108 protein-coding genes, 3 tRNA genes and 1 other RNA gene (2 of these 112 running past the window's edge) are annotated in these 113017 nt (G+C 69.1%); 69 read left to right on the top strand and 43 right to left on the bottom strand.

Going from position 1 to position 113017, the window contains the following annotated elements:
- Positions 1-202, top strand: partial view of a threonine synthase gene (locus DDQ50_RS10335; RefSeq protein WP_205663621.1) — the end only. Its footprint begins 1037 nt before the window's first position; the window shows 202 of its 1239 coding nt (coding positions 1038-1239); its start codon lies beyond the left edge, outside the window; its stop codon occupies positions 200-202.
- Positions 199-1158, top strand: a complete 960-nt coding sequence (locus DDQ50_RS10340; protein WP_116756654.1) for an LLM class flavin-dependent oxidoreductase — start codon at positions 199-201, stop codon at positions 1156-1158. Before DDQ50_RS10335 ends, DDQ50_RS10340 begins: the two co-directional genes overlap by 4 nt.
- Here DDQ50_RS10340 and DDQ50_RS10345 read toward each other — a convergent pair.
- Entirely contained in the window at positions 1155-2393 is a 1239-nt protein-coding gene (locus tag DDQ50_RS10345; RefSeq protein WP_116756655.1) for a PucR family transcriptional regulator, read from the bottom strand. The two genes, DDQ50_RS10340 and DDQ50_RS10345, sit on opposite strands and share 4 nt — an antisense overlap.
- A 126-nt stretch (positions 2394-2519) precedes the next feature.
- Here DDQ50_RS10345 and DDQ50_RS10350 point away from each other — a divergent pair, with 126 nt between their 5' ends.
- Entirely contained in the window at positions 2520-3629 is a 1110-nt protein-coding gene (locus DDQ50_RS10350; protein WP_116756656.1) for an aminotransferase class V-fold PLP-dependent enzyme, read from the top strand.
- 90 nt (positions 3630-3719) lie between these two features.
- Entirely contained in the window at positions 3720-5102 is a 1383-nt protein-coding gene (locus DDQ50_RS10355; protein ID WP_116756657.1) for a glycine--tRNA ligase, read from the top strand.
- Between the two features lie 535 nt (positions 5103-5637).
- Here the strand turns inward: DDQ50_RS10355 and DDQ50_RS10360 are convergent.
- Positions 5638-5877, bottom strand: a complete 240-nt coding sequence (locus DDQ50_RS10360) for a hypothetical protein (protein ID WP_133245956.1) — start codon at positions 5875-5877, stop codon at positions 5638-5640.
- 121 nt (positions 5878-5998) lie between these two features.
- On the opposite strand from DDQ50_RS10360, the gene DDQ50_RS10365 reads away from it, so the two are divergent.
- Entirely contained in the window at positions 5999-6652 is a 654-nt protein-coding gene (locus DDQ50_RS10365; RefSeq protein WP_116757395.1) for a DsbA family oxidoreductase, read from the top strand.
- Between the two features lie 393 nt (positions 6653-7045).
- Here the strand turns inward: DDQ50_RS10365 and DDQ50_RS10370 are convergent, their stop codons facing one another.
- Positions 7046-7504, bottom strand: coding sequence for an aminoacyl-tRNA deacylase (locus tag DDQ50_RS10370; RefSeq protein ID WP_116756659.1), 459 nt, complete (start codon positions 7502-7504; stop codon positions 7046-7048).
- 105 nt (positions 7505-7609) lie between these two features.
- Here DDQ50_RS10370 and dusB point away from each other — a divergent pair, with 105 nt between their 5' ends.
- The 12 genes from dusB to DDQ50_RS10425 all read left to right on the top strand — a co-directional run bounded on the left by dusB (position 7610) and on the right by DDQ50_RS10425 (position 21528).
- Positions 7610-8776, top strand: coding sequence for a tRNA dihydrouridine synthase DusB (gene dusB / locus DDQ50_RS17505; RefSeq protein WP_240614338.1), 1167 nt, complete (start codon positions 7610-7612; stop codon positions 8774-8776).
- Positions 8769-10025 (top strand): deoxyguanosinetriphosphate triphosphohydrolase, encoded by a 1257-nt coding sequence (locus DDQ50_RS10375; RefSeq protein WP_240614339.1) that lies wholly within the window; start codon positions 8769-8771, stop codon positions 10023-10025. Before dusB ends, DDQ50_RS10375 begins: the two co-directional genes overlap by 8 nt.
- Positions 10026-10042: 17 nt before the next feature.
- Positions 10043-10849, top strand: a complete 807-nt coding sequence (locus DDQ50_RS10380; protein WP_116756661.1) for an oxygenase MpaB family protein — start codon at positions 10043-10045, stop codon at positions 10847-10849.
- A 250-nt stretch (positions 10850-11099) separates the two neighbouring features.
- Complete coding sequence (locus DDQ50_RS10385; RefSeq protein WP_116756662.1) at positions 11100-11606, top strand: hypothetical protein; 507 nt, start codon at positions 11100-11102, stop codon at positions 11604-11606.
- 9 nt (positions 11607-11615) lie between these two features.
- Entirely contained in the window at positions 11616-13502 is a 1887-nt protein-coding gene (gene dnaG / locus DDQ50_RS10390) for a DNA primase (RefSeq protein WP_116756663.1), read from the top strand.
- Positions 13503-13689: 187 nt separating this feature from the next.
- Complete coding sequence (locus DDQ50_RS10395) at positions 13690-15348, top strand: ABC transporter substrate-binding protein (RefSeq protein WP_116756664.1); 1659 nt, start codon at positions 13690-13692, stop codon at positions 15346-15348.
- A gap of 85 nt (positions 15349-15433) precedes the next feature.
- Complete coding sequence (locus DDQ50_RS10400; RefSeq protein WP_116756665.1) at positions 15434-16528, top strand: ABC transporter permease; 1095 nt, start codon at positions 15434-15436, stop codon at positions 16526-16528.
- A 1-nt stretch (position 16529) separates the two neighbouring features.
- Positions 16530-17579, top strand: a complete 1050-nt coding sequence (locus tag DDQ50_RS10405) for an ABC transporter permease (protein ID WP_116756666.1) — start codon at positions 16530-16532, stop codon at positions 17577-17579.
- Positions 17576-19276: an ABC transporter ATP-binding protein gene (locus DDQ50_RS10410; RefSeq protein WP_116756667.1), complete on the top strand. Its 1701-nt coding sequence runs from the start codon at positions 17576-17578 to the stop codon at positions 19274-19276. Before DDQ50_RS10405 ends, DDQ50_RS10410 begins: the two co-directional genes overlap by 4 nt.
- Positions 19277-19305: 29 nt before the next feature.
- Complete coding sequence (locus DDQ50_RS10415) at positions 19306-20181, top strand: ATP-binding cassette domain-containing protein (protein WP_240614341.1); 876 nt, start codon at positions 19306-19308, stop codon at positions 20179-20181.
- 92 nt (positions 20182-20273) lie between these two features.
- Positions 20274-21275: a D-isomer specific 2-hydroxyacid dehydrogenase family protein gene (locus tag DDQ50_RS10420; protein WP_116756668.1), complete on the top strand. Its 1002-nt coding sequence runs from the start codon at positions 20274-20276 to the stop codon at positions 21273-21275.
- Positions 21276-21455: 180 nt separating this feature from the next.
- Positions 21456-21528 (top strand) — tRNA-Asn (locus DDQ50_RS10425).
- A gap of 52 nt (positions 21529-21580) precedes the next feature.
- Here DDQ50_RS10425 and DDQ50_RS10430 read toward each other — a convergent pair.
- Together DDQ50_RS10430 and DDQ50_RS10435 are read right to left on the bottom strand one after the other, a co-directional pair.
- Positions 21581-22957, bottom strand: a complete 1377-nt coding sequence (locus tag DDQ50_RS10430; protein WP_116756669.1) for an LssY C-terminal domain-containing protein — start codon at positions 22955-22957, stop codon at positions 21581-21583.
- 26 nt (positions 22958-22983) lie between these two features.
- Positions 22984-23322: a TraR/DksA family transcriptional regulator gene (locus DDQ50_RS10435; protein WP_116756670.1), complete on the bottom strand. Its 339-nt coding sequence runs from the start codon at positions 23320-23322 to the stop codon at positions 22984-22986.
- Between the two features lie 150 nt (positions 23323-23472).
- On the opposite strand from DDQ50_RS10435, the gene DDQ50_RS10440 reads away from it, so the two are divergent.
- Genes DDQ50_RS10440 through DDQ50_RS10450 form a run of 3 tightly spaced genes read left to right on the top strand, consistent with a single transcriptional unit; the run spans position 23473 to position 25401 of the window.
- Positions 23473-24363, top strand: a complete 891-nt coding sequence (locus DDQ50_RS10440) for a sensor histidine kinase (RefSeq protein WP_116756671.1) — start codon at positions 23473-23475, stop codon at positions 24361-24363.
- Entirely contained in the window at positions 24347-25099 is a 753-nt protein-coding gene (locus DDQ50_RS10445; protein WP_116756672.1) for an AzlC family ABC transporter permease, read from the top strand. The genes DDQ50_RS10440 and DDQ50_RS10445 overlap by 17 nt, the downstream gene beginning before the upstream one ends.
- The gene (locus DDQ50_RS10450) at positions 25096-25401 is read left to right on the top strand and encodes an AzlD domain-containing protein (RefSeq protein WP_116756673.1); all 306 of its coding nucleotides are present in this window, start codon (positions 25096-25098) and stop codon (positions 25399-25401) included. Before DDQ50_RS10445 ends, DDQ50_RS10450 begins: the two co-directional genes overlap by 4 nt.
- Positions 25402-25552: 151 nt before the next feature.
- On the opposite strand, the gene def is transcribed toward DDQ50_RS10450, so the two are convergent.
- Complete coding sequence (def, locus tag DDQ50_RS10455; RefSeq protein ID WP_116756674.1) at positions 25553-26119, bottom strand: peptide deformylase; 567 nt, start codon at positions 26117-26119, stop codon at positions 25553-25555.
- Positions 26120-26165: 46 nt separating this feature from the next.
- On the opposite strand from def, the gene DDQ50_RS10460 reads away from it, so the two are divergent.
- The 5 genes from DDQ50_RS10460 to DDQ50_RS10480 all read left to right on the top strand — a co-directional run bounded on the left by DDQ50_RS10460 (position 26166) and on the right by DDQ50_RS10480 (position 29293).
- Positions 26166-27080 (top strand): DMT family transporter, encoded by a 915-nt coding sequence (locus DDQ50_RS10460; RefSeq protein WP_116756675.1) that lies wholly within the window; start codon positions 26166-26168, stop codon positions 27078-27080.
- Between the two features lie 154 nt (positions 27081-27234).
- Positions 27235-28479: a glycosyltransferase gene (locus DDQ50_RS10465; protein WP_377940301.1), complete on the top strand. Its 1245-nt coding sequence runs from the start codon at positions 27235-27237 to the stop codon at positions 28477-28479.
- A gap of 34 nt (positions 28480-28513) precedes the next feature.
- Positions 28514-28726: a hypothetical protein gene (locus tag DDQ50_RS10470; RefSeq protein WP_116756676.1), complete on the top strand. Its 213-nt coding sequence runs from the start codon at positions 28514-28516 to the stop codon at positions 28724-28726.
- A gap of 85 nt (positions 28727-28811) precedes the next feature.
- Positions 28812-28885: transfer RNA gene (locus tag DDQ50_RS10475), tRNA-Ile, on the top strand.
- A 120-nt stretch (positions 28886-29005) separates the two neighbouring features.
- Complete coding sequence (locus tag DDQ50_RS10480) at positions 29006-29293, top strand: DUF3892 domain-containing protein (RefSeq protein ID WP_116756677.1); 288 nt, start codon at positions 29006-29008, stop codon at positions 29291-29293.
- An 81-nt stretch (positions 29294-29374) separates the two neighbouring features.
- On the opposite strand, the gene DDQ50_RS10485 is transcribed toward DDQ50_RS10480, so the two are convergent.
- Positions 29375-30496 carry a LacI family DNA-binding transcriptional regulator gene (locus DDQ50_RS10485; protein ID WP_116756678.1) on the bottom strand — a complete coding sequence of 374 codons (1122 nt, stop codon included), beginning with the start codon at positions 30494-30496 and terminating at the stop codon, positions 29375-29377.
- Between the two features lie 168 nt (positions 30497-30664).
- On the opposite strand from DDQ50_RS10485, the gene DDQ50_RS10490 reads away from it, so the two are divergent.
- From DDQ50_RS10490 to DDQ50_RS10510, 5 genes are read left to right on the top strand one after another with little or no spacing between them, the layout of a single operon-like run.
- Entirely contained in the window at positions 30665-32014 is a 1350-nt protein-coding gene (locus tag DDQ50_RS10490) for an ABC transporter substrate-binding protein (RefSeq protein WP_116756679.1), read from the top strand.
- On the top strand, positions 32011-32982 hold the full coding sequence (locus DDQ50_RS10495) for a carbohydrate ABC transporter permease (protein WP_116756680.1): 972 nt from the start codon (positions 32011-32013) through the stop codon (positions 32980-32982). Before DDQ50_RS10490 ends, DDQ50_RS10495 begins: the two co-directional genes overlap by 4 nt.
- Positions 32982-33806: a carbohydrate ABC transporter permease gene (locus DDQ50_RS10500; protein WP_116756681.1), complete on the top strand. Its 825-nt coding sequence runs from the start codon at positions 32982-32984 to the stop codon at positions 33804-33806. Before DDQ50_RS10495 ends, DDQ50_RS10500 begins: the two co-directional genes overlap by 1 nt.
- Positions 33807-33809: 3 nt before the next feature.
- Positions 33810-34799, top strand: a complete 990-nt coding sequence (locus DDQ50_RS10505; RefSeq protein ID WP_116756682.1) for a glycoside hydrolase family protein — start codon at positions 33810-33812, stop codon at positions 34797-34799.
- Positions 34796-35971: a serine hydrolase domain-containing protein gene (locus DDQ50_RS10510; protein WP_116756683.1), complete on the top strand. Its 1176-nt coding sequence runs from the start codon at positions 34796-34798 to the stop codon at positions 35969-35971. Before DDQ50_RS10505 ends, DDQ50_RS10510 begins: the two co-directional genes overlap by 4 nt.
- Positions 35972-36050: 79 nt before the next feature.
- Here DDQ50_RS10510 and DDQ50_RS10515 read toward each other — a convergent pair whose 3' ends face one another.
- Positions 36051-36755, bottom strand: a complete 705-nt coding sequence (locus DDQ50_RS10515; RefSeq protein ID WP_116756684.1) for an RraA family protein — start codon at positions 36753-36755, stop codon at positions 36051-36053.
- 528 nt (positions 36756-37283) lie between these two features.
- Here DDQ50_RS10515 and DDQ50_RS10525 point away from each other — a divergent pair.
- The 4 genes from DDQ50_RS10525 (at position 37284) to DDQ50_RS10540 (ending at position 42873) form a co-directional block, all read left to right on the top strand.
- Positions 37284-37892 (top strand): flavin reductase family protein, encoded by a 609-nt coding sequence (locus DDQ50_RS10525; protein ID WP_240614342.1) that lies wholly within the window; start codon positions 37284-37286, stop codon positions 37890-37892.
- Positions 37893-37908: 16 nt separating this feature from the next.
- Positions 37909-38742, top strand: a complete 834-nt coding sequence (locus tag DDQ50_RS10530; protein WP_116756687.1) for an alpha/beta fold hydrolase — start codon at positions 37909-37911, stop codon at positions 38740-38742.
- Positions 38743-38827: 85 nt separating this feature from the next.
- Positions 38828-40207, top strand: a complete 1380-nt coding sequence (locus DDQ50_RS10535; protein ID WP_116756688.1) for an NAD-dependent succinate-semialdehyde dehydrogenase — start codon at positions 38828-38830, stop codon at positions 40205-40207.
- Positions 40208-40407: 200 nt separating this feature from the next.
- Entirely contained in the window at positions 40408-42873 is a 2466-nt protein-coding gene (locus DDQ50_RS10540) for a transglycosylase domain-containing protein (protein ID WP_165829781.1), read from the top strand.
- Between the two features lie 125 nt (positions 42874-42998).
- Here DDQ50_RS10540 and DDQ50_RS10545 read toward each other — a convergent pair whose 3' ends face one another.
- Entirely contained in the window at positions 42999-44516 is a 1518-nt protein-coding gene (locus DDQ50_RS10545; protein WP_116756690.1) for a sensor histidine kinase, read from the bottom strand.
- On the bottom strand, positions 44513-45256 hold the full coding sequence (locus DDQ50_RS10550; protein WP_276308412.1) for a response regulator transcription factor: 744 nt from the start codon (positions 45254-45256) through the stop codon (positions 44513-44515). The genes DDQ50_RS10545 and DDQ50_RS10550 overlap by 4 nt, the downstream gene beginning before the upstream one ends.
- 145 nt (positions 45257-45401) lie before the next feature.
- Here DDQ50_RS10550 and DDQ50_RS10555 point away from each other — a divergent pair, with 145 nt between their 5' ends.
- Positions 45402-46076 (top strand): GNAT family N-acetyltransferase, encoded by a 675-nt coding sequence (locus DDQ50_RS10555; RefSeq protein ID WP_116756692.1) that lies wholly within the window; start codon positions 45402-45404, stop codon positions 46074-46076.
- 99 nt (positions 46077-46175) lie between these two features.
- Here the strand turns inward: DDQ50_RS10555 and DDQ50_RS10560 are convergent, their stop codons facing one another.
- From DDQ50_RS10560 to DDQ50_RS10605, 10 genes are all read right to left on the bottom strand, one after another.
- Complete coding sequence (locus DDQ50_RS10560; protein WP_116756693.1) at positions 46176-46952, bottom strand: hypothetical protein; 777 nt, start codon at positions 46950-46952, stop codon at positions 46176-46178.
- 190 nt (positions 46953-47142) lie between these two features.
- A complete protein-coding gene (locus tag DDQ50_RS10565) occupies positions 47143-47913 on the bottom strand; it encodes an SDR family NAD(P)-dependent oxidoreductase (protein WP_116756694.1) in 771 nt (256 codons plus the stop codon).
- 5 nt (positions 47914-47918) lie between these two features.
- Positions 47919-48392 carry an S-ribosylhomocysteine lyase gene (locus DDQ50_RS10570; protein ID WP_116756695.1) on the bottom strand — a complete coding sequence of 158 codons (474 nt, stop codon included), beginning with the start codon at positions 48390-48392 and terminating at the stop codon, positions 47919-47921.
- Positions 48393-48405: 13 nt separating this feature from the next.
- A complete protein-coding gene (locus DDQ50_RS10575) occupies positions 48406-49566 on the bottom strand; it encodes an iron-containing alcohol dehydrogenase family protein (RefSeq protein WP_116756696.1) in 1161 nt (386 codons plus the stop codon).
- Positions 49563-50747: an aminotransferase class I/II-fold pyridoxal phosphate-dependent enzyme gene (locus DDQ50_RS10580; protein ID WP_116756697.1), complete on the bottom strand. Its 1185-nt coding sequence runs from the start codon at positions 50745-50747 to the stop codon at positions 49563-49565. The genes DDQ50_RS10575 and DDQ50_RS10580 overlap by 4 nt, the downstream gene beginning before the upstream one ends.
- Positions 50747-51415, bottom strand: coding sequence for a methionine ABC transporter permease (locus tag DDQ50_RS10585; protein WP_116756698.1), 669 nt, complete (start codon positions 51413-51415; stop codon positions 50747-50749). Before DDQ50_RS10585 ends, DDQ50_RS10580 begins: the two co-directional genes overlap by 1 nt.
- Positions 51412-52500 carry a methionine ABC transporter ATP-binding protein gene (locus tag DDQ50_RS10590; RefSeq protein WP_116756699.1) on the bottom strand — a complete coding sequence of 363 codons (1089 nt, stop codon included), beginning with the start codon at positions 52498-52500 and terminating at the stop codon, positions 51412-51414. Before DDQ50_RS10590 ends, DDQ50_RS10585 begins: the two co-directional genes overlap by 4 nt.
- The gene (locus DDQ50_RS10595) at positions 52500-53351 is read right to left on the bottom strand and encodes a MetQ/NlpA family ABC transporter substrate-binding protein (RefSeq protein ID WP_116756700.1); all 852 of its coding nucleotides are present in this window, start codon (positions 53349-53351) and stop codon (positions 52500-52502) included. Before DDQ50_RS10595 ends, DDQ50_RS10590 begins: the two co-directional genes overlap by 1 nt.
- Before the next feature lie 193 nt (positions 53352-53544).
- Positions 53545-53829 (bottom strand): hypothetical protein, encoded by a 285-nt coding sequence (locus DDQ50_RS10600; RefSeq protein WP_116756701.1) that lies wholly within the window; start codon positions 53827-53829, stop codon positions 53545-53547.
- Positions 53830-54005: 176 nt separating this feature from the next.
- Complete coding sequence (locus tag DDQ50_RS10605) at positions 54006-54923, bottom strand: hypothetical protein (RefSeq protein ID WP_116756702.1); 918 nt, start codon at positions 54921-54923, stop codon at positions 54006-54008.
- Positions 54924-55121: 198 nt separating this feature from the next.
- Here DDQ50_RS10605 and DDQ50_RS10610 point away from each other — a divergent pair, with 198 nt between their 5' ends.
- The 3 genes from DDQ50_RS10610 to DDQ50_RS10620 all read left to right on the top strand — a co-directional run bounded on the left by DDQ50_RS10610 (position 55122) and on the right by DDQ50_RS10620 (position 57850).
- Entirely contained in the window at positions 55122-55502 is a 381-nt protein-coding gene (locus tag DDQ50_RS10610; protein WP_133245957.1) for a hypothetical protein, read from the top strand.
- A gap of 63 nt (positions 55503-55565) precedes the next feature.
- Positions 55566-56966, top strand: a complete 1401-nt coding sequence (locus tag DDQ50_RS10615; protein ID WP_116756704.1) for an HNH endonuclease signature motif containing protein — start codon at positions 55566-55568, stop codon at positions 56964-56966.
- Positions 56967-57055: 89 nt separating this feature from the next.
- Positions 57056-57850 carry an SDR family NAD(P)-dependent oxidoreductase gene (locus tag DDQ50_RS10620; RefSeq protein ID WP_116756705.1) on the top strand — a complete coding sequence of 265 codons (795 nt, stop codon included), beginning with the start codon at positions 57056-57058 and terminating at the stop codon, positions 57848-57850.
- 37 nt (positions 57851-57887) lie between these two features.
- On the opposite strand, the gene DDQ50_RS10625 is transcribed toward DDQ50_RS10620, so the two are convergent.
- Complete coding sequence (locus tag DDQ50_RS10625; protein WP_116756706.1) at positions 57888-58823, bottom strand: aldo/keto reductase; 936 nt, start codon at positions 58821-58823, stop codon at positions 57888-57890.
- A 73-nt stretch (positions 58824-58896) separates the two neighbouring features.
- Here DDQ50_RS10625 and DDQ50_RS10630 point away from each other — a divergent pair, with 73 nt between their 5' ends.
- From DDQ50_RS10630 to DDQ50_RS10665, 8 genes are all read left to right on the top strand, one after another.
- Complete coding sequence (locus tag DDQ50_RS10630) at positions 58897-59703, top strand: DUF1206 domain-containing protein (protein ID WP_116756707.1); 807 nt, start codon at positions 58897-58899, stop codon at positions 59701-59703.
- A gap of 201 nt (positions 59704-59904) precedes the next feature.
- Positions 59905-61104 carry a fumarylacetoacetate hydrolase family protein gene (locus DDQ50_RS10635; RefSeq protein WP_165829783.1) on the top strand — a complete coding sequence of 400 codons (1200 nt, stop codon included), beginning with the start codon at positions 59905-59907 and terminating at the stop codon, positions 61102-61104.
- Between the two features lie 66 nt (positions 61105-61170).
- Entirely contained in the window at positions 61171-62676 is a 1506-nt protein-coding gene (locus tag DDQ50_RS10640; protein ID WP_116756708.1) for an aldehyde dehydrogenase (NADP(+)), read from the top strand.
- 118 nt (positions 62677-62794) lie between these two features.
- The gene (locus DDQ50_RS10645; protein WP_116756709.1) at positions 62795-63853 is read left to right on the top strand and encodes a Gfo/Idh/MocA family protein; all 1059 of its coding nucleotides are present in this window, start codon (positions 62795-62797) and stop codon (positions 63851-63853) included.
- Complete coding sequence (locus DDQ50_RS10650) at positions 63850-64698, top strand: hypothetical protein (RefSeq protein ID WP_116756710.1); 849 nt, start codon at positions 63850-63852, stop codon at positions 64696-64698. Before DDQ50_RS10645 ends, DDQ50_RS10650 begins: the two co-directional genes overlap by 4 nt.
- 34 nt (positions 64699-64732) lie before the next feature.
- Complete coding sequence (locus DDQ50_RS10655) at positions 64733-65359, top strand: TetR/AcrR family transcriptional regulator (RefSeq protein WP_116756711.1); 627 nt, start codon at positions 64733-64735, stop codon at positions 65357-65359.
- Positions 65360-65424: 65 nt separating this feature from the next.
- Positions 65425-66132, top strand: coding sequence for a ThuA domain-containing protein (locus tag DDQ50_RS10660; protein WP_116756712.1), 708 nt, complete (start codon positions 65425-65427; stop codon positions 66130-66132).
- Between the two features lie 149 nt (positions 66133-66281).
- Positions 66282-67424: a Gfo/Idh/MocA family protein gene (locus DDQ50_RS10665; RefSeq protein WP_116757399.1), complete on the top strand. Its 1143-nt coding sequence runs from the start codon at positions 66282-66284 to the stop codon at positions 67422-67424.
- A 100-nt stretch (positions 67425-67524) separates the two neighbouring features.
- On the opposite strand, the gene DDQ50_RS10670 is transcribed toward DDQ50_RS10665, so the two are convergent.
- A complete protein-coding gene (locus tag DDQ50_RS10670; protein ID WP_116756713.1) occupies positions 67525-68661 on the bottom strand; it encodes an aggregation-promoting factor C-terminal-like domain-containing protein in 1137 nt (378 codons plus the stop codon).
- 185 nt (positions 68662-68846) lie between these two features.
- On the opposite strand from DDQ50_RS10670, the gene DDQ50_RS10675 reads away from it, so the two are divergent.
- The 3 genes from DDQ50_RS10675 (at position 68847) to DDQ50_RS10685 (ending at position 72705) form a co-directional block, all read left to right on the top strand.
- Positions 68847-69779 carry a quinone oxidoreductase family protein gene (locus tag DDQ50_RS10675; RefSeq protein WP_116756714.1) on the top strand — a complete coding sequence of 311 codons (933 nt, stop codon included), beginning with the start codon at positions 68847-68849 and terminating at the stop codon, positions 69777-69779.
- Positions 69780-69815: 36 nt separating this feature from the next.
- Complete coding sequence (locus DDQ50_RS10680; protein WP_116756715.1) at positions 69816-71837, top strand: S9 family peptidase; 2022 nt, start codon at positions 69816-69818, stop codon at positions 71835-71837.
- Between the two features lie 88 nt (positions 71838-71925).
- Complete coding sequence (locus tag DDQ50_RS10685; RefSeq protein ID WP_116756716.1) at positions 71926-72705, top strand: DUF1684 domain-containing protein; 780 nt, start codon at positions 71926-71928, stop codon at positions 72703-72705.
- A 54-nt stretch (positions 72706-72759) separates the two neighbouring features.
- Here the strand turns inward: DDQ50_RS10685 and DDQ50_RS10690 are convergent, their stop codons facing one another.
- On the bottom strand, positions 72760-73314 hold the full coding sequence (locus DDQ50_RS10690; RefSeq protein WP_116756717.1) for a PadR family transcriptional regulator: 555 nt from the start codon (positions 73312-73314) through the stop codon (positions 72760-72762).
- A gap of 203 nt (positions 73315-73517) precedes the next feature.
- On the opposite strand from DDQ50_RS10690, the gene DDQ50_RS10695 reads away from it, so the two are divergent.
- A complete protein-coding gene (locus DDQ50_RS10695; protein WP_116756718.1) occupies positions 73518-74021 on the top strand; it encodes a DUF3145 domain-containing protein in 504 nt (167 codons plus the stop codon).
- A 664-nt stretch (positions 74022-74685) separates the two neighbouring features.
- On the opposite strand, the gene DDQ50_RS10700 is transcribed toward DDQ50_RS10695, so the two are convergent.
- The 4 genes from DDQ50_RS10700 to DDQ50_RS10715 form a co-directional block, all read right to left on the bottom strand.
- Complete coding sequence (locus tag DDQ50_RS10700) at positions 74686-75921, bottom strand: beta-ketoacyl-[acyl-carrier-protein] synthase family protein (RefSeq protein ID WP_116756719.1); 1236 nt, start codon at positions 75919-75921, stop codon at positions 74686-74688.
- 27 nt (positions 75922-75948) lie between these two features.
- The gene (locus DDQ50_RS10705; RefSeq protein ID WP_116756720.1) at positions 75949-76197 is read right to left on the bottom strand and encodes an acyl carrier protein; all 249 of its coding nucleotides are present in this window, start codon (positions 76195-76197) and stop codon (positions 75949-75951) included.
- A gap of 101 nt (positions 76198-76298) precedes the next feature.
- Entirely contained in the window at positions 76299-77297 is a 999-nt protein-coding gene (locus DDQ50_RS10710; RefSeq protein ID WP_116756721.1) for a beta-ketoacyl-ACP synthase III, read from the bottom strand.
- Positions 77294-78235 carry an ACP S-malonyltransferase gene (locus tag DDQ50_RS10715; RefSeq protein WP_116756722.1) on the bottom strand — a complete coding sequence of 314 codons (942 nt, stop codon included), beginning with the start codon at positions 78233-78235 and terminating at the stop codon, positions 77294-77296. The genes DDQ50_RS10710 and DDQ50_RS10715 overlap by 4 nt, the downstream gene beginning before the upstream one ends.
- Positions 78236-78425: 190 nt before the next feature.
- Between DDQ50_RS10715 and DDQ50_RS10720 the strand changes: the two genes are divergently transcribed.
- The 3 genes from DDQ50_RS10720 (at position 78426) to DDQ50_RS10730 (ending at position 80476) form a co-directional block, all read left to right on the top strand.
- Positions 78426-79052, top strand: a complete 627-nt coding sequence (locus DDQ50_RS10720) for a SatD family protein (RefSeq protein ID WP_240614343.1) — start codon at positions 78426-78428, stop codon at positions 79050-79052.
- A complete protein-coding gene (locus tag DDQ50_RS10725) occupies positions 79049-79906 on the top strand; it encodes a hypothetical protein (protein WP_116756724.1) in 858 nt (285 codons plus the stop codon). Before DDQ50_RS10720 ends, DDQ50_RS10725 begins: the two co-directional genes overlap by 4 nt.
- 66 nt (positions 79907-79972) lie before the next feature.
- Positions 79973-80476 carry a magnetosome magnetite crystal formation protein family gene (locus tag DDQ50_RS10730; RefSeq protein WP_116756725.1) on the top strand — a complete coding sequence of 168 codons (504 nt, stop codon included), beginning with the start codon at positions 79973-79975 and terminating at the stop codon, positions 80474-80476.
- A gap of 39 nt (positions 80477-80515) precedes the next feature.
- On the opposite strand, the gene DDQ50_RS10735 is transcribed toward DDQ50_RS10730, so the two are convergent.
- Both DDQ50_RS10735 and aceE read right to left on the bottom strand, forming a co-directional pair.
- Positions 80516-81712 carry a PucR family transcriptional regulator gene (locus DDQ50_RS10735; protein ID WP_116756726.1) on the bottom strand — a complete coding sequence of 399 codons (1197 nt, stop codon included), beginning with the start codon at positions 81710-81712 and terminating at the stop codon, positions 80516-80518.
- Positions 81713-81752: 40 nt separating this feature from the next.
- Positions 81753-84494 (bottom strand): pyruvate dehydrogenase (acetyl-transferring), homodimeric type, encoded by a 2742-nt coding sequence (gene aceE / locus DDQ50_RS10740; RefSeq protein ID WP_116756727.1) that lies wholly within the window; start codon positions 84492-84494, stop codon positions 81753-81755.
- Between the two features lie 437 nt (positions 84495-84931).
- On the opposite strand from aceE, the gene DDQ50_RS10745 reads away from it, so the two are divergent.
- On the top strand, positions 84932-86098 hold the full coding sequence (locus DDQ50_RS10745; protein ID WP_116756728.1) for an LPXTG cell wall anchor domain-containing protein: 1167 nt from the start codon (positions 84932-84934) through the stop codon (positions 86096-86098).
- 68 nt (positions 86099-86166) lie between these two features.
- On the opposite strand, the gene DDQ50_RS10750 is transcribed toward DDQ50_RS10745, so the two are convergent.
- Together DDQ50_RS10750 and DDQ50_RS10755 are read right to left on the bottom strand one after the other, a co-directional pair.
- Positions 86167-87126: an SDR family NAD(P)-dependent oxidoreductase gene (locus DDQ50_RS10750; RefSeq protein ID WP_116756729.1), complete on the bottom strand. Its 960-nt coding sequence runs from the start codon at positions 87124-87126 to the stop codon at positions 86167-86169.
- A gap of 136 nt (positions 87127-87262) precedes the next feature.
- Complete coding sequence (locus tag DDQ50_RS10755; RefSeq protein ID WP_116756730.1) at positions 87263-87955, bottom strand: hypothetical protein; 693 nt, start codon at positions 87953-87955, stop codon at positions 87263-87265.
- Positions 87956-88024: 69 nt separating this feature from the next.
- Between DDQ50_RS10755 and DDQ50_RS10760 the strand changes: the two genes are divergently transcribed.
- From DDQ50_RS10760 to DDQ50_RS10770, 3 genes are all read left to right on the top strand, one after another.
- Positions 88025-88098: transfer RNA gene (locus DDQ50_RS10760), tRNA-Val, on the top strand.
- A gap of 381 nt (positions 88099-88479) precedes the next feature.
- Entirely contained in the window at positions 88480-89241 is a 762-nt protein-coding gene (locus DDQ50_RS10765; RefSeq protein WP_116756731.1) for an SDR family oxidoreductase, read from the top strand.
- Between the two features lie 9 nt (positions 89242-89250).
- Positions 89251-90081: a helix-turn-helix transcriptional regulator gene (locus DDQ50_RS10770; RefSeq protein ID WP_116756732.1), complete on the top strand. Its 831-nt coding sequence runs from the start codon at positions 89251-89253 to the stop codon at positions 90079-90081.
- Between the two features lie 18 nt (positions 90082-90099).
- Here DDQ50_RS10770 and DDQ50_RS10775 read toward each other — a convergent pair whose 3' ends face one another.
- Positions 90100-90369, bottom strand: a complete 270-nt coding sequence (locus DDQ50_RS10775) for a hypothetical protein (protein WP_116756733.1) — start codon at positions 90367-90369, stop codon at positions 90100-90102.
- 170 nt (positions 90370-90539) lie between these two features.
- Between DDQ50_RS10775 and DDQ50_RS17280 the strand changes: the two genes are divergently transcribed.
- From DDQ50_RS17280 to DDQ50_RS10785, 3 genes are all read left to right on the top strand, one after another.
- Complete coding sequence (locus DDQ50_RS17280; RefSeq protein ID WP_165829741.1) at positions 90540-90704, top strand: hypothetical protein; 165 nt, start codon at positions 90540-90542, stop codon at positions 90702-90704.
- A gap of 193 nt (positions 90705-90897) precedes the next feature.
- On the top strand, positions 90898-91749 hold the full coding sequence (locus DDQ50_RS10780; RefSeq protein WP_116756734.1) for a sugar phosphate isomerase/epimerase family protein: 852 nt from the start codon (positions 90898-90900) through the stop codon (positions 91747-91749).
- Between the two features lie 116 nt (positions 91750-91865).
- A complete protein-coding gene (locus tag DDQ50_RS10785; protein WP_116756735.1) occupies positions 91866-93299 on the top strand; it encodes an MFS transporter in 1434 nt (477 codons plus the stop codon).
- An 85-nt stretch (positions 93300-93384) separates the two neighbouring features.
- Here DDQ50_RS10785 and DDQ50_RS10790 read toward each other — a convergent pair whose 3' ends face one another.
- Positions 93385-93741 carry a VOC family protein gene (locus DDQ50_RS10790; protein WP_116756736.1) on the bottom strand — a complete coding sequence of 119 codons (357 nt, stop codon included), beginning with the start codon at positions 93739-93741 and terminating at the stop codon, positions 93385-93387.
- Between the two features lie 83 nt (positions 93742-93824).
- On the opposite strand from DDQ50_RS10790, the gene DDQ50_RS10795 reads away from it, so the two are divergent.
- Positions 93825-94664: a hypothetical protein gene (locus DDQ50_RS10795; RefSeq protein ID WP_116756737.1), complete on the top strand. Its 840-nt coding sequence runs from the start codon at positions 93825-93827 to the stop codon at positions 94662-94664.
- A gap of 26 nt (positions 94665-94690) precedes the next feature.
- Here the strand turns inward: DDQ50_RS10795 and DDQ50_RS10800 are convergent, their stop codons facing one another.
- The 4 genes from DDQ50_RS10800 to DDQ50_RS10815 all read right to left on the bottom strand — a co-directional run bounded on the left by DDQ50_RS10800 (position 94691) and on the right by DDQ50_RS10815 (position 96993).
- Positions 94691-95260: a GIY-YIG nuclease family protein gene (locus tag DDQ50_RS10800; protein WP_116756738.1), complete on the bottom strand. Its 570-nt coding sequence runs from the start codon at positions 95258-95260 to the stop codon at positions 94691-94693.
- Positions 95261-95315: 55 nt separating this feature from the next.
- Complete coding sequence (locus DDQ50_RS10805; RefSeq protein ID WP_116756739.1) at positions 95316-95582, bottom strand: hypothetical protein; 267 nt, start codon at positions 95580-95582, stop codon at positions 95316-95318.
- A 72-nt stretch (positions 95583-95654) separates the two neighbouring features.
- Positions 95655-96476 carry an aldo/keto reductase gene (locus DDQ50_RS10810; RefSeq protein ID WP_116756740.1) on the bottom strand — a complete coding sequence of 274 codons (822 nt, stop codon included), beginning with the start codon at positions 96474-96476 and terminating at the stop codon, positions 95655-95657.
- A 37-nt stretch (positions 96477-96513) separates the two neighbouring features.
- A complete protein-coding gene (locus DDQ50_RS10815) occupies positions 96514-96993 on the bottom strand; it encodes a hypothetical protein (protein ID WP_116756741.1) in 480 nt (159 codons plus the stop codon).
- Positions 96994-97100: 107 nt separating this feature from the next.
- Here DDQ50_RS10815 and DDQ50_RS10820 point away from each other — a divergent pair, with 107 nt between their 5' ends.
- The 3 genes from DDQ50_RS10820 to DDQ50_RS10830 all read left to right on the top strand — a co-directional run bounded on the left by DDQ50_RS10820 (position 97101) and on the right by DDQ50_RS10830 (position 100148).
- Positions 97101-98015 (top strand): hypothetical protein, encoded by a 915-nt coding sequence (locus DDQ50_RS10820; RefSeq protein ID WP_116756742.1) that lies wholly within the window; start codon positions 97101-97103, stop codon positions 98013-98015.
- 74 nt (positions 98016-98089) lie between these two features.
- Positions 98090-99073, top strand: a complete 984-nt coding sequence (locus tag DDQ50_RS10825; protein ID WP_116756743.1) for a hypothetical protein — start codon at positions 98090-98092, stop codon at positions 99071-99073.
- 52 nt (positions 99074-99125) lie between these two features.
- A complete protein-coding gene (locus DDQ50_RS10830) occupies positions 99126-100148 on the top strand; it encodes a PHP domain-containing protein (RefSeq protein ID WP_116756744.1) in 1023 nt (340 codons plus the stop codon).
- Here DDQ50_RS10830 and DDQ50_RS10835 read toward each other — a convergent pair.
- Positions 100096-100368, bottom strand: coding sequence for a hypothetical protein (locus tag DDQ50_RS10835; RefSeq protein ID WP_116756745.1), 273 nt, complete (start codon positions 100366-100368; stop codon positions 100096-100098). The two genes, DDQ50_RS10830 and DDQ50_RS10835, sit on opposite strands and share 53 nt — an antisense overlap.
- A gap of 125 nt (positions 100369-100493) precedes the next feature.
- Here DDQ50_RS10835 and DDQ50_RS10840 point away from each other — a divergent pair, with 125 nt between their 5' ends.
- The 5 genes from DDQ50_RS10840 to DDQ50_RS10860 all read left to right on the top strand — a co-directional run bounded on the left by DDQ50_RS10840 (position 100494) and on the right by DDQ50_RS10860 (position 106783).
- A complete protein-coding gene (locus DDQ50_RS10840; RefSeq protein WP_116756746.1) occupies positions 100494-101345 on the top strand; it encodes a DUF72 domain-containing protein in 852 nt (283 codons plus the stop codon).
- Positions 101346-101421: 76 nt separating this feature from the next.
- Positions 101422-105087 (top strand): cytosine permease, encoded by a 3666-nt coding sequence (locus DDQ50_RS10845; RefSeq protein ID WP_116756747.1) that lies wholly within the window; start codon positions 101422-101424, stop codon positions 105085-105087.
- Positions 105088-105096: 9 nt separating this feature from the next.
- Positions 105097-105837 (top strand): zinc ribbon domain-containing protein, encoded by a 741-nt coding sequence (locus DDQ50_RS10850; protein ID WP_240614344.1) that lies wholly within the window; start codon positions 105097-105099, stop codon positions 105835-105837.
- 97 nt (positions 105838-105934) lie between these two features.
- Positions 105935-106315, top strand: an RNA gene (gene rnpB / locus DDQ50_RS10855) — RNase P RNA component class A.
- Between the two features lie 18 nt (positions 106316-106333).
- Positions 106334-106783 (top strand): pyridoxamine 5'-phosphate oxidase family protein, encoded by a 450-nt coding sequence (locus DDQ50_RS10860; RefSeq protein ID WP_116756749.1) that lies wholly within the window; start codon positions 106334-106336, stop codon positions 106781-106783.
- 16 nt (positions 106784-106799) lie between these two features.
- On the opposite strand, the gene DDQ50_RS10865 is transcribed toward DDQ50_RS10860, so the two are convergent.
- From DDQ50_RS10865 to kdpB, 5 genes are all read right to left on the bottom strand, one after another.
- The gene (locus DDQ50_RS10865) at positions 106800-107948 is read right to left on the bottom strand and encodes an SLC13 family permease (protein WP_116756750.1); all 1149 of its coding nucleotides are present in this window, start codon (positions 107946-107948) and stop codon (positions 106800-106802) included.
- An 84-nt stretch (positions 107949-108032) separates the two neighbouring features.
- On the bottom strand, positions 108033-108743 hold the full coding sequence (locus DDQ50_RS10870) for a response regulator (protein ID WP_116756751.1): 711 nt from the start codon (positions 108741-108743) through the stop codon (positions 108033-108035).
- On the bottom strand, positions 108740-111238 hold the full coding sequence (locus DDQ50_RS10875; protein ID WP_116756752.1) for an ATP-binding protein: 2499 nt from the start codon (positions 111236-111238) through the stop codon (positions 108740-108742). Before DDQ50_RS10875 ends, DDQ50_RS10870 begins: the two co-directional genes overlap by 4 nt.
- A gap of 3 nt (positions 111239-111241) precedes the next feature.
- Positions 111242-111853, bottom strand: a complete 612-nt coding sequence (gene kdpC / locus DDQ50_RS10880) for a potassium-transporting ATPase subunit KdpC (RefSeq protein ID WP_116756753.1) — start codon at positions 111851-111853, stop codon at positions 111242-111244.
- Positions 111854-111917: 64 nt separating this feature from the next.
- On the bottom strand, positions 111918-113017 hold the 3' portion of the coding sequence (kdpB, locus tag DDQ50_RS10885) for a potassium-transporting ATPase subunit KdpB (RefSeq protein ID WP_116756754.1). The gene runs 1075 nt beyond the window's last position; the window shows 1100 of its 2175 coding nt (coding positions 1076-2175); its start codon lies beyond the right edge, outside the window; its stop codon occupies positions 111918-111920.

Consider the following 113017-nt stretch of genomic DNA (forward strand, 5'->3'; position numbering starts at 1 on the left):
GGCGACGACGGTTGCGGTTCTTCCGAAACTGATCCAGCGAGGGGTCGTGTCCGCGTCCGACGCCGTCGTGCTGCTCGGCACCTCTACCGGGCTCAAGGACGTGCCGACCACCGCGGCGACGCTGCCGCCGGTTCCGGTGATCGAGCCGACGATCGCAGCTCTCGACCGTGTGCTCGCCGGCGCCGCTGCGGCACGGGCATGAGACTCGGCATCGCCCCGTCGGGTCGACGATCGGCCGCCGACGCGGTTGCACTCGCGCGGCTCGCCGAGGACGCCGGCTTGGCCGAGGTCTGGGTGAGCGAGGACTATCTGGAGCGCGGAGCGTTCGCCGTCGCGGGCGCGATGGCGGCCGTCACCAGTGAGATGGCGGTGGGTATCGGCGTCATCAATCCGTGGACCCGGCATGTGGCCCTGACGGCGATGGAGGCTCACGCACTCGACGAGGTCGCGGGCGGGCGCAGCATCCTCGGTCTCGGAGCGAGCAACGAGCGCTGGATGCAGGGCAAGCTGGGCATCCCGTTCGAGCGACCGATCGGTGTGCTCACCGAGTACACGAACGCCCTGCGGGCTCTGCTCGCGGGGAAGCACGTGCGGACGCGTCTGCTCGGCAGCGAGATCGACGCCGAGCTCGATGCGGCGCCCCCGCGCGACGTACCGATCGTCTGGGGAGTCAAAGGTCCGAAGGCGCTGGCGCTGGCGGGTGAGCACGCCGACGGGGTCATGCTCTCGGTTCTCTCGTCACCGGCGTACGTCGAATGGGTTCGCGCGACCTACGCGCCTCGTTCCGTCACGGCATACGCGTCGTTCGCTGTCGCCCCGCGGCGCGGCGACGCGCGAGAGCGGCTGCGGGCGCACACCGCCCGCTTCCTCGGGATGCACGGGGCGTCCCCGATCACCGCGCGCGCCGCGATCGATCAGGATCTGGCTTCCGCGCTGAGGAGCCGCTTACTCGCGGGGACAAGCGGAGCAGACCTCGTGGACGACGACACCGTCGGGGCCGTCACTGTCTCGGGGACGCCCGACGACGCGGCGCAGGCGCTGATCGCGCACGCCGAAGCGGGAGTCGACTCCCTGGTCGTCATCGATGACGGGTCGGCGGATCCCGCCGAACTGCTGAGCGGGTACGTCGACGCGGCGAAGCGGGCAGGCCTGCTTTAGCCCGCAGCGTCGTTCCCGCTGTTCGGGGTGGCGGCGAGGGCGAGCACCACCCGGCTCAGATCGCCGACGTCGTGCAGGTCCAGGCCGGTGAGCTCCTCGATCCGCCGAAGTCGGTAGACGATCGTGTTCCTGTGCACATGCAGCAGTGTCGCCGTCTTCGACAACGACAGGTTCGTCGCGACGTGACAGCGCAGGGTCTCCTCGAGCTCGGTGCCGGCGAGCGGGCCGAGGTAGCGATCACTCAACTGACGCACCAGGGGCGGATCCCGCCGGACGAGCACCTCGAGGAGGGAGTCGGCGTAACGGATGGCCTTCCGCGACTCGGCTGTCGCCTCGGTGGCTTCGAGCGCCGACAGGGCCTGCCTGCATGACAGGCTCAGCTGGCCGAGCCCGACCCGCGGCTCGCCGACGGCGGCCCGTGACGCTATCTCGACCATCGTGTCCGAGATCGCGGCGTCGATGTGCGGAAGGAGGGCGTCGGAGCCCTGGCTCCAGGGGAGAGCGATCAGGGCGACAGGCGAACTCGATCCGCCGACGGTTCCCGACAGCACCGGGGTGCGCAGCGCTGCGGTGAGTTGGAAGACGACATGGTGACGCAGACGCTCGAGGACCGTCGCGTCAGCACCACCCGTGGTCAGGGCGATCGCGATGAACCGGGTCTGCTCGGTGTCGTCGATGCCGAGCAGGCGTCCGAGCTGCTCGACCTCTCCCGGCGCGATGGTCGCGCCGACGGCCAGTCGATTGAACAGGGTCGGCTCGGTGAGCTGATTGCTCGCGTCGATCTGCTGCTGCATGGCCTCGTAGGCGTCGAGCATCGCCCGCTCGATGCGGTCGAGGTTGTCGATCAGGAGATTGCGGCCGAGTCGTGCCCGCGCGGGTTTCAGCTGCATGCGAGCGCACCACAGCTGGAACTCATCGGTGAGCGTGCGCTCGGCTGTGCGGAACGACTGGATGAGCGACGCGTGCGACACCCCCTGCAGTGCTCGGCGCTCCCCGTTCTTCGCGGAGCGCGTCAGCTCCGCCGTCGATGGCTCACGACCCTCCAGCATGCAGAGGATGACGTTCTGAACGTTCTCACGGATCCGGTCTCGAAGATCGCTCTGCTCCAGAATCAGAGACGAGTAGGCCGGAATCGTCTGCCACACGCGGTCGGTGATCGAGGTCATCAGCGATTCGAAGTCCTTGAGCATGGCGCGCGCGACACGCTTCAGATCGTCGTTCGGATCAGAGCTCATCGCACCGCACGCCAGCAATCGTCATACAACGAGCGTATTGGGGTCGAGGCACTCCCCGTGATCTCCGGTGGCCCCAGGGGCGGAAAGCGCGTGACACCGACCCCCGCGCGGGCCCAGGATGGCGACATGACCTCGGAAGCACTGACCGCGGCGATCGCCCAGTTCGCGAACGCGCGCGGCTATCTGGCCGCGGCGTCGATCGGGCTCCCCACGAAGGACACCGTCGACGCGCTCACCGCCGACCTCGCCTCCTGGCGGGCCGCGGACCGGGATCCGCAGGGGTACGACGAGGTGATCGAGCGGACGCGCGCCTCCTACGCCCGCCTCGTCGCCGTCGACCCCTCGGTCGTCGCGATCGGATCCCAGACCTCGGTCATGACGAGTCTCATCGCCGAGTCGGCACCCGAGGGCGCCGAAGTGGTCGTCGCCGACGGGGACTTCTCCTCGATCATCTTCCCCTTCCAGTCGCGCCCGGGGATCACGGTGCGCGCGGTCCCGCTCGCGGCGCTCGCCGACGGGACGTGGCTCGTCGTGTTCTCCCTCGTGCAGTCCTCGACCGGGGCGATCGCCGACGTCGCGTCCGTCCTGGAGGCGGCCGCGGCGCACGATGTGCTCACCTTCTGCGACACCACGCAGGCGGCGGGTGTGCTGCCCGTGCCCGCTTCGCTCTTCGACATCACGGTGTGCCACAGCTACAAATGGCTGTGCGCCCCGCGCGGGGTCGCCTTCCTGACGCTGAGCGCACGCGTGCGCCCTCTGCTCCGCGCGGGTCAGGCCGGGTGGTACGCCGGAGACGACGTGTGGGCGAGCTGCTACGGACCCGACATGCGTCTGGCGGGCGACGCGCGTCGATTCGACGTGTCGCCCGCGTGGCAGGCCTGGATCGGCGCGGAGCCCGCGATCGCCCTGTTCGCCGGCCTCGACATCGCGGAGGTGTGGGAGTTCACCTCCGGTCTCGGTGACGCGCTGTGCGAGGCGCTCGGGATCCCGCAGCAGCACCAGGCGATCGTGACCTGGCCCGACCCGGAGGGGGAGCACCTGCGCACCCTCATCGCGGCGGGCATCAGGGTGTCGGGTCGGGCGGGCAGGCTGCGGGCCGCGTTCCACCTGTGGAACGACCTGTCCGACGTGGAGGCGGTCGTCGAGGCACTCGGTCGGTCGCGCGTCGTGGAACCGGTGTCGACGGGCGGGCGTCACCGCGCCGCCCGTTCGAACGGAGCCCGTCCCCGGGGTTGATTCGGCGGCCGGAGAGGCACCCGTAGACTGGGTGGGCACTTTTCGCCGCCGACGGCCGGGGCAGCCAGCCCGGCCAGACCAGGAGATCCTGTGGCCGCCTCGCGCCTCGACAACGTCATCGCCCTCGCCAAGCGCCGGGGATTCGTCTTCCAGGCCGGTGAGATCTACGGCGGTTCCCGCTCCGCATGGGATTACGGGCCTCTCGGGACCGAGCTCAAGGAGAACATCAAGCGCCAGTGGTGGCGCACGATGGTCCGCGGGCGCGACGACGTGGTCGGACTCGACTCGTCGGTCATCCTGCCCCGCCAGGTGTGGGAGGCGTCCGGTCATGTCGAGGTCTTCAGCGACCCGCTCGTCGAGTGCCTGGTCTGCCACAAGCGCTACCGTGCGGACCACCTCGAGGAGGAGTACGAGGAGAAGAAGGGCCGCGCTCCGGAGAACGGCCTGAAGGACATCGTCTGCGCCAACTGCGGCACCCGCGGTCAGTGGACGGAGCCCCGGGGCTTCTCCGGCCTGCTCAAGACCTACCTCGGTCCCGTCGACGACGAGACCGGCCTGCAGTACCTGCGCCCCGAGACGGCTCAGGGCATCTTCGTGAACTTCAACAACGTGCTGAACGCGGCGCGTATGAAGCCTCCGTTCGGCATCGGCCAGATCGGCAAGAGCTTCCGCAACGAGATCACGCCCGGAAACTTCATCTTCCGCACCCGCGAGTTCGAGCAGATGGAGATGGAGTTCTTCGTCGAGGCCGGAACCGACGAGGAATGGCACCAGTACTGGATCGACCAGCGCTTCCAGTGGTACGTCGACCTCGGCATCGACCCCGAGAACCTGCGCCTGTACGAGCACGCGAAGGAGAAGCTGTCGCACTACTCGAAGCGCACCGTCGACATCGAGTACCGCTTCGGGTTCCAGGGCAGCGAGTTCGGCGAGCTCGAGGGAATCGCGAACCGCACCGACTTCGACCTGTCGACGCATTCGAAGGCGTCGGGCACGGATCTCAGCTACTTCGATCAGACGAAGAACGAGCGGTGGACTCCGTACGTGATCGAGCCGGCGGCGGGTCTGACCCGGTCGCTGATGGCGTTCCTCGTCGACGCGTACTCCGAGGACACCGCGCCCAATACGAAGGGCGGCGTCGACACCCGCACGGTGCTGCGCCTCGACCGCCGGCTCGCCCCGGTGAAGGCGGCGGTGCTTCCGCTGTCGCGCAACGAGCAGCTCTCGCCGGTGGCGAAGAAGCTGGCGGCCGACCTGCGTCAGGACTGGAACGTCGACTTCGACGACGCGGGCGCCATCGGACGCCGTTACCGCCGTCAGGACGAGATCGGCACCCCGTTCTGCATCACCGTCGACTTCGACTCGCTCGAGGACAGCGCGGCGACCGTGCGCGAGCGCGACTCGATGCAGCAGGACCGCGTCTCCTTGGACCGCATGCACGCCTACCTCGCGGAACGCCTCATCGGCTCCTGACCCTGACTCTCGCTCAGCAGGCCGAATCCGCGGTTTCCTGTCGCTCAGCAGGCGAAAGTTCGCTGAGCAGGCGGGATCGGCCGGACTCGACCTGCTGGCCGCATTTCCACCTGCTGAGGGAGAGTGCGAGCAGGCGTCCTGTGCTCAGCAGGAGGCTCTGGTCGGTTCGGGCTGCGGATGCGCGGTGTGTCGTCCTGCTGGGCGGGCATCTTCTGCTGGGCGAGGGTGATCTGTCGGTCGGCCCGCGGAACTCGCCTTTCCGCCCGCGTCCGGCAGGGTTCGCGACGCGGGGTCGGCGCGGCGGGTGATGCCGAGCGGGGGAGCGACGCTAGGTTTTCTCCAACTCAAGGATGGGGTGCCTCATGGACGAGCCCGTAGTCGACATCGACCGCCCGATAGTGGCGGCATCCCTGATCGCCCGAGCCCTCGACGAGGGCTCCCTCGACTACTGACGGTTCCGGTCCAGGTCGCAGGCTCAAAGGGATCGCATCGCTCCGCTCAGTGCGTGGCGCGCGGTCCGGTCGCGGTGACCTACTTAGGCGTCGCCGAGATCGGCGAGCAGCTCGTCCTCGGAGAGGCGTTCGCCGGCTTCGGGGGTGCGGAACGCCGGCGCGTGCGGTTCGTTCGCGATCTCCTCGTCGAGCGTGGGCGCGTCGGGTCCGTCGTATTCGGGGCCGCCGGGCAGCACGTCGGGGAGTTCCGGGTTCTCGACATCTCCCTCGGTCTCGACGGGACGCTGGCGGTCGACGGGAAGGAACGGTTCAGACATGGACATGCTCCAACTCTGCCGCTTCCCACCGCGTTCGTGGTGGCCCTGAGTTGAACAGGAAGTGGCACAGGATGCCGGTCTCGTTCCCGGCGGGAATGACACGCGCCGGACCGCGGTTGCCTATCCCATGGCTGATCCCGTCAAGGTTGATATCTGGTCCGACGTCGCGTGCCCCTGGTGCTACATCGGCAAGCGCAAGTTCGAAGAGGGAGCCCGGCGCTTCGGGGGAGACGTCGAGGTGGAGTACCACTCCTTCGAGCTCTCGCCCGACACTCCCGTCGACTTCGACGGCAGCGCCGCCGACTTCCTCGCCGGCCACAAGCGCATCCCGCGCGATCAGGTCGACCAGATGCTCGACCGCGTGATCGGCATCGCCTCCGAGGTCGGGCTGGAGTACGACTACGAGTCGCTTCAGCACACCAACACCATCAAGGCTCACCAGCTGCTGCACTACGCGAAGTCCAAGGGGCGTCAGCTCGACATGAAGGAACGCCTGCTCAAGGCTTACTTCGTCGACGGTCGTCACGTCGGGCGCATCGAGGATCTCGCCGACCTCGCCGCGGAGATCGGGTTCGACCGCGCCGACGTCGTCCGGTCGCTCGAGAGCGACGAGTTCCTCAGTGCCGTCAAGGCCGACCAGGCTCAGGCCATCGCGTACGGCATCCAGGGCGTGCCGTTCTTCGTCATCGACGGCAAGTACGGGGTATCCGGCGCGCAGGACGCGCAGGTGTTCGCCGAGGCGCTCACCCAGGTCGCCGCCGAGAACGCGACCGTCGCGTGACCGCCGAGGGCAAGCTCACCGACGCTCCCGCTACCGAGCCGACGCCGCGCGTACTGCCGCTCGGCCTCACGCTCATCGTCCCGGAGGGCGAAGTCTGCACCGACGGCAGCTGCTGAGGCAGGTCCTTCACTTCGCTGCGCTCAGTGGGCGGGCAACCGGCGGGCCATCAACAGCCCCCCCCCCGCCCGCTGAGCTCGTCGAAGCGCAGGGGGGGGTAACCCTGCTCGGCCGCTGAGCGCAGCGAACCCGCGTTCTCGTCCCGCTCATTTCGACGGGCTCAATGGGCGGGTCGGGAACGGGGCATCCTCGTTTCGCTCATTCGGCGGGCTCGATGGGCGGGCCGGGAACGGGGCATCCTCGCCCTGCTGGTTCGGCGGCCTCGAAGGACGCCGCTCAGTCGCTGATGTCGGCCACGGTCGCGTCGAACGACGCGATGAGGTCGTCGGCATCGACGAACAGGCTGTACCCGTGGGCGCCGGCGCCCATCGCGACCCGGCGGCCGACGATCCGCTCGTCCGCGTACACCGGCCAGGCGGTGGTGCTGCCGAACGGGGTGATGGTGCCCCGCTCGTACCCGGTGGCGTCGAAGGCCTGACCGGCGTCGGGCAGTTGCAGCTTGTTCACCCCGACGACGGAGCGCAGCTTCGCCCAGGCGATCTGCCGGTCCCCGGGAACCAGCGCGAACAGGAACGTGCCGTCCTTCTTCTTCACCACCAGCGACTTCACGATGTCGGCGGGCTGCAGCCCCAGCAGGGCGGCGGCCGCTTCGAGGGAATCGGCGGCGGGGCGCTCGACGATCTCGACAGCGAGTCCGCGTGCTTCGGCGTCGGAGGCGACCCTCTCAGTGCTCATCCTCCGATCCTTCCACGCCGATGCGGTCGCCCGCCGGTCCAGCGCGCAGCTGACCTCCGAGTGCGGGGAAGCCGGATGTCGCAGGAACCTGGGAGAATCGACGGCATGTCCGCCTCCACCACAACACTGGCCGCGCCTGCGCCGGCACTCGAGATCGGTCCCCTCCGGCTCGAGACGCCCGTCGTGCTCGCCCCCATGGCGGGCATCACGAACACCGCGTTCCGTCGGCTCTGCCGCGAGTACGGCGCCGGCCTCTACGTCAGCGAGATGATCACGAGCCGCGCCCTCGTCGAGCGCACGCCCGAGACCATGCGACTCATCCAGCACCACGAGTCCGAGACGCCGCGCAGCATCCAGCTCTACGGTGTCGACCCGGCGACCGTCGCCGAGGCGGTCCGGATCCTCGTCGACGAAGACCGTGCCGACCACATCGACCTCAACTTCGGCTGCCCGGTGCCCAAGGTCACGCGCAAGGGCGGGGGAGCGGCGCTGCCGTGGAAGCTCGACCTGTTCCGCGACATCGTCGAGGGCGCGGTTCGCTCGGCCCGGCACGTTCCCCTCACCATCAAGATGCGCAAGGGCATCGACTCCGACCACCTGACCTACCTCGAGGCCGGCCGCATCGCTCAGGGGGCCGGCGTCTCGAGCATCGCGCTGCATGCGCGCACCGCGTCCGAGTTCTACTCCGGCCATGCCGACTGGTCGGCCATCGCGAAGCTCAAGCAGACCATCACCGACGTGCCGGTCCTCGGCAACGGCGACATCTGGTCGGGTGCCGACGCGCTCCGCATGGTCGACGAGACCGGGTGCGACGGTGTCGTCGTCGGCCGCGGCTGCCTCGGCCGGCCCTGGCTGTTCGCCGACCTCGCAGCGGCCTTCGCCGGCGATGACACCCTCGTCACGCCGACTCTCGGCGAGGTCGCGGTCGCGTTCCGTCGGCACGCCGAGCTGCTCGTCGAGTTCTTCGGCAGTGAGGACCGCGGCACGCGCGACATCCGCAAGCACGTCGCCTGGTACTTCAAGGGGTACCCCGTCGGTGGAGAGATCCGTGCGGCCCTCGCGACCTCCGACAGTCTCCAGCGCATCGACGACCTGCTCGCCGAACTCGACCCCGACGAGCCGTACCCCGGCGAGGCGGCCGAGGGTCAGCGCGGTCGCGCCGGCACCCCCAAGCGTCCCGTCCTGCCCGAGAACTGGCTCGACAGCCGTGAGCTCGCCGCCGCAGCCCGACAGGAGGTGGCGGGTGCCGAACTCGAGAACAGCGGTGGCTGAGAGCAGCGATCTCGGAAACGGGTACACGGCTTTCGACGCGGAGAGGTGGCTTCCCGAGGAGCACTCCAGTCGTCGCAGCGACTTCGCCCGCGATCGCGCCCGTCTGCTCCACTCGAGCGCGCTCCGTCGTCTCGCCGCCAAGACGCAGGTCCTCAGCCCCACCGCCGGTCTCGATTTCGCCCGCAACCGGCTGACCCACTCGCTCGAGGTCGCGCAGGTCGGTCGCGAGATCGGTGCGAGCCTCGGGCTCAACCCCGACGTGGTCGACACCGCGTGCCTCGCCCACGACCTCGGCCATCCGCCGTTCGGTCACAACGGTGAGAAGGCGCTCTCCGACTGGGCCGTCGACATCGGTGGCTTTGAGGGCAACGCTCAGTCGCTGCGCCTGCTCACGCGGCTCGAGCCGAAGGCCTTCGGGGCCGACGGTCGTCCGTACGGTCTCAACCTGACCCGCGCCAGCCTCGACGCGAGCTGCAAGTACCCGTGGCCCGCCAGTCGTTCGGTCGCCGATCCCAGCGGTCGTGCCAAGTTCGGCTTCTACACCGACGACACCGGTGCCTTCGAATGGCTCCGCCGCGATGCCCCGGTGGGTGTCCGCTGCATCGAGGCGCAGGTCATGGATCTCTCCGACGACATCGCCTACTCCGTGCACGACTTCGAGGACGCCGTCACCGGCGGGTACATCGATGTCGCCGCGCTCGGCGATCCGGTCGGACACGACGAGCTGGTCAGGGCCATGCACGCGTGGATCGGCGGCGAGTACGACCATTCCCAACTGATGGCCGCGTTCGAGCGACTGGGCGAGCTGCCGTTCTGGCTCTCCACCTGGGACGGTTCGCGTCGCGACCAGGGGCGGCTGAAGAACCTCACCAGTCAGCTGATCGGTCGCTTCGCCGGATCGGCGACACGTGCCACCCGTGAGGCCTATCCGAGCGAGAACCTCGCCCGCTTCGGAGCGAATGTCGTCGTCCCCTCGTCGATCGGTGCCGAGATCGCGGTGATGAAGGGCATCGTCGCCGCGTTCGTCATGACGAGCACTTCGCGGGAGCCCGTCTACCTCCAGCAGCGCGAGATCCTCCGCGAGCTGGCCGACGTCCTGGTGGAGCGGCCAGCAGCCCTCGACCCGGCCTTCCGCGCCGACTACGCCGAGGCCGACAGTGAAGAGGGGCGCCGCCGTGCCGTCGTGGACCAGGTCGCCAGCCTGACCGACCAGTCCGCGCTCGCCTGGCACGAACGCCTCATCGGCTGATCGTCATCCCCGCTTCCCTGCGCCCTCCGCCCGCCCCGTCCCGGGGCGGCGACTTCGAGCGGGTCGCCGCCGAGTTCATCCTCATCGCCGGGGGTGGGCGGGCGTTGCTGCTCCAGCTCGCCGACCCGGGTGTCGCGCGCGGGGTGGCGGAGCACAGTGGATTCGCGGCGGACCCGACCAAGCGTCTCGTCGGCACGGTCGACTACCTCTACACGCTCGCGTTCGGCACCGAGGAGCAGATTTCCGCGGTCGCGCGTCGTGTCGGGGCAGCGCATCGCGGGGTCAGGTCCGAGACCGGTCCGCATGCCTACGACGCGCGCGACACCGATCTCCAGCTCTGGGTGGCGGCAACGCTCTACGACACGACGATCATGATGTACGAGCTCGCGTGGGGGTCGCTCTCGGACTCGGCCGCGGAGGACGTCTACCGTCGCAGTGCCCGGATCGGCACCGCTCTCGGCATGCCGCTCAGCCTGTGGCCGGAGGATCGCGCCGCGTTCGCCGAGTACTGGGATCGCAAGATCGCAACCCTCGAGGTGACGCCCATCGCCCGTCGGCTGGCCCGGCAGCTGCTGCGTCCCGAGCGTCCGCAGGCATGGATGCGACCCGTGCTTCCGCTGGCGCGCATCGTGACGGCCGGCCTGCTGCCCGCCCGCATCCGCGAGGGGTACGGGGTGGAGTGGACGCCGACGCGGCAACGCCACTACGACCGCAGCCTCCGCCGCATGCTCGCGGTCTACCGTCTGCTTCCGCGCGCGATCCGCACGGCCCCGAGCGCGACGTCGCGCAGAGGTCGCGCGACCCTCGACCCACCCGCCCGCTGAGCTCGTCGAAGCGAGGCCCCGCCCGCTGAGCTCGTCGAAGCGAGGCCCCGCCCGCTGAGCTCGTCGAAGCGAAGGCCCCGCCCGCTGAGCTCGTCGAAGCGAAGGCCCCGCCCGCTGAGCTCGTCGAAGCGAAGGGCGCAGCCGATACCGAGGCCGCCCGGGTCGAGTAGCGCCCCTCTGCGCCTAGCGAGACCGATCCAGCCCGCAGTGAGAATCCCTGGTTGACTACCACTCTCGGAGAGGAGAGCGGATGTCGCCCAAGGTTGCCGGCATACTCGTCGCCCTCGCCGCCGTGCTCGCTGCCATCGCGTCTGGCTGGCTCATCGCGACACCGCCGTTCTCCGTCCCCGGCGCGATCCTCCTGACCGTCGCGACGATCGCCTTCGCCTACGGCGTCTTCCTCAGTCTGCGGCGCAGCTGGCAGGACCCGCCGTGGCCGACACCGCGAGCCCCCAACCTGCGCCGCACGATGATCTTCCAGCTCGTGATGGCGATCCCGCTGCTCGTACTCGGACCGATATCGATCGGTCTGACCGTGAGCACCGCGCTCGAATCCGGCTGGACCGGGGGTCTCGCCGTCCGCGTCGCCGGCACCGTGCTCTTCACCCTCTCCGGTGTCTCGTCCGCCTTCCGTGTTCGCAGGCTGATCCGGCTCGCCGACGAGGCGAACACGCGGCGAGAGACCACCGCGGACGAGTGTGCCCCCACGTCCACAGATGCCGGGCCCGGCGGCCGGGGCGGTGCCGGGGCAACTTAGAATCGGTTCGTGGCGGGGCTTATTCGCAAGAGCGATATCGACGAGGTGAGGGCCCGCACCAACATCGTCGACATCGTCGGCGATCATGTCGCGTTGAAGCCGGCCGGCGTCGGCTCGCTGAAGGGGCTCTGCCCGTTCCACGACGAGCGCAGCCCCAGCTTCCACGTGCGCCCCGCGGTCGGCCGTTACCACTGCTTCGGCTGCGGTGAGGACGGCGACGCCTACACGTTCCTCCAGAAGCTCGACCACGCCACCTTCGCCGAGGCCGTCGAGCGTCTCGCCCAGCGCATCGGCTACCAGCTGCACTACGAGGACGGCGGCCCGGCGTCCGAGAGCAGCAACCGCGCCCGCCTGCTGGCCGCGAACCGGGCGGCGGGGGAGTTCTTCGTCGAACGCCTCGCCACCCCCGACGCCGACCCGGGGCGCCGCTTCCTCGGCGAGCGCGGATTCGATCGAGCGGCCGCCGCCCACTTCGGTGTCGGCTACGCGCCCAAGAGCTGGGACGAGCTCACCAAGCACCTTCGCGGTCGGGGCTTCACGAACGAGGAGATGGCGGCGGCCGGACTGGTCTCGACGGGTGACCGCGGCAACTACGACAGGTTCCGGGGCCGCGTCGTCTGGCCGATCCGCGACCTGACCGGCGAGACCGTCGGATTCGGTGCCCGGCGTCTCTTTGACGACGACAAGGGCCCCAAGTACCTGAACACCCCCGAGACCCCGATCTACCACAAGTCGCAGGTGCTCTACGGGCTCGATCTCGCGAAGCGGGACATGTCGAAGGCGCGCCAGGTCGTCGTCGTCGAGGGCTACACCGACGTGATGGCCTGCCACCTCGCGGGCATCACGACCGCGGTCGCGACCTGCGGCACCTCGTTCGGTGTCGACCACATCAAGATCCTCCGGCGGGTGCTCGGCGACGACACCGGGCTCGGCGAGGTCATCTTCACCTTCGACCCCGATGCGGCGGGCCAGAAGGCCGCTGTTCGGGCATTCGCCGAGGAGCAGCGTTTCGCCGCTCAGACCTACGTGGCGACCGGTCCCGAGGGACTCGACCCCTGCGACCTGCGACTCGCCCGCGGTGACGAAGCCGTGCGGGGGATGATCGAGTCGAAGAAGCCGATGTTCGAGTTCATCATCAAGCAGCAGCTCGCGGCGCACGATCTGGACACCGTCGAAGGCCGTGTCTCGGCCCTCCGCGCGGCCGCTCCCGTGGTGGCCGGGATCCGCGACCCGTCGCTTCGTCCGGGGTACGCCCGCGAGCTCGCCCGCTGGCTCGGCATCGACCTCGACGAGGTCTCGCGCGCCGTCCAGTCGGCGGGCAACCAGCAGGCCGCGGCCGATCGCGCGGCACGGCAGGCGCCCGTCGTCCCGTCCGACGAGCCCGAGCGCGACGACCTCCCACCGAAGCCTCCCCAGGGGCCGACGCTCGTGAGTCTGCCCTCCGATGCGAGCACCCGGCTCGAGCGCGACGCCCTGATGGCGCTGCTCCAGCATCCGACGCTCGCGGGGGAGTCGCTGCTCGACCAGGCCGTGCACAGCGGCTTCGGCAACCGGGCGCTGGCCGCTGTGCGCGACGCGATCGCCGCCAGCGCGGGGTCCGCTGCAGCGCCCGATTGGCTCGACATCGTCGCGGCAGCGGTGCCGCCGCCCCTGATCGGCCTCGTCCGCGAACTGGGCATCGCGCCCCTCCCGCAGCATCGCGGAGAGGATGCGCTGCGCATCTACGTGCGCGATCTGGCGGCACGGCTCGTCGAACGCGACCTGCAGCGACGCAAGCGCGAGCTCGTCGCCCAGCTCCAGAGGACGACGCCCTCCGACGATCCCGAACGCTACCGATCCCTCCAGCAGGGACTGGTCGTGCTCGAGGCCGACCGCCGGGCCCTCCGCGACGCGTGACCGCCCGAGCCGGGAAAGCCGGGAGCGCTCTCGCGGAAGATGTTTCACCCCCGTAACGAAACTGGCCCGGAAGCGTCCCGGCCGTAGACCGTGTGTTAGACCTGGGGTACACAGAGCGCGCACGATCCTCCGCGATCGGGCGCGTTCCTTCTGCACAGAAGAACTCCGACGAAAGAGGTATTCGGATATGGCATCCGCATTCACCACTGGGCCCGCCGCGCGGCGAACCCTCCTCGCCGTGGCCGGTATCGCCATCGGCTCGCTGACCCTCGCGGCATGCGCGTCGGGCGGCGGCGACAACTCGAGCAGCGGCGGGGCGGGCGGCACGATCACGATCGGCACCACCGACAAGGTCACCGTCCTCGACCCCGCAGGCAGCTACGACAACGGCTCGTTCGCGGTCATGAACCAGGTGTTCCCGTTCCTCATGAACACCCCTTACGGCAGCCCCGACGTCGAGCCCGACATCGCGGAGTCGGCCGAGTTCACCTCGCCCACCGAGTACACGGTCACCCTCAAGCCCGACCTGACCTTCGTCAACGGTCACGACCTCACCTCCTCGGACGTCAAGTTCACCTTCGACCGCCAGCTGACGATCCTCGAGAACGGCGCGGACCAGGGCAACGGACCGGCCTCGCTCCTCGCCAACCTCGACAGCGTCGCGGCTCCCGACGACCTGACCGTCGTGTTCACCCTGAAGAGCGAGAACGACCAGACCTTCCCGCAGATCCTGTCGAGCCCCGCGGGCCCGATCGTCGACGAAGAGGTCTTCTCGCCCGACTCGCTGACCTCCGACCAGGACATCGTCGACGCCCACGCGTTCGCCGGTCAGTACGACATCGCGAGCTACGACTTCAACAACCTGATCTCGTACAAGCGCTTCGACGGCTACAAGGGCGTCCTCGGCGCCGCGGAGAACGAGACGGTCAACGTCAAGTACTACGCCGAGTCGTCGAACCTCAAGCTGGACGTGCAGGAGGGGAACATCGACGTGGCGTTCCGCAGCCTGTCCGCCACCGACGTCGAGGACCTCTCGAGCAACGACGCGGTCAAGGTCTGGGACGGCCCGGGTGGAGAGATCCGCTACATCGTCTTCAACTTCGACACGCAGCCCTACGGCAACACGACCTCCGAGGCAGACCCCACCAAGGCGCTCGCCGTCCGTCAGGCCGTCGCCGATCTGATCGACCGCGACGCCATCGCCGACCAGATCTACAAGGGCACCTACGCGCCCCTGTACTCCTACGTCCCCGCCGGTCTGACCGGAGCGATCGAGCCCCTCAAGGAGCTCTACGGAGACGGTGCGGGTGCGCCCGACGCCGACAAGGCCGCAGCGACCCTGTCGGACGCCGGAGTCACCACGCCGGTCACGCTGAACCTCCAGTACAGCAACGACCACTACGGCCCCTCGTCGGCTGACGAGTACGCACTCATCAAGGACCAGCTCGAGTCGACGGGGCTGTTCACCGTCAACCTGCAGACCACCGAGTGGGTCCAGTACTCGAAGGACCGCACGAGCGACGTCTACCCGGAGTACCAGCTCGGCTGGTTCCCCGACTACTCGGACGCCGACAACTACCTGTCCCCGTTCTTCATCAAGGACAACTTCCTCGGCAACCACTTCGACGACGCCGAGGTGCAGGACCTGATCGCTCAGCAGGTCAGCACGACCGACCCGGCCGCGCGCCAGGCGATCATCGAGGACATCCAGCGATCAGTCGCCGAGCAGCTCTCGACGGTGCCCTACCTGCAGGGCTCGCAGGTCGCGGTTTCCGGAACCGACATCGAGGGACTTACGCTCGACGCGTCGTTCAAGTTCCGTTACGCCCCCATCACCAAGGGCTGATCCGCAGCATCGAATGAGGCCTGGGCGGTCCACCTCCGGGTGGGCCGCCCATCGCCTGTCCCGCATCCCGCCCCCGAAGGATCCGATGACCATCACCGCCTCACCGACCGATGCCGGCACCGGTGTTCCCGCACCAGCGGCGAAACGCCGCTCGGGCGGCGGAGGTCTCGGACGTTACCTCTTCGTCCGCTTCCTTCTGATCTTCCCGACCATCTTCATCCTGGTCACGATGGTGTTCCTGCTCATGCGGACGACGGGTGACCCCATCACGGCGGCACTCGGCGGCCGTCTGCCGGCCGACCAGCTCGCGGAGCGCATCCACGCCGCGGGCTACGACCGGCCCCTCGTCGTCCAGTACTTCGAATACCTCGGCAACATCCTCACCGGCAACTTCGGCACGACCCTGAGCGATAACCGCCCGGTCACCGAAGTGCTGATCACCTACGGCGGCGCCACTCTCGAGCTCGCGTTCTACGCGCTCATCGTCGCCTTCGCCGTCGGCATCCCGCTCGGCATGCTCGCCGCCTACCTGCGCGACAAGTGGGGCGACGCGGTGCTCCGCATCTTCGCGATCCTCTGCTACGCGACACCGGTCTTCTTCGCCGGCCTCCTGCTCAAACTCGTCTTCTCCGTGCAACTGGGCTGGCTGCCCGTCGCCGGGCGCGCCTCGACCGGATCCGAACTGCAGATGCAGCTCCTTCCGGGCAAGACGGGCATCTACCTGATCGACGCGTTCCAGACCGGCGACCCCGAGGTCATCAGCGACGTGCTGCTCCACGCGGTCCTGCCCGGCATCGCGCTCGGACTGCTGACCGCCGGGATCTTCCTCCGCCTCGTGCGCACCAACGTCATCGGCACCTTCGGCACCGACTACGTGGACGCCGCCCGGTCGCGAGGGGTCCGCGAGTCCCGGCTCGTGCGCAAGCACGCCTACAAGCCCGCCCTCATTCCGATCATCACCGTCATCGGTCTGCAGATCGCTCTGCTGCTGGGCGGAGCGGTGCTGACCGAGACGACCTTCGAATGGAAGGGCCTCGGCTTCCAGCTGGCCTCGTACCTGGCCTCGCGCGACTTCGTCGCCGTCCAGGGCATCGTCGCTCTGCTGGCCGTCATCGTCGCCCTGACCAACTTCATCGTCGACGTCATAGCCGCGCTGATCGACCCGAGGGTGAGGTACTGACATGGCGATCACCGCCTCGGCCCCGAAGCGCAGACTCGTCGACCGTCTTCCGGTCGTCCACCAGCTCCGCCAGAGCGTCGGCCTCCAGCGCGGCATGCTCGTCGCCGGCCTGATCATCACGACGATCTTCGTCATCCTCGCCATCTTCGCCCCGCTAATCGCCCCCTACGGGTTCGCGCAGCTCCGCGACGCGTCAGGTGCCTTCGGGGCGCAGCAGCCGCCCTCGGCCGCGCACTGGTTCGGCACGACCGTCGGTGGCTACGACGTGCTCTCCCGCGTGATCTGGGGAACGCAGACCGCTCTGCTCGTGATCATCATCGCCGTGGTGCTGTCGATCTTCGCGGGCGTCCTGCTCGGCCTGGTCTCGGGCTACATCGGCGGCTGGCTCGACCGGGTCCTCGTCGTCGTCGCCGACGCGGTCTACGCATTCCCCTCCCTGCTGCTCGCGATCGTGGCGGCCATCGTCATCTCCGGCGGGCAGTCGAACCAGATCGCGGGCGTCTTCGCGGCGGCGATCTCGATCACCGTCGTCTTCATCCCGCAGTACTTCCGGGTGATCCGCGCCGAGACGGTCCGGATCAAGGCGGAGGCGTTCGTCGAGTCGGCCCGCGTCATCGGTGCGAGCAACTCGCGCATCATGTTCGTGCACGTCTTCCGCAACGCGACCCGCACGCTGCCGCTCATCTTCACCCTCAATGCGTCCGAGGCGATCCTGACGCTCGCGGGCCTCGGCTTCCTCGGCTTCGGCATCGAGCCCAGCTCGGCAGCCGAATGGGGTTACGACCTCAACAAGGCGCTGTCGGACGTGACGAGCGGGATCTGGTGGACGGCCCTCTACCCGGGTCTCGCGATCGTCTTCGTCGTGCTGGGAATCACGCTCGTCGGCGAGAGCCTCAACGACCTCGCCGACCCGAGACTGCGTGGTCGTCGCTCGGTCGGAGCCGCTTCCGGCGAGGTCGCGCAGACCTCGGTCGTCCCCGGAGGCGTCATCGACGTGCCGGGCGGCATGGGAACACTCGAAGAACCGGGCGACGGGGGGAGCGACCGATGAGCGTCGTCGACATCAAGGATCTGTCCGTCTCGTTCTCCACCGATGCGGGGGCCGTGCGCGCCGTCGACGGCGTCAGCCTGACCGTCGAGCGCGGCGAGGTCCTCGCGATCGTGGGCGAGAGCGGCAGCGGCAAGACCGTCACCGCCAAGACGATCCTTGGCCTCCTGCCCGAGACCGCGACCTCGTCCGGTGCCGTGCTCCTGTCGCACGCCGGTGGGGAAGGGTCCACGGACATCGTGGCCGTGGGTCGCAAGGGTCTCCGCGAGGTGCGCGGCACCGACGTCGCCATGGTCTTCCAGGAGCCCTCGACCGCTCTCAACCCCGTGTACACCGTCGGCTGGCAGATCGCGGAGGGCCTGCGCGCCCACGGCAAGGTCTCCCGCCGTCAGGGCCGGGCGCTGGCCATCGAGATCCTGCGCAAGGTCGGGATCCCCGACCCCGAGAAGCGGGTCGACTACTACCCCCACCAGTTCTCGGGCGGTCAGAAGCAGCGAGTCGTGATCGCGATGGCGCTCGTGCTCAACCCCGGCCTCATCGTGGCCGATGAGCCGACGACGGCCCTGGACGTCACCGTCCAGGCCGAGATCCTCGATCTGCTGCGTCAGGTGCGCGACGAGTTCGGCACGGCCATCGTGCTGATCACCCACAACATGGGGGTCGTCGCCGACCTCGCCGACCGGGTCGCCGTCATGTACCAGGGCAAGGTCGTCGAGCAGGCCGACACCCGCACGCTCTTCACCTCCCCGCAGGCGGAGTACACGAAGAAGCTCCTCGCCGCGGTGCCCTACGTCGGGCAGGGCGTCGCCGGTGCCGCCGTCCGAGCCGCCGAACGCGCCGGAACCGCCTCCGAGGCGCTGGTCACCGCCGACGGACTCATGATCGAGTACCCGGGTCGCCTCGGTCGTGCGGGCTTCCGCGCGGTGAACGGCGTCAGCTTCGAGATCCGCGCGGGCGAGGTGCTCGGTCTCGTCGGCGAGAGCGGATCGGGCAAGACCACCATCGGTCGGGCCATCGCGGGACTCACCCAGGCCACCGGCGGCTCGCTCAAGGTCCTCGGCACCGAGATGGTCGGAGTACGGGAGCGCGACTTCAAACCGCACCGCGTCGACATCGGATTCGTCTTCCAGGACCCGGGATCGAGCTTCAACCCGCTGCTGACGATCGCGCAGTGCGTGGCCGAGCCCCTCATCGTGCACGGCCGTGCGGACAGCGCCGCCGACGCCCGGGGCAGGGTCGACGAGCTCCTCGAGGCGGTGCAGCTGCCTCGCGCCTTCGGAGACCGGTACCCGCACGAGCTGTCGGGCGGTCAACGGCAGCGGGCGAGCCTGGCCCGGTCGCTCGCGCTCGACCCGAAGCTGCTGATCGCCGACGAGCCCACCTCGGCGCTCGACGTCTCGGTCCAGGCCCGGGTGCTCGAGCTGTTCCGGGACCTGCAGAAGGAGCTCGGTTTCGCGGCCCTGTTCATCAGCCACGATCTCGCCGTCGTCGACATCCTCGCCGACCGCATCGCGGTGCTCTACCACGGCGATCTCGTCGAGCAGGGCACCGGGGCCGAGGTGCTGGGTGCGCCCCAGCATCCGTACACGCGGAGGCTCCTCGCCTCGCTGCCGGTTCCCGACCCCGTCGTCCAGGCCGAACGTCGTGAAGCTCTGCGGGCACTCCGTGCCGAGGAGTCGCTCTCGGGCAGATCGCAGTAAACGCTCTAGCCGTCGCGAGAGAATGAGGCGTGGTGAAGTCGCGGAGTGAAGCAGTCGTGGTCATCGACGATGCCACGGTCGAGTATCCGCCTTCCCGGGGCAACGGCCGCTTCCGTGCGCTCGAGGGCATCACGCTTTCGATAGCCCCCGGCGAGCTGGTCGGGATGGTCGGGGAGACGGGTGCGGGCAAGAGCACTCTCGCCCGCCTGCTGGCCGGTTTCACGGGCAAGGGAGCACCCGACGGGTCTCCTGAGATCGTGGGAGGATCCGTCACGGTCCTCGGCCGCGAGCTGCGCAAGCTGAAGCCGAGGGAACGCGCGAACCTGGCCCTCCGGGTCGGCTACCTTCCGCAGCACGCGGGTCGGTACCTCACGCCCGGCTCGACCGTCGCGGAGAATGTCGCGGCGCCTGTGCTCGAGCGTGACCGTCGCTTCGATCGGCGTCAGCTCGGCGGCATGGTCGCCGAACTCATCGACGCCGTGCAGCTGCCCCTGGGCGCGATGGGTCGGTACCCCCACGAACTCTCCGGCGGCCAGCGTCAGCGGGTCGCGATCGCGCGATCGCTCATCCTCGAACCCACGCTGTGGATCGCCGACGAGCCGACGGGCGGCGTCGACGTGACCGTGCGCGGACCCGTCCTCGACACGCTGCTCGAGCTGCAGAGCGAACGCCAGTTCTCGGCGCTCATCATCGGCTACGACTCCGCGGTCGCGAGTCGGGTGACGGATCGCCTTGCGGTCCTGCAACGAGGCCAGCTCATCGGTCTCGGCCGGATCGAGGACGTGCTGACCGCTCCGGAGCATCCCTACCTGCGGGGGTTGGCGACCGAGTTCGAGATCACGACGGGCCCCATTCAGCTGCCCACTCACGCGACGGCCACGGGCCGCGACGACGCCGGCCGCTGAAGGTCCTCCGCCGCCACTCGGGTATCCGCACCGACAGAATAAGAGGCGGTGACGGCGCCGTTCGAGGCAGCCGCCCCGGAGAGAGCGAGATCATGAGCACACGTTTCACCCACACCTCGGTGGCCGGCGCATCCGGGTCCTCGGCCCGCAGATCGGACCACCGCCCGGCGGCGGGGTCGATCACGGTTCTGCCCGAGGGGCGGGCCAGCGTCTTCACCGAGGCTGTCGGCGAAGCCGGCGGCGATGTCGTGCCGCTCGGACCCGATACCAAGGCCATCGTCTGGCTCGCCAACGACGACCCCTCCTCCCTTCTCACCGCCCTCGACGAGAACCCGCAGGTGCAGTGGGTGCAGCTCCCGTGGGCGGGCGTCGACGCGTTCGCCGACGTGCTCCGCGACCGCTCCCGCGACGACCTGCTCTGGACGAGCGCGAAAGGCGCCTACGCACAACCCGTCGCCGAGCACGCGCTCACGCTCCTCCTCGCGAGCCTGCGCTCGCTCGGTGCACGGGCACGGGCGACCAGCTGGGGCGAGAAGTCGGGGGAGTCGCTCTACGGCCGCAACGTCGTGATCGTCGGAGCCGGCGGCATCGCGGTCGAGCTCATCCGCCTGCTCGAGCCGTTCGGGGTGAACGTGACGATCGTCCGTCGCAGTGACGCTCCCGTCGAGGGTGCCGACCGGACCGTCCCGGCCGGAGAGTTGGATTCCGTGCTCCCCGAGGCCGACGCCATCGTGATCGCGGCCGCCGCGACCAGCGAGACGCGCAGCATGTTCGGCGCCGGTCAGTTCGCGCTGCTCAAGCCCACGGCCGTGCTGGTCAACATCGCGCGCGGCCCGCTCGTCGACACCGACGCGCTGACGGTTGCTCTGCGCGAGGGCAGGCTCTACGCGGCGGGTCTCGACGTGACCGACCCCGAGCCGCTCCCCGACGGGCACCCGCTCTGGTCGGAGGAGCGGGTCATCATCACCCCGCACTCGGCCGACACGCCCGACATGATCGCCCCGCTGCTCGCCGAGCGGATCCGGCACAACGTGGCCGCCTACCTGGGCGGCGGCGAGTTCGACGGGGTTGTCGACCCGACCCGCGGCTACTGACCCGCTGCACGAATCGCGGGCTTCGCCCTCCAGATCGACCGAATCGGGCCGTGATCAGGCGTTGGAGACCACGAATCCCTGATCTGTGCAGGCGGGAGCGGCGCGGACGATGACCCGGGCGGCGATGCTGACGGCGAGCGGCCCGAGGGTTTGCTAGAGTAGTCGTCGCTGTTCCAGCATTCCTCGATAGCTCAATTGGCAGAGCAGCCGGCTGTTAACCGGCAGGTTCTTGGTTCGAGTCCAAGTCGGGGAGCGAAGCCCCCGGTCCTCCACGACCGGGGGTTTCTTTTTGCCCTCGTGTCGCGTCAGGGAGCAGGTGTCGCCGCGGCGGTCTGGGCGCGCTTCCGGGACCGACGCCGGTGGGCGTAGTCGCGGGCGCGGGAGCTCGACAGTGCCGTGAGGATCAGGATGTCGAGAGACAGGGCCACCAGGTTCGTCGCCAGGGTGATCTCCTGCCGACCCTCGAAGTAAGCCACGCCGGTGACGATGATGCTGCCCACCGACGAGAGCATGACGAGCACGCGGGCGGTGTTGCTGCCGAACAGCACCAGCAGCCCGAGTGCGCCCTCCCAGACGAGGAAGACGATAGCGCCGATGATGTAGGCGACCGCGAGCGGCTGGATCTCGGCCTGTGTGAGCGATTCGCCTGAGCCGTCGTCGACCAGCAGCAGTGTGCGGATCCCATCCCAGCCGGCCAGTGCGCCGAGCACGACCACCAGCGGGGTGAGCGATCGCAGGAGCACCACCGTGGCGCCGAACACGGTCGGCGACGGGCGGCGCGACACCTTGTCGGGTGTGCCCGGGTGACGGCGACGCGGGGTCGCGACGGGTTCCGCCGACTCGTCGGCGGCGGCTGCCGCGGGGACTACCTCGCGCAGGTCGACGACGGGCAGATCGCCGTCGGTCACGATCGAGTCCCCGCCGCCGTTGCGCGCGTGGTACCCGGTCGCGAAGTCGCGAAGCAGTGTCACGGAGACAGCGCGATCCGCACCCGAGATGACGCCGACGACGTGATCGCGCTCCTCGTCGGTGTTCGCCGCGATCTTGTGCGTGACCTGCAGGGTGAAGAGGGAGAAGCCGACGGCCCGGTCGTAGGTGCCGGCGGCGAGCCAGTCGGCCCGCTGACCTCCCGGCAGACGCCACCCCTCGGGGCAGCGCCAGAATCGCACGTGGTGCCGCTTCGCCGGGTTGCCGGCGACCTCCTGCTGGTAGGCGAAGTCCTGGTTGCGCCCGAAGAGCATCAGCGGGCTCACCGGCGCCTGGTCGTAGCTGCGGCGCAGGATGGTGGACCGCACGATCTTGATGCCGCTCTGCAGGGTCACCTCATCGGCCCGGGTCCAGCCGGCCTCCCGCATCACGGTGTGCACCTGATCCTCCTCGCCGAGGAGTGCGATGTTGACCGGGTCGCCGAGCAGGCCGTCGCTCGTGCGGGTGCGGCCGATGAAGTAGTCGGGCACGTAGATCTCGGTGAGGATCCGGTGCAGCCGCGGAAGGGTGACGTAGGCGACCAGCAGCCAGAGGAGGATCGAGAACCAGACCTGTCCCCAGCCGGCCGTGAGGCCCTGCCGGAACACGAGGTAGGACAGCCACAGCGAGGCGATGCCCGCGATGACGAAGAAGGCGTTGTCGATCGTGCGGCTGATGCGATGCCGCCGTTCGCGCCCACCGTCTCGCCTCGCCATGCGACGACGCTATCGCCCGAGCGGCCTCAGGCGTGGTCGACGCAGCGATTGGTCCACGGGCGCAGCTCGAGCCGCTCGTCCGGTATCGGGCGGCCGCAGACCTCGCAGCGGCCGAAGTCGCCCCGATCGACCCGCTGGAACGCCAGCTGGATGTCGTCGAGCCGCGCGAGAGCTCCCGCACGCAGCGCGTCGGCCTGCGAACGCTCGTAGGCGAGCGTCGAACCCTCGGGGTCGTGCTCGTCGTCGGTGGACGTGTCGCGGCGGGCGTCCACGATGCTCGCGATGTCGGCGCCGAGACTGCGCAGCAGCTGTTCGGTTCCGATCGCCGCCTCCGTGAGCGCGGCGCGCAGTGTCGTGGCATCCATCGGGTGGAGCTCCCTGGGTGATGTTCCGGGCGACGCCCGGTTCGGCGTTCCGTCCCATTCTGCGCCCCGTCGGACGAGCGCCGGCGGTGGGGTCGGCGACACCCCCGCACGGCCGGAGGCGCGGGGGAGACGCGAACGTAGTATGACGCCATGGTCGATCTCGTCACCGTCGGACTCATCGCGCTGCCTGTGGTGACGGCGGCCGCGGTCGTGTTCCTCGTGCTGTGGATCCTCTCCGTCCGTCGCTACCGCCGCCTCGCGTCCGAGCAGGGCTTGGAGGATCGCGACCGGCTGGAGCTCGAACTCTCCGTCGCCGAGCAGGGCGGTCGACTCCGCATCATCCGCGAACTGCACGACCTCAACCTGCACCGCGTATCGATGCTGGTGACCGATGCCGAGGGCGCCCGGTACGCCGGCGAGCGCAATCCCCAGGCCGCGGTGCGCGCCGCCAACGGGATCGCCGAGACCGCGCGCGCGATGCTCGCCGATATGCGCCGCGTCAGCTCGCTCGTCCGCGAGACGGAGGCGGGCGTTCTGCCGCAGCCCACCCTCAAGTCGACGCGTGATCTTTTCAAGGTGATGCGCGACGCCGGCCTCGGGGTGACCTTCGAGGAGTCGGGGGTGCCCTACGACCTCAATCCCGGCGCCGAGCTCGCCGTCTACCGCATCCTCCAGGAGGCGCTGACGAACGCCCTCAAGTACGGGGGAGAGGGCACCGAGGCCCGCGTGCTCCTCACCTGGACCGCGCAGGGGCTCCAGGTGCGCGTCGACGACGACGGCATCCGGAACGCCGCCGCGCGTCGGGGACTCGATGTGGAGGTCGCCACCGCCTACACGGTCGATGAGGATCTGAGGTCGCTGACCCAGCAGATCATGGGCCCCGGCATCGACGAGATGCGGGAGCGGACCGAGCTGTTCGGCGGAGCGTTCAACGCCAGCCAGACCGCCGGCGTCGGATTCTCGGTCGCCGCGGTGTTCCCCGCGCTTAAGCACCACAACGGCGTGCACGGGGTCGACCTCTCGCATGACGGACACCGCTGACCCGTCGGCGGTCGATGCGCAGGTCCGCGCCGCCACGCGAGCCGGCCTGGCTGTCGGGCTCGCAACAGCCGCCTACGGGGTTTCGTTCGGTGCGCTCTCGGTCGCGGCCGGCCTCGATGTCTGGCAGACCTGCGTGCTGTCGCTTCTGATGTTCACGGGCGGGTCCCAGTTCGCGCTCGTCGGCGTTCTGGCGGCCGGGGGAGCCGCGGCCGGCCCCGCCGCGATCGCGAGCGCTGCACTGCTCGGCGCCCGCAACGCGCTGTACGGCATTCGGGTGAAACCGCTGGTCGGTGGGGGGTTCTGGCAGAAGTTCGCGGCGGCCTGGCTCACGATCGACGAGTCGACCGCGGTCTCGACCGCTCAGACGGCGCCGCGGGCTCAGCGCAGGGGATTCTGGGTCACGGGCGCCGCGGTGTTCGTCGGCTGGAACCTGACCACGCTGATCGGCGCCCTGCTGGGTGACGCGCTCGGCGACGTCCGGGCCTACGGTCTGGATGCCGCCGCGGCGGCCGCGTTCCTCGGGCTGCTGTGGCCGAGGCTCCGGCGGCTGCAGCCGATCGTCGTCGCGATCGGGGCCGCCGTCGTGGCCGCTGTCCTCACCCCGTGGCTGCCCGCGGGCGTCCCGGTTCTCGCCGCGGCCGTGGTCGCGGTCGCGGTCGGTCTCACCGACTGGCTCGGCCGGCGCGACGCCTCGGGTTCCGCCGATCCGATCGTCGGAGACGGGGGTGCGCCGTGACGCTCTGGCAGATCGTCCTCATCGGAGCGATCGCCTGTCTCGCCTTGAAGCTCCTCGGCTACCTCGTCCCGGCGAGCGTGCTCGCGCGTCCCGCCACAGCGCGCACCGCGGACCTCATCACCGTCGCCCTGCTCGCGGCGCTCATCTCGGTTCAGACCCTCGCGGTCGGCACCGCCATCGAGCTCGACGCCCGCATCCCCGCCCTGATCGTCGCGGCGGGCCTGTTCGCTCTGCGGGTGCCGTTCGTGGTGGTCGTCGTCGCGGCCGCGGCAGTTGCCGCCCTGATCAGACTGTGGTTCTGAGCCTGCGGGCCTCTTGCGCTACTCGGCGGGCCTCAGTACGCCGCTTCGCGGCTACTCGACCTGCGGGAATCAGAGGTCGAGTAGGGCGCAGCGCGTACCGAGACCGGTCGAGTAGGCCGAAGGCGGTGCCGAGACCCGTGAGTCCGCAGGCTCATCCCTCGAGGTGATCGACTCCCGGAAGCCACGACTCTCCGGGAACACCCCACCCGGATTTGCGGATCACCTTGCCCGCGCGCCGCGCGTTGAGGAAGTCGAGCCGGTCGACGTAGAGGACGCCGTCGAGGTGGTCGTTCTCGTGCTGGAAGATCCGTGCGAACCAGCCGACGGCCTCGATCTCGAACGGCTCGCCCTCGAGGTCGACGGCTCGGAGGATGGCGCGGGGCGCGCGCAGCAGCGGGAACCGCTCGCCGGGCACGGAGAGGCAGCCCTCGGAGTCGGCGTCCTCGTCGGCCTCGCCGGTCGGTGTGGGCGACAACCACAGCTCGGGGTTGATCGCGACACCGCGGCGCGGGGTGCCGTCCATGTGCGGATAGTTGTAGACGAAGACGCGCAGCGAGACACCGACCTGCGGTGCGGCCAGCCCGACGCCGGGCGCGGCATCCATGGTGTCGTACATGTCGGCGACGAGCTTGCGCAGGTCGTCGTCGAACACGGTGACGGGGGCGGCGGGTTCGTGCAGCACCGGGTCGCCGGTGATGATGATGGGAAGGATCGCCATAGCGGCCTAAGACTAGCGCCGGGATCGCTGGGATAAAGTCGAGGGCGTGACGCCTGACCTGACCGATCTTTCCGATCAGATCATCAGGCAGTCGACCCAGTGGATCGGCATCCCGATCGCGCTCATCGGTGCCGTGTTCCTCAGTCTCGGTGCGCAGTTCCAGCACCGCGGCGTCGCCAAGGTCGAGGCCAAGCGCGGGGCAGCGGTCGGCGGCCTGTCCGTCCAGGCGATCCTCGCCCTCTTCGGCCGGCCCTCGTGGGTGCTCGGCACCGTCATGCTCGGGCTCGCGATCGTTCTGCAGCTCACGAGCCTCGGCTTCTCACCGCTCATCGTCGTCCAGCCGCTCGGGGCGATCGCGCTGGTCATCACCGCTGTCGTGAACGCGCGGGTCACTCACGTCCCGGTGAACAAGAGGTCGATGCGGGCCATCGCGCTCTGCGTGGGCGGTGTCGCACTGTTCGTGACGGTCGCCGCGACGACCGCGGTCGAGACGACGATCACCGACGGCCACCTGATCACGATCCTGATCATCCTCGCCGTGGTGCTCGCCGCATTCGCTATCGCATTCGTGGTGTTCCGGAAGCGCTTCCGCGCGATCTTCTACATCATCGGCGCCGGCGTGCTGTACGGCTTCGTGGCCACCTTGGCGAAGGTCGTGATCAACCGGGTGGTGCAGGGCGATTTCGAGTGGCTGACGCTGGCCTGCCTCGCCGCCCTCCTTCTCGCGGCCGGCCTCGGCGCGTACTTCGTGCAGACCGCCTATTCGTCGGGCCCGCCCGACCTGGTCATCGCAGGTCTCACCGTCGTCGACCCGATCGTGGCGGTCGGCATCGGCATCATCGTGCTGGGCGAGGCATCGCAGGCGCCCTGGTGGGCGATCCCGGCCTTCATCGTCGCGGGAGTGGTCGCCATCGTGGGTGTGTTCGACCTGGCGAGGAACCACCCGCAGATCACCCGTTGACCGGTCGGTACACCCGCCACGCGGGGCCCGGACGCCGTGTCCTGAGGGCCATGGGTTACCGTGGTTCTCGATAGTCGCCTGTGAAGCGCCTGCCCTGAACGAGGAAATCATCGACGCGCCACTCGATCCGCCGAGCGAGAAGCCAGCTGACAAGCTGACGATCTTGATCACGGCTGACACCTTCCCGCCAGACGTCAACGGTGCTGCGAACTTCACCGAGCGTCTGGCCGGTGGTCTCGCGCGGCGCGGTCACGACGTCCATGTGGTCGCTCAGGCGCACGACAACCGTCAACGGGTCGTCCAGGAGGAGCACTCCGGGGCCTCTTTCGCGGTGCATCGCCTGCACAGCGTCCGCTGGCTGGGGCACGACTGGCTGCGGTTCGTCTATCCGTGGCGGATCAACGCCAACGCGAAGCGCATCCTCGACGAGGTGCAGCCCGATGTCCTGCACATCAACTCCCACCTCATCACCGGTCGCGGGTTCTCCACGGAGGCCCGCAAGCGCGGACTGCGAATCGTAGCCACCAACCACCTCATGCCCGACAACCTGATCGAGCACTCGGGCCTGCCGAAGTTCGTCTGGCCGCTGGCCATCGACCTCAGCTGGCGGGATTCGCGTCGGATCCTGTCGCGTGCCGCCGCCCTCACCACGCCCACGCGGCGTGCCGCCGACTACCTCGAGAAGATGACCGGTCTCACGGGTGTGCACGCGATCTCCTGCGGCATCCGGGCGGCCGACTACACGCCCAGCTTCGAACCGCGGACCGAGAACCGGATCGTCTTCACCGGTCGGGTCACGGGGGAGAAGCAGATCGACAAGCTCCTCGAGGCCATGGCGCGGCTGCCGAAGGATCTCGACGCGAAGCTCGACATCATCGGCGACGGCGACCAGCGCAGGAACCTCGAATCTCTCAGCGGTCGGCTGGGCCTGAAGGACCGCGTCGTATTCCACGGGCGGGTGACCGACGCGAAGCTCCGCCGGCTGCTGTCGGGGGCGACACTGTTCGCGATGCCGTCGACCGCGGAGCTGCAGAGCATCGCGACGATGGAGGCCATGGCGTCCGGGCTTCCCGTGGTCGCCGCCGACGCGATGGCGCTCCCGCACCTCGTGCACGACGGCGAGAACGGCTACCTGTACCCGCCGAACGATGTGCAGGCCCTCGCCGATCGTCTCGAGAAGGTGCTCCGCCTCCCCGAGGACGAGCTCGCTGTCATGAAGAACGCGTCGTTGCGCCTCATCGAACCGCACGACATCGAGACCACCATCGACGTCTTCGAACGCCTCTACCGGGGCGAGAAGATCGACGACCCCGTGACCGAGGTGCCTCCGCTCTCCGCCAAGCTGCGCGAGCAGTTCCGCTCCCTGCGCCGCCGGGCGCGTGAGGCCCTCGACAGCTGACCCCGCTCTGAGGCGATGAGGGAAGAGTGGATGCATGGACCTGATCCTGTTCATCCTGATCTTCCTGATGGTCGCCCTCGCGGCGACCGGGGTGACGCTGGCGGTGGGAGCCGCCCGCCGCCGACGTCTCACGCCTCGCGACGACACGTTGCGTGCCGGATCAGCATCGGAGGACGATCCCGACGCCGCCGCGAGGCGCGCCGAGGGCAGGAACGTCTGGATGCGCCCCGGCGGTGGCGGGCTCTGACCGCTCTCCGTCACGGACAGGCTCCGCCGCCCGGTCGGGCCTGAGCGCTATCGTGTGAGAGTTGCGGCCCCGCGGTGCGCGACTTGGGGCGGTAGCTCAGCTGGTTAGAGCAGTGGACTCATAATCCATCGGTCACGGGTTCAAGTCCCGTCCGCCCTACACAGATCGGAAGCCGTCCGGTGGGCGATCAAGTCCCGGCCGCCTGCGAATCGGCGCCGGACGACCGGCCGGTGAGCAACCGGGCTGCGTGGTTCTCTCCCGAACCCCGAGACTGGTGTCATGGCAATCGAGATCACCCATGTCCGGTACGCGGACCCCGAGCACAAGTCGCACGACACGATCACCCACTTCAAGTGGAAGAACGTCGAGAAGCGGTCGACGGGAGACCGCGAAGCGGAGTCGATGGTGATCTGGCTCGGCTACCCGTCGAACACCGCCTACATCGGCACCGGATCGGACCGCAGATACCTCGCCGTGGTGGAACCCGAGGGTGGCGGTGCCTACATCCGAGCTCACTACGACGACGAGGGCTGGTCGGACGACCTGCTCGAGCTGCCTCAGTTCTAGTAGCGCGCATGGCGCGCGGCCGAGCTTGGCGCCACCCCTGCTGCACGGCAGGCAGACCCCGCGTCGGGGATCGCGAGCGGTTCAGGCGGAGCCGCGCGCACCCGCATCCACCGGGGCCGACCCGGTCCGCGCCTGTCGCTCGTCCAGTCGCTCCTGAGCGCGGCGCGCGCGATCGCTGGTTCGGTCGAGCGTCACGACTGACGCACGTTCGACCACCGGCATTCCGACGAGTCGCTCGACCGCCGTCTCCTGGGAGAGCAGGAGTCTGACCGCCTCCCGTCCCATGGCCTCGTGGGGGAGTCCGATCGTCGTGAGACCCGGGCGGAGGTAGGCGGCCAGCTCGTCATTGTCGAACGAGACGATCGAGATGTCCCGGCCGACGACGATCCCGCGCTCCTGGCACGCCTGGTAGGCACCGAAAGCGAGTCGGTCGTTCATGCACAGCAAAGCGCGAACGTCGTCACGGCGGTCGAGGAGAGAAGCGGTCAGCGCGTAGCCGTTCTCGGGCTCCCAATCCCAGGAGGACTCCTCGGCGATGAAGCCCAAACCGAGCTCGGCCATCTCCGACCTGAGTCCGTGCACCCGTCGCGCGACCGTCGCCGAGCGGAAGAGGTCCCGTTCGACCTCGTCGTTCTGGCCGATGAGCACGATGCCCTCGACATGCCCCGCGGCGGCGAGCAGGTCGACCGCGCTGCGCCCGCCCGTCTCCTCGTCGGGCAGCACGGACACGCCGAAGCCGGCGTTGGTCGCATTGAGCATGACCACCCGGGTCGACTCGGGAAGTGCCGGAACAACCATCTCGCGGGCGCGCATCGTGGCGAACACGATCCCGTCGACCTGGCGATCGAGGACGGCGCCGACGGCCTCCGCCTCGCGAGTCGGGTCGCTGCCGGTCTCGAGCACGAGCATCACGTGGCCCGCGTTCTCGGCCTCCTCCAGGGCGCCCCGGATGAGGCCGCTGGCGAAACGCGTCGTGGCCACGACGTCGGAGATGAATCCGATGGTCAGGGAGCGGTCGGTGCGGAGTGCGCGCGCGCCGATGTTCGGGCGGTACCCGAGCTCCGCGACGGCCTGATGGACCCGGCGGTGCGCGTCGGCGGAGAACCGGGTGTCGGGCTTGCCGTTGAGGATCAGCGAGGCGGTGGTGGGGGATACCCCTGCGAGCTTCGCGACGTCGGCGAGCGTCACTCTGCGTACGGCCACGGCGCCCTCCTCGGCTCGATGGTAACGGTTCCGGCGGTGTCGCCCGCGGCGCACTTGACATGGCGAACCGTAGGGACGACGATATCGGCAACGGGTGGTAAATGCGTTTACCAAGTTGAGATCACCAGCCCGGCAGTCACATTCAGCCCTGACAAAGGAGTCATCATCATGAGAACCAGAGTGCGCGCCGGCCGCGCATTTGCCGCTTCCGCGATCGCCGCTGCGACACTCGTCGCGGTGGCCGGCTGCGCTCCCGGCAGCACCACGGCGGCCCCTGCGCCCGCGGGCGACATCAGCACCGAGGCGCCCACCGAAGAGATCACGATCAAGATCCAGGACGAGACCGGGTTCCCCGTCACGGATGCCCTCTCCGAGGAGTTCACCAAGCAGTACCCGAACGTGAAGTTCGAGGTCGTGCGGGACAGCTTCCAGAACCTGCTCGCCAACACCCCGCGTCTGCTCGCCAGTGCCGACGCCCCCGATCTGATCCGCCAGTCCACGATCGGGACGACGGTCAAGGACGGTCTGCTGACCAACCTCGACCCTTACTTCGACGCGTACGGCTGGGACAAGTTCTCGGCCGGGCAGCTGGCCGGCGGCCGGATCACCGAGGACGGCGTCCGCGGTGAGGGATCGCTGTACCAGTTCGGCATCGGCTTCAGCGTCACCGGCATCTACATGAACAAGGCCATCGCCGAGCAGGTGGGCATCACCGAGGTCCCCGCGACCATCGACGAGCTCGAGGCCGACCTGAAGAAGGCGAAAGACGCGGGAGTGCTCCCGATCCAGACCGGCATGCAGGACGGCGTCGGCACGTTCGTTCTGCAGGCGCTGATCAACCAGTACGGCGACAAGCAGGAGTTCGTCGACTGGATGTTCAACAAGCCGGGCGCGACCATCGAGACCGACGCGGCGCTCGAGGGTGCGACCAAGTTCCAGGACTGGGCGAAGGCGGGCTACCTGCCCTCCGACGTAAACGCCATCAACTACACGACCATGGTGTCGAACTTCACCTCCGGCCAGGGGCTGTTCATGTGGGACGGCAACTGGGACGCGGGCAACGTCGAAACCGCGCTCGGCAAGGGCGGTGCGGAGTTCTTCCTCATGCCTCCCGCGAGCGATGGCGGCAAGTACGTGGCGATGGGCGCCGGTAACACCTTCACCATTCCGGCGAAGTCGAAGAACGCCGACGCGACCGCCTTCTTCCTCAACTGGATCGCCACGAACGACAAGGCGCGGCAGATCGTCGTCGACGTGACCGGTGCCTCGCCCGGTGGCGACCCGGCTCAGGCGGTTCCGACGGTCGAGGAGGGCAGCCTCGTCGCACAGGCCCTCGACAACGCTGCGAAGGTCGCCGCCGATGACGGCTTCACCGACTTCATGGCGAACTCGACGGCGGGCATCTACCAGGGCTCGCTCCAGCCCAACGAGCAGCTCCTGCTGACCGACAAGCTGTCGCCGGCCGACTTCCTCAAGGCCACCCAGGAGTTCTACGAGAAGGATCTCGCTTCCCAGTGAGCGCCGCCAACCGCATCATCCCCGCCGGGGTGGAGGCCGCCGTCTCCGCCCCGGCAGGGCCGGCCCCCGAAGGTGCCCGGCCGCGACGACTCGGCAAGGCCGCCCGGCGCAGCATCCTCGTCGGATGGCTGCTCGTGCTGCCCGCCCTGATCGCCTACCTCGGCTTCGTCGTCTATCCGCTGCTCACCGCCGTGCAGTACTCGTTCTACAAGTGGAACGGGATCGGCGCCTCGACCTTCATCGGCATCGACAACTACGTCGCGATCTTCACCGACCCGACGCTTCTCACCCCGATCCTCAACGCGCTGATCCTCATCTTCTTCTTCACCGTCATCCCGGTGGTCGCGGGTCTCGCGCTCGCGAACCTGCTGCGAACCATGCGGCAGGGGGTCTTCGCGTCCGTCTCCCGCACCATCCTGTTCCTGCCGCAGATCGTGCCGCTCGTCGCGGCGGGTATCGCGTGGTCCTGGATGTACGCGCAGTCGGGAACCATCAACTCGATCCTGAACTCGGTCGGACTCGGCTTCCTGTCCCGCTCCTGGCTCGCCGAGTTCGACACCGCCCTTCCCGCCGTCGGTCTGATCGGCTCGTGGGTGCTGACCGGACTCTGCACCGTGCTGCTCCTCACCGGTATGGGGAAGATCGACCCGTCGCTCTACGAGGCCGTACGCCTCGACGGAGCCACCTGGTTCCGCGAGTTCATCACCGTGACGCTGCCGGGCCTCCGTCAGGAGATCGCAGTACTGACCACGATCACCGTGATCGCAGCGCTGAGCACGTTCGACATCATCTACACGACCACCAAGGGCGGCCCCGGCACCACGACTCTCGTGCCCGGCATCTCGATCTTCCGGCTCGCGTTCGTGCAGAGCCAGGTCGGCCTCGCCTCCGCCTTCGGGGTCGTCCTGCTCGTCTTCGTCCTCCTCGTCGTCCTCCCGGTCCAGCGTCTGTCGAGGGAGAGGGACTGATGATCGTCAACCGCACCGAGCTCGTGGTGGGCAGGATCGTCCTGGTCTTCGTGCTCCTGCTCACGCTGCTCCCGTTCGCGAGCATGCTCACCGCTGCTCTGCAGTCGCCGGACCGCATCCCCAACGGGTTCGCCTGGCCGGACGACCCGCACTGGGAGAACTTCGTCACCGCATTCCAGTTGGGGAATATCGCGACTCTGATGGGCTCGAGCCTGTTCATCGTCGCGTTCGTGGTGCCCATCTCGCTGCTGTTCGCCACCCTCGCCGGTTACGCGCTCGGCAACCTGCGCATCCCGGGCGGTCGTGCGGTCCTCATCGGAATGATCGTCGGCCTCACGATCCCGTTCGAGGCGATCGTCATCCCGCTCTACTACCAGCTCACCGGCTACGGACTCATCAACACCCAGTGGGCGGTCATCCTGCCGCTCATCGGTCTGTACATGCCCTTCAGCGTGTTCTGGATGCGCGCCCACTTCGTCGGGGTCCCGCGGGAGCTCTCGGAGGCGGCGCGCGTCGACGGTGCGAGCATCTGGCAGGAGTTCCGGAGCATCCAGCTGCCGCTCGCGGCCCCCGCTCTGTCCGCGCTCGCGATCCTGCTCTTCCTGTGGACCTGGAACCAGTTCCTGCTTCCGCTCGTCATGATCGACGACCCGAGCAAGCGCACGATGGCGGGAGCGCTCGGTGCGTTCCAGGGGCAGTACATCGACACGCTTCCGCTGCTGTTCGCGGCGTCGCTCATCGTGATGCTGCCGACGGTGATCATCTACGTCATCTTCCAGAGGCAGTTCATCAGGGCGCTTCTCCAAGGTGCCGTGAAGGGCTGATCGATGACGTTCTCGCTGCCCGACTCGTGGGTCTGGGACTTCTGGACCGCGGTCGAGGGTGACACCGTGCACCTCTTCTACCTGCACGCCCCGAAATCGCTCGGTGACCCCGAGCTGCGGCACCGCAACGCGTCGATCGGTCATGCGACATCGACCGACTGGATCGAGTGGACCGATCACGGCCGGGTGCTGGAGCACGGGGCGGCGGGGGAGCCCGATGCGTCCGCCACCTGGACGGGCAGCGTGTTCCGCGATCCGAACGGCGGATGGCGGATGTTCTACACGGGCTCGAGGTTCCTCTCGCCCGATGCCTCGGCGAACGTCGAGACGGTGCTCGCGGCGGTCTCCGAGGACCTGTACGCCTGGCGGAAGGATCCCTCGACGCGGCTGTCCGCCGCCGCGCCCTGGTACGAGACGCTGCCCGACGGCACCTGGCGCGAGGAAGCGTGGCGCGACCCGTGGATCGTCGAGGACCCTGCCGGCGACGGCTGGCACATGCTCATCACGGCGCGGGCTCGGAGCCTCGACCCCGATCTCGATCCCGAGGACCGCGGGGTCATCGCGCATGCGAGGTCACAAGATCTCCTCTCGTGGACCATCGCGCCGCCCCTCAGCGCACCCGGCGCGGGGTTCGCGCACCTCGAGGTCCCTCAACTCGCGGAGGTCGACGGGATGGAGGTTCTGGTCTTCTCCTGCGACTCGACGCACCTCGCGGGTGCGCGTTCGGGTGAACGCGGGGGAATCTGGGCGCTCCCCGTTCCCACCAACGGCCTGTTCGGGGCGACGCCGCTGGATCTCGGCGCCGCGCACCTCATGACGGGCGACGAGCTCTACGCCGGCCGCATCGTCCACACGTCCGACGGCGCGGCACTTCTCGGCTTCGAGAATGTCGGCGAGGACGGCGACTTCGTCGGCAGGCTGTCCGACCCGCTTCCCCTCCGCTGGGATCACGACGGCCGGCTGGTCGCCTCACGACAGGAGTACATCAGGTGACCTCGGCCTCCCCTCTCGCACAGCGGGTTCTCGCACCGGGCTTCGAGCCGGTCGCCCGGGCCTTCGACTCCGCGGTCGCGGACGACAGCGGAACCGGGGCCGCACTGTCCATCTGGCACCGAGGACGGCTCGTCGTCGATCTCGCCGCGGGAACAGCCGATCCGAGAACGGGTCGTGCCTGGACCCTCGACACTCCCAGCGTGATCTTCTCGAGCACCAAGGGCCTCATGTCGATCCTGCTGGCCCGTCTCGTCGAGGAGGGACGGCTCGACTACGACGCCCGTGTCATCGACTACTGGCCCGAATACGGGGCTGCGGGCAAGGCGGCCACCCGGGTCAGCGAGGCGATCTCGCACCGGGCGGGACTCTCGGCTCCCCGAACCGATTGGACGCTGGCCGACCTGCTGACGTGGGACCGAGCCACGGCCTCGCTGGCCGAGCAGGAGCCCCTCTTCGAGCCGGGTACCGCGTGGGCCTATCACGCCATCACGCACGGGTGGCTCACTGGTGAACTCGTGCGTCGGGTCACAGGAAAGATGCCGGGGGAGTACTTCCAGGAGCTGATCGCCGATCCCCTCGATGTCGAGGCCTGGATCGGCATCCCGGAGCAGGTGAGAGAGCGAGTGGCGGTCATGACCGTGGGCTCCACCCTTCACGACCTCACCGTTCGGCAGACGGCGGACCTCGCGGACGGTGTCGGAGTCTGGCCGTATCGCGCGCTCACACTCGGCGGTGCGCTCCCGATCGAGCTCGTCGGCGACGACGAGGGCTTCAACCGGGCCGACGTGCAGGAAGCGCAGGTCCCGGGTGCCGGAGGCATCAGCACCGCTCGCGGACTCGCCAAGATCTGGTCGGCGGTCGTCACCGAGACGGACGGGATTCGTCTACTCCGCGACGAGACGATCGAGCTATCGACGCGGGTGCAATCAGAGGGTGTCCCGTTCTTCGAGTCGCCGGCACCCTGGCCTCGTTGGGGAATGGGATTCCAGCTCGACTCCGAAGCGCGACGCTATCTCGGCCCATCCAGCCTCGGCCACGACGGTGCGGGAGGTCAGGTCGCGTTCGGCGATGCCGAATCGGAGATCGGCTTCGCCTTCCTCACGAACCGGATGGAGGCCGTCGACCCGCGGGCCACCTCGATCGTCGCTGCCCTGAAGGACGTCCTGGACTGACCCGGAAGGCGGCAGGCGACCCGTCAGCCATCGAGATCAGCTCGGGTCGGCGGGTCGGCGATGCCGGCCGGACGTCCGCTCACTCCTCGACCGCGCCGCCGATCGCTCGGAGGTGCTCGCGAAACGTTCGCCCCGCGGAGGCGCGTTGCCGCAGATACTCGGCGAACTGCGCCTGATCGCGAAGGCTCGTGCCGAGTCGCATCGCCGCCGCCTGACGACGTTCGGTCTCACGGATCACGGTCGCGGCTTCCGCCAGCTCGGCCGCGCGGTCGAGCGGAAGGAAGAGAACCCCGTCATCGTCGGCGAGTACGAAATCGTCCCCGGTGACCGTGACATCACCGACGCGCGCCCACTCGAGTGCGTCGGGATCCTGGGCATCCAGTCTGCGCGGCCCGAACGGGAGGGCGCCGCGACTGAAAAGGGGGAGCGCGATGTCGCGGAGTTCGGGGGAGTCGCGGTGGAGACCCCAGATGACGATGCCGGCGAGTCCTGCCTTGGCGGTCTCCAACGCCATCAGGTCACCGACGCACGCCTCGTCCTCGCGGCCGGCGTTGTCGACCACGAGCACATCTCCGGGGTGCGCGGACTCGAGCGCCTCGAGGAAGACGTCGACGCTTCCGTAGTGCCGGGCAGGTCGAGCGCGACCGACGATGTGCACGGCGCCCCACAGGGGCCGGATCGAGGCGGGTGCGTACCGGGCCTCGAGACCGAGACGCACCACGGCGTCCGCGACATGCGGAGTCGTCAGAGCGAGGAAGTTCCTCTGCAGATCGAGCGGGAGCATACGGGAAGTCTGCCTGCTCACCGCACGAGGCGGGAAGGCGCAAATGCGTCGGCGCGGCAGGTGACAACGAGACGGAAGGGGCGAGCCCGGTGCGCGTCTCCGATCCACCACGTGCAGGAGTTCGCGTTCTCCTCCGTCGTCGCATCCAACCTGACCGGCCGCCGGTTCTTCGCGGTCGATGCCCCGAGCGGGGGTGCGCGCGCCTCGTCGGCGCGCCGCCCGGTGCGCGTTTTTTACCTACAGAGGGACGGCATCTACAAGGGCTGGAGTTGCTGCGGTGGGAGCCTGAAGCAGTAAGACCTCCCCACAACAAAGGTGTTGAAGACTATGCCCCGACCATCCACTCCCAAGATCTCGTTCGGAAGCTGGGCATTCTCCTTCGGACCCTTCGCCGACGACCCGTGGTCGTTGGAGAGGCTGTGCGGGTACGCCGCCGACAGCGGGTCGCTGCTGGTTCGTCGTCACACTTCGACTCCCGATTTGCGCTGACGGCGCGCATTGGCGATGGTCGATGCAGGAGGAATCACAGTGACCGGATTCGAACCGCTTGCGGTGCAGAGCGACGACGCGGACAACGACGCGGTCCAGACCGGGGACGACGAGGCGGAGGGTGCCGTCCGCCACGCGTTCCCCGGCCTCACCGCGGAGGAGTTCAAACTCGCCTTCCGCAACCACCCGGCAGGTGTCGCAGTCATCACGGCCGACGCCGGAGACGGTCCTGTCGGCCTGACCGCCACCTCGGTGTTCTCGGTCAGCGCCGAACCGCCGCTTCTCGTCTTCTCGCTGTCGTCGACGTCGTCGAGTGCCCCGACGATCCGCAAGGCGTCCACGCTCGTCGTCCACCTGCTGACCTCCGATCAGGTCGACGCCGCCAAGCTGTTCGCTACCAGCGGCGTGGATCGATTCGCCGACGCCTCCACCTGGAGCCGACTGCCCACGGGCGAGCCCTACCTGGTGGGTGCTCCCGTCTGGCTGCGCGGCGCCGTGATCGACCGCATGGAGGCGGGCGGGTCGACTGTCGTCGCCGTGCACGCCCTCGAGTCCTCGGTGTCGCATCAGGGAGCCGAGCCCAACCCGCTCGTCTACCACAACCGCACCTGGCACCACCTCGGCGACCACTCCCGCCTCGACCACTGAGCGACCACTCGGGTCCGTGCCATCCCTAGAGAGATCCTTCTTCCGCGCTCGAGACGGCGTCGACCTCTCGTATCTCTCCTCGGCCGGCGGAGAGCGGACGGCGCTCTTCCTGCACGGCCTCGCCGGCAGTGCTGGCGAGTTCGTCGAAACCGCCCGAGTCCTTCCCGAGCTGCGGACCGTGATCCTCGATCTGCGCGGACACGGACACAGCTCGCGTCGGCCGGATGACGTGTCACGGGAAGTATTCGTCACCGATGTCGTGGATGCGATCGAGTCGCTCGGCCTCGGGCCCGTGATCCTCATCGGTCAGTCGATGGGGGCTCACACCGCCATGCTCGTCGCCGCGACCCGCCCCGACCTCGTCGAGCGGCTGATACTCCTGGAAGCGACGGCGGGAGGAAGTGCTGCCGCCGATCGTGCCGATGTGGCCGCGTTCTTCCGGTCCTGGCCGGTGCCGTTCGCCGACGCGGCCTCAGCGCTCGCATTCCTCGGGGAGGGCCCGCTCTCGCGTGCGTGGGTGGCGGATCTCGAACGCGGGGCGGATGGGCTCCGTCCGCGCTTCGACGTCGATGTGATCGCGGCCATCCTGGACGGTCTGGCGGAGCCCCGCTGGAGGGAGTGGGAGAGTATCGAAGTGCCGTCCCTCGTCGTGTTCGGCGAGAACGGCATGTTCACGGAACAGCAGAAGCGCGAGTTTGTGGAGCGCGGGAAGAACGCCCAGCGGGTCGACTTGGTCGCCGCCGGTCACGATGCGCACCTGGACTCGTTCGAGGCCTGGATCGAAGCGATCCGGGACTTCGTCGACCCCGTCCGAGCCGATACGAAGGCCATCGCTCCGGGCGACGACTGATTCCATCGCCCATGTCTGCCGATGCAACGGATCGAGTAGATTTCGGGGAAGCGGATCGGAACGCGTGACCAACCTAGGAGCAGCAATGAGCCACTACGCCGTCATCAACCCCGCAACGGGCGAGACGCTGAGCGAGTATCCCGACATCACCGACGGCGAGCTCGAGACCGCCATCGAATCGGCGTACGAGGCGTACACGGACTGGTCGCGCGTCGTGCCGGTCGCCGATCGTGCGGCACTGATCGCTCGGGTGGCCGAACTGCACAACGAGCGCCGGGAGGCTCTCGCCGAGATCATCGTCAGGGAGATGGGCAAGCCCGTCGATCAGGCGCTCGGCGAGGTCGACTTCGCCGTCGCGATCTACCAGTACTACGCCGACAACGGCGCCGCGTTCCTCGCCGACGAGAAGATCGAACTGTCCGAGGGCGACGGTTCCGCGTTCGTGCGCCGTTCGGGCCTCGGCGTTCTGCTCGGCATCATGCCGTGGAACTTCCCCTACTACCAGGTTGCCCGCTTCGCCGGACCGAACATCGTCGCAGGCAACACCATCCTGCTGAAGCACGCCCCCCAGTGCCCCGAGTCCGCCGCCGCCATCGCTCAGATCTTCGACGACGCGGAAGCCGAACTCGGCGCCCACGACAGCGTCTACGTCAACATCTACGCCTCCAACGAGCAGGCCGCGACGATCGTCGCCGACCGGCGTGTCCAGGGAGTGTCGGTGACCGGATCGGAGCGCGCCGGCGCCGCCGTCGCCGAACTCGCGGGCAAGAACCTCAAGAAGGTCGTTCTCGAGCTCGGCGGTTCCGACCCGTTCATCCTGCTCTCGACCGACGACCTCGACGCGGCGGTTCAGGATGCCGTGAACGCCCGCCTCGACAACAACGGCCAGTCCTGCAACGCGGCCAAGCGCTTCATCGTGATCGACGACCTCTACGAGCAGTTCGCCGAGAAGTTCACCGCTCTCTTCACCGCCGCGCAGCCTGCGGACCCGTTCGCCGAGGGGACGGTTCTCGGCCCCCTGTCGTCGGCGGCGGCGACCGAGCGGCTGGAGGAGCAGCTCGGCCGAGCCGTCTCGCAAGGCGCCACCGTCCTCGCGAGCGGGACTCCGTCGGGCAACTTCTTCCCTCCTGCTGTCCTCGCCGACGTCACCGCCGACATGGACGCCTACCGCGAGGAGTTCTTCGGACCGGTCGCCGCGCTCTACCGCGTCTCGTCCGAGGCCGAGGCCGTGAAGCTCGCCAACGACACCCCCTTCGGACTGGGGTCCTACGTCTACACGACCGATGACGAGCAGGCGCTGCGCATCGCCGACGCCATCGACGCCGGAATGGTGTGGATCAACATCGTGCTCGGCGACGCGGCGGAACTGCCCTTCGGCGGGGTGAAGAGATCCGGATCGGGTCGCGAGATGGGTCGCTTCGCCATGGAGGAGTTCGTTAACAAGAAGCTCATCCGCATCGCCTAGGCCCTGCGGCCGGCCGCCGGGAACGAGGACGGTGCCGAGGCGATGACCCTCCGGCGCGCCTAGCAGAAGACGGACCGGGAGAGGTCGGTTCCCGGCTGTGCACCGGGTCCGAGTTCATGTGCACCCTCTTTGCATCCGGGCGGAATCGGGCACCCCCTCGAGCTGCCCTGCCTACCGTGTGGGAGGAAGGGAGCACACCTGTGCCTGTTTCGTCCATCGGTGGCAGACTCGGCGGCCTGCTCGGCTTCGTCGGCATGAGCGTTGCGGCCGGTGTGCTCGCCACCGTCGCCGTCACGCCCGCGATCGCCCTGTCGGGTGTCGCCGCGAGCAGCACCATCGGCATCTTCGAGGACCTTCCCGACTACCTCGAGATCCAGCCCCTGTCGCAGCGGACCAACGTCTACGCGACCAACCCCGATGGGTCCACCCACCTCCTCGCCTACTTCTACAACCAGAACCGGATCGAGGTCGGGCCCGACCAGGTGAACGGCTTCGTCAAGAACGCGGCGGTCGCCGGGGAGGACCCGCGCTACTACGACCACGGCGGAGTCGACCTCCAGGGCACCGTCCGCGCGATCGTGAACACCTACATCCTCGGCGGATCCGTGCAGGGCGGGTCGAGCATCACGCAGCAGTACGTGAAGAACGTCAACATCCAGAACGCGATCCGCAACCTCACCGATCAGGCCGAGATCACGGCGGCGTACGAGCAGGCGACCGCGACGACGGAATCCCGCAAGGTGCAGGAGATGAAGTACGCCATCGGGCTCGAGAAGCGGTACACCAAGGACGAGGTGCTGATGGGGTACCTCAACATCGCCGGATTCGGTGGCAACGTCTACGGAATCGAAGCCGCCGCCAACTACTACTTCGGCACCACCGCCGCCGACGCCTCCCTGCCGCAGGCGGCGAGCCTCCTCGCGATCGTGAACAATCCGGAGCGCTTCCGTCTCGACAGGCCCGACGACCCCGACAACGGGACCGCGAACGCCTACGCCGCCAACCAGGCGCGCCGCGACTACATCCTCGGCAGCATGCTCGCCGAGCGGATGATCACGCAGCAGGAGTACGACGACGCGATCGCCGCACCCGTCGAACCGAACATCGTCCAGCCGACGGCAGGATGCGGGTACGCCGGGCAGGCTGGATTCTTCTGCGACTACGTCCGCCGAGCGTTCACCACCGACGACTTCTTCGGCGCCACCGACGACGAGCGTCTGAGTGCGCTGCTGACCTCGGGCTACGACGTCTACACCACGCTCGACATGGAGCTGCAGAGCGTCGCCGAGCGGGCGATCAACGACAACGTGCCGATGACCCTCGCCGACTTCGACATCGGGGCGAGCGTCGTGACCGTCGAGCCGGGCACCGGGAAGATCCGGGCCATGGCGCAGAACAAGATCTACTCCGAAGACCCCGAGGTGCTGGCCGCGGACGGCCGCTACACCGCCGTGAACTACAACGCCGATTACCCGATGGGCGGGTCCCGGGGGTTCCAGCCGGGCTCGACCTACAAGATCTTCACGCTGCTCGAATGGCTGAAGGAGGGGCACAGTCTCGGCGAGACGGTGGACGGCAGGGTCCGCGACTGGCAGGGCTCGACCTGGAGGGACTCGTGCGTCGACGGCGGGTCGATCACCGTGGGGGAGTCGTACCGTCCGCGCAACGACGAGGGCGACAGCCCCAACTCGATCAGCGCCCTGCAGAGCACGGTGACGTCGAAGAACACGGGCTTCCTCGCCATGGCGAACCAGCTCGACCTCTGCGGCATCCGGGATACCGCGGCGTCGATGGGGGTCCACCGTGCCGACACCGGAGCGGTCGTCGACGCTGCCACCGGTGAGGTCGGCACCGGCGAACTCCTCAAGAACCCGGCGGACACGCTCGGTACCAACGAGGTCGCCCCGCTGCAGATGGCGGGCGCCTTCGCGACGATCGCCGCGAACGGCGTGTACTGCGAACCCGTCGCCATCGAGCGGATCGTCGCGAGCGACGGAACCGAGGTCGCGGTCCCGCCCAGCGAGTGCTCGCAGGTGCTCGACCCGGCCGTGGCCTCGACGGCGGCGTTCGCGTTGCAGAGCGCTTTCGAGAGCGGCACCGGCGCCAGCTCGAGTTCACGGCTCAGCCCCTCGGCTCCGACCTTCGGCAAGACGGGGACGACCGACGACGCGTACGCGACCTGGATGAGCGGCGCAACGACCAAGGCGGCGACCGTGAGCGGCGTCTACAACGTCACCGGCTTCGTGAACCAGCGCGAGTACCGGCTCGGCGGAGAACAGGTGGCGGTCAAGCGGCACCGCATCTTCCCGGCCGTGATGTCCGTCGCGAACGCCAAGTGGGGCGGCGACGCGCTTCCCGAGCCGTCGCAAGCCCTGGTGCGGGGCAGACAGGTCACGGTTCCCGATACGACCGGACTGACCCTCGACGTCGCCACCTCGGTTCTGGTCGGCGCCGGTTTCACAGTCAGAGACGGTGGGGCTCGCGACTCGGGTCTCCCGGCCGGCACGGTCGTCGCGACCGAACCGGGCGGCGGGGCGAGTCCCGGCGCGGAGATCACCGTCTACACCTCGAACGGTTCCCAGAGTGCGCCGGCGCCCGGGCAGGGACAGGGCCAGGGGCAGGGCGGGCAGACCGGCGACGGCGGTGGACCCGGCGACTCCGACTAGCCGGCCGGACGACGAGCCGGCGAACGCAGCAGCGGGGCGATCCTTCGCTCGCCTGAGAGACGCGGCGCCGGGCTAATCGGTCGCCGTGCCGGCCGGGCACCGGGAGTTCGGAGACTCGGAGCGGCTCAGCGCCCGATCGATACCGGGGGAGTCGAATCCTGGGAACCGGAGGAATCCGTGCTCTGCTCCGTGCGCGGCAGCTCGAGGGGCAGCGGCAGTCGCACGGTGAACACGGTGCCGTCGCCGCTGCTCGCCACCTCGATGGTGCCCTCGTGAGCCTCGACGATCGACGCGACGATCGCCAGCCCCAGGCCGGTGCTGCCGGCATCGCGGGTGCGAGCGAGGTCGGCGCGGCTGAATCTCTGGAAGAGATCGGGGAGCACCTCGGGATCGATGCCCGGACCGTCGTCCCGCACGGAGATCTCGGCCGAGCCGTCGATGCGGCTCAACCCCGTCGTCACCGAGCTGCCCGACGGTGTGTGGATCGCCGCGTTGGACAGGAGGTTGGCGATCAGCTGATGCACCCGCTCCGGATCGCCGACGATCGTCACCGGTTCGGTCCCGACCTCGGTCGTCCAGGTGTGGTCCTGGTGCGCCACCCGGGCGTCGGCGACGACGTCGAGGACGACCTCGCGCAGGTCCAGCTCGGACAGATGGAGATCCTGCCCCTCGTCGAGTCGGGCGAGGAGGAGGAGGTCGGCGACGAGCGCTGACATCCGCCGCGACTCTGACTCGATTCGAGCCAACGCGTACTCCGTCATCTCGGGCAGCTGCTCGCTCTCCTGACGGGTCAGCTCCGCGTAGCCGAGGATCGCGGCGAGCGGTGTGCGAAGTTCGTGACTGGCATCGGTGATGAATCGACGCATGCGGCTGTCGGTCTGTGCGCGGACCGCGAGGGCGTCGTCCACGTGGTGCAGCAGCTTGTCGAGTGCCCCGCCGACCTGGCCGATCTCGGTCCGGGCATCGGTATCGGCGATCACGACGCTCTTGCGGATCGCGACCTCGCCGCGGTCCAGCGGGATGCGCGTGACCTCGGCTGCGGAGTCGACGATGCGGTCGAGGGGGCGCAGGCTCCGACGCACGATGAGAACGGTGCCCACGGCGGCGATCACGACCGCCAGCAGGGCGATCACGAACAGCGAGAGGGCCTGCTGCATGACCGCCTTCTGCTGGACAGCCAGCGAGACGCCCGCGAACAGCACGTCTCCCGAGCGGGTCGTCACGCTGTCCACGCGGTAGTCGCCCATGCCCTCCAACGACACGGTGCGGATCCCTCCGTCCGGCGAGGCCGCTTCGAACTGGGCGAGGACGGGCGCGGAGAGCCGAACGGGGTCGCCGGAGGAGAACGACGCCGAGTCGAGCACCTCGCCGTCGCGGACCAGCGCGATGATCGAGCCGGGTGCCTGCCCGCCGAAGTCGACCAACGGCTTCTTGAGATCGCCCGAGCTGTCGGTGATCTTGGCGGCCGTGTGCTCGAAGCCCTGCAGCGATGCGGTCAGCTGATTGTCGGAGACCTCGGCGGTCGTCGTGGTGACCGTGATCAGGCTGAGCGCCCCGACCGCGACGAGGACGATCGAGAGGTACCCGACGACACCCCACATGATGCGTCGGCGGAGGGTCCAGGGGCGTTTCGTCGCGCTCATTCCGGCCCCCTCAGCACATAGCCGACACCTCGCACCGTGTGGATCATCGTGCTGCGGTCGCCGTCCAGCTTCTTGCGGAGGTAGGACACGTACAGGTCGACGATGTTGACGCGGCCGGCGAAGTCGTAGTTCCACACCCGGTCGAGGATCTGGGCCCGGGTGAGCACCCGGCGGGGATTGCGCATGAAATAGCGCAGCAGCTCGAACTCCGTCGTCGTGAGTGCGATCTCCTCGCCGGCACGCCGCACCTCGTAGCTGCTCTCGTCGAGGGTCAGATCCCCGACGACGAGCACGTGATCCTCTTCGAGGACTCCCTCCGCGGTTCGCCGGAGGAGGCCGCGCAACCGGGCGACGAGCTCCTCCAGACTGAACGGCTTCGTCATGTAGTCGTCGCCGCCGGCGGTGAGACCGATGATGCGGTCGTCGATCGAGTCCTTGGCGGTGAGGAACAGTGTCGGCGTCGAACGACCCAGGGCGCGCATGCCGGAGAGGACGGACAGCCCGTCGAGGTCGGGGAGCATGATGTCGAGCACGACGACGTCGGGACGATTGGCCTTGTAGGCCTCGATCGCCGAGCGTCCGGTGGCGGCGACCTCGACGCTCCAGCCCTCGTAGCCGAGCGCCAGCTTGACCAGATCGGTCAGCACCTGCTCGTCATCGACGAGCAGAACGCGGATGGGGCTGCCGTCGCTCCGGTACATGCGGGGGAGCTGGGCGAGGACCGCCCGCCTCCGCTCCATGGTCGAAGCGCGCTGCTTGTGCTCTGGTGCCGACACCCGCCAACTTTAGCTTTCGAGGTGGATACGGCCGTCGGCGCGATCCGCTTCACAGAAAGCGCACACAATGGCACAGGCCGCGCCTGACTGGCCTCCCTAACTTTGCTGCATGACCTCTGCACGCCCTGCGCTCCTCGGCGGCCCGGAACTCGGTCTCGCGCTCCGCGGGCTGGCCCGCCGCCTGGGCGCGAGGCGTCCCCGTTTCCTCCGCGGCGAACGGGTGGAGCGCCCCCTCGTGGCACGGCGGGTGCGGACCGAGCGTCTCGTCCTGCGTCGGCATCGCATGTCGGACGCCGCCGACTGGTACGCCATCCAGTCCTGCGAGAGCGTGATCCGCGGGCTGCGCTGGCCGGTGCGCGACGCCCGGCAGTCCCGGCAGCACCTGCGCGACCGCACGCGCCACCATGTGCTCGCTCAAGCCGACGACTTCCTCGCCTACGCCGTCGACTTCGAAGGCGTCCTGATCGGCGATGTCTTGCTTCACCTCCGGGACGTCAATCGTGCGACCCGGTCCGCGGAGATCGGCTGGGTTCTGAACCCCGACTACACCGGGCAGGGGTTCGCGGCCGAAGCGGCTCAGGCGGCGCTCGGTCTCGCCTTCCGTCGGCTCGGTGCGACGGTGGTGTTCGCGGAGATCGAACCGACGAACGTCCGGTCCCAGGGCTTGGCCAAGCGGCTCGGGTTCGAGCAGCGCACGCCCACTCGTCACGCCCTCGTGCGAGAGGCGTGGGAGCGCGGAGCCGCCGAGCGGCGACGTCCCCAGCGGGTCATCGCCGAAGGCTGAGCGCAACCGGGTGATCCGTCGAACTCGGGGAACCCCGTAGCGCTGCGGTTGCCTCGGCGCGAGAGCGGGGATCTCCGCGTCGGGATCGCGATCTCGATGTCAGTGGCGGGGCGTCTCGGAGCCCGCCGCCTTCGGGACGGCGTGATCGTGCGAGGCCGGACCGCCCGCAGGGGCGCCGGATCGCGGGGCCCCGTGCTGTGCGCCGCGCACCGTGGTGATCCCGACGCAGAAGACCCAGACGAGCCACGGGAAGATGGCGAAGATCGCGTTCCCCGCGCCGCCCGAAGCCAGGAAGCTGTTCGGCGACGTGCCGGTGAACCCGAAGGGCGCCCAGATCAGATTCGACACGGCGGTCACGGCGGCGAGGATTCCGGTCCAGCGCGGCACGGCTCCGGACAGGAACGTCAGGTACGCCGATGTCCCCGAGACGAGCGCGAGGAGCACGGCTCCGGTCGAACCGAACATGATCGCGTGCCCCTCGATGAGCGTGCGGATCGCCGATGCGTCGGGCTCGAGACCGATGACATCGAGTGCGGCCCCGCCGTCCATCGCGTCGCCGACGAGGGTGACGGCGATGAAGACGAGTCCGGCGCCGAACGCGAGGTCGGCGAGCCATTCGACGTCGGGTCGGGCCTTGTTGACGAGCTGGCGGAAGCTCGCGAGGAACACGATGAGGAACGCCATCACGAACGTGTCGGCGAGGATGACGATGAAGGTCTGAGTGCTCGACGCCTGCGCGTAGGCGATCAGCGCCTCGCTGTCGTCGAGCTGGGGGCGGTCGGGCATGAGCAGCTTGGTGATCGCCTCGATGCCGAGGAACACGGCGACGGCGAGGGCGGAGAGTCCTGTCCAGCGGCGGACATCCGGTGTTCTCATGCGTCGATCTAAGCGGACGGCGCCCCTGCACCTGCGCTCTTCCGGCCGCGACGCGCCGCCCCGCCGTCGGGCGGGAGATCCCAGGCTCCGACGCGCAAGGACCCTCTTGCTCAGCAGGTGGAAACGTGTCCAGCAGGTGGAATGGGCTCGTTTCTTCCTACCTACGGGTTTTCCGCCTGCTGAGGGAAGGTCAGTGCATGGTCATCCCGCCGGTGACGTTGATGCCCTGGCCCGTCATGTAGGAGGCGAGGTCGCTCGCGAGGAAGAGGGCGACACCCGCGACATCCGCGGGCTGGCCGGTGCGGCCGAGCGGCACCTGCGATCGGTCCTCCGCGGCGATGTCCTCGGCAGTGAGGCCTCTCAGCGCTCCACCCTGGATGCGCTCGCGGTGCTTCATCGGCGTCTCGATGATGCCGGGGCAGATCGCGTTCACCGTGATCCCGCGGGGTGCGAGCTCGACCGCCATCGTCTTCGTCAGCCCCAGGACGGCGTGCTTCGACGCCACGTAGGCGGCCATGCCTCGATAGCCGTTCTTGCCGGCCTGCGACGCGATGAAGATGACCCGGCCCGGACGTTCCGCCGCGACCAGTCCTCGCGCGACGTGCTTCGCGACGAAGAACGAACCTTTCGCGTTGACGTCGGAGTTGCGCTGCCAATCGGCGGCGGTCGTGTCGATCGCGAAGTCCATCGTCGAGATCCCGGCCGCGCACACCACCGTGTCGATCAGACCGATGCGGGTGCCGACATCCGCCACGAGCGAGGCGACGGCGTCCTCGTCGGCGACGTCGAGCCGGGCGGTCCACACGCCGTCACGCGACGAGGGCTCGAGAGCGCCGGGGTGGCTCAGGTCGGCGCTGACGACGATCGCGCCCTCGCCGGCGAACGCCGATGCGACGGCCGCACCGATTCCGCTCGCACCGCCCGTGACGAGGACGACGCGGCGTTCGAGTTCGGTGAACACGCCGCTCAGACGCCGACGCGCTCGAACGCGTTGAGGCTGATGCCCTGGTCGACGATGAGCTTCGCCCACTCCCGGGCGCTGTGCAGGCTGTGGTCGCGGTAGTTGCCGCACTCGATCGCCGAGACGCCGGGAACATCGGCCTCGGTGGTCTCGGTCGCGATGGTCACGAGACCGGCGCGCACCGCGTCCACGACCTGTTCGATCGACGGCTCGCCCCACACGATCAGGTGGAATCCGGTGCGGCAGCCGAACGGCGAGATGTCGATGACGCCGTCCAGGTGGTCGCGGATCAGGCTCGCGAGCGCGTGCTCGAGCGTGTGCAGACCCGCGGTCGGGATCTCACCCTCGTTGGGCTGCACGAAGCGCAGGTCGAAGTTCGAGATGACGTCGCCATTCGGGCCCTTCTCGCTGGCGATGAGGCGCACGTACGGCGCCTTCACGATCGTGTGATCCAGGGTGAAGCTCTCGACATCAGCCATGGGGTGTCCTTTCTCAGTGGTTTCCGGGGACGAGCGCTCGGCTCTCCGCCTGCTCGTCGATGCGCCCCGCGAGGGAGACTCGGGGGAGGTCGGCCTGATGGCTCTCCAGTGAACGGATTGCCTCGATCACGGTAGCCGCGGTGGAGGTGCCGGACAGCAGGTGGATGCTCGACTCGGGCAGCACCGCCACTCCGGCGATCGCCTCGATCTCGTCGGTGTCGTCGAGCGACAGTCCCAGGTCGGCGAGCGAACGCGGGAGACCGAGCTCCGCGTAGAGCGGGCCCAGTTCCGCGACGTCGTCCCAGTGGCCTTCGTGGGCGAGCTGGACGAGGATCCCGTAGGCGACCTTCACCCCGTGCAGCAGATCGCGTGTGCCGGGCAGCGCGCTGAGGCCGTCGCCGACCGGATGCGCGGCCGTCGCACTGCCGGCGGTTCCGCCGAAACCCCCGACGAGGCCCGCGGTCAGGATGCCCGCCTCGGCGACGTGCCGCCAGGAGGGGGAGAGCCGGCCCGCGCGCATGTCGGCTACGGCGGTGACGCCGTCGGTCCGGACCACTTCCCCGCAGCGCCGCGCGCTGTCGGCACCGATCCGGCTCAGCTCGTCGAGCTCGGCCGCCGCGAATGCGGAACGCGTCTCGACCCACTTGGCGAGGGTGTCGGCGATGCCCGACACGAAGTAGTCGACCGGCGAGTCGAACACGATCCGCGGATCGATGAACACCGCGCGAGTGGGAGTCGGCCAGACCTCGTGACCCAGGTGTCGGTGTTCGTCGTCGTAGAAGACGCTCAACGCCGACCAGGCGGAGCACGTGCTCGCAAGGGTCGGGACCAGGTAGACGGGGATGCGCCCGGCGCGCGCGGCGACCGCCTTCGCGGTGTCGAGCGCCTTGCCCCCACCGAGGCCGACGACGGCCCCAGCTCCGGACGCGAGCACGAGCTCGACGAGTCGGGCGATCTCGGATGGCGAGCACTCGCCCCGGAACCCGCCCTCCACGAACACCCCGGAGAGGCCGGTCGGCAGGTAGGGCAGGGCAGCGTGCAGCGAGCGCTCGCCGTGAACGAAGAGCGCCGTGGTCACATCGTCGGACGCGAGAACACCGGGCAGCGCCTCGAGCGCGTCCATCGAGTTAATCACGCGTTGGGGGCCCGGAAGCACGGGCGAGACGCCCGTCATCGGGCGCTCGAGCCGGACGTGGGAGCATCGGCGAACGCCTCGGCGAGCCGTTCGACGAGGGTGCTCAGGGTCTGCTCGGGGTGGACGAGGCCGAGTCGCAGATACCCGCGCCCGAGCGATCCGAATCCGCTGCCCGGCGCTACCGCGACACCGTGCTCGGTGAGGAGGCGTCCCGCATAGGCGACGTCGTCGGGGTCGGGTGAACGGAACCACACGAAGAACGCCCCCTCGGGCTCGAACACATCCCAGCCCTGCTCGCGGAGCGCCCCGACGACGAGGTTCCGACGCCGTTCGTACACCTCGACGAGCTCGACGGCCGCCGATTGATCGCCCGACAGCGCGGCCGCGGCAGCGTCCTGCGTCGCACCGAAGATCGTGCTGTAGGCGTGGGACTGGTACCGCTTCATCGCCGCGATGAGGTCGGGATCGCCGACCGCGTAGCCGAAGCGCCAGCCCGCCATGTTGTACGCCTTCGATAGGGTGGACACCTCGATGTTCCCCTCGACCCCTGTGGTCAGGGCGGAGAGCGGGCGCACGCCGTGGGACCCGAGGGTGCTGTAGGCGAAGTCGTGGATGAATGCCGCGCCGAGCCGCCGCGACTCGGCGTGCGCCTTCGCGAAGGTGTCGAGCGTCGCGAGAGCGCCCGTCGGATTGTTGGGGTAGTTGAGGAGCACGGCCGCCGCCTCGGGCAGCTCGGTGAGCACGGAGAAGTGCGGCTGGTACCCCGATTCGCGATCCAACGGGAGCAGCTCGACCCGGGCGCCCGCCAGTTCGGCCGCCGACCGGTACGCCGGGTAGCCGGGATCGGGCAGCACGAGCGTCTCGCCGGAATCGACGAGCGCCGCCACCGCAGCCATCAGACCCTCATGCGACCCGTGGAACGCCGCCACCTGGGTCTCGGGATCGAGCTCGACGCCGTGATCGATGCGGTAGCGCTCGACGACACCCTCCCGGACGCCGGCGCGCACGGTGAACGACGGGTATCCGTGGTTCGCCGGGTCCGCGACCGCGGCATGCATCGCGCGCACGATGTGCTCGGGGGTGGGCAGATCGGGGTTGCCCTTGGATGCGTCGATGACGTCGACGCCCTCGGCACGGGCGGCCGCGACCCGGCGGTCGATCGCGCCGAAGAAGTGCGGCGGGAGCGTATCGATCCGTTTCGCGGGGGTGACCTTCGCCATCAGCGTCGCCTCGCCCGTCGTGCCAGCCGGCTGCCGACGATCTGGATCGTCTGCACGATGATGATCAGGGTGACGACGGTCACGAGCATCGCGAACCCGTCGAAGCGCTGGTATCCGTACGAGATCGCGAGGTCACCGATTCCACCCGCCCCGACGGTGCCGGCCATCGCGGTGGCATCGACGAGACCGATCGTCGCGGTGGTGAGCGCGAGGATGAGCGACCCGCGCGCCTCGGGCAGCAGGAATCTCGTGAAGATCTGGAGGGGAGTCGCCCCCATCGAGCGCGCGGCCTCGGTGATGCCGTGCGGAACCTCGAGCAGCGAGTTCTCGACGAGGCGGCCGATGTAGGGCGCGATGGAGACGGTGAGCGGAACGATGGCGGCCGCGGGGCCGATCGACGTGCCGACGAGCAGCCGCGTGAACGGGATGATCGCGACCAGAAGGATGATGAACGGTACGGACCTGACGATGTTGATGAACACGTCGAGCACCGTGTAGACGACCCGGTTGGCGAGCGCGCCGCCCGGACGGGTCACCACGACGATCACGCCGATGATCACACCCAGGATGGCCCCGAAGAACAGCGAGACGCCGAGCATGTAGAAGGTGACGCCGAGTTCCTTGAAGAACTGGTCGGCGGTGATGAGTGTGAAGCTGCCGCCCGTCATGGCGTCGTCACCTTCTCGATGCTCGCAACGTTCGATTCGAGCCAGGTCCACGCCGCGGCGACGCGGTCGGCGGGCCCGTCGACTCGGATGATCATGTGGCCCACGGTGTGCTGCTGGATCTCAGCCATGTCGGCGTGGAGGATGTTGACCGCCACCCCGTACTCGGTGATGAGGGTCGACACCAGCGGGCTCGTGACCTCGTCATCGATGAGGCGCAGGCGCCAGAGGTCGCCGTCGCCGACGTGCTTCAGCACCCGCGCCGGGATGGTGTGGGGAACCACGGTTCCCACGAACGCCTCCGCGATCTCGGTCTGCGGGCGCACGAACACATCGAGCACGGTCCCGTGCTCCACGATCCGGCCGTCCGACATGACCGCGACCTCGTGGCACAGGTCCTTGATGACGTCCATCTCGTGGGTGACCACGAAGATCGTGGTGCCGTAGGTCGCGTTGATCCGGCGGAGCAGTTCGATGATCTGGGTCGTCGTCGACGGGTCGAGGGCACTCGTGGCCTCGTCGCAGAGGAGCACCTGGGGGTTGCGCACGATCGCGCGGGCGATGCCGACGCGCTGCTTCTGCCCGCCGGACAGTTCGCCGGGGCGACGGTCGCCCTTGTCGGCGAGGCCGACGAACTCGAGCACCTCGTCGGCCCGAGCGCGCGCATCGCGACGGCGAACCCCGTCGAGGATCAGCGGCCGAGCGACGTTGTCCCGAACGCTCACCGTCTCGAGCAGCTGGAACTGCTGGAAGATCATGCCGGTCGTCTTCTGGGCTGCGCGGAGTCCCGCCGGGGGGAGGGAGGCGAGGTCGGTCCCTTCGAGGAGCACGCGACCACCCGTGGGCCGATCGAGGCCGTTGACCATCCGCACCAGGGTGCTCTTGCCCGCACCGCTGTGCCCGATCACCCCGAAGATGCTGCCGCGCGGCACGTCCAGCGAGACACCGTCGAGAGCCGACACCTGACCCGTCTTGTGCGGGTACTCGCGGAAGACGCCGTCGAACCGGACGGCAACGGATGCGGACGACCCCGCCCCCGGAGCGACCGGAGTCGCCGCGGGAGCGGAGTCGGCGGGACGACGGGGCATCAACTCTCCAGGGCGGCGGGCAGGTGGTACCCGTCGTACTGGGAGTTGGAGGCGATGTACTCGGCGAACTCGGGCGACTCGTATGCCGCCTTGATGGCCTTGGCCCAGTCGGAGTCGACGTTCTTCTCATCGACGGCGACGATGACGGAGAACTCGTCTGTCAGGTCCTCGAGCAGCAGCGCGTCGGTCAGCTTGAGTCCACCGGCGACGACGAAGTTGCCCTGGATGACGTCGTAGTCGACGTCCTGCAGCGCCGGAACCTGCTGTGCGTTCTCGAGGGTCACGAATTGCAGGTTGTACGGGTTCGAGGTGACATCTGCGGGCGAGGCGGTCGCGGGGTCGATCGTGTCGCTGAGCTCGATCCATCCCGCGTCGACGAGCACCTGGAAGGCGCGGTACATGTTCGAGGGCTGGTTCGGCACGGCGACGGTCGAGCCGTCGGACACGTCGTCGAGCGACTCCTTCTTGCCGCCGAAGAGTGCCATCGGCGGGCCGGGGACCTGGACGAGCGACACGTTCGTGTAGCCCTCCTGCACGTTGATCGAGTCCATGTAGACCGAGTGCTGCATGATGTTGGCGTCGATCTCGCCGGAGTTCAGAGCGCCGTTGACGATGACCCCGTCGGTGAAATCGACGGTCTCGACGGTGTAGCCGTCCTCCTCGAGGATGGGCAGGATGCCGGCGTTGAACATGTCCTCGTAGGGGCCGGGGTTGAAGCCGATCTTCAGCGCGGTCTTCGTTTCGGGCGCTGATCCTGTCGTGTCATCGCTCGTCTCGCCGGCGCAGGCCGTGAGAGCGATCGCGAGAGCGGTGACGGTGGCGACTGCGGCGAATCTGGGGACGAACCTCATGAGGCGTGGGCTCCTGCTGTGGAAGGAAGGGGACCTCACGACGTTAACCGGGGATCGTCGACGCCTCACGCAGTGTTACGCCATGCGACATCTGTCGCACTGAGGGCGTGTCCCCGCGGACGCGCGTCGCCCGGTTCCGCCCGCTCGATCGAGCCGGAGGGGCGGAAGAACCGTGCGACGGTGAGTGCTCGCTCTACTTCTTGGTGGGGAGGTAACCGGCGTCCTTGAACAGCTTGCGCAGGTCGAGCACGAGCTGCTCGTCGACGTTCTTGTGGCGCGGCTTCGTGATCGTGATGCGGTCGTCGCCGAGCTTCACGACGAACTTGCCGTCGTGCTCCTCGCGGACGTCGGCGACCTCGTTCAGCAGCCCGATGACGTCGTCCCACTCCAGGTTGTGGGTCGTCGGGTGGTGCTCGATGTGCTCGAGGGTGGCGCGGTGATGCTGGCTGACGTGGCCGGGGCCGGTTGCGTCGGACATGGGCTGACGGTCCTTTCGAGATGGAGCGGTGTACCTGCCGTCACGCTAGCGGTCGGCATCGGCGCGATCATGCTCATCTGGTCGCGACGTGATGGGCGAGACGCGAGGAGGAAACCGCGGTTCGACGGGCTGGGCATCCGCGTGTTGCGCCGAGGCCTGCCTGCCGTTTGGACCGGTCATCGTCCTGCCGGATCGAGCGCCTCGGCGAGTGCGTTCCACTCGGCGTTGAGCTCTTCGATCCGGTCTCTGAGCTCCTGCGCGGCGGCCGCCTGCGAGGACGCGGCGTCGTAGTCCCGGCCGAGTTCGGCCAGCTTCGCGTAGTCCTGGTCCAGCTCGACGGCGATCGACTGGAACAGCGCCTGCTGCGCCGCGTAGATCTCGACGAGCGCGAGACGGTCGGCGATGAACCGCGCGTAGTACGTCTCCAGCTTCGGCGCCAGATCGATGATCTGCGTGCCGAGGTAGGCGAAGCGCTCCGTGCCGAGGTTGAACGGCTGATCACCGACGGAGGCGGCGATCTGCTCGTGCACGGGGTCGCCGATGGGAACCGCATCGACGGCGGCCTCGGTGAGCTGGTCGATGTCGGTTCGCTCGGTCAGGTTGAGCCGTTCGTAGGCGGCATGCAGCAGCTCATGTGCGGCTGTGGTCACGGCCGACCCGGCCAGTCGCGGATCCGCGGGCTGGAAGACGACGATGCGGTCGAACCCGCCGTAACAGCCGACCGTCGAGTACTCGTCCGCGTCGTCCCCCGTCTGCTCGGGAACCCCGTCGCAGCGGTCACGGAACCCCGCCCCGGACAGCAGTTCGGGGTTGGTGTCGTAGAAGATCGTCCGCCCCTCCTCGGTGAGGTGCATGTCGTCGGCGAGCTGCACGATCTCCTCCGACGGAGGAGCGAGGAACCCGAAGGCCGCCAGCGGTGAATCGCCCGGGGTTGTGACCATCAGCATCACGATGATGAGAGCCGCGGCCCCGAGCGCCGATCCCACGACGGTCAGGGCATTGCGGAGGCCGTCGCGGCGGCGGCGCGGGGGAGTGGACCGGGGCTGCGAGCCCGAGGACCAGCCGGCTGGCCCGTCCGGCTCGAAGAAGGTCACCCGCCGGATTCTTCCAGGGCGCGCCTCCGGGGTCGATCACCGCGAACGGGGGTGGTCACCGCTTTGACGGAGAATGTACTGCGACCGCTCGCGGCCTGAACGACGCCGACGCGCTCGCCCACGACGTGCATGCCAGAACAGACGTGCATGCCAGAACAACCGGAGAGTGAAATGAAGGACTCGACGAGGGTGCGTGCCATGCCGACCAAGGCCGCCGTGCTGATCGTCTCGATCATCGTCGTCTTCTTCGCCACCTTCCTCGCCTCGACCGTGTGGGGTCTGCTCGCGGGCGCCGTCGCCATCGTTCTGGTGGGGACCGCCGCGGTCGTCGTGTGCGCGCGCAACTTCCGCGTCGAGGGTGAGAGCGACGCGCCCCGTCCGTGGTGGAAGCTCACCGGGCAGCCTCTGGCCGGATACTTCGTGGGACTCATCGCCGTGCTGCAGGCCGGCAGCCAGGCCATCTCGGGGGCCGGCATCGCCGAGCCGTCGCAGCTCATCGTGGGGATCTGGTACCTCCTCGTCGCCGCCGCGTTCTTCCACTCGTCCTGGCGCCTGCGCTCCATCGCCGCCGCGGACTGACTCGGTCGGCCCCTCCCGAGCTGCCAGGAACCCGATGTCGGAGGTTGCTGGCAGAGTCAGGACATGGAGACGACGACGAGGCGCTTGGCTGAAGAGGCCGCTCGTCTCGACGCTCGCGTCCAATCGCTGCGCGGCATCGTTCCCGGGTCGACCGTCGAGACCCTCATGGGCGCAAGCGACAGTGACGTGCTCGACTACGTGTCCGACGCCATCGAGGTCCTCCGCCTGGCCGAGGCAGCGGTGGCGTTCGGCGTCGGCGAGATAGCCCGCCGCAGCGAGCCGACTCTGCCCGACCCCTTGGCCCGACGCCTCGGCGAGAAGAGCGCCGCTTCGCTCGTGGCGACGCGGACTCGCATGGCTCGAGCCGAAGCCGCGCGGTTCGCCCAGCTGGGCCTGTCGTTGACTCCCCGAGAGGGCCTCACCGGCGAGATCCTCCCTCCGTTCTTCGCCGTCACGGCCGACAGTCTCGCCGCGGGAGCGATCGGGGGCAGTGCGGCACGCACCATCGTGGCGACTCTCGAGCAGATCGAACCGCACACGAGCGCGACCGACCTCGAGACTCTCGAGCGCGCCCTGGTCGAAGGGGCCGCCGAGCACTGGTCTGCGCAGACTCTCCGCGATGTCTGCGTCGAGCTGCAGGACCGCTTCGAGTCCGAAGCCGACCTCGAAGCCAGGGAGCAACTCGCCTACAAGCGCCGGTACGCGCGCGAGACGGTGCTCCCCGACGGCAGCAGTGAATGGCGACTGCGCCTCGACCCCGAGAAGGCGCCGACCTTCCGAACTGCCATCGAGTCGATCATCGCGCCACGCAGGCAGGTCCGATTCTCCGACGACGGCGAACCGAGCGAGACGGCCGACGATGCCACCTCGGACACCCGCACCTTCGACCAGAAGCGTGCCGACGCGGTCGTCAAAATCGCCCAGGCTTACCTCCGTGCCGACGGCGGCGACCTCGGTGGTGTCGACACCACCGTCGTCGTGCACCTGACCGATGCGGTACTCGCCGGTCACCCGGGCAGCGCCTGGATCGAAGGGTCCCCGGTCCCCATCAGCGGTGCGACCGCCCGGCGGATGGCGCAGAACGCCGAGATCATCCCGCTTACGATCGGCGGCGACGGCCAACCGCTCAAGCTGGGCGCGACCCGGCGGTTCTTCACGCGGGCGCAACGACGGGCCATGGCTGCGAGGGACGGTGGCTGCACGTGGCCCGACTGCGATGCATCGCCCCGGAGATGCGACGCTGCGCACATCGTCCCGTGGAGCCGCGGTGGCCCCACCGACATCGACAACGGCGCACTGCTCTGCCCGTTCCACCACCGCCGATTCGATCTCGACGGCTGGCTCCTCGAGTACAGGAACGGCACCCCGTGGTTCACCCCGCCACCCCACGTCGACTCCACCCGGACACCCCGGCAGGGCGGCAACCGCCGCACGCTCGCCCACACTGCCGTAAGCGCGCTCTGAGGCGCGGCTGATCGCTGCAAGCTCTTGCGGTGTCCAGGGGTAGTCCCCGGGCACTGTTCCGACGGGGCCCCGAGTGCTCAGATGGACCCATGAAGATCGAACTGACCGAGAAGACCGCGCTCGTCACCGGATCCACCAAGGGCATCGGCCTGGCCATTGCCACTCAACTCGCGGAGTCGGGGGCGACCGTCGCGATCAACGGCCGCAGTCAGGAGAGCGTCGACGAGGCCATCGCCGACATCACCCGCTCGACACCGTGCGCGCAGCTGATCGGAGTGGTCGCCGACGTGGCAACGGCCGAGGGGGCGGCGAAGGTCCGCGAGCAGCTCCTCGAGATCGACATCCTCGTCAACAACCTCGGCATCTTCGGCGCGGTCGACCCGCTCGAGATCAGCGACGAGGAATGGCTCCGCTACTTCGAGACCAACGTGCTGTCGGCAGTCCGGCTCACCCGCGCCTACCTGCCCGACATGATGCACCGGGGGTGGGGCCGCGTGCTCAACATCGCCAGCGACTCCGCCATCGTCATCCCCGCCGAGATGATCCACTACGGCATGTCCAAGACCGCCCTGCTCGCCGTCTCCCGCGGATTCGCCAAAGCCGCCGCCGGCAGCGGCGTCACCGTCAACTCCGTCATCGCCGGCCCCACCCACACCGGAGGCGTCGAGGACTTCGTCTACAGCCTCGTCGGCAGAGACCTGGCGTGGGCCGAAGCGGAACGCGAGTTCATGAAGCAGTACCGGCCGCAGTCGCTCATCCAGCGACTCATCGAGCCGCACGAGATCGCGAACCTCGTGACCTATCTGGCGTCGCCCCTCGCCTCAGCGACGACCGGGGGAGCGATCCGGGTCGACGGCGGTTACGTCGACTCGATCCTCCCCTGACCGCCGCACGCGCCCGCCGGTCAGGCGGGCACCCCGCTCACGGGACGAGGTAGCCGGCGGCCGTGAACAGGCGGTACCACTCCTGACGGGTCAGCGGGATGTCGGACCCGGCCGCCGCCTCGGCGACCCGAGCCGGCTTGGTCGTGCCCAGAACGACCTGGATGTCCGCGGGGTGGCGGGTGATCCAGGCGACCGCGATCCCGGTCGGAGTCACGTCGTACTTCGCAGCAAGCTCGTCGAGGGCGTCGTTCAGCTCGCGATAGGTGTCGCGGTCACCGAGGAAGACGCCGTCGAAGAACCCCTTCTGGAACGGCGACCACGCCTGCAGGGTGATCCCGTTCAGGCGGGAGTAGTCGAGGATGCCGTTGTCGCGGTCGACGGACTGTGCCAGACCCTGCATGTTGGACGCGACACCGCTCGCGATGATCGGCGCATGCGTGATGCTCAGCTGCACCTGATTGATCTGCAGGGGCTGGGTGACGGACTTCTTGAGAAGCTCGACCTGGTACGGGGTGTGGTTCGAGACGCCGAAGTTGCGCACCTTGCCCGCCGAGGCCAGGGTGTCGAATGCCGCCGCCACCTCGTCGGGTTCGACGAGAGCGTCGGGGCGATGCAGCAGGAGCACGTCGAGGTAGTCCACGTTGAGCGCAGCCAGCGAGCCGTCGACGGCCTCGAGGATGTGCTCGGTCGAGAAGTCGAAGTAGCCGGGCTTGCGGATCCCCGCCTTGCTCTGGATGATCGTCTGCTCGCGTTCCGACGGCGAGAGCGTGATCGCCTCGCCCCAGCGCTTCTCGCAGCCGTGGACCTCCCCGCCGTACACGTCGGCGTGGTCGAAGTAGTTCATGCCGTTGTCTCGAGCGGTGCCGACGAGGGTGCGGATCTCCTCATCGCTCATCTCCCGGATGCGCATCAGTCCGAGGATGATGTTGGAGGCGTCGGGAGCTTCTTCTGACAGCACTGGCAGGGTCTTCATGTCTCGAATCTACGGCAGCCCGAGTGCGAGAAGTCTCAGCACGCTCGCACCGACGCGTCCCTACGCTGGCGGCATGCCGACCAGTGCGAAAGCCACCGCGTCCAACGTCTCCTCCAGCAAACCGGTCCAGATCCTCGCCCGCGGCGGCTACGCCGCCAACGGGGTGCTGCACATCCTCATCGGGTTCCTCGCCATCTCGGTCGCGTGGGGCGGTGGTGGGAACGCCGACCAATCGGGCGCCCTCGGCGCGGTCGCGGCCAACCCCGGCGGGGTCGTACTGCTCTGGCTCATGACCGTCGGGCTCTTCGCGCTCGCACTGTGGAGTGTGACGCAGGCCTTCCTGGCGACGGAGAGCGACACGAAGAAGCTGTGGGCGGAACGGGCCAAGGACGTCGGAAAGGCCATCGCCTACGGGGCGATCGGGGCGACGGCGCTCCGTTTCGCCATGGGCGGCGGAGGCGGCAGCGGCGATCAGGACGCCCAGTCGCTGAGCGCCCAGCTGCTCCAGTCTCCGTTCGGGGTGGTCGCCCTGGTGGTCGTCGCCCTCGGAATCCTCGCGATCGGCGTGTACTTCATCGTCAAGGGAGCGCGGAAGAAGTTCCTCGAGGACATCGTCCCGCCGAGCGGCAAGGCGGGGCGCGCGACGCAGCTCACCGGCATGGTCGGCTATATCGCCAAAGGCGTCGCGCTGATCGTCGTGGGGATCCTCTTCGGCGTGGCCGCGGTGACCTCCGACGCGAGTCGGACGGCCGGTCTCGACGGCGCGCTCAAGAGCCTCGTCGAACTGCCGTTCGGGCCCGTGATCCTCACCGCTGTGGGGCTCGGATTCATCGCGTACGGCGTCTACAGCTTCGTACGAGCGCGCCGCGCGAAACTCTGACACGGCCCGCCCGGGATGCCCGCGCGCGTTCAGCGAAGCGTGGCGATCCCGACATCTGCGGTTATTTGTTGGAAGTAACAACGAGATACGATCGTCGGCGAAGACCCCGATGGCGCGGTGAGTCGCTCCAGCCGGGTTCCAGTCCGGTGTCGTCCGCGCGACGGCACCGATGCATGACACGGAGGTCAGTCGGTGACGCAGGTGGATGAAACCCGAGACGGCGAGCGCCCGTGGTTCGTTGAGGTGGCGGACCTGCTGCCGGCCGACGGATACGCGGGTGCCCTCGCGGGCCGCGTCTGGCTGCCGAGCGTGGAGGGACCCGCTGTCGTCGCCGTTCGAGAAGACGGCCTCTACGACCTGTCGGCCTCCGCCGCGACGATGCGCGTCCTGTTCGAGGCCGACGATCCCGCGGCGCTCCTCGCCTCGATCGAGGGCGTCCGCATCGGGGCGCTTGCCGACGTGCTCGCCAACACCCCGCCCGAGTCGCGCGACACGACGAAGCCGTGGCTGCTGTCGCCCATCGACCTGCAGGTCGTCAAGGCAGCCGGGGTGACCTTCGCGGTCTCGATGGTCGAACGCGTCATCGAGGAGAAGGCCCGCGGCGACGCCGAGCTCGCCGAGCAGATCCGCGGTGCCATCGCGGAGCGCATCGGGTCCGAGCTGCGCAGCCTCATCCCCGGCTCCGAGCAGGCGGCGAAGGTCAAGGAGTACCTGATCGAGCAGGACCTGTGGAGCCAGTATCTCGAGGTCGGCATCGGTCCCGACGCCGAGATCTTCACCAAGGCGCCGGTGCTCGGCAGCGTGGGAACCGCGGTCGAGGTGGGCATCCATTCGTCCTCGACCTGGAACAACCCCGAGCCCGAGGTGGTGCTCGCCATCTCGTCGTCGGGTCGGATCGTGGGTGCGACGCTCGGCAACGACGTCAATCTCCGCGACGTCGAGGGACGGTCGGCTCTCCTCCTGCCGAAGGCGAAGGACAACAACGCCTCCGCTGCCCTCGGACCGTTCATCCGCTTCTTCGACGACGGATTCGGCCAGGACGATCTCCGCCAGATCTCCGTCGACCTCCTCATCACCGGCAAGGACGGATTCCGCCTGGAGGCGACCTCGCCGCTCTCCGAGATCAGCCGCGACCCCGCAGACCTCGCGGCGCAACTGGTGGGGCCCCATCACCAGTACCCCGACGGAGCGGTGCTCTACCTCGGCACGCTGTTCGCCCCCATCGTCGACCGCGGCGAGGCGGGCCGCGGCTTCACCCACAAGCGCGGCGACATCGTGCGCATCAGTGCACCCCAACTGGGCGGACTGGTGAACAGGGTCGCGACGAGCGAGTCCGCCGAACCCTGGACCTTCGGCATCGCGGCGCTCATGACCAACCTGGCGGGTCGCGGACTGCTCTGACCGTCCGCAGCCCGATCGAATCCAGAACATCGACCGTTTCATCCCGAGACAGTGAAGAGAGAAACCGTGCTCACAACGACCGACCCCCGCACCGGCGAGCGCTCCGAGACCACCATCGAGCCGACGACGACCGAGGAGGTGCACGAGGTCGCCGCACGGGCCGCTGCCGCCTTCACCGAGCTCGCCGGTCACGGCCGCATCTGGCGTGCCGCCCTGCTCGACGCCCTCGCCGACGGGCTCGAGGCCCGACGCGACGAACTCGTGGCGACCGCCGACAGCGAGACCGGTCTCGGCGCCGCGCGCCTGGGCGGCGAGCTGACCCGCTCCGCCTTCCAGCTGCGCCTGTTCGGCGAGGCGCTCCGTGACGGCGGTTACCTCGAGGCCACCATCGACCACGCGGGCGACACCCCGATGGGACCGGGCCCCGACCTGCGCCGCATGCTCGTCCCGATCGGACCCATCGCGGTGTTCGGCTCGAGCAACTTCCCGTTCGCCTTCTCGGTACCGGGCGGCGACACCGCCTCGGGCCTCGCGGCGGGCTGCCCCGTCGTGCTCAAGGCGCACAGCTCGCACCTGCTCACCTCCGCGCTCGCCTACGAGGCGCTCTCCGACGCGGCGACCGCGTACGGCGCTCCCGAGGGCACGCTGGGCATCGTCTTCGGAACCCAGGCGGGAGCGGCCCTCGTCGCCGACCCGCGGATCAAGGCGGTCGGCTTCACCGGTTCGCTCGGCGGCGGTCAGGCGCTGCTCGACATCATCGAGAAGCGCGACGAGCCCATCCCGTTCTACGGCGAGCTCAGCAGCCTCAACCCGCTGATCATCACCGAGGGCGCCGCGACCGAGCGCGCCGCGGACATCGCGCAGGGCCTGTTCGGATCGTTCACGCTCGGTGCCGGCCAGTTCTGCACCAAGCCCGGTGTCGCCTTCGTGCCCCGCGGAGCGGCGGGGGAGTCGATCGTCGACGGCATGATCGAGAAGGTCACCGCCGCCGCGCCCGGAGTGCTGCTGAACTCGCGCATCAGCGAATCGTTCGGCGAGATCCGCGAACGTCTCATCGCCGACGGGCACGCCACCCTCGTCGCGACCGGCCAGTCGACGGGCGAAGGGTTCTCCGCGGCCCCGAGCCTCCTCACCATCGACGCGTCGGATGTGACGGCGGATGTCACGGAGGAGGCGTTCGGACCGCTCATCGTCGTCGCCTACTACGACGACATCAGCGACATCGAGAAGGCCCTGCGGCACATCCCCAAGTCGTTGACCGCCACCATCCACAATGCCTCCGACGAGACGGAGCTGACCGCGGATCTCGCCCGCCGGGTGAGCGACTACGCGGGCCGGCTCGTCTTCAACGGCTACCCGACCGGCGTGCGCGTCAGCTGGGGGCAGCACCACGGCGGACCATGGCCGGCGACGAACTCGCAGCACACCTCGGTGGGCGTGACCGCGATCCGGCGGTTCCTGCGGCCGTTTGCATGGCAGGACGCTCCCGAGACGGTCCTCCCGGAGGAGCTGCGCGACGGCTACACCGGCGTTCCCCGCCGGGTCGACGGCGTGCTCTCGCTCGCCTCCTGACGCACGATGCTCAGCCCCGGGATCCTTCTCCCGGGGCTGGCGCTCGAAAAGTGCACAGCTATATACTTTTGCTCTCAGTGCTGAGCGCTCGGCTCCGCTTTCGAGATCAGGAGGAGCCATGGCTGATTCGACGATCGGTGTCGGAATTCTCGGCTGCGGACCGGTGACGCAGGCGATCCACATCCCCACGATCGACCGGATCCGCGACTCGGTGCAGGTCGTGAACGTCATGGATGTGAATGCGCAGGTCGCGGAGGCGATCGCTTCCCGGGTCGAGTCCCGGTGGACCACGAGCGCCGACGAGCTGATCGCCGACCCGGCGGTCGAGATCGTCGTCGTCTGCAGCCCGAACAAGTTCCACGCCGCCCAGGTGATCGCCGCCTGTCGCGCCGGGAAGAAGGCCGTGCTCTGCGAGAAGCCGCTTGCGCTGACCGAGGCGGAGGCACGGGAGATCGCGCAGGTCTCCGCCGAGACCGGGGTGCCGGTCGTGGTCGGTGCGATGCACACCTTCGATCCCGCGTGGCTCTCCGCGAGGGCCGAATGGGGTGATCTGGTCGAGACCGCTCACACCATCCGGTACTCCATCGTGCTCACCCCGAACACCCGCTCCGAGGACTTCGCCTCCGAGATCTTCGGACGCCCGGGGGCGCGCATCGACGCCCGCTCCGCGGTCGACATCGCCGCCGACGTCATGCACGGCAGCATCATGGGGCTGGCCATCCACGACCTGCCGCTCGTCCGGGTGTTCTGCCCCGACTTCACCGACGTCGAGCTCCTGTCCTCCCAAGTGCTCGACCCCGGTGGATACCTCGTCAATCTGCGCGTCGGCGCCAAGAACGTTCAGCTCTACGGCCTCAACAACGAATCGTGGAGGCCCGAGTGGCGGTTCGAGGCGGTATCGGACGACACGGTTATGCGGATCGACTTCCCACCGCCCTACGTCCACGCCGGTTCCGGCGTCACCACGTTCTTCGACGGCGAGTCCACGCGCAGCTTCGGGCCCACGGGAGTGAACGGCTACGAGCGCGAATGGCGCTACGTCGCCGACCTCGCCAGAGGTGAGGCGGAACCGCTCGATGTCTCCTACCTCGCCGACGATCTGGCCTTCGCCGTGGGCATCGCCGACGCGGCGACTGCCAACGTCCGCGCAAGGTTCGGATCCGAGGTGACCGCATGACCGACAGCAGCACGACGACGGACGCACCAATCGCGTTCGGCGTCGACCGCCTCACGGTCACGTCGCCCGGTTCGGGCCCCTACGGAGACCCGCTTCTCGTCCTCGCGTCGCTTCCGGAGTCGCTGCATCCGGTCTCCTCGGATGCCGACCTGGTCGGTCTCCGCGGAACCGTCGGCTGGACTCGGGTCGCGCAGGGGGCCCTCGATTCCGGCGCCCGAGGCGTCGTCGTCGTCGCACCGGAACCGGTCGACCGTGATGCTCTCGTCGCGCTTGCCGACCGGAGCTCCGCGCCCGTCGTGCTCGACTCGCCGTGGGTTCACAATCCAGCGGTCTCCGCAGCTGCAGAGCACTTCCGCCGCCTGACCGGACCGAGCGCGCTGGTCGAGGCACGCGTCGAGCTGCCCCTGGCGAGCGACCTCTTCCAGGCCGCCCTCGACCAGCTGTCGCTCCTCCGCGCCGCGATCGGTCCCGTCGTCGCTCTTCGCTATCTGCGCCTCGACGGACGCGGCTACGACGCGCTCGGCACTCTGGCGGACGGCACGACCGTTAGCCTCGCGGCGATCCTCACCGGTGGCCTGCCCGCGGCGGCCACGGTGCGTCTCGTGCGCCCGACCGAGGCGGTCGAGGTTCATCTGCCCGCCCCCGACACGGCGACTCCCGGCCAGGCGATCGTGAGCGGTCCCGACGGTGCCGTCCTCCAGGTGACGAAGTACGAGTCGGCGCATCGCGCCGCGTGGCGGCGTGTCCGAGAACTCGTGCTGACCGGTGGTCGGTCGGACGACGCGCGCGGGTTCGCCGACGACCTCGACCTGCTGTCCGCGGCGGTCAGGACCGCGACCCCCTGATGCCCGCCCACCACGGAGTCCCTAAACTTCTGGCGTGACCATCGCGAACCCCGCCTCGAGAGACGGCCAGCCGCGCGGTCCCTACAAGCGCGGCATCGAGCGCCGGCGCCAGGTCGTCGTCACGGCGACCGACGTGTTCGGGGAGTTCGGCTTCCGCGGTGGCACGCTCCAGCAGGTCGCGGATCGCGTGGGGGGAACGCCCGCCGCGATCCTCAAACTGTTCGGCAGCAAGGAGAGGCTTCTCATCGCCGTGCTCGACCACTGGGGTTCCGTGACGGGGGAGATCGTCGCCCGGGGGACCGAGGAGCGCGCGTTCCTCGACGGCTTCGTCGAGTTGATGAACTACCACGTGAACCACAAGGGTCTTCTCCAGCTCTACACGACGATGGCCGCGGAGGCTTCGACCCCGCAGCACCCGGCGCACGAGTTCATGACGAACCGGTACCGACGCACCCTCGAGAGCATGCGCAACGGATTCCGTGCGGCGAGTGAGGGCGGCCACTTCCGGCGTCTCTCCGAGAAGCAGATCGCGCACGAGGCCGAATACCTGCTGGCGATCCTCGACGGTCTCGAGATCCAGTTCATTCTCAACCCGGCGTTCGACCTCGAGACGTCGTTCGCCGCCTACGTCGACACCGTCTACGAGCGACTCGCGGTGTGAGGCTCGCCAAAGGTATCCGGTGAGATACTTTTGAGAGCCTGCCCCACGATGAAGCGAGGAAGTACATGACCGACGAGAGTTCCCCGAAGCACGCCATCGTCGTCCGAGGTGGATGGGACGGCCACATGCCCGTCGAGTCGACGGAGATGTTCATCCCCTTCCTCGAGGAGAACGGCTACACGGTCGATGTCTACGAGGACCCCGCCGTCTACGCCGACGCCGACGTCATGTCGGGTGTCGATCTCATCGTCCAGTGCAACACGATGAATGTGATACAGAAGCCCGAGATCGCCGGCCTGCGCGCCGCCATCGAGGCGGGCACCGGCATCGCGGGCTGGCACGGCGGCATCGCCGACTCCTATCGCAACGAGGCCGACTACCTCCAGCTCATCGGCGGCCAGTTCGCGCACCACCCCGGCAAGCACCCGTCGGAGCTGATCGGCGAGCAGGTCGACAACTACATCCCCTACCGCATCGACATCACACCCCTCGGCCGCGAGCACGAGATCACGCAGGGCATCGAGGACTTCGAGCTCACGACCGAGCAGTACTGGGTTCTGAGCGACGACCTGAACGACGTCCTCGCCACGACGACCCTCGACGCCCGCCCCTGGGACCAGTGGCAGCGCCCCGTCACGTCGCCCGCGATCTGGACGCGTCAGTGGGGCAAGGGGCGCGTCTTCGTGAGCACCGCCGGCCACCGGGTCGAGGTGCTCGAGGACCCCAACGTGCGCACGATCATCGAGCGCGGACTGCTCTGGGCCTCGCGCTGATCCTCTGTGCGCGCCCGATCGCCCGGCCGACGGGTCGCGGGCGGCAGCACGGGCACGCAAGAATGCTGTAGCGCGACGTCACAGATGACCCTGCGCGAGACCAACACGATCGATGAGGAGAACTGATGGCTGCACCACTGCGGGTGGCGATGATCGGGCAGGGATTCATGGGTGCCGCGCACTCACAGGGCTGGCGGGTCGCACCGCGGTTCTTCGACCTTCCCGCCCCGGTCGAGATGGCGGTTCTCGTCGGCCGCGACGCCGGTCGAGCCGCCGATGCCGCGGCCAAGTGGGGCTGGACCGAGTCGAGCGCCGATTGGCGTGAGGTGATCGCCCGCGACGACATCGACATCGTCGACATCGTCACGCCCGGCGACACCCACGCCGAGATCGCGATCGCCGCCCTCGAGGCGGGCAAGCACGTCATGTGCGAGAAGCCGCTCGCGAACACGGTCGAGGAGGCCGAGCAGATGGCCGCGGCCGCGGAGCGCGCCGAGGCGAAGGGCATCCGGTCGATGGTGGGCTTCACCTACCGCCGGGTTCCCGCCGCGACGTTCGCTCGCGACCTCGTCGCCTCAGGTGCCGTCGGCGAGATCCGTCAGGTCCGTGCCAACTACCTCCAGGACTGGCTGGTCGACCCCGAGGCGCCCCTCACCTGGCGTATGAAGAAGGAGCTCGCGGGCTCCGGTTCGCTGGGCGACATCGGCGCGCACGCCATCGACCTCGCCCAGTTCATCACCGGTCAGCGCCTCACGACCGTGTCGGGCATGCTCGAGACCTTCGTCAAGGAGCGCCCGCTGCTCGCCGAGGGATCCGGCCTGAGCGGAACGGCGTCCGCTGAGCGCGGAGAGGTCACCGTCGACGACCTGGCGCTGTTCACCGGCCGGTTCGACGGGGGAGCGGTCGGCTCGTTCGAGGCCACCCGCTTCAGCACCGGACGCAAGAACGCGTTCCGGATCGAGATCGCCGGATCGAAGGGTGCCATCTCGTTCGACCTCGAGGACATGAACGTGCTGAGCGTGTACGACGGGACGGCCCCAGGCGACCGGCTCGGCTTCACTCGGGTGCTCGTGACGGAGGAGGTGCACCCGTACATGGCCAACTGGTGGCCGACGGGCCACATCATCGGTTACGAGCACGGCTTCTCGCACCAGGCGAAGGACTTCGTCGAAGCCGTTGCGAACGGCACGAACCCGTCGCCGTCGTTCGCCGACGGACTTCAGGTGCAGCGCGTCCTCGACGCGGTCGAGCGCAGCGCCGAGTCGGGCAGCGCCTGGACTCCCACGGCGTAGAGCCGGGGACGCCGCTGGTTCGGAGAGGCGGAATGCAGGCTCCTGATGAGGAAGCCTGCGTTCCGCTTCGTTCGGCATGCGTCCGAGCGGTGAGGGCCGGTCAGTACCAGCCGACGTCCTCCGAATGCGCCCACGCCCCGCACGGTGTTCCGTATCGACCGGCGATGTAGCCGAGACCCCAGTTGATCTGGGTGGACGAGCTGGTGCGCCAATCGGCGCCGGAGGCGGCCATCTTGCTGCCCGGAAGCGACTGCGGGATTCCGTAGGCGCCGCTCGAGGTGTTGTAGGCGTCCCATCTCCAGCCCGATTCCCGGTTCCACAGCCACACCAGGCACTGGTTCTCCGCCTCGCTCCAACCGCGCGCCCGCACCTGTCCCGCGGCGTAGGCGCGCGAATCGGCGGGGCTGAGCGAGCCGGAACCGCTCGGAGTGGTCGCCAGATCGTCGGCCGGACCGCCGGTGCTCGGCGGGGTGTAGGACTGCGCAAGGGCCTGCCCCTCGCGGAACTCCTGCTCCAGCTGCGCGGAGGTGCCCTTGAGCGAGGCGAGCTGGTCGTACAGCGTCGACGCCCGCGACTGGGCCTCGGCGACCCGCGCATCGGCGGCCTGGCGCGCGCTCTCCGCCTCGGCCGCGCTCGCGGTGGCAGCCGCGGCGAGCTGATCCCGCGCGGTCGCCGCGTCGGCTGCCTGTTCGATGAGCGCGGCGGCTCCGCTGCGCTCGTCCTCCGCCCGCTGACGCAGGGCCGCGAGCGACTCGCTGAGCTTGGTGAGATAGCCGGTCTTCGACAGGAGCATCGATGCGTCGCCGCCCGAGAGCCAGAGTCCGAGTGCGGGGTCGCCGCCACGAGCCAGACTGGCGGCGAGTGCCCCGGCCTGCTTCGTCGCCGCGGCCGCGCGGTCCTGCGCGGCAGCCGCTTCGGCCTGGAGCGACGCGAGCGACGCGTCGGCCTGGTCGGCGGCCCGCTGCGATTCCACCGCTGCCGCTGATCGGCGCACGGCCTCGTCGCCGAGGGCCGCCGCGTCCGCCTGGAGCCCGTCGAGGAGTCCCTCGATCCGGGCGGCCTCCGCCGCGGCTGCGCTCTCGTTCGCCTTCGCAGCCTCGACCTCCTCCCAGGTGGGGTAGTCATCGGCGGCGTTGGCGGGGCCGACCACGCTGACGGTCACCGCCGCGGCGCCGACGAGGGCCAGCGCGACGACGACGGTCGCGACGGACCTCAGTCGAGTTCGCCGGGAGTTCACGGCATCAGGCTAGGTCGACCCGGCTGCGCCGGGCATTTCCCCCGCGGTCGGAGACCGGATGCACAGGGATCGGGGGCTCGGCGCGTGGCGCTCGGCGGCCGGGCGGTGCTAAGACGGACGGGTGCCCGGAATCAGGCGGGCCGCACAGGCGCTCGCTCCGCGCGGCGCCGGACGAGGAGTTCTCCGTGCCCGCTGCTGTTGTCGCCACCGCGTTCGGCGGTCCCGAGGTGTTCGAGCTCGCCGACCTCGACACGCCCGCTCCGGGGATCGGCGAGGTGACGATCGCGGTCCGTTCAGCCGCGGTGAACCCCTCCGACATCAAGACCGCGGCGGGGGTCTTCGGTCGCAACGAGGCGAACCTGCCACTGCGGATCGGCGCCGAGGTCTCCGGTGTGATCTCGGCGGTCGGTGACGATGCAGGTCCGTTCGCGATCGGTGACGAGGTGGTCGCCTACCGGGTCCGCGGGGGCTGGTCGGCCGAGATCACCACAGCCGCGCGCAGCGTGTTCGCCAAACCGGAGGGGTTGGGCTTCGACGCGGCGGCAGGGCTTCTCCTCGTCGGCGTCACCGCCCAGCACCTTCTGACGGCGACCCGCGTCGGAGCGGGAGACACCGTCCTCGTCCATGGCGCTTCCGGTTCCGTCGGATCCATCGCCACCCAGCTCGCGCGCCTCGCGGGAGCGAGCGTCATCGGCACGACGAGCGATGGGGGAGCCGAGTACGTCCGCTCGCTCGGCGCGACCCCCGTGCTCTACGGCGACGGTCTGGTCGGGCGCGTCCGTGCTCTCGCGGCGCGGGTCGACGCGGCGCTCGACACGGTCGGCAGCGACCAGGCCATCGACGACTCCGTCGCACTGGTCGCCGATCGGTCCAGGATCGCGACGATCAACGGCTTCGCGCACGGTGCCGCGGCGGGCATCCTTCTCCTGGGCGGCGGCTCGGGCGCCGACCCGGGAACGGATATCCGCAATGCGGCACGCGGACCGCTCCTCGAGCTGGCCGGTGACGGACGGGTCGTGGTGAGGCTCGGCCCTTCGTTCGCTCTCGCGGATGCCCGGGAGGCGGCGGAGCTGGTCGCCGGCGGCCACCCCGGCGGCAAGGTCGTGCTGCACCCCTGAGGTAGCGGCGTCGGGGGGCGCGGCTACGCTCGATGAGTGACTTCCGACGCCTCCCGCAGCTCCGCCGACCGTCAGCCCGCGCCTTTCGGATCCTGGGTCTCGCCGATCTCCGCCACCGATGTCGCGGCGGGAGTCCACGCGATCGAGGGCGGCCGTTTCGTCGGCGACGAGATCTGGTGGTCCGAGAGGCGACCCACCGAAACGGGCCGGACCGGCGTCTTCCGTCACGGCCCCGACGGCGAGATCGTCGCGGTCCTCGCTGCGCCCGCCAGCGCGCGCAGCCGGGTCCACGAATACGGCGGCGGTGCCTGGACCGCGACTCCCGATGGTCGCCTCGTCTACGTCGAAGGCTCCGACCAGCGCGTCCGCGTCGTCCCGCCCGCGGGGGCGGCGGTCGCCCTGACCCCCGAGGTCGAATCCGAGGACACCTCGATCGCCTACGGAGAACTCTCGGTGCGCGGTCACGAGGTCATCGCCGTCCGCGAGGTCACCGGTCCCGAGGCGGTGAGCCGTCACATCGTGGCGATCCCGCTCGACGGCAGCGCCGCCCATGACCCGTCGCTGATCAGGACGATCGTCGGCGGATCGGACTTCGTGGCCTACCCGCGCTTCTCGCCCGACGGCGGACGACTGGCCTGGATCGCCTGGGACCACCCGCAGATGCCGTGGGACGGCACCGAACTGCGCGTCGCCGATCTCAGCGCCGACCGCTCGGTCGAGACCTGGCGCACGCTCGCCGGCGGATCGCACGAATCGATTCTGCAGCCCGAGTGGCGCGACGAGGACTCGCTGTGGGCGGTGGCCGACCGATCGGGCTTCTGGCGCCCGGTCGTCGTCGATCTCACCGGGCAGGTCACCGAGTGGGCGGGTGACGGGCGCGAAACGGGCGGCCCGCTCTGGAACCTCGGGGTGTCGTGGTACCTGCCCCTCGGGCCCGACCGGATCCTGGCCAGATCGAGCTTCGGCAGCGACCGGCTCGAGCTGTTCGGCCCCGACGGTTCGACCGGCGTCCTCGAACTTCCGTTCACGAGCGTCGACCTGGACGACGTGAGGACGTCGTCGGACGGGAGGACGCAGATCCTGCTCACCGGAGGCAGCGCCGAGATCGCCGGCGGCCTCCGCCTCATCGACGTCGACTCCGCATCCGTCGAGCTGATCAGATCCGACCATGACGAGCTCCCGGACCCCGCCTACCTGCCCCACGCCGAGGAGCGCACCTTCTCCGCGAACGAGAAGGACGGCGCGGTGCCCTCAGGCCCCGCTCGTGAGGTCCATGCGGTCGTCTACCCGCCGCGCAACCCGTCCTTCGCCGCGCCCGACGGCGAGCTTCCGCCGTACGTCCTGTTCGTGCACGGAGGTCCGACCGCCCACGCGCAGGCGAGCGTCAACCTGACCTACGCGTATTACACGAGCCGCGGTATCGGCGTGGTCGACGTCAACTACGGCGGATCGACGGGCTACGGGCGCGAGTACCGCGAGCGCCTCAAGGGCCAGTGGGGTGTCGTCGACGTCGAAGACGTCGAGACCGTCGCCCGCGGCCTCGCGGCCGACGGGCTCGCCGATCCGGCGCGCATCGCCATCGAGGGCGGATCCGCGGGGGGCTGGACCGTGCTCTCCGCCCTGGTCCGGGGCGATGTGTTCGCCTGCGGTGTCTCGCTGTACGGGGTCGCCGACCTGCGCTCGCTCGCCGAGGGCACACACGATTTCGAAGCCCGGTACACCGACGGCCTCGTCGGCCCCCTGCCCGAGGCCGAGGAACTCTACGTCGAGCGGTCGCCGCTCACCCACTTCCATGCACTCGACAGGCCGGTTCTGCTGCTGCAGGGACTCGACGACAAGGTCGTTCCCCCTGCGCAGTCCGAACGGTTCCGCGATGCGATGATCGCCGCCGGCGTGCCGCACGCCTACCTCGAGTTCGAAGGGGAGTCCCACGGCTTCCGACGAGCCGAGACCCGCATCCGGGTTCGGGAGGCCGCTCTGTCGTTCTACGGGCAGACACTCGGATTCACCCCTCCCGGGGTGCCCGTGCTCGAGCTCTGGCGTCCGACCCAGCCGTGACTCGGCTCCGAACCATCCCCGGCTCGAAATAATCGGTACACGAACAGGGTTTTCACCGCTGATGGATACGCAGGAAGCAGGTCACCCGATGACGACGGACGAGTACGAGTCGAATCCGACCGGTCCGCTGGTGAGCGACGCGGAACTCGATCGGCGCCTGAAGGCCCGGCGGGTCGAGAACGCGGTATCGGCGTTCGGCCCGCTGGCGCTCGTCAACAGTCAGCGCATCGACGCCCCTCAGCCGGTGTGGGGGGTCCCCGGTCTCTGGTCGCCGCTGCCCGACGGCCAATCCGGCCTCCTGGTCACGGCGGAGGCCTCCGACGGGATACTCGTCGATGGCGACCCGGTCGACGGCGACGTGATCGTGGCCGGAGCGGACGCGATGGTCGCGAGCACTCTCGTCTTCGACGACCACACCCGTGGGACGGTCGTGCGCGTCGAGGACGGCGGCTACGCGCTACGCGTCTGGGATTCCCGGTCCGAGGCTGTCGACGGCTTCCAGGGCATCGCCGCATTCGACTACGACCCGGCCTGGGTCGTTCCGGCGCGACTCGACGGCGACGAGGTCACCTTCGAGCGCGAAGGCGAATCGCACACCCTCGAAGTCCGCCGCGAGGGCAAGGCGCTGCAGCTGATCTTCTCCGACGCGACCAGCGGGGTGAGCAGCTACAGCATGGGCCGGTTCCTGTTCTTCCCGCCCAGCGAGGACGGCGAGATCGAGCTCGACTTCAACCGCGCCGTACTGCCGCCCTGCGCGTTCAGCTACCAGTTCAGCTGCCCGATCCCTCCGGCGCGCAACCGACTCGACTTCGAGATCGCGGCGGGGGAGAAGACGGTACTGACCGTGGACGGCGACGGGCTGCACTGACCCTCCGCGCCACGAGGGGAGCCTGTCGGCCGTCTGACGGATCGGGAGTCACGATCAGGAGACCGATGCTGCGGGGCGCCCCCGGCGCGGTCTGACCACCGTCAGGGGCCGGACGAGCGTCCCTGTCGCGGCGGTGTCGCGGGCTCGAGCCAGCCAGCGAAGAGCGGCACCGGCGAGTTCGGCGGACGCCGCGTCGGCGAGGGTCGTCGCCGACGCCGTCTCGGGATCGCCCGCGACGGCGATCATCGCCGTCCAATGCCGCAGGTAGCCGTCGATCACCGCATGCGGGTCACCGGCCGGAACCGTGCTCGAGATGAGCACTCGGTCGAGCATCTCCGTCCAGTCGGAATCCAGGGGAGCCGTACCCGTCAGCCAGGCGAGAGCCTCGTCGTTGCCGGCCGGTGTCAGTGCATAGAGCGGTAACCCGTCGGAAGTGCTGCCGGCGCGACGGATCCTCTCCTGCTTCAGAAGCCGCTCGAGCGTGCCGTAGATCTGTCCCACGTTCACGGAACCGCGGTGGGCGGCACGCGCCAGCAGTTCGCCGTGAAGCTGCAGGCCGTACGCCGGACCCAGCGTGAGGACACTGAGGAGGCCGTGTCGAACCGACATCCGCGCCTCCCTCCGCCTGTTCAGGCACCTGTTCGATGGTCGCTCAGGTGAGGGCGAATAACCTTGTTGTTATTCCGGCGTGTCGTCCGGCATAATTCCAATGTCCGGCGGTGCCGGTGCAATAACTTAATATCGGTGCAACAGGGGTGAACCGTTCACCAGGTCGTAGGGGAAGACGTACCTATCCGAACGGAGAACCATTCATGTCCGCACCATCTGCCCGGGGTGTGCTGTACGTGCACTCCTCCCCACGCGCGCTGTGCCCCCACGTTGAATGGGCCGCAGGTCGCGCTATCGGTCGCGCAGTCAACTTCAAATGGATCGACCAGCCGGTGCTGAAGGGCGCCCAGCGGGCCGACTTCTACTGGGAAGGTCCCCAGGGCACCGGTGCTGCCATCGCGTCGGCGCTTCGCGGGTGGGAGCACCTCCGCTTCGAGGTCACCGAGGATGCCGGTTACGGCACCGACGGCGCCCGGTGGATGCACACCCCCGACCTCGGCATCTTCTACGCCCAGACCGACACGTCGGGCAATGTCGTCATCCCCGAGGATCGTCTGCGCTACGCGATGGACGTCGCCGGCGTGAACGCGCTCGAACTCCACCGCGAGCTCCGGCTGGCCCTCGGTCAGGCCTGGGACGACGAACTCGAGCCCTTCCGTCACGTCGGCGAGAGCAGCCCCGTCGTGTGGATGCACCGGGCCGGCTGACCGAGTCGCGACACGCCGGGCGTGTGCCGCGAACGGGGCACACCGGCTGGATATTCTTCTCCTGTTCGCCTCGCGCTCCAACCCGTTCGGGTCGTAAGGGTAACGGCCCTCGAACTTAGCGACAGCGACAGAAGAGCCCCGATCGGATGGGTACCGACCGGGGCTCTTCCCTTTTCATGAGGTCGCGCCGCCCGCCGAAGCCCGCTCTGCTCCCGGGAAGACGGACTTGCCGCCCGCTGAGCGCAGCGAAGCGCAGGCCGACACCCGCGACAGCTGCTCCCGGCGCGTACTGCCCGCTGAGCCCGCCGAAGTGCACTCTGCTCACGGGAAGACGGACTCGCCGCCCGCTGAGCGCAGCGAAGCGCAGGCCGACACCCGCGACAGCAGCTGCCGTCGCTGCACTGCCCGCTGAGCCCGCCGAAGCGCACTCTGCTCACGGAAAGACGGACTTGCCGCCCGCTGAGCGCAGCGAAGCGCAGGCCGACGCCCGCGACAGCCGCTGCCGGCGCTGCACTGCCCGCTGAGCCCGCCGAAGCGCACTCTGCTCACGGGAAGACGGACTTGCCGCCCGCTGAGCGCAGCGAAGAGCAGGCCGACGCCCGCGACAGCCGCTCCCGGCGCTGCACCGCCCGCTGAGCCCGTCGAAGCGCGCTACGAGACTCTGTCAGTACGTCTTGAGCGCCACTACGGCGTTGTGGCCGCCGAAGCCGAACGAGTTGCTGATCGCCAGCAGGTCGCCGTCGCCGAGGGCGCGCGGCGAGCGGACGACGTCGAGGTCGATCTCGGCGTCCTGCTCGTGCAGGTTGATGGTCGGGGGAGCGGTGCGCTCCGCGAGCGCGAGGATGGTGAAGATCGCTTCGATGCCACCCGCAGCACCGAGCAGGTGTCCGGTGGACGCCTTGCTCGCCGTGACGGGCACGTTCGCCAGATGCGCCCCGAAGACGTGCTTGAGAGCGTTGTACTCGGCGATGTCGCCCACCGGTGTGCTGGTGGCGTGAGCGTTGATGTGCACGACGTCGTTGCGGCTGTAGCCGGCGCCCTCGATCGCCGCGATCATGGCGCGCGCTGCCGCCGAACCCTCGGGGTCGGGAGCGGTGATGTGGTACGCGTCGCTCGTGACCGCGCCGCCGACGACCTCGGCGTAGATGCGCGCTCCGCGGGCGAGTGCGTGCTCCTCCGTCTCGAGGACGATCGCGGCACCACCCTCGCCGAGCACGAACCCGTCTCGGGTCGCGTCGTACGGTCGTGATGCGCTGGCCGGGTCGTCGTTGCGCTTCGAAAGCGCCTGCATCGACGCGAACGCGGCGAGCGGCAGCGGGTGGATCGAAGCCTCGGATCCACCGGCGATGATCACGTCCGCGAGGCCCGCCTGCAGGTGGTCGTAGCCGTTCGCGATCGACTCGGTGCTGGACGCGCACGCCGACACGACAGTGCGCGCCCCGCCTCGGGCGCCGAGCGCCATCTCGATGGCGGCAGCCGGTGCGTTCGGCATGAGCATCGGGACGGTCATCGGGAGGACGCGTCGGGGCCCGCGCTCACGCAGCGTGTCCCATGCGTCGAGCAGGGTCCAGACGCCGCCGATCCCGGTGGCCCAGTCGATGCCGAACCGTTCGGGGACGACCTCGTCGAGGCCCGCGTCCGCCCATGCCTCACGCGCTGCGATGAGCGCGAACTGGCTTCCGGGGTCGAGTCGCTTGGCCTCGACGCGTTCGAGCACTTCGCTCGCCGGGACCTTCGCCTGAGCGGCGAAGGTCACCGGCAGCTGGTTCTGCTCCACCCATTCGGCTTCGATCGTGCTCGCGCCGGATGCGCCGGCGAGCAGCGCATCCCACGATTCGCGGGCTGTGCCACCCAGCGGGGTTGTTGCGCCCAGTCCGGTGACGACGATCTTCTTGCTCATCTGGATGGAGCTCCTCTTCTGCTTGTCTCAGCCCTGGGCGTTGACGATGAACGTGACGGCGTCTCCGACGGTCTTGAGGTTCTTGACCTCTTCGTCGGGGATCTTCACGTCGAACTTCTCTTCGGCGTTGACCACGATGGTCATCATCGAGATCGAGTCGATGTCGAGGTCGTCGGTGAACGACTTGTCGAGCTCGACGGTGTCGGTCGCGATGCCGGTCTCGTCGCTGACGAGTTCGGCGAGTCCGGCGAGGACTTCTTCAGTGGTCAGGGCCATGGGGTTTTCTCCTATACGAAAAAAGCGGATTGACGCGGATTCGAGCCTAGCTAACAGCTGCGGGTTGTCCCGTGAAGCGGGGACCGTTCAGGTCGGTGACTTCAGGGGAGCACGACCACCTGGGCACCGTAGACGAGCCCCGCCCCGAACCCGATCTGCAGGGCGAGACCGCCCGACAGCTCGGGATGCTCCTGCAGCAGCCGGTGGGTTGCGAGCGGGATCGATGCGGCGGAGGTGTTGCCGGTGGTCTGGATGTCGCGGCCGATGAGGACGGTCTCGGGCAGCTTGAGCTGCTTCGCGAACTCGTCGACGATGCGCATGTTGGCCTGATGGGGGATGAACGCGGCGAGGTCGTCGACGGTCACGCCGGCCTGGTCGAGGGCCTTCTGCGCGACCTTCGCCATCTCCCACACCGCCCAGCGGAAGACGGTGGGGCCTTCCTGACGCAGGGTGGGCCATGCGGCGCTGCCGTCGCGGAAGTCGGTGAGGGTGGCGTTCATGCCGACGGCGTCGGCCTTCGATCCGTCCGACCCCCACACGGTTGCGGAGATCCCGGGCGTCTCGCTGGGGCCGATGACGACGGCGCCTGCGCCGTCTCCGAGCAGGAAGGAGATGCTGCGGTCGGTGGGATCGACGACGTCGGAGAGCTTCTCGGCACCGATCACGAGGGCGTAGTGGGCGGCTCCCGCACGGATGAGGGCGTCGGCCTGGGCGACCGCGTAGGTGTATCCGGCGCAGGCGGCGTTGAGGTCGTAGGCGGGTGCCGGGTTGGCGCCGACCCGGTCGGCGACGACGGCCGACATCGACGGGGTCTGAAGCACGTTGCTGATGGTGGCGACGAGCACGAGGTCGATCTCGGAGGCCGGGATGCCGGATGCGGCGATCGCGTCGCGGGCGGCGTCGGTTGCGAGGTCGACGGCGAGGATGTCGTGCGAGGCGCGGGTGCGGGTGACGATGCCGGTGCGCTGACGGATCCACTCGTCCGAGGAGTTGATGGGTCCGACCAGGTCGTCGTTCGGGACGACGAGATCACCGCGTGCCGCGCCGAAGCCGAGCATGCGGGTGTAGCGGGGCCCTTCGGCCTGCTTGAGCGTTGTCATGCTGCTCCTGAGGTTTCGGTGGCGAGGAGGTCACGGGCGGCCTGCAGATCGTCGGGCGTCTTGACGGCGACGCTCGGGACCCCGCGGAGGCCGCGCTTGGCGAGGCCGACGAGGGCGCCGGCCGGTGCGAGTTCGATGATGCCCGTCACGCCGGCCTCGGCGAAGGACGCCATGGTGAGGTCCCAGCGGACGGGGGAGGAGATCTGCCCGACGAGCAGGTCGAGGAACTCCGAGCCGCCCTGGACCTCGGTGCCGTCGCGGTTCGTCCAGATGGTGAAGCGCGGGTCGGCGGTCGTGAGGTCGGCTGCGACCTCGCGGACGGCGTCGACCGCGGTGGCCATGTAGTCGGTGTGGAACGCGCCGGCGACCTGCAAGGCGATCACCCGGGAGCCGGCCGGCGGCTCGGCTGCCAGCTCGGCGAGTGCACTGCGGGGCCCGGCGACGACGATCTGTCCGCCGCCGTTGTAGTTCGCGGGGGAGAGTCCGACCTCGGCGAGTCGGGCGAGCACGGTCTGCTCGTCGCCGCCGACGACGGCGCTCATGCCGGTGTCGGCGAGCGAGGCGGCACCCGCCATGGCGCGGCCGCGAGCCCCGACGAGACGCATGGCGTCGAGGCCGGTGAGAACTCCGGCACCGGCGGCCGCGGTGATCTCGCCGACCGAGTGACCGGCGAATCCGGCGGGCGCCTGGGCGGGCTCGCCATCGGCCGGGTCGAACAGAGCGGAGAGCGTGAGCAGTCCCGCGGCGACGATGAGGGGCTGAGCGATGCGTGTGTCGCGGATGGTGTCGGCATCGGACACTGTGCCGTGCTCGGCCAGGTCGAGTTCCGCGGCGTCAGAGTACCCCGCCAGTTTCTCAGCGAGCCCGGGCTGTTCGAGCCAGGGGGTGAGGAAACCAGGGGTCTGAGAGCCCTGCCCGGGGGCGACGACGACGATCACCCATCCATCCTGCCAAGGGTTGACCGTATTCTCGGTATGGACCGCACCAACAATCGAGGAAACCTTTAGAGGTGTCATCTAGGTGGTGCCAGTCCGGGGGAGCGAAGGGGTACGACCGTCCTCCCGGGATTACTTATGCCAGCCGAATATTAGCTATATGCTTATATCTATGCAGTATAAGTCGATAGCAGTGATTGTCGACATCGTCGGATCGCGCAACGCACCGGACCGAGTCGGCGCTCAGCGCGCCGTCAGAGAGGCATTCGACCGAGCGGATGCTGCTCGCCCGGTCCTCGCTCCTCTCTGGTCGACGGCCGGCGACGAGTTCCAAGCGGTCTACGGATCGCTGGCGGATGCGCTGCGCTCCACCCTCATCGCGCGCCTGGTCATGCCAGACGGACTCGACTTCCGGGTCGGGCTCGGCAGCGGGGAGGTGCGAGAGATCGAACGCACGAGTGCGGGTCACCCCATCCAAGACGGATCGGCGTGGTGGGCCGCGCGGGACGCGATCGAGGAGGCGCATCGCCGCGAGAACAGCGGCAGCCCGTTCGTGCGGTCGTGGTACGCGGCAGCCGACGAGAGTGCCGATTTCGTCGCGACCGTCGACTCGTACCTGCTGCTGCGCGACCATCTCGTCTCCGCGATGACCGGACGTGCTCGACGCCTTGCCGCCGGAGCGCTCGAGGGCCGAGCGCAGCTCGACCTGGCCGAATCGGAGGACATCACGCAATCGGCCGTGTCCCAGAGCCTGCAACGATCAGGAGCGGCCGCACTCCTCGCCGCGCAGCAACTGATGGAGGAGCGGGGAGCCCGATGATCGCCTCGTTCCTCATCCTGACGGTCGGCGCCGTCGACCTCGTGGCGCCGGTCGCGAGACCGGCGATCAGGCGGGTGTCTACGGCGATCGTTCTCGTCGCGCTGTCGGCCGTCGCGGTGTGCGGGCTCGGGATCGACTTCTCCGCCGTTCTGGCGATCGTCGTCGTCGCGGTGGCGTGGCTGCTGCTCATGCCATGGCAGGTCGGAACGAGCGTTGCGGGGAGGGCACGGGATGCCCGCTCGAGCCGCTCCGGGGAGCGTGCAGCGCCCCGGCGTCCGCGCATCTGGCCCGTGTCGATCCTCGTCGTCGCCGTGGTGCTCGCGATGCTCGTCGGCCCGAACTTCGAATCGGGGCCCGCGCCCCTTGTCGCCGCGTACGGGTCGGCACTCGCCGGCGCTCCGGACCTCGTGGCGGGCGTCTCGTTCTCTGCGATGTTCGCCGCTGCCGCGATCGTCATCTTCCTCACTCAGAGCGCCAACGCGATCGTGCGCAACGCACTCGGGCCCGCGTCGCCACCGCTGCCGCTCGCCGATTCGGCTCCGGTCAAGGCCAAGGGTCGACGTGGCCGGCCGACCGACTCCGTGGAACCGGCGGGGGAGATCGACACCCCGTCTGTGCTCAAAGGGGGCCGACTGATCGGCCCGCTCGAGCGGATCCTGATCGTCGTCCTCGCGTTCTCGGGGATGGCCACCGTCATCGCTGCTGTCATCGCAGCGAAGGGCATAGTCCGGTTCCCGGAGATCTCGTCCGACCGCGGCGCCGGCTCGAAGGCCGAACAGTTCCTGGTCGGCACACTGACGAGCTGCGCTCTGGCGGCGGCAGCAGCGCTGTACCTCTACGGCACGGCCGGCTGACCCCGCGACCGCGCTCGTCGACTCCCTATCAGCCCCCGCTCGGGAACGATTGCCAAGGTCGGAGGCATGACGACGCCGAACACATCCGACGCCGAGCTCTACGGAACCGCGAGCGCCGACGGAGAACCGACACCGGGTTACCGGCCCGCGTACGCCGCTCCGGCCGCCAACGGCACTGTCGCCTGGGCCATGGGATTCCTCGCCTACATCCCGATCCCTTTCCTTGGGAGCATCGTGACGGGCATCGTGATGGCGCTGGTCGGCAGGGCCCAGCGCGGCAAGGGCGAGGTGGCGCGTCTCAATGGGCGCAACGCCGCGAATTGGGGCCTCACCTACCTGCTGCTCACCGTGCTGCTACCGGGTGTCGCGTTCCTTACCCTCGCGCTCTCGACCGGGCCCGACGGCACGGTTCCCGGCGACTCACCGGCCGGGATCGTCGCGGCGACGTCGATCCTCATCTGGGCGTTCCCGCTGCAGATTCTTCACCTTGTGCTGGTCATCGTCGGCACGGTGAAGTCCGCCAAGGGCACGGTCTTCCGTACCAGGTTCGCTCTGCCGCTGCTCAAGTGACGAAACGAAAGTCGCGCTCCCGCAGCCCCGGAGTGAGACTCAGCGGCGTTTGACCGGGGTGGAGGGTTCGGCGATCGCGCCCAGGATGAGGGCCGACTGCAGGATGACCGCTTCGCGGGCGCCGGTCGCGTCGTACCCGATGACCTCGGAGACGCGCTTGAGGCGGTACCGGACGGTGTTCGGGTGCACGAAGAGCTCACGGGCCGTCGCCTCGAGCGAGCGACCGTTGTCGAGGTAGCACCAGAGCGTCGTGAGCAGTTCGGACGAATGGTCGGCGAGCGGCCGGAATACCCGGTTGATCAGGGTGGTCCGTGCGAGCGGGTCTCCGGCGAGTGCGCGCTCGGGCAGGAGATCGTCGGCGAGAACGGGACGGGGTGCGTTGCGCCACGCCCGCGCCACCGCGAAGCCGGCGAGTGCCGCCCGTGCACTCCGCGACGCCTGGACGAGGTCGACGACCTCGTGCCCGAGGACGAGGTGTCCGGGCCCGAAACCGGGTTCGAGCTTCTCGGCGATCTCGAGGAAGCTCAGCTGCGGTCCGCCCGGCCTCGGCTCGTCGCCCTCGGCGGCCATCGGCTCGGCCCGCCCGATGACGAGCACCAGCCGGGTGCCCTGGACGCCGATCAGGACGTCGGCCTGCACGTGTCGCGCTGTGCGCCTGAGCTGGTCGACGTCGAGCATCTTGGGAGTGGTCCCGACGAGCACGCAGACCTCGCCGTGCCCGTGCCAGCCGAGCGCGGCGATCCGACTCGGCAGCTCGTCGTTGGGCTCGCCCGACAGGATCGAGTCGACGACCAGCGCCTCGAGGCGCGCATCCCACAGACCGCGAGCCTCCGCGGCCCGGGCGTAGACGTCGGCCGCGGCGAACGCGATCTCACGCGAGTAGAGGAGGATCGCTTCGCGCAGCCCGTCGCCGTTGTCCTTGACGCGTTCCTCGACCACCTCGACGACCACGCGGATCAGCTGCAGCGTCTGCTGCAGGCTGACCGAACGCAGCAGCTCACGAGGCGCCGAACCGAAGACATCGGCCGCGATCCACGGGGTGGAGCGGGGGTCGTCGTACCAGCTGATGAACGACGTGATGCCGGCCTGTGCGACCAAGCCGACCGCGGAGCGCCGCCCCGGCGGCATGTCGCCATACCAGGGCAGCGTCTCCTCGAGTCGTTTCAGGGTCGCCGTCGCGAGTTCACCCGAGACCGTACGCAACCATGCGAGAGTCTCGGCCTTGCTCCGTGCCACAGCGATGCTCGTCGTCTCCGTCGTCAGCCGGGAGTCCGGCTCAGCTCTCGCCGCCGGCGTTGCCGGTGGTTCCCGCGTTCACGTCGTGCAGTCGGTACTTCTCGATCGCCTGCGCGGCGAGGGAGCGGTCGACCTCGCCGCGACGCGCGAGCATCTCGAGAGTGCGGACGACCACCGACGGTCCGTCGATCTTGAAGTAGCGCCGGGCGGCCGCACGCGTGTCGCTGAAACCGAAGTCGTCAGCGCCGAGCGTGGCGTAGTCGCCGGGAACGAACTGCCTGATCATGTCGGGAACCGCGTGCGAGAAGTCGCTCACGGCGACGACGGGGCCGTCGGTGTGGGCGAGCTTCGAGGTGACGTAGGCGGCGCGCGGAGCGGCGTCGGGGTTGAGGAAGTTGTGAGCCTCGGCGGCGATGCCGTCGCGGCGCAGCTCACCCCATGAGGTGACGCTCCACACATCGGCGGAGATACCCCAGTCCTCGGCGAGCAGCTTCTGCGCCTCGAGGATCCACGGCACGGCGACCCCGGATGCGAGGAGCTGGGCCTTGGGGCCCTGGTTCTCCGCACGGTGAAGCAGGTAGATGCCGCGGACGACGCCGTCGACGTCGAGTGCCTCGGGCTCGGCGGGCTGCGCCATCGGCTCGTTGTAGACCGTCAGGTAGTACATGACGTTCGGGTCGGCGTGCGGGTTGCCCTGCTCGTCGGTGCCGTACATGCGGTCGATGCCGCTCTTGACGATGTGGCCGATCTCGTAGCCGTACGCCGGGTCGTACGCGACGACCGCGGGGTTCGTGCTCGCGAGGAGGAGCGAGTGACCGTCGGCGTGCTGGAGGCCCTCACCCGTGAGGGTGGTGCGACCGGCTGTCGCGCCGATCAGGAATCCGCGCGCCATCTGGTCGCCCGCCGCCCACAGGGCGTCGCCCGTGCGCTGGAACCCGAACATCGAGTAGAAGACGTAGACCGGGATGAGCGGCTCGCCCTGCGTCGAATACGCGGTTCCCGCGGCCTGGAAGGCGGCGAGGGCGCCGGCCTCGTTGATGCCGACGTGGATGATCTGGCCCTGCGGGCTCTCCTTGTAGGCGAGCAGCAGACCGCGGTCGACCGAGGTGTAGTGCTGGCCGAACGGGTTGTAGATCTTCGCGTTCGGGAAGAACGCGTCCATGCCGAAGGTACGCGCCTCGTCGGGGATGATCGGGACGATGCGGTTCCCGAAGTCCTTCGAGCGCAGCAGGTCCTTGAGGACGCGGACGAACGCCATGGTCGTGGCGACCGGCTGCTGACCGGAGCCCTTCTTCGCGACCGCGTACGCCGAGTCGTCGGGGATCGTGATGGCCGTGTGCTTGGTGCGGCGCTCGGGGATGTAGCCGCCGAGCTCGCGGCGACGCTCCTGCAGGTACTGGATCGCCTCGTCGTCCTGACCGGGGTGGTAGTAGGGAGGCGTGTACGGGTTCTCCTCGAGCTGCGCGTCGGAGACGGGGATGCGCATCTCGTCGCGGAACTGCTTGAGGTCGTTCAGGTTGAGCTTCTTCATCTGGTGGGTCGCGTTGCGGCCCTCGAAGCTCTTGCCCAGACCGTAGCCCTTGATCGTCTTCACGAGGATGACGGTGGGCTGACCCTTGTGCTCGACGGCTGCCTTGTAGGCGGCGTACACCTTGCGATAGTCGTGGCCACCGCGCTTGAGCGCCCAGACCTGGTCGTCGGTGTAGTCCTTGACCAGCTCGAGGGTGCGGGGGTCGCGACCGAAGAAGTTCTCGCGCACGAACGCGCCGTCCTCGGTCTTGTAGGTCTGGAAGTCGCCGTCCGGGGTGCGGTTCATAAGGTCGACGAGCGCGCCCTCGGTGTCGCGGGCGAGCAGGTCGTCCCATTCGCGACCCCAGATGACCTTGATGACGTTCCAGCCGGCGCCGCGGAAGAAGCTCTCGAGCTCCTGGACGATCTTCCCGTTGCCGCGCACGGGGCCGTCGAGGCGCTGGAGGTTGCAGTTGATGACGAACGTCAGGTTGTCGAGGCCGTCGTTCGCGGCGACCTGGAGCTGCCCGCGGCTCTCGACCTCGTCCATCTCGCCGTCGCCGAGGAACGCCCAGACGTGCTGGTCGGAGGCGTCCTTGATTCCGCGGTTGGTCAGGTACTTGTTCGACTGCGCCTGGTAGATCGCGTTGATCGGGCCGAGACCCATCGAGACGGTCGGGAACTGCCAGAACTCGGGCATGAGGCGCGGGTGCGGATAGGAGGACAGGCCGCCGCCCTCGTGGGACTTCTCCTGACGGAAGCCGTCCATCTGGTGCTCGTTGAGTCGGCCTTCGAGGAATGCGCGCGAGTACATGCCGGGGGAGGCATGGCCCTGGAAGAAGACCTGGTCGCCGCCGCTCGGGTGATCCTGAGCGCGGAAGAAGTGGTTGTAGCCGACCTCGTAGAGGGTGGCGCTCGACGCGTAGGTCGAGATATGGCCGCCGACGGCGATGCCCGGACGCTGGGCGCGGTGCACCATGATCGCGGCGTTCCAGCGGAGCCACGCACGGTACCGGCGTTCGACCGCCTCGTCACCGGGGAACTCGGCCTCGTTCTCGGGGGCGATGGTGTTGATGTAGTCGGTGGTCGGGACCATCGGCACACCGAGGTGCAGGTCCTTCGACCGCTTCAGCAGACTGAGCATGATCTCGCGACCACGTTCGGGGCCGTGGGCGGCGACGAGTGCATCGAGCGATTCGTTCCACTCGGCGGTCTCCTGCGGATCGAGATCGGTGTTCTTCACCGAGTACGGATCCTGATCGTTGACAGTCAACTGCGACCTTTCTTCGAGGTGGTGGTCGAGCGCGGCGGTAAACCGCGTATCGAGATCCAAATCTCCTCCGGCCCCGCCGGAAGCCGGGCTTGTCGGATTACGACAGAACTCTCGGCCAAGAGATGAGCCTAGTCTCTCGTCGGAAGCCTCGGGGCCGCTGGAGATCGCCCGCCCGGGGTGTCCGGGGGACAGCTCTCCGTCCCCCGAAGCGACGACTTGACCGGCTGTGCCGTCGCCGCCGTTCCGCGGTCGGCAGACCTGATCGGGGGCGTTTCCCGTCCCCCGGGTGCGCGCCCCCGGTGTGTCGCCGGGCGCCCGTGCGTCGCGTGGATAGATTCCCCTCAAGAGGACGCGCTGTTCATAGCTCGGGCATAGTCGCCGGCAAGCCCGCCTCGGTCCGCTCCATCGATCCCCCCTGAAACGAACTGAGGTACGACGTGATCAGCCCTACCCGCACGCCCTTCCGACGAGCGTCCGCTCTCGCAGTCGGAGGAGCGCTCGCCCTCGGCGGCGCCTTCGTCGCGGCCGCCCCCGCGCACGCCGTTCCGAACGAGACCTACTACGTCTACAGCACCGCCGGATTCGCGACTGCGGATGGACCTCGTTACTCCGATGGAGGAGTCGAGGTCAAGCTCTACGACCTCGACACCGAAGACCTGGTGGGTACCACCACGACGTCGCCCTACGGCGACTGGAGCTTCTCCGACGTCGTCGACGGGGACTACGTGCTGGTCTTCACGTCGAAGGACTACTGGTACCCCGCCGACGACGAGGAGCTCCTCGTGACCGTCGAGGATGCCGAACCGGAGGTCGAGGAAGTGCTCCTCACCCCGTATCCCGAGCTCGGCGGCGGCGCGGTCACCGTGACCGGCAACCCGGTGCTCGGTGAGACCCTCACGGCGACGGTCGGGGCGTACACGGGCGCGAACAACGCCTCGGTCACCCCCGATTCGGTCGAATACTCCTGGGGTTACAGCCGCGGCGAGAGCGGCGACAGCATCGAGGGCGCGACCGGGCTCTCCGTCGTCGTCCCCGAGGAGGCCGTCGGGGCGCACATCGGCCTGAGCGCGATCGCGGAGAAGGACGGTTATTCGCCGACCATCACGGGCGGCGGTCCTGAGGCTCTCGTCTCGGCTCCCCAGAAGCCTGCTGCTCCGGCGCCCGTCGCCGACTCGTCGGGTCTCGCCGCCTTCCTGGCCGCGAACTACGCCGCGGAGTTCAGCTCCGAAGCCGTCGGTCTGCCCAAGGGCTCGCTGTCCTCGGACTCGACCTACACGGCGAAGATGGACTGGTACTCGGGTGACTCGTTCGTCGACGTCTACGCGTACTCGTCGCCCCGACTCGTCGGCACCTTCCCGGTCGTCGACGGTGTCGTCCAGGTGACCCTGACCCCCGCCATCCTCGCGATGATCGGATCCGGTTCGCACACTCTCGTCTACGTGGGCCAGAGCTCGGGTGGCGTGCAGTCCGTCGCACTCGAGATCAGCGCCGCGCTGGCCAGCACGGGTGCTGACATCACCGCGCCGCTGATCGGCGGTTCCGTGCTGCTCGTGCTCGGCGGGGTGCTTCTGGTGGCTCGTCGCCGGAAGGCCACCAAGGCCTGACCACTGAACTGCGAAGGGGCGGAGCCGGTCGGCTCCGCCCCTTCGTCATTCCCGCCGAGGTGAGGAGATCAGCGCGTGCGGGCGCCGACGACTCGGAGGATCGCGAGCAGCGACGCCGCGACGAGACCGGCGGAGGCGAGCCGGATCCGGCGTCTCCGACGCCATCCGCCGGAGATGCCGTTGGACTCGGGGGTCGGGGCGAACACGTTTCCGTCGCTATCGGCGACGGGGCCCTTCCGGAGTGCGATCGCGAGGAGCGCCGGCTGGGTGAGTCGTGCGAACAGGGTGGGGAACAGGATCTGCAGCGGGATCGTCAACCGCTGCGTCTGCCCGACGACGACCTGGCGCCGCGGTCGCCTCGCGGATCTGACGATGGCCCGGGCGACTCTCTCGGGGGCGACCGCGGGCGGGAGCGCATGCACCTCCTTGCCGGTGAAATTCGCGCCGTGCTGGTAGATCGGGGTGTCGATCGTGGTGGGGAGGATCAACGACAGGCTGATGCCGCGAGGGAGTTCGGGGCGGAGCGCTTCCGCGAATCCGAGCAGACCGTGCTTGCTGGCGATGTAGCCGCTGGTGTACGGCGCGGCCACCTTCGAGAAGACGGAGCCGACGAGGATCAGCCCGCCGCGGCCCTGGGCGCGGAACACGGGGAGCACCGCCCGGACACTCGAGATCACGCCGATGAGGTTGGTGTCGATGATCTTCCGGAACACGTCGGCGGGGACATCCTCGAACCGGCCGTAGGCGAACACCGATGCCGCGCAGACCCAGGCGTCGATCCGACCGAACTCGCTTACCGCGGCGTCGACGAGGCCCTGCACCTGCGTCTCGTCGCTGATATCGGTCGGAACGATCAGGGTGGGGGAGCCCAGCCTGCGTGTTTCGCGGGCCACGACCTCCAGGGTGCCGGCATCGCGTGAGGCGAGCACGATCCGATAGCTGTGACGCGCGAACCTCAGCGCGCTCGCGCGGCCGATCCCGCTCGATGCGCCGATGACGACGGCGACGCGGTCCTGATTCCTGGTCACAGTGGGGCCTCCTGGGGTCGGCCCTCACGCTAGGCGTCTGCGCAGGCCGCGTACCGTCGACCAGCACGACCGTCAGCCATTCCAGGGGCCGCTCCCAGCCCGGCGCACCGTGTGCGTCAGCCGAGGAGCGGGTGCGTCAGCCGAGGAGACTGACCGCCCGCGAGATGACGAGGGCGAGGAGGACGAATCCGGCGAACGCCTCGAACCCCATCAGCGCTTTGGCGCGATGGGAGAGCGGCATCGTGTCGGTGGGGCTGAAGGCCATGGAGTTGCTCAGTGAGAAGTAGAGGTAGTCGATGAATGCGGGCACCCAGTCGGCCTTCACGGAGGAGCGGACGGCGACCTCGACGACGGCGTCGTGGTCCTCGTCCTGCGGGAACCGGAAGTCGGCGGGCTCGAGCTTGTCGCGTGCCCGGAGCCGGCGCGAGACGGGGCCGCCCCGGTCGAGTTCCCAGAAGATGAGCGCGAAGGCGATGACGTTGGTCACCCATACCTGCAGCGCCGCGAGCAGTAGAGGATGTCCGTCGTTGTTGGGCACCGTGACGAGCTGGATGACGAGCTGGACGAGCGCGACCTGGTTGGCGAGGAGCAGGACGAGTGACTGGCCGATCGACAGCCACCGCGACCATCGCTGCTCGCGGTTCAGTCGACGGGGGTTCAGCACGACCAGGGGGATCAGGAGGACGATCCCGATCGCCAGGACGACGTAGCGCAGCTGGGGGAAGAACGAACCGGGGAGGGTCGTGTAGAGGGTGAGCGCGACGATGATCGCGAGAGCTGCGGGCCATCGCGATTCGGCAGCGGCGCGCCGCGAAGGATCCCTGGTCATGTCGCGAGCCTAGAGCCGTGCGCGGCCCGCACCTGCGTGCACCGCGGTACTAAACTCGCCCTCAGCTAAGGGCTCTTAGCTCAGTTGGTTAGAGCGCCACGTTTACACCGTGGATGTCGGGGGTTCGAATCCCTCAGGGCCCACCGGAGGGCTACCGCCCGAGGGGCCGCCCTCAGGTGGGCCCCTGGCGCACGCTTGCGCCGGGGATCGAGTCCCTCAGGGCCCACCGTGAACCGGCCGTTCGGAGAGTCGCCCGACTGCTCAGCGGCGGCGGCCTCGATGCTCGGGCGGCAGCGGCTTCAGGCGGAGAAACTCCCGCACCTTCTTGTTGCGCAGCACCATGCGGGCGATCGGGATCAGCACGGGCAGGAATCTCACTAGTCGGAGCATCAGGACCTCTCGGTTGTCGCGGGGCGGTGTCCGGCGATCTTCCCCGACTCGGGCTGGGAACCACTCGGGGGAGCCGCGTTCCGGGGGTCTGACAGGGCCTCGGAGACTTCGGAACGGCGACTTAGCGTCGCCTCATGGACATCACTTCACGTTCCGTATTCATCGCCGGCGGCACCTCCGGAATCGGGCTCGAGCTGGCCCGACGCTTCAGCGCGGCAGGCAGCACCGTCGTCGTCGGCGGACGCCGCACCGACCTCTTAGAACGGCTCGACGCCGAGGGGCTCGGCACCGTCGAGATCGACGTCACAGATCCCGAGTCGGTCACCCGCGCGCGTGACCAGGTGCTGACGCGCTTCCCGAGTATCGACACAATCGTGACCATGTCGGGGATCGGGCAGCCCGAGGATCTCCGCGACCCGGCGCACTTCGCGACGACCGAGGCGACGATCGCCGTCAACGTGCTCGGCACCATCCGCGTCGTCGACGCGTTCACACCCCACCTCATCGCGCAGGGAAGCGGCACCATCATCACCGTCAGCTCGGGCATCGGCTTCCTGCCGTTCCCGCTCATGGCGACCTATGGCGCATCGAAAGCCGCGGTCCACGCCTACAGCGAAGCACTCCGGGCACAACTCGCCGGGACGGGTGTCGAGGTCGCCGAGCTCGTTCCGCCCGCGGTGGCGACCGACTTCGGACCGAGCAACCCGCACGCGCTCCCTCTGGACGACTACGCGACAGAGGTCATGGGACTGCTCGCGCAGCAGCCGACCCCGCAGGAGATCCTCGTGCAGGGCGTGCTCATGCACCGGTGGGCCGAGCGGGACGGCACCTACGCCGCACTCGTCGAGCAGCGGTCGAGGGCCCTCGCCGGTCTGCCCGGCCGGTCACGGGACTAGCGTGCCGGTATGAGCGACGAATCGAACGAGAACCGGTTGGGCGCGTACCTGCGCGCCCGGCGCGGTCTCGTCTCGCCGGAACAAGCGGGCCTGCCCCCGGGCGGCTTCCGGCGCGTGCCCGGGCTGCGCCGTGAAGAGGTCGCCATGCTCGCGGGCATCAGCGCCGACTACTACCTGCGCCTCGAACGCGGACGCGACGCCCACCCGTCCGGCCAGGTGCTCGATGCCCTGGCGCGAGTCCTGCGCCTCGACGACGTCGAACGCGACTACCTGCGCGGGCTCGTCGAAACGGGGCCGCGGCCTCGCACCCGGCAGGGGATCGTCGAGCGGGTGCCCGCCCGCCTGCACGAACTGCTGGCGGGGATCGGACTCCCGGCCTTCATCGAAGGCCGCGCCTACGACGTCCTCGCGGCGAACGAACTCGCGACCGCCCTGTCACCCCGGATCCGGCCCGGCGAGAACCGACTCCGCTCGCTCTTCCTGGACCCCGAGGAGCAGTCGTTCCAGAAGGACTGGGCGGCGTCGTCCGCGGAGTTCATCGCCGCATTCCGGCAGTCGGTGGGCGACGACAACGACGATCCTCGATTCGTCGAGCTCGTCGGTGAGCTGTCGCTGTCCAGCGGGCGCTTCCGTGAGCTGTGGGCGCGGCACGACGTGCGGATGCTCGAAGGCGGGACCACGACCGTCGACCACCCGGTCGTGGGTGAACTGCGACTCCACCGCGACAAGTTGCCTGTCGAGGGCCTGATCCTCGTCATCTACTACGCCGATGCGGGGAGCGAGAGTGCTGAGAAGCTCGAACTCCTCGCCTCACTCGCGGCCCAGGGGCCGCTCGTCTGACCGTCCGCCCGGGGCCCCTCAGCCGATGACTTCGGCGACGACCTGCCGCCAGTCGTCGTCGGACACGACCTGACGGGACGGGTCGAAGTTGTCGGCCACGAACTTGCCCTCGCGTCGGCTGATGTGCGCGATCAGCGCCTCCTCCGCGTGGAGGGTCCAGGTCGGTTCCGCGTCCTCCGAGCCGTCGGCGCGGATCGTGTGCTGGACGCCGTCGCGCCAGAAGGTCGCCTCACCGGTCTCGGGGATCTCGATGTCGTCGACGCCGGGCTGGCCGTTCTCGTTGCTCATGCGCGCACACTATGCCTCACCGGCGACGACCGGCAATCATCTGCTGCACCGGGAACTCCCACCCGCCAGTCAGCCTGGGGGAGGGGCAGCCAGGCCGTTGGCCAGGTGAGTGGCGCACTGTTGTCGCCTCGGTCCCACATCCGGTGCCGTGCACCGAGCAGGAGTTCCCTTTGTCCTCGCCCGCACTGACTTCCGCGCTTCGCCAGCAGCGGATCATGCAGTGGGTGACGCCCGCCGTCACCGCAGTCCTGATCGTCCTCGCAGCCCAGCAGGGTGAGCAGCAGCGCGAATCCGTCGATCTGCTCCACCGGGTCAAGGGCGTCTTCTCCCGCTGAGCCCACCCCTTCCGGGTGTGTGACCGGTGCACGGCGGCCCCGTCGTCATCGCGCACCGGTCGAGCAGGATCGTGTTCGACATTCCTCGCAGCAGGGTGCGACCGTCCCGCCCGCAGCGCGGAAGCCGCTCGCAGGGAGACGGAAGATCAGCCGATGCCTATCGGTGAAAAGTGTTCGGAAATACACTTTTCGCATGACCATCGATGTTCATACTCACCCGTCGCGTCCGAACCGTCTGTCGTTCATGGGGGCCAACCTCGTCGCTCAGCAGCTCGGCTGGAACATGACCGAGGGATGGTTCCAGGGCGACGCGGCAGCGAACGCGCACTATGCGCCCCTCGCGACGTATGAGGAGCGCTTCGAAGCCTTCATCGACAGTGCCGTGGAGGCCGGGTTCGACACCGTCGACGTGTGGCATCCGCAGCTCAGCTACGAATGGGCGACCGATGAGCACTTCGCGATCGCCCGCCGGGTGCTCGACCGGCACGGAGTCCGCGTCGCCAGCTACGGAAGCCACTACGGCGAGACGGTCGAGCAGTTCCGCCGCGCCAACGAAGTCGCCCGCGTGCTCGGCACGCGCGTGCTGGGCGGGAACACGCACCTGATCGAACGCGACCGTCCCGCACTGGTCGAGATCCTCCGCGAGTTCGGGCATGTGTTCGCCCTCGAGAACCACCCCCAGAAGAGCACGGCGGAGCTCCTGTCCGACATGGGCGAAGGTGACTCCGATGTGATCGGCGCGACCGTTGACACGGGGTGGTTCGCCACCCAGGGATACGACGCGGCACGTGCGATCCGCGAACTCGGCGCTCGCGTCTTCTACGTCCACCTCAAGGATGTCCGCGCTGTGGGAGCCCACGATACCTGCGCGTACGGTGACGGGATCGTCCCGATCGCCGACTGCGTCGCTGCGCTGCAGGAGGTCGGCTACACCGGTGTCATCAGCATCGAGCACGAACCGGAGCACTACGACCCCTTCCCCGAGATCGAGCGCAATCGCGTCGTCCTCACCGACCTTCTCGAACGGGGTGTCTCAGGCCCCTGACGGCCTTGAGGGTTAAGCTGGTCACCTGCCTGGCGACTGATGCCAGGGTGGTCGGCCTCCAGCGGTCGATCCGAGGCTTGAAACCTCCGGCATCCACATCACCGGAGGTTTCTTCCATGTCCGCTGCCCTACGCACCCACAATCGGTGGCTCGCGCTCGTCGTCCTGGCCCTCACCCAGCTCGTCGTCGTGCTCGACGGCACCATCGTCAACATCGCCCTCCCCGAGGCTCAGCTGGAACTCGGCCTCACCGACGGCGAGCGCGGATGGGTGGTTACCGCCTATGCGCTCGCATTCGGCGCTCTGCTCCTCCTCGGCGGTCGCATCGCGGACTATTGGGGCCGCAAGCGCGCGTACATGCTCGGCATGATCGGCTTCGGTCTCGCCTCCGTCTGGGGCGGGCTCGCGCAGAACGGCTTCGAGCTCATCCTCGCCCGGGGGCTGCAGGGTGCCTTCGCCGCGCTCCTCGCGCCCGCCGCTCTCGCTCTGCTCACCGTCACGTTCCCGTCGGGCCGCGAGCGCAACACGGCCTTCGCCGTCTTCGGTGCCATCGCCGGCGCCGGAGCCGCAGTGGGGATGGTGCTCGGCGGAGTGCTCACCGAGTTCGCCGACTGGCGCTGGTGCCTGCTCGTCAATGTCTTCTTCGTGATCGTCGGCGTCATCGGCGGCGCGCTGTTCCTCGACGAGAGCCGCGCCGAGGGGGACAACAGATACGACGTCCTCGGCGCCGTCACCGTCACCCTCGGGCTCGGCTCGCTCGTCTACGGCTTCAGCCTCGCCGAAGGCGGATGGGGTCAGCCGACGACCATCGGGTTCCTGGCCCTCGGCGCAGGTCTCCTCGTTCTCTTCGTCTACGTCGAGATGAAGGTCGCGCAGCCGCTGCTCCCGTTGCGCATCGTCGCGGACCGGATCCGTGCAGGCGCATTCCTCATCCAGCTCCTCGCCGGAAGCGTCATGATCGGCGCCCTGCTCTACCTGACGTTCCACCTGCAGATCGTGCTGGGTCTGTCGCCTCTCGCCGCGGGGCTCGCCAGCCTGCCCCTGCCGTTCGCCATCACCCTGGTCGCGCCGATCGTCACCAAGCTGCTCCCGAAGGTGGGGCCGCGACCGCTTCTCATCGGCGGGCCTCTGGTCGTTGCAGCCTCGATGCTGTTCCTGAGTGGGATCACCGCCGACGGCACCTATGTCGCCCAGGTCCTCCCGGGCCTTATCCTGCTGGGCATCGGGATGGGCTTCGTGTTCGTTCCCCTGCAGAACGTCGCGCTCGCGGGGGTCGCCCCGCACGACGCGGGCGCAGCGTCGGCCACCGCCAACTCGGCGATGCAGATCGGCGGGTCCATCGGTCTCTCGGTCTTCACCGCGATCTACGTCGCCGCGGTCCCGAGCGGCGGCAACCCGCTCGTCGGCTTCACGACCGGGTACTCCGCTACGTTCGTCGCCGCGGCCGTCGGAATGGTCATCGCCTCGATCGTCGCCGCGACTCTGCTCCGCGGCGGGCGCGCCCGCCTCCGGCTGCAGGCGACCGGAGCACCCATCCCGCACCTCGGCTGACCGGCCAGCTGGACCCGGCACGCGGATTCAGTGTGGGCTGCATCACGACTCGGATGCCGCAGCATGTCGCTCCGCGTGCTCCCGGCTAGGACAGCTCCTGGTAGAGCCCGAGCGGGTTGCCGTCGGGGTCGTCGAAGTCGCACCACGAGATGAGGCCGGGTACGGACTCGATCTCGCCGACCGCGACGCCGAGATCGCTGAGGTCGGCTCGCGCCTCGGCGATATCGATCACCCCGAATCGCAGGCGCGACGAAGGAGACGGCGCGTCCTGGACGCTCAGCTGCAGCCACAGGCCCGGATGAGGCTGATACTCCTGCAGGTCGTCGTCGATGACCAGATCGGGCTCGGCGCCGAGAACACGGTCGTAGAAGCGGCGCGAGGAAGTCATGTCGGTGACTCCGATCTCCAGGGTGGCACCGGTGATGCGGCTGAGGAGGCTCATGGTCCAACAGTCGCGAATGGCGAGGCGGCGCGCAACCCGGGCCGCGACGATGGGTGACGGTGGTCACGTCTACCGTGCACCGTATGTCGGAGCCGGTTGAGTCATGGTGGGCGCGGCGGCAGTTCTCCCGCGGGGCTGACGTTCCCTATCCGATCGGGCGGTACCGCGAGGCCTGGGCGAGCTACCCGGCCCTCGTCCGCCAGTACCATCACGATCTCAACAACGGCATCATGCTCAGCCAGATCCCTCCGGCTGCCGAGGTGTTCCTCCGTTGGCAGTGCGACGCCGGTCACATCTTCGTCGCCACGCCGACGGAGCAGCGCACGCGGCCGGGTCGTCAGCGGCGCAAGTCATCGTGGTGCCCCGAATGCCTCCAGCTCGCGCAACCGGGGCGTGCCCCCGTCGTGCTCGGCGAGGTCAACGTGAGGAGCACGCCGAAGACGCCTCGCCCGCCCAGACCGGTCTGCGGGAAGACGCCGAACCTGCGGGTGGGGGAGCCGTTCGTGAGCGTCTGCGCACCGAAGCCCGCCTCCGCCGCCGAGGGATCCCTGCGCTACGAGCTGGCCGAACGGCTGGAGTTCGACGGCGGGTTCACGGCGGTCCGCCTCGCGAGGCCGTTCTTCGATCACCTCGAGGCGTGGCCCGACATCCTGCTGCCCGAACTGCGGGTCGCGATCGAGTACGACACGATCGGCCGATTCGGTCTCGAGCACGTCGGCGGCCGCGAGGCGACCGATCGTCGCAAGGATCGAGCCCTCCGTTCCGCCGGGTGGGAGGTCGTGCGAATCCGGACCGCCCCGCTGCTCGCGCTCGGTCCTCACGATCTGCTCGTCACAGGACTGAGCAGGAAGGTCTACCCGCGGCTGCTCGAGGAGCTGCGCGACATCCGGGGCCCTCTCATGGTCGACGCCTACCTGAAGTGACCCTCGCGAGCACCGAACGCGCTCGCTCAGATCCGATGGACGGCGTGGCTTCGCCAGCGCGCGTAGAGCAGCCACGGGTCGTCGACGCCGGCCCGCAGCTCATCGACGTGGGCGGTCAACGGGGCGTTGATGCTGAACCATTCGCTGCGCCCGAGTCGATGCTCGGCGAACTGCTCGTGGCGGCGACGCTCCACGAGGCGGTCGCCGCGCTCGAAGGCGAGCAGCTCCTCATGCCAGAGGGTGCCGAGGCGCTGCCGCGGGTTGGCCGTCGTGCCGATCTTGATGCGATCGTCGAAGCGGATGTAGTAGACGACATCGACCCGCGGCGCCGGGAGTTCACCGTCGGGGACGTCGCCCAGACGCCACTCGCAGACCGCGCAGATCCAACCCGACGCATAGCGTGTGCCGACGGTCGACCCGCAGGCGACGCAGGGGGACGGGAGCAGGTCGTCGACCGCTCCGATGCTGACGGCCCAGTCGGCCGCGAGCACCAGGTGGGACTCGCAGAGTGCGAGAGGCGCGGCGGCGTGCGCCGGTCGTGGGCACGGTGCGCCGTCGTGGTCGTGCGCGAGGCAGGCGACAGTCGGGGGAGACATGGAAGGAGTCAACCCGCCGCGTCCGACAATGGGTGACGAGGTCCGGCGGCGACGGCTACCGGTTGAGGATCGCGCGCCCCTTCGGAGTCGCCTCCGCGGTGTCCTCGTCGAGATAGCCGCGCAGGATCAGGGTCTCCATCGCGTGAGGCATGCGCTGCTTGAGGGCGTACCAGTCGTCGGTTCCGCCGCCCTGCTCGACGTGCACCTTGGAGATGGCCGCCATGCCGAGGTCATGCCGGTTGCCGGTCTCGGGCGGTTCGATGCGCCAGTTGACGATCGCGCGCAGGATCGCCAGTTCGAGATCGTCGAGTTCGTCGGCCATGCCCTCGACGCTAACCGTTCCCGCCGCGTCCGCCGAGCCGTGCGGGGATGCCGGCGACGGCATCCCCAGCTCTCAACGGGCCGTGTCGGTCAGTCCGTCCAGTACGCCCATGTCGTCGACGGAGATCTCGAAATCGACATCTGCGTTCTCCGCCATCCGCGACGGAGTCGTCGTCTTCGGCAAGGGCAGCACGTCCTTCTGCAGGACGTAGCGGATGCTGAGCTGCGCGACGGTGCGGCCGTAGCGGTCGGCGATCGCCTTCACCTCGGGGTTGTCGAGGATGGCGCCGGTCGCAAGCGGCGAGTAGCCCTCCACGAGGATCCCGTTCGCCTGGCAGTAGTCGGTCACCTCGGCTTGGGTGCTGCCGATGTAGAACTTGATCTGATTGGCCTGCGGTGCAAGTCGCGACGCGCTCGCCAGCTTCTCGAGGTCCGAGACCACGAAGTTGGAGACCCCGATGGTGCGCGCCCGGCCCGCCTCGTAGAACTCCTCCATGGCCCGCCACACCTCCGCGTTGCCTGCGGCGTAGTCGGCGCCCATCTCGGACCAGGGCCAGGGTGCGTGGATCAGGTAGAGGTCGACGTGGTCGGTGCCGAGGGCGGCGATGCTCTCCTCGAAGCTCGCGACGGCGCCGTCGTAGTCCTTGATCTCGGCCGGGAGCTTGGTGGTGATGAAGATCTCGTCGCGCGGAATGCCGCTGTCGGCGATCGCGCGCCCCACGGATCCTTCGTTCCCGTACCCGCGGGCGGTATCGATGTGGCGGTAGCCCGCTGCGAGTGCGGCCGCGACCGCGTCGTAGGCGTCGTCGCCGTCGGGGATCTGCCAGGTGCCGAACCCGAGCTTCGGGATTTCGACGCCGTTGGCGAGAGTGAAGTGTTCGGAGAGAGCGGTCATGGTGTTCTCCTTCGTCGGGACGGCGGTGCCGCCGAGGTCAGCTTGCCGCGCACTCCGACAGGTCTGCTGAGAGTCCGAGCGCCTCGCGAACCCGCGCCCCCGCCTCACCGGCCGCTGTGCCGTCGGGGAGCGGCACGACGGCGGCGTCGGTGACCGAGGGGGCGGCGGCCACCTCGGTCAGCCCGTCGACCTGGGCGACGAGATTGTCGTGGATGATCACGATGTCGTCGGCCACGGCTTCGGGCCAGACGTGGTCCGGGTCGGCGAAGGCCTCGGCATTCGCCTCGCGCTGGTCGCGGAACGCCGTCGCGGCGGGAACGAGCCTCGCCATGTCGAGGCTCTTGAAGGCGTCGGCGAAGTCGGCGCGGAGCGGGATCCCCGGGCAGACGTTCTCGAGGTAATAGGCCGCCGCGTCGTCGGTCGACATGGCGCCGTCGCCGGAGCAGCCCGACAGCGAGAGCACTGCGGTGAGCACGACGGCAGGGGCGGCGAGAGCGGAGGTGAGGCGGAATTTCACTGCGGGAGGACTCCTCGGATCGGTCCCCGAACAGTACCCGCGCAACGCGCTCCAGCCGGCGGCGCAGGTCCGAACCGATTCGCAGGGTGGCGTGGCAGGGTGACCCCATGGACACCCCGTCCGCCGGAGACCGCGATGAAGCGGAGCGCCGACGACTGCAGCGCATCGTGTACGGACCCGACGCATCGGACGAGGAGCGGGACCGGGCGCAGCAGGCTCTGGACGCGATGTCCGCGGCGCGCGAGGCCGCCCGCCGCGACAGCGAATCGGCCCCGGCAGGGGGCGTGGACGGGACCCCCGATCCGTCCTCCGCCGAGGCGATGGCCGATTACGGCGACGGTGCCGAGTCGGAGGACGGAACGGAGGCCGCGGCAGGTCCGTCGCGGAATCGGCGCACCCTGCTGATCATCGGTGCTGCGGTCGTGGCGATCGTCGCTCTCGCGCTCATCGTGCCCCGGCTGATCCCGCAGGACCCGCTCGCGATCTTCGAGCAGTCGCCGGGGACGAGCGCTGACGCTCTGCCCGAATGGTTCGTCACCACCATCGAGGAGTCGGTGAGCGACACCGAACGCGCGGCGGCGCTGATCTCGGCGACGCACATCCTCTCGGAGGACGGCGTGGAGGCGTACCTGTTCCGCGACGATCCCACCGAGACCTACTGTCTCGCGGCGGAGCGGGCGTTCGACTGCGCATCACCCGGCAGGTTCCGCCTCGAGGGCCTTGCGATCGAGCCGCTCCCGTCCTCCGAGCGTTCGGGGTCGCATCGGGTGACCTTCGACGCCGAGAGCGGGCTGACGGTCGAGGACGCGCCAGCCGAGGACGCCTCCCTCCCCACCGACGGATACGCGTGGGCCGACATCTTCGAGAGCTGCGTCGGCGATCAGGGCTTTGTGATCGCTGTCACCGAGGGAGGCCTCGTCGTCGCCGCGCCCATCGCGGAGGAGGACGTACTGGACTTCGCGCTCACCACGCGGGACTGCCGTGCCCGGCATCCCATGAATGTGACCTACCTGATCGACTGATCTCCGTGCCGCCGCTCGGTGCGGCTACGGCGGGCGAGGCGCCGACGTGCAGGATCGGATGCGATCCTGACTCCATGGACACCCGGTTCGCCGGCGGACGCGATGACGCGGAGCGCCGACGCCTGCAGCGCATCGCCTACGGCCCCGACTCGACGCCCGATGAGCGCGCGGCCGCGTCGGCCGAACTCGCCGCGCTCGCCGACGCCGACCGGGCGGCGAGGGCCGTCGAGCCCGTCGTGACAGCGAGCAGCTCGCCGGTCGGCGTGCGGGCGCCGAGGCCGGCCGAGGCCGCCGACCGGATTCCGAGCGAGGAGGACGACAGGTCCGACACTCCGGAGCACGAGCACGAGCACGAGCACGAGCACGAGCACGAGCCGGCGCGGCGTCCCATCCGGCGCTCGGTGCTTCTCATCGGCGCGGCCGTAGCGGCTGCCGTCGTCATCGTCGTCGGAGTCGTTCCCAGCCTCATCCCGAAGGCGCCCCTCGATGTTCTGGACAGCCCCCAGTCGGAGCGCGACCGGGACATCCCCGGCTGGCTCGACGGAGCCCTCGCCACAGCCGCGATGGCTCTCGACGACGACCGGGCCGCCGACCGGCTCCGCGGAGCCATCCACCGCGTCGAGGGGGCCGACGGTGTGGAGGCCTACCTGTTCCGCGACGACACGACGGGGACCTACTGCCTCGCCGCCTCGAAGGGCATCGACTGCGCCACCAGCGAGGAGTTCGCCGACAACGGCCTCGAGGTGCAGGTCGAGCGCCTCGACGGGGTGACGACGCTCCGCTACTCGTTCACCGGCAAGCGGGGTCTCCGTGCCGACGAGGTCGTGAGCCCCCGCGACGACTCCTACCACTCGGGGTGGGCGACCCGCTTCGAGGAGTGCGTCACCGACAGCGGATTCTCCATCGTCGCGACCCCGTACGGCCTCGTCATCCCGACCGCTGTTCCGGAGGATCGGCGACTGGAGTTCGCGATGTCGGTCACGGACTGCTCGTACCGCTACGCCGGAGTGGCCGCGTACGTCGGCGGCGGGAACGACGGCGAGCGCCGTCGATCCTGAGCTGGACGGCTGTCGCGGGTCGCCCCCAGCAGGGCGGGAGCATGATGGGGGAGTGGATGCCGTCGCCGCCCTCAACGAGATCGCCTTCTGGCTCGAACGCGAACGCGCCCCCGTCTTCAAAGTGCAGGCGTTCCGCAAGGCGTCCGCGATCATCGAGGGCGTCGGCGAGGACGAGCTCGCCGCACGGGCGCGGGACGGCCGGCTGAAGCGCACGAAGGGCATCGGCGGCCGCACCTTCGAGGTGATCAGCCAGGCCGTCGCAGGGGAGGTGCCGGACTACTTGGCGGCCCTGCGCGAGCGCGGCGCGGGTTCGCTGGCATCCGGCGGCGCCGAACTGCGAGCCGCTCTTCGCGGAGACCTCCACGTCCACAGCGAGCGATCCGACGGCACAGCTCCGATCGAGACGATGGTCGCCGCCGCGCGAGTCCTGGGACGCGAGTACATCGCCCTCACCGACCACTCGCCGCACCTGACCATCGCGAACGGGCTCAGCGCGGAGCGCCTCGACGAGGAGCTCTGCGACGTCGATTCCCTCAACGCCGCCTCGACGGACGACTTCGTCCTCCTGAAGGGCATCGAGGTCGACATCCTGGAGAGCGGCGAGCTCGATCAGACGCCCGACATGCTGGACCGCCTCGACATCGTGGTGGCGAGCGTCCACTCCAAGTTGCGCGCCGACTCGGCGACCATGACGGCGCGCATGCTGGGCGGTGTCCGCGATCCCCGCACGACGGTGCTGGGCCATGTGACGGGGAGACTCGTCGAAGGGTCCCGCGGAACCCGCCCGCAATCCGAGTTCGACGCGAAGCGCGTCTTCGCCGAGTGCGCCGAGCGCGGTGTCGCGGTCGAGATCAATTCTCGGCCCGAGCGACAGGATCCGCCCGACGAGCTGATCGCGATAGCGCTCGCGGAGGGCTGCCTGTTCAGCATCGACTCCGACGCGCACGCGCCCGGACAGTTGGCCTTCCTCGACTACGGAGCCGAGCGGGCCGCCGCGAACGGCGTCCCCGCGGACAGGATCATCACGACGTGGAAGGCGACACGGCTCCTGGACTGGACGAAGTCCCGTCACTGACGCCGTCGGCTTCGAGGGCCGCGACCTCGTCCTCGCTCACCCCGCGCTCCTCGAGCGCCTTGCGGTAGAGGAGGAACATCGTGCTGTTCTCCTCGAACTCCTCGGACTCGAGGGCGACTCCACGTTCACGGAGGTCGTTGTATTCGGCGACGTTCTCCTCGAAGAGCTCGAGCAGAACCGAGAGCGGTGTCGAGCGCAGCTCGGCAACGAGTCTCGACATCGACCAATCCACCCCGCGATGTTAGCCACGGCCCCTGCGATTCGGCCGGGCGGCCCGCCGCGCGGGTTCCGGGTGCACAGCTCCGTTCCAGGATCGGGAACGGCGTTCTCAGCTAGCCTCGCGCCATGAGCGCCCGCTCCCGCATCGGCATCTCCGGGTGGCGGTACGCCTCGTGGCGAGGCGATTTCTACCCGACCGGACTCGTGCACCGGCGGGAGCTCGAGTACGCCGCCGAGAGGTTCGATTCCGTCGAGATCAACGGCACGTTCTATTCGCTCCAACGGCCGTCGAGCTTCGAACAGTGGGCCGAGCAGACCCCGTCGGGGTTCGTCTTCGGCGTCAAGGGCGGGCGATACCTGACCCACATGCTGCGGATGCGGAACGTCGAGGCCGCGCTCGGCAACTTCTTCGGCAGCGGCGTGCTCGCCCTGGGCGATCGTCTGGGGCCCGTGGTGTGGCAGCTCCCCGCCCGAGCCGTGTTCGAGCCGGAGGTGCTCGACGGCTTCCTGGGCCGGCTGCCGCGCACGACGGGTGCCGCGTCAGATCTCGCCCTGCGGCATGACGCGAAGCTGAAGCACGATCCCGTACTCGCGATGGACCCGGGCATCCCGATCAGGCACGCCCTCGAGGTCCGGAATGCCGGCTTCGCCGAGCCCGGGAGTCTCGACATCCTCCGCCGGCACGGTGTGGCCCTGGTGCGTTCCGACGGAGCGGGGCAGTGGCCGCTTCTCCGGCACGACACCGCGGACTTCGCCTACGTGCGGCTGCACGGGGCGGACGAGCTCTATGCCAGCGGGTACACCGACGCCCAGTCGGAGGCGTGGGCCGACGAAGTCGCAGGGCTCGTGACGGGCGTCGGGGACGGCGTGGAACGCGACGTCTACGTGTACTTCGACAACGATGCGCGAGGTCGCGCACCCTGGGATGCCGAAGCGCTGCAGGCCCGACTGGCCGCCCGCGGGGTGGGCGACGGCTGACCGTCTTCGGAGTGGATCTTCAGCGCGCCGTGCCAGGGTTCGACCATCGAGCCCCCGTCGCCGGTAGCATCTGCCCATGTCCGAGCCGCACGACGAGGCCTCAGGCGAGCCCCCGTCGCAGCCGCGTGAGCCCGCCGGTCTCCACGACGACGACGAACTCGCGAATGCGCTGGCCGCTCAGCTCCTCCGGTTCGCGCCTTCGGGGCCGATCCCGATAGTCCGCCCGCAGGACCTCGCGGCGGCAGCCGACAAGGCAGCGGCCCAGAAGGCGGCGGACGACAGCGCGGCAGCCGAGAAGACGGACCCCGACTCCGCTGACAACGGTCCGCAGGCCGCTTCCGCCGCGACGAGCGTCGAGTCCGCCGCGTATCCGGCCGCGCCGCCCGCTGCTCCTCTCACGCCGCCGGCTGACCTGCCTCCCGTCGCGCCTGCCGCTGACGTTTCGCCCGCCGCGCCTGCTGCTGATGTGCCGCCCGCTGACGTGCCGCCCGCTGACGTGCCGCCCGCTGTCGTGCCGCCCATGACACGCCCGCTCCTCCCCGTGCCCGGGGTCGCCGTTCCCCCGTTCGATGACGCTTCCGCCGACCCGTCCGCTGCTCCGGCTGAGCCCGCTCCGCCTGCCGAGTCCGGAGCTCCTTTTGACAACGGCACGGCCGACCGGTCGTCTATCGATGCCAGTCCTTTCGAGGCGCCTGTGGACACGGACGTCCCGCAGGTCCCGGTTCCGTCGATGCCGCTCGCCCCCGACACGGGGATCACCGAGACGGCCGTCACCGATGGCGCCGCTGCCGCTGCCGCCGCCGCTGCGGCTGGTCCGACAGCCGGTTCCGCACTCGAACGAGCGGAGCAGCTCGAGGGCCTCCTCTCGCGCATCCAGCTCGACGACGCGGCGTACCGCGAATGGGAAGCGTCCCTCCAGGCGCTCGCTCCCGCGCAGGTCCCGCTGCCCCCTCATCCTGATCCCGTCCCGTCGACTCCTGACGAAGCGATTCCCGCTTCGGCGGCCGTGGCGGCGCCGGTCGATCTCGCACCGGGTGCATCCGCCGTCGACGAGCGTGCCGCGTCGGATACGGCGGCCGAGGCCGTCGCGCACCGTCAGACGTTCCGCCCGGTCACGGGGGCGGAGGGCTCGTCGCCGGCGCCGGGGACGGCGCTCGAAGCGACTCCCGTCATCGTCCCGTCGGACGAGTCGACGATCGACGCTCAGGTCGACGAGACCGAGACGGACGCGACTCCCGTCACCTCGAGCATCGACATCGACACCCAGCCTCGATCCCTGGTCCCCGAAGCCGAACTCGTGGCCACCGCGATCTCCGGCGGGCACTCGGAGGAAGTCGTCGAAGCGGAACTGGTCGACGGCGCTCCTGACGCGCCGGTGGCCGATGAAACCGTCGTCGATGCGCCGGCCGCCGCCCCACCCGGATCGGATGAGCTCGCGGGGACGGGCTCGGATGTCGCGCCGGATGGCGACGTTCCGGGCGTGCCCGCCCCGGTCGAGGATGAGGATGCCCTCGACGAGGATCTCGGAACCGAGCCGGCACCCGGTGTGCCGGTCTGGGCGGCCGCTGCCGGGCTCGGCGCGATGGCGCGACCGAGCGTCCCCATCGTGGGCGATGCCCCGACGGTCGACGGCGATCAGCCCGCTGCGGAGATTCCGCTCAGCGAGCGCGCCGCAGCTCTGCACTCCCGCTTCGACAGTCGTCGGCAGCCCGGCGAGGACCCGGACACCGACCTCTACTCCGAGCCCGATGATGAGGCCGCGCCCGACGAGGCCGCCGGTCGCCCGGCGTCGGCGTTCGCCGACCGACCCGAAGCGCCCAGCGCCTTCGACAGCATCCTGGGAGCCGGCGCGAGCGGCGATGCCGCGGCGACCCCCGTCAGCTGGGCCGACGCATTCCCGTCGGCGGGCACTCTGCCGGCAACCGACGGTGTTCCGACGACGACGGGCCCGATCGACCCGATCACGGTCAGCCCGATCGAGATCACCGACACCGGGTCCATCCCCGTCTTCGACGCGCCGATGAAGCTCGACGTCGACCTCCACGACGACATCGACGATGTCGAGGCGCCCGAGGAAGTGCTGCCGGGCGCCATCGACGCCGCACTGCCGGTCGGGCCGCCCGAACCCGGCCAGCACACCGGGCCGATCCAGACGATCTCGACCGCGAGTCTCATCGCCGGCCCGTCGCTGCTTCCCGACGACGTCGCAGACGCGGAGGCCCTCGCGGCCGCCGAGACGGTCGCGGCGGAGCCCCGGATCGAGCGGGTCGGCATCGAGCCGACGCCGATCGACCGCCGGATCGGCGGCGTGGCGCGCATGTTCTGGCTGTGGCTGGCGCCCAACACGTCGATCCTGACCTTCTCGCTCGGGGCGGTGCTCATCGGCTACGGCGTCAGCGCGCGCCAGGCGATCCTCGCCGCCCTCGCCGGACTCCTGCTGGCATGCCTCCCGCTCGGGCTCAGCACCCTCGCCTCGAAGCGGAGCGGTCAGCCGACCGCGATCGTCTCGCGCGCGAGCTTCGGGGTGGTCGGCAACATCGTGCCCGCGCTGATGCTCCTGATCGTGCGGCTGTTCTGGATCGCCATCCTGCTGTGGCTGCTCGCCACCTCGTTCGCCTCCCTGGTCTTCAACGCCGGGTACGACATCTTCGTCAGCCCCGGCATCGCGGGTCCGGTCGCCCTCGCCCTGTTCGGGATCATCGCGGCGGTCATCGCGGTCTTCGGGTTCCGTCTCCTGGCGGGCGCGCAGGCGATCCTCGCATTCCTCGGCGCGGTCGTCGCAGCCCTCGTGATCGGGCTCACGGCTCCGCAGATCGACTTCGCGACCATCACCGAGGGCACCGATGGCGATTGGCTCCTGGTCCTCGGCGGGGCGATCACCGTGTTCTCGCTCCTCGGCACCGCATGGGCGGCCGCGGGCGGCGACCTCGCCCGGTACCAGAGCCCCGAGTCCTCCGGGGTCGCCACCGTCGCCGTCACCGGTCTCGGAGCGGCACTGCCGGCCGGAGCCATGATCGGCTGGGGCATCCTGCTCGCCGCCTCGAACGAGGCCACGAGCGTCGGTCTGCAGACCGATCCGATCTCCACGATCACCTCGTCGCTGCCCGGGTGGTATCCGCTGCCCCTGTTCTTCGCCATCACCGTGAGCGTCGTCTCCGGTGTCGCCTCCATCGCCTACTCGGGCGGGCTCACCCTGCTCTCGGTCGGCGTGCGGATGTCGCGCATCACGGCGACCATCGTCGTCGCCGTGGTCGGGATCGCCGGCGGGCTGGGCATCCTGTTCCTGCTTCCCTCGTTGACGCCCGTCCTCCTCGACCTCGCGCCGACGATCGCGGTCCCGGTGGCGGCGTGGGGCGGCATCATCGCCTCCGAGATGTTCATCCGGCGCCGCGGGTTCGACTCGGAGTCGCTGCTTCGTCGCGGCGGGGTGTACCCCGATGTGCGCTGGGCCAACCTGATCGCTCTCGTGCTGATCAGCGTGATCGGTCTCGGGCTCATCTCCGGCACGCAGGGGTGGTTCCAGTTCGAGGGCTACCTCTGGAACCTCCTGGGCGTCGACACGGATACGGGGATCGGCGGAATCGACCTCGGCGTGCTCGTCGCACTCGTCCTCGGCCTGCTGACTCCCGTCGCAACCGGGATCGCCGCGATCCGTCGTCAGGAGCAGGGGGAGGCGCCGCCCGCCGCCGCCCGCATTGCCTCCGCGGAGGCTCCCGCGTCGGCGCCCCCCGCCGCTGGGTAGGCTGAGCGCGTGACAGTGCGCGCGAGACCCGATGAACAGAAGAGACTGCTCGACCTGCAGGCCCTCGACAACCGAGTCGGGCAGCTCGTCCACTCCCGTCGCACGCTGCCGCAGGCGGCGCTCCTCGAGACGCTGACCCGCGACGCGGATGCGCTCCGCCGCCGCACCACCGAGGCACGTGGGGTGCACGAGGATGCGAGCATCGAACTGCGCCGGGTCGAATCCGATGTCGCGGTCGTCGAGGCGCGGATCGCGCGGGACAACGCGCGGCTCCAGCAGGTGACCTCCGCGAAGGATGCTCAGGGACTCGAGCACGAACTGACCTCGCTCTCGGGGCGGAAGGCCGACCTCGAGGACATCCAGCTCGCGGTCATGGAGCGGGTCGACGAGGCGCGCGCGACGGTCACGGAGCTCGAGAGCGAGCGCGCGACGCTCACGGAGCGCATCGCCGAACTCGAGCGGGAACGCGACGCCGCCCTCGCCGTGCTCGATGAGGAGACCGCTGCCGTCACCGCGAACCGGGCGACCGTCGTCGCGGGGCTTCCCGCCGACCTGGTCGAGCTCTACGAGAAGCAGCGCGCCCGTTACGGAGTCGGGGCGGCATTGCTGCGCCGCGGCATCTCCGGCGGCAGCAACGTGGCACTCAACGCCTCCGACCTGGCGATGGTTCGCGCCGCCGATCCCGACGAGGTCGTCCTCGATCCCGAGAGCGGCTGCATCCTGGTCCGGACGGAAGAATCCGGCCTCTAGCCCGCCCCGGCCGCCGCGCTCCCCGCGAGCCCAATGTGCCCGGAACATGCGGGCAACCGGCCGTGCAGGCGGGCAGCGGGTAGAGTTGCCGCTCGAATGGGTCGGCAAGACGGTCACGTCATCCCACGATCTCCGGATCATGGGATGCCGAGGAACGTCCGGGCTCCACAGAGCGAAGGCGGTGGGTAACGCCCACCCGGGGCAACCCGAGAGCAAGTGCAACAGAAAGCAAACCGCCACGAGCCGTATGGCTCGGGGTAAGGGTGAAACGGTGGTGTAAGAGACCACCAGAGACCTGAGTGATCAGGCCTGCTAGGTAAACCTCGCCTGGAGCAAGGTCAAGCAGAGGACGCTGAGGCTGCTCGCCGAGTCCTCGGGTAGACCGCTAGAGATGTGCGGCAACGTACATCCGAGATAGATGACCGTCCCGTGTGCCCCTGGCACCTGACAGAACCCGGCGTATGCGCCGGCCCATTCCCTACTTGAGGATCGCACCATGCCGCAGAAGCCCTTGACAGCGAACGTGACCGAGTTCCTCCGTCGACCGAACCCCGCCGTGGTCGCGTCGGTCCGACCCAACGGCGAACTGCACACCGCGGCGACCTGGTACGAGCTGACGGACGACGGCACGATCCTGCTCAACATGGACGGCACCCGCGCCCGGCTCAAATACCTGCGGAATGATCCGCGGGTGTCCCTCTCCGTCGTCGGCGCTGACGACTGGTACGCCCACGTGTCGCTCAGCGGACGGATCCGCGAGATCCGGCGCGACCCCGACCTCGCCGACATCGACCGCATCTCGACCCACTACCTCGGGCAGATCTATGCCGATCGGGAACGAGACAGCTGGACCGCTGTGATGGAGGTCACGACCTGGTTCGGTTGGGGCCCCGGCCTCACCGACCTCGACGAGATGGCCCAGCGCGGAGCCAAGCCGCCGCTCTGACCCGTCGTTCGGTCGGTCAGACGGCGAGCAGCAGGACCGCCGGGACCACCGTCAGCGGTACGACGATCAGCCCGAGGGCCGCGTACCGCCACCACGAGATGGTCACCCCCATCGACGAGACACGCTCATGCCAGAGAAGTGTCGCGAGCGACGCCCACGGCGTGATCAGCGGACCGGCGTTCACTCCGACGAGCAGAGCGGCCAGACGCTCCGGGCTGCCCGCGATCGGCTCGAGGGCCAGGTAGGCCGGCAGGTTGTTGAGCAGGTTGGCCCCGCCGGCACCCACCCCGGCGATGGCCAGCAGACCGCCCACGCCGTCGCCGCCGGCGACGAACGAACCGAGGGCATCCGAGAGCCCCAGTGCATGTCCTGTCTCGACCACCAGGAACAGACCCGATGCCAGGAGCATCAGCTGCCATGGCACGAGCCCGAACCGCAGCACCTCGCGTCTGCGCACGAGGAATGCAGCGCCCAGCACGATCGCGCCGGCAGTGGCGGGGATCCAGACCTCGATGCCCGACACGAGCAGCGGGAGCAGGAGACCGACAGTTACGGCACTGATTCCGAACAGCACGGGATCGGCCGCTGCGGACGGCTGCTCGACCTCGTACCGCCGCAGCAGATCGCGTCGGTAGATCACGAAGATGAGCGCGGTCGGCACGATCACTCCGACAAGCGCGGAGCCCGCCATCAGGGCCGCGAATTCGAGCGGGCCGACGCCGTCGAGCTCGTGCTGCGCGAGCAGGTTCGTGAGGTTCGAGACCGGCAGCAGCAGCGACCCGGTGTTCGCGAGCCACACCGTCGTGAGGGCGAACGGGAGGGGTGAGAGCCCGGCGTGCCGGGCGAGCACGATCACGATCGGGGTCAGCAGTACCGCCGTCGTGTCGAGCGACAGGAACACCGTGCTGACGACCGCGAGAGCGACGACGAACAGCCAGAGCACCCAGGCGCGCGAGCCGCCCCAGCGCGCCAGGCGATTGGCCACCCAGGAGAACAGCCCCGCCTCGGCCGCGAGTTCGGTGACGATCGTGATCGCGATGACGAACAGCAGGATCGGCCACACGCGTTCGCCGAGCTCGACCGCCTCGCTCGAGGGAAGGATGCCGGTGAGCACGGCGACCGCTCCGAGGACGAGCAGGACCGCGCCGACGAGAGCAGATCGCACGAATGCTCCCAGGGGTCGAGGTCGAGTTGCCCGCTTCGGGCAGTGTTGCGGCGATAGAACTGCCCGAAGTGGGCAGTTCGCTGATCAGGCGGGTGCGCCGCCTGTCGGGATCAGACGGTATCCCATCCCGGACTCGGTGAGCAGATAGCGCGGCGCAGCAGGGTCGTCCTCGATCTTCTTGCGCAGCTGCGACATGTACAGCCGCAGGTAGCCGGTGTCGGTGACGTGCTCGTTGCCCCAGATCTCGGTGAGCAGGGTGTGACGTGTGACGAGTCGGCCCGGGTTGCGGGCGAGCAGCTCGAGCATCGCCCATTCTGTCGGGGTCAACCGGATGTGCTCGACGGTTCCGTCCGCGTTCGTGCGGGTGACCGCCTTGGCCGTGAGGTCGACGCTGACATCGCCGAGGACGAGCAGTGGCGATCCCACACTGTCGTCACCGATCCGCCTGGTCAGGGCCCGGATACGCGCCAGGAGCTCGTCGATGGCGAAGGGTTTGGTCACGTAGTCGTCGGCGCCGGCGTCAAGCGCTTCGACCTTGTCGTCCGACCCGGATCGGCCCGACACAACGAGGATGGGCGCCGAGCTCCAGCCGCGCAGCCCGTGGATGAGCTGGATGCCATCGAGGTTGGGCATGCCGAGGTCGATGAGGTACAGGTCGGGGCGGTGTTCGATGGCGACGGCCAGAGCCTGCGCACCGTCGGTCGCGGTGACCACGTCGTAGCCTTTGGCACCGAGCGTGATGCGCAGGGCGCGGAGGATCTGCGGGTCGTCGTCGGCGATGAGGATGGTCGTCACGGCGTGCCCTCCACCCGATCGGCGCTCCGCCAGACGGGCAGCTCGACCACCATCGTCAGTCCGCCGCCGGGGGTGTCCTCGGGAACGAGGGTGCCGCCCATCCCCTCGACGAACCCCTTCGAGAGCGCGAGCCCCAGCCCGAGACCGGTCGTGTTGTCGGTGTCGCCGAGGCGCTGGAATGGCACGAACACATCATCGCGCCGTTCGGCTGGGATTCCGGGCCCGTGGTCGACGACACGGATCTGGACGTGATCGCCGAACCCGCTGGTCGCGACCCGCACCGCGCGGCCCGCGGGCGAGTGCCGGACCGCGTTCGCGAGCAGGTTGACGACCACCCTCTGCAGGAGCACGGGATCGGCGGAGACCGGGGGCAGGTCGCCGAGGTCGAGCTCGACGTCGCGCGGACCGAGGGAGAGCTCCTCGAGCGAGGGCCCGATCACGTCGGCAGTGTCGACGGCGACGGGCGTGATCGCGAGGGCTCCCGCTTCGAGCCGGCTGACGTCGAGCAGATCCGTGACGAGGGTGGCGAGCGATGCGAGGCTCTCGTCGGCGGTCGCCAGCAGCTCGTCGCGCCCCGCGCGGTCGAGGGCGGCGTCGGCGGTGCGAAGGCCGCTCACGGAGGCGATCGCCGCAGCGAGCGGGCGGCGCAGGTCGTGGCTGAGCGCGGAGAGGAGCGCGGTGCGGACCCGGTCCGACGCGGTGAGCGGCCCGAGCTGATCGGCGGCGAGGGCGAGGTCGCTCTGCCGCAGCGACGCCTCGATCTGGCTGACGATGACCTCGAGAAGTCGTCGGTCCGATCCGTGCAGCTCGCGCCCGTGGAGCTCGAGAACGGCACGCTCGCCGACCGGGACGCTGCGGTGCAGATCGTCGGGGCGCGGCTCGCCATCGCTGGCGAGGATCTCGTCGCCGGCGCGCAGTCGGACGCCGGTGAGGGCGAACGCCTCGCGGGTGCGACTGACGAGCGCCTCGAGTGCTCCCTCGCCGCGGAGTACGCTTCCCGCGACCGTCGCCAGCAGCTCGGATTCGGCGGCGGCCCGGCGGGAGGCGCGGGTCATCTTGGCGGCACTGTCGACGACGAAGCTGACGAGCACGGCGATGATCACGTAGAGCACGACGGCGAGCAGGTGGTACGGGTTGCTGATCGTCACCGTGTAGAGCGGCTCGACGAACAGGAAGTCGAGCGTGATGCCCGAGAGCACCGCCGCGAGGAGCGCCGGCCAGATGCCGCCGACGAGTGCGACGATCACGACCAGGAGCTGGTAGCTGAGCACGTCGCTGGTCAGGGATTCCTCATCGCGCAGCGAGACGAGGAGCAGCGACAGCAGCGGGCCTCCGAGGAGTGCGAGGACGAAGCCTCCGATCCGCCGCTTGACGGTCAGCCCGCCGCGCAGCCGGGGGAGGGCGAGTCGCCGCGCTGCCGCCTCGTGGGTGACGATGTGGACGTCGATGGTGCCGGACTCGCGGATGACGGTGGCTCCGATGCCCGGCCCGGTGAGCGCCGTCGCCAGGCGACCGCGGCGACTCACGCCGATCACGAGCTGGGTGGCGTTGACCGACCGGGCGAACTCGACGAGAGCACGCGGCACGTCGTCTCCGACCACCTGGTGGTAGCTTCCGCCGAGCTTCTCGACGAGCGCCCGCTGCTGGGCGAGCGCCTCGGGATCCGCGCTGCGGAGTCCGTCCTGGCTGGTGACGTGCACGGCGAGCAGTTCGCCGCCCGCCGATCGGGCGGCGATGCGCGCGCCGCGGCGGATGAGCGTCGCGCCCTCGGACCCGCCGGTCAGGGTCACGACCACGCGCTCGCGCGCCTCCCACCTGCGGTCGATGCCGTGCTCGTTGCGGTACGACTTGAGAGCAGTGTCGACCTCGTCGGCGAGCCAGAGCAGCGCGAGTTCCCGCAGCGCGGTCAGATTGCCGAGCCGGAAGTAGTTGGAGAGGGCCGCGTCGATCCGCTCGGCCGGGTAGACGTTGCCTCCGGCGAGCCGGTCGCGCAGAGCCTGGGGTGCGAGGTCGACGACCTCGATCTGGTCGGCGGAGCGCAGCACCTGGTCGGGGATCGTTTCGCGCTGCGGCACCTCGGTGATCTGCTGCACCACATCGTTGAGTGATTCGATGTGCTGGATGTTGACCGTCGAGATGACGTCGATCCCCGCGGCGAGCAGCTCCTCGACGTCCCGCCAGCGTTTGTCGTTGCGCGATCCCGGCGCGTTGGTGTGGGCGAGCTCATCGACGAGGGCGATCGCCGGATGCCGGGCGAGGACGGCTTCGAGATCCATCTCGCTGAGCTCGACCCCGCGATGCGAGACGATCCGGCGGGGCACGATCTCGAGCCCGTCCGTCATTGCGGAGGTGGCCGCGCGCCCATGCGTCTCGACGACGGCGATGACGACGTCGCGGCCTTCACCTGAGAGCCGACGGCCCTCCTCGAGCATCGTGTAGGTCTTGCCGACGCCGGGGGCAGCCCCGAGCAGCACCCGCAACCGCCCCCGTGTCATGCGTCAGCCTCTCGTCGCGTCCAGGGCCAGGTTGAGCTGGAGGACGTTGACCGTCGGGTCTCCGAGGTAGCCGAGGTCAGGTGACTGGATATTACCTTCGACCAGCGTCCTGACCTCGTCGACGGGGATTCCGCGCGCCTCGGCGACCCGGTCCACCTGCAGCAGCGCGTAGGCGGGACTGATGTGCGGGTCGAGTCCCGACGCCGACGCGGTGACCGCGTCCGCCGGGATCTCCTCGGGCGAGACGCCGTTGAACTCGGCGATCTGCGTCCTGCGGTCCTCGATCGCGGCGATCAGGTCGGCGTTCTCCGGTCCGTAGTTGCTACCGCTGGATGCACCGGCGTCGTAGCCGTCTCCGGCTGCCGACGGGCGGGGCTGGAAGTACTCGGGCAGCGGGTTGCCGTCCGCGTCAGCGAACGACTGGCCGATGAGGGAGGACCCGACGGTGTCGCCGTCCTGGTTCGTCACGAGCGATCCGTTCGCCTGCGCCGGGAGGGCGAGCTGCCCGATCCCGGTGATGGCGGCGGTGTAGCCGATGCCGAGGACCACTATGAACAGCAGGAGGGCCCGCGCCGCGACACCGTAGGTGCGCACGGCGGTTCTGGTGGATGCCATGGTGTGTGTCTCTTCTTCTTATTTTGCGACTGTTGCGTTTGCTGGCTGTCTGGGGGCGTCCGGGTCAGAACCCGGGCAGCAGACTGACGACGAGGTCGATCAGCTTGATCCCGATGAACGGCGCGATGACACCGCCGAGCCCGTAGACGAGCAGGTTGCGGGCGAGGGTCTTCGACGCGTCGAGTGCGCGGTACTTCACTCCGCGCAGTGCGAGCGGGATGAGGATCACGATGATGATCGCGTTGAAGATGACGGCCGACAGCACCGCCGATGCGGGGGAGCCGAGCCGCATGATGTTGAGCGCGGCGAGGCCGGGGAAGACGCCCATGAACATCGCGGGGATGATCGCGAAGTACTTGGCGATGTCGTTCGCGATCGAGAACGTCGTGAGCGCACCGCGCGTGATGAGCAGCTGCTTGCCGATCCGGACGATGTCGATGAGCTTCGTCGGGTCGGAGTCGAGGTCGACCATGTTGCCGGCCTCCTTCGCGGCCGAGGTTCCCGTGTTCATCGCGACGCCGACGTCGGCCTGGGCCAGAGCGGGTGCGTCATTGGTGCCGTCGCCGGTCATCGCGACCAGGTTGCCGCCCTCCTGCTCCCGGCGGATCAGCGCGAGCTTGTCCTCGGGCGTCGCCTCGGCGAGATAGTCGTCGACGCCCGCCTCCGCGGCGATGGCCTTGGCGGTCAGCGGGTTGTCGCCCGTGATCATGACCGTGCGGATGCCCATGTTGCGCAGGTCGGCGAACCGCTCCGCGAGCCCCTCCTTGACGATGTCCTTGAGGTGGACGACCCCCAGGATGCGACCCCGGCCGTCGGCGGCGCGCTCGGCCACCACGAGCGGGGTTCCACCCGACTGGGCGACCCGGTCGGTGACCGTGGTGACCTCGTCGACGAGCGAGCTCGCGAGGGGGCCGTCCTCCTCGAGCCAGCGCAGCACTGCGGAGCCGGCGCCCTTGCGGATCTGACGTCCGTCGGCGAAGTCGACCCCGCTCATACGCGTCTGCGCCGTGAAGGGCACGACCTCGCCGCTCGGGGCGTCGTCTCGGACGAAGCCCTTCGTCTCGGCCAGGGTCACGATCGAGGTGCCCTCGGGGGTCGGGTCGCTGAGAGACGAGGTTCCCGCCGCGGCGACGAGGGCCCGGACGGTCGAGTGGTCGATGGTGA

The sequence above is a fragment of the Amnibacterium flavum genome (genome assembly GCF_003097495.1).
GTDB lineage: Bacteria > Actinomycetota > Actinomycetes > Actinomycetales > Microbacteriaceae > Naasia > Naasia flava.

Excerpts from the sequence above, each read along its gene's own strand:
- DDQ50_RS10440 (WP_116756671.1), top strand. The coding sequence starts at position 23,473 with ATGGTCGATCTCGTCACCGTCGGACTCATCGCGCTGCCTGTGGTGACG.
- DDQ50_RS10570 (WP_116756695.1), bottom strand. The coding sequence starts at position 48,392 with ATGGCTGATGTCGAGAGCTTCACCCTGGATCACACGATCGTGAAGGCG.
- DDQ50_RS10690 (WP_116756717.1), bottom strand. The coding sequence starts at position 73,314 with ATGTCGGTTCGACACGGCCTCCTCAGTGTCCTCACGCTGGGTCCGGCG.
- DDQ50_RS10515 (WP_116756684.1), bottom strand. The coding sequence starts at position 36,755 with ATGCTCCCGCTCGATCTGCAGAGGAACTTCCTCGCTCTGACGACTCCG.
- DDQ50_RS10875 (WP_116756752.1), bottom strand. The coding sequence starts at position 111,238 with ATGACACGGGGGCGGTTGCGGGTGCTGCTCGGGGCTGCCCCCGGCGTC.
- DDQ50_RS10585 (WP_116756698.1), bottom strand. The coding sequence starts at position 51,415 with ATGACGGGCGGCAGCTTCACACTCATCACCGCCGACCAGTTCTTCAAG.
- DDQ50_RS10590 (WP_116756699.1), bottom strand. The coding sequence starts at position 52,500 with ATGCCCCGTCGTCCCGCCGACTCCGCTCCCGCGGCGACTCCGGTCGCT.
- DDQ50_RS10805 (WP_116756739.1), bottom strand. The coding sequence starts at position 95,582 with ATGGCCGACGAACTCGACGATCTCGAACTGGCGATCCTGCGCGCGATC.
- DDQ50_RS10620 (WP_116756705.1), top strand. The coding sequence starts at position 57,056 with ATGAAGATCGAACTGACCGAGAAGACCGCGCTCGTCACCGGATCCACC.
- DDQ50_RS10365 (WP_116757395.1), top strand. The coding sequence starts at position 5,999 with ATGGCTGATCCCGTCAAGGTTGATATCTGGTCCGACGTCGCGTGCCCC.
- DDQ50_RS10600 (WP_116756701.1), bottom strand. The coding sequence starts at position 53,829 with ATGTCCGACGCAACCGGCCCCGGCCACGTCAGCCAGCATCACCGCGCC.
- DDQ50_RS10615 (WP_116756704.1), top strand. The coding sequence starts at position 55,566 with ATGGAGACGACGACGAGGCGCTTGGCTGAAGAGGCCGCTCGTCTCGAC.
- DDQ50_RS10840 (WP_116756746.1), top strand. The coding sequence starts at position 100,494 with ATGAGCGCCCGCTCCCGCATCGGCATCTCCGGGTGGCGGTACGCCTCG.
- DDQ50_RS10505 (WP_116756682.1), top strand. The coding sequence starts at position 33,810 with ATGACGTTCTCGCTGCCCGACTCGTGGGTCTGGGACTTCTGGACCGCG.
- DDQ50_RS10420 (WP_116756668.1), top strand. The coding sequence starts at position 20,274 with ATGAGCACACGTTTCACCCACACCTCGGTGGCCGGCGCATCCGGGTCC.
- DDQ50_RS10770 (WP_116756732.1), top strand. The coding sequence starts at position 89,251 with ATGAGCGACGAATCGAACGAGAACCGGTTGGGCGCGTACCTGCGCGCC.
- DDQ50_RS10650 (WP_116756710.1), top strand. The coding sequence starts at position 63,850 with ATGACCGACAGCAGCACGACGACGGACGCACCAATCGCGTTCGGCGTC.
- DDQ50_RS10695 (WP_116756718.1), top strand. The coding sequence starts at position 73,518 with ATGTCCGCACCATCTGCCCGGGGTGTGCTGTACGTGCACTCCTCCCCA.
- DDQ50_RS10775 (WP_116756733.1), bottom strand. The coding sequence starts at position 90,369 with ATGAGCAACGAGAACGGCCAGCCCGGCGTCGACGACATCGAGATCCCC.
- DDQ50_RS10610 (WP_133245957.1), top strand. The coding sequence starts at position 55,122 with ATGCCGACCAAGGCCGCCGTGCTGATCGTCTCGATCATCGTCGTCTTC.
- DDQ50_RS10340 (WP_116756654.1), top strand. The coding sequence starts at position 199 with ATGAGACTCGGCATCGCCCCGTCGGGTCGACGATCGGCCGCCGACGCG.
- DDQ50_RS10765 (WP_116756731.1), top strand. The coding sequence starts at position 88,480 with ATGGACATCACTTCACGTTCCGTATTCATCGCCGGCGGCACCTCCGGA.
- DDQ50_RS10800 (WP_116756738.1), bottom strand. The coding sequence starts at position 95,260 with ATGTCTCCCCCGACTGTCGCCTGCCTCGCGCACGACCACGACGGCGCA.
- DDQ50_RS10810 (WP_116756740.1), bottom strand. The coding sequence starts at position 96,476 with ATGACCGCTCTCTCCGAACACTTCACTCTCGCCAACGGCGTCGAAATC.
- DDQ50_RS10550 (WP_276308412.1), bottom strand. The coding sequence starts at position 45,256 with ATGGAGCGGAGGCGGGCGGTCCTCGCCCAGCTCCCCCGCATGTACCGG.
- DDQ50_RS10385 (WP_116756662.1), top strand. The coding sequence starts at position 11,100 with ATGTCGCCCAAGGTTGCCGGCATACTCGTCGCCCTCGCCGCCGTGCTC.
- DDQ50_RS10595 (WP_116756700.1), bottom strand. The coding sequence starts at position 53,351 with ATGAGGTTCGTCCCCAGATTCGCCGCAGTCGCCACCGTCACCGCTCTC.
- kdpC (WP_116756753.1), bottom strand. The coding sequence starts at position 111,853 with ATGGCATCCACCAGAACCGCCGTGCGCACCTACGGTGTCGCGGCGCGG.
- DDQ50_RS10350 (WP_116756656.1), top strand. The coding sequence starts at position 2,520 with ATGACCTCGGAAGCACTGACCGCGGCGATCGCCCAGTTCGCGAACGCG.
- DDQ50_RS10430 (WP_116756669.1), bottom strand. The coding sequence starts at position 22,957 with ATGGCGAGGCGAGACGGTGGGCGCGAACGGCGGCATCGCATCAGCCGC.
- DDQ50_RS10845 (WP_116756747.1), top strand. The coding sequence starts at position 101,422 with ATGTCCGAGCCGCACGACGAGGCCTCAGGCGAGCCCCCGTCGCAGCCG.
- DDQ50_RS10345 (WP_116756655.1), bottom strand. The coding sequence starts at position 2,393 with ATGAGCTCTGATCCGAACGACGATCTGAAGCGTGTCGCGCGCGCCATG.
- DDQ50_RS10410 (WP_116756667.1), top strand. The coding sequence starts at position 17,576 with ATGAGCGTCGTCGACATCAAGGATCTGTCCGTCTCGTTCTCCACCGAT.
- DDQ50_RS10835 (WP_116756745.1), bottom strand. The coding sequence starts at position 100,368 with ATGTCGAGACTCGTTGCCGAGCTGCGCTCGACACCGCTCTCGGTTCTG.
- DDQ50_RS10780 (WP_116756734.1), top strand. The coding sequence starts at position 90,898 with ATGACCATCGATGTTCATACTCACCCGTCGCGTCCGAACCGTCTGTCG.
- DDQ50_RS10560 (WP_116756693.1), bottom strand. The coding sequence starts at position 46,952 with ATGAGAACACCGGATGTCCGCCGCTGGACAGGACTCTCCGCCCTCGCC.
- DDQ50_RS10400 (WP_116756665.1), top strand. The coding sequence starts at position 15,434 with ATGACCATCACCGCCTCACCGACCGATGCCGGCACCGGTGTTCCCGCA.
- DDQ50_RS10700 (WP_116756719.1), bottom strand. The coding sequence starts at position 75,921 with ATGAGCAAGAAGATCGTCGTCACCGGACTGGGCGCAACAACCCCGCTG.
- DDQ50_RS10395 (WP_116756664.1), top strand. The coding sequence starts at position 13,690 with ATGGCATCCGCATTCACCACTGGGCCCGCCGCGCGGCGAACCCTCCTC.
- dusB (WP_240614338.1), top strand. The coding sequence starts at position 7,610 with ATGTCCGCCTCCACCACAACACTGGCCGCGCCTGCGCCGGCACTCGAG.
- DDQ50_RS10405 (WP_116756666.1), top strand. The coding sequence starts at position 16,530 with ATGGCGATCACCGCCTCGGCCCCGAAGCGCAGACTCGTCGACCGTCTT.
- DDQ50_RS10685 (WP_116756716.1), top strand. The coding sequence starts at position 71,926 with ATGACGACGGACGAGTACGAGTCGAATCCGACCGGTCCGCTGGTGAGC.
- DDQ50_RS10555 (WP_116756692.1), top strand. The coding sequence starts at position 45,402 with ATGACCTCTGCACGCCCTGCGCTCCTCGGCGGCCCGGAACTCGGTCTC.
- DDQ50_RS10730 (WP_116756725.1), top strand. The coding sequence starts at position 79,973 with ATGACGACGCCGAACACATCCGACGCCGAGCTCTACGGAACCGCGAGC.
- DDQ50_RS10665 (WP_116757399.1), top strand. The coding sequence starts at position 66,282 with ATGATCGGGCAGGGATTCATGGGTGCCGCGCACTCACAGGGCTGGCGG.
- DDQ50_RS10580 (WP_116756697.1), bottom strand. The coding sequence starts at position 50,747 with ATGGCGAAGGTCACCCCCGCGAAACGGATCGATACGCTCCCGCCGCAC.
- DDQ50_RS10825 (WP_116756743.1), top strand. The coding sequence starts at position 98,090 with ATGGACACCCGGTTCGCCGGCGGACGCGATGACGCGGAGCGCCGACGC.
- DDQ50_RS10645 (WP_116756709.1), top strand. The coding sequence starts at position 62,795 with ATGGCTGATTCGACGATCGGTGTCGGAATTCTCGGCTGCGGACCGGTG.
- DDQ50_RS10545 (WP_116756690.1), bottom strand. The coding sequence starts at position 44,516 with ATGAGCGCGACGAAACGCCCCTGGACCCTCCGCCGACGCATCATGTGG.
- DDQ50_RS10725 (WP_116756724.1), top strand. The coding sequence starts at position 79,049 with ATGATCGCCTCGTTCCTCATCCTGACGGTCGGCGCCGTCGACCTCGTG.
- DDQ50_RS10575 (WP_116756696.1), bottom strand. The coding sequence starts at position 49,566 with ATGACGGGCGTCTCGCCCGTGCTTCCGGGCCCCCAACGCGTGATTAAC.
- DDQ50_RS10705 (WP_116756720.1), bottom strand. The coding sequence starts at position 76,197 with ATGGCCCTGACCACTGAAGAAGTCCTCGCCGGACTCGCCGAACTCGTC.
- DDQ50_RS10445 (WP_116756672.1), top strand. The coding sequence starts at position 24,347 with ATGACGGACACCGCTGACCCGTCGGCGGTCGATGCGCAGGTCCGCGCC.
- DDQ50_RS10755 (WP_116756730.1), bottom strand. The coding sequence starts at position 87,955 with ATGACCAGGGATCCTTCGCGGCGCGCCGCTGCCGAATCGCGATGGCCC.
- DDQ50_RS10785 (WP_116756735.1), top strand. The coding sequence starts at position 91,866 with ATGTCCGCTGCCCTACGCACCCACAATCGGTGGCTCGCGCTCGTCGTC.
- DDQ50_RS10660 (WP_116756712.1), top strand. The coding sequence starts at position 65,425 with ATGACCGACGAGAGTTCCCCGAAGCACGCCATCGTCGTCCGAGGTGGA.
- DDQ50_RS10790 (WP_116756736.1), bottom strand. The coding sequence starts at position 93,741 with ATGAGCCTCCTCAGCCGCATCACCGGTGCCACCCTGGAGATCGGAGTC.
- DDQ50_RS10630 (WP_116756707.1), top strand. The coding sequence starts at position 58,897 with ATGCCGACCAGTGCGAAAGCCACCGCGTCCAACGTCTCCTCCAGCAAA.
- DDQ50_RS10370 (WP_116756659.1), bottom strand. The coding sequence starts at position 7,504 with ATGAGCACTGAGAGGGTCGCCTCCGACGCCGAAGCACGCGGACTCGCT.
- DDQ50_RS10860 (WP_116756749.1), top strand. The coding sequence starts at position 106,334 with ATGCCGCAGAAGCCCTTGACAGCGAACGTGACCGAGTTCCTCCGTCGA.
- DDQ50_RS10470 (WP_116756676.1), top strand. The coding sequence starts at position 28,514 with ATGGACCTGATCCTGTTCATCCTGATCTTCCTGATGGTCGCCCTCGCG.
- DDQ50_RS10490 (WP_116756679.1), top strand. The coding sequence starts at position 30,665 with ATGAGAACCAGAGTGCGCGCCGGCCGCGCATTTGCCGCTTCCGCGATC.
- DDQ50_RS10710 (WP_116756721.1), bottom strand. The coding sequence starts at position 77,297 with ATGACAACGCTCAAGCAGGCCGAAGGGCCCCGCTACACCCGCATGCTC.
- DDQ50_RS10435 (WP_116756670.1), bottom strand. The coding sequence starts at position 23,322 with ATGGATGCCACGACACTGCGCGCCGCGCTCACGGAGGCGGCGATCGGA.
- def (WP_116756674.1), bottom strand. The coding sequence starts at position 26,119 with ATGGCGATCCTTCCCATCATCATCACCGGCGACCCGGTGCTGCACGAA.
- DDQ50_RS10360 (WP_133245956.1), bottom strand. The coding sequence starts at position 5,877 with ATGTCCATGTCTGAACCGTTCCTTCCCGTCGACCGCCAGCGTCCCGTC.
- DDQ50_RS10625 (WP_116756706.1), bottom strand. The coding sequence starts at position 58,823 with ATGAAGACCCTGCCAGTGCTGTCAGAAGAAGCTCCCGACGCCTCCAAC.
- DDQ50_RS10535 (WP_116756688.1), top strand. The coding sequence starts at position 38,828 with ATGAGCCACTACGCCGTCATCAACCCCGCAACGGGCGAGACGCTGAGC.
- DDQ50_RS10480 (WP_116756677.1), top strand. The coding sequence starts at position 29,006 with ATGGCAATCGAGATCACCCATGTCCGGTACGCGGACCCCGAGCACAAG.
- DDQ50_RS10795 (WP_116756737.1), top strand. The coding sequence starts at position 93,825 with ATGTCGGAGCCGGTTGAGTCATGGTGGGCGCGGCGGCAGTTCTCCCGC.
- DDQ50_RS10500 (WP_116756681.1), top strand. The coding sequence starts at position 32,982 with ATGATCGTCAACCGCACCGAGCTCGTGGTGGGCAGGATCGTCCTGGTC.
- DDQ50_RS10820 (WP_116756742.1), top strand. The coding sequence starts at position 97,101 with ATGGACACCCCGTCCGCCGGAGACCGCGATGAAGCGGAGCGCCGACGA.